Source organism: Streptomyces sp. NPDC001663 (genome assembly GCF_042893105.1).
Taxonomy (GTDB): Bacteria; Actinomycetota; Actinomycetes; order Streptomycetales; family Streptomycetaceae; genus Streptomyces.
Genome location: NZ_JBIAUR010000017.1, coordinates 1 through 111,601, shown reverse-complemented (window position 1 = coordinate 111,601; position 111,601 = coordinate 1). Strand labels below are relative to the sequence as shown.

At 70.6% G+C, this 111,601-nt stretch carries 108 protein-coding genes and 3 pseudogenes (1 of these 111 cut by a window edge); 66 read left to right on the top strand and 45 right to left on the bottom strand.

The genetic code is table 11. From position 1 onward, the window contains the following. Positions 1-176, top strand: the end of a protein-coding gene (locus ACFY1L_RS42230; protein WP_388837371.1) for a SpoIIE family protein phosphatase. It extends 2,296 nt beyond the left edge of the window; the window shows 176 of its 2,472 coding nt (coding positions 2,297-2,472); its start codon lies beyond the left edge, outside the window; it ends in the stop codon at positions 174-176. A 217-nt stretch (positions 177-393) separates the two neighbouring features. Here ACFY1L_RS42230 and ACFY1L_RS42225 read toward each other — a convergent pair whose 3' ends face one another. After that, positions 394-840, bottom strand: a complete 447-nt coding sequence (locus ACFY1L_RS42225; RefSeq protein WP_388837368.1) for a TIGR03668 family PPOX class F420-dependent oxidoreductase — start codon at positions 838-840, stop codon at positions 394-396. Between the two features lie 483 nt (positions 841-1,323). Here ACFY1L_RS42225 and ACFY1L_RS42220 point away from each other — a divergent pair, with 483 nt between their 5' ends. After that, the gene (locus ACFY1L_RS42220) at positions 1,324-1,638 is read left to right on the top strand and encodes a hypothetical protein (protein ID WP_388837365.1); all 315 of its coding nucleotides are present in this window, start codon (positions 1,324-1,326) and stop codon (positions 1,636-1,638) included. 49 nt (positions 1,639-1,687) lie between these two features. Here the strand turns inward: ACFY1L_RS42220 and ACFY1L_RS42215 are convergent, their stop codons facing one another. Together ACFY1L_RS42215 and ACFY1L_RS42210 are read right to left on the bottom strand one after the other, a co-directional pair. After that, positions 1,688-1,933, bottom strand: coding sequence for a hypothetical protein (locus ACFY1L_RS42215; protein ID WP_388837362.1), 246 nt, complete (start codon positions 1,931-1,933; stop codon positions 1,688-1,690). Between the two features lie 117 nt (positions 1,934-2,050). Beyond that, the gene (locus tag ACFY1L_RS42210; RefSeq protein WP_388837359.1) at positions 2,051-2,335 is read right to left on the bottom strand and encodes a hypothetical protein; all 285 of its coding nucleotides are present in this window, start codon (positions 2,333-2,335) and stop codon (positions 2,051-2,053) included. 286 nt (positions 2,336-2,621) lie between these two features. Here ACFY1L_RS42210 and ACFY1L_RS42205 point away from each other — a divergent pair, with 286 nt between their 5' ends. Further along, positions 2,622-2,834: a transposase gene (locus tag ACFY1L_RS42205; protein WP_388837357.1), complete on the top strand. Its 213-nt coding sequence runs from the start codon at positions 2,622-2,624 to the stop codon at positions 2,832-2,834. Here the strand turns inward: ACFY1L_RS42205 and ACFY1L_RS42200 are convergent. Then, a complete protein-coding gene (locus tag ACFY1L_RS42200) occupies positions 2,812-4,206 on the bottom strand; it encodes an MFS transporter (protein WP_388837354.1) in 1,395 nt (464 codons plus the stop codon). The two genes, ACFY1L_RS42205 and ACFY1L_RS42200, sit on opposite strands and share 23 nt — an antisense overlap. Positions 4,207-4,311: 105 nt before the next feature. Here ACFY1L_RS42200 and ACFY1L_RS42195 point away from each other — a divergent pair, with 105 nt between their 5' ends. Further along, entirely contained in the window at positions 4,312-4,881 is a 570-nt protein-coding gene (locus ACFY1L_RS42195) for a TetR/AcrR family transcriptional regulator (protein ID WP_388837351.1), read from the top strand. A 350-nt stretch (positions 4,882-5,231) separates the two neighbouring features. Here the strand turns inward: ACFY1L_RS42195 and ACFY1L_RS42190 are convergent, their stop codons facing one another. Next, entirely contained in the window at positions 5,232-6,029 is a 798-nt protein-coding gene (locus ACFY1L_RS42190) for a hypothetical protein (protein ID WP_388837348.1), read from the bottom strand. Between the two features lie 638 nt (positions 6,030-6,667). On the opposite strand from ACFY1L_RS42190, the gene ACFY1L_RS42185 reads away from it, so the two are divergent. From ACFY1L_RS42185 to ACFY1L_RS42175, 3 genes are all read left to right on the top strand, one after another. Next, the gene (locus ACFY1L_RS42185) at positions 6,668-8,314 is read left to right on the top strand and encodes a rhamnogalacturonan lyase B N-terminal domain-containing protein (RefSeq protein WP_388837345.1); all 1,647 of its coding nucleotides are present in this window, start codon (positions 6,668-6,670) and stop codon (positions 8,312-8,314) included. 163 nt (positions 8,315-8,477) lie between these two features. Next, complete coding sequence (locus ACFY1L_RS42180) at positions 8,478-9,950, top strand: FAD-binding protein (RefSeq protein WP_388837342.1); 1,473 nt, start codon at positions 8,478-8,480, stop codon at positions 9,948-9,950. Positions 9,951-10,112: 162 nt separating this feature from the next. Beyond that, a complete protein-coding gene (locus tag ACFY1L_RS42175; RefSeq protein ID WP_388837339.1) occupies positions 10,113-10,373 on the top strand; it encodes a hypothetical protein in 261 nt (86 codons plus the stop codon). Between the two features lie 108 nt (positions 10,374-10,481). On the opposite strand, the gene ACFY1L_RS42170 is transcribed toward ACFY1L_RS42175, so the two are convergent. Beyond that, positions 10,482-12,404, bottom strand: coding sequence for a glycoside hydrolase family 5 protein (locus ACFY1L_RS42170; RefSeq protein ID WP_388837336.1), 1,923 nt, complete (start codon positions 12,402-12,404; stop codon positions 10,482-10,484). A 322-nt stretch (positions 12,405-12,726) separates the two neighbouring features. Here ACFY1L_RS42170 and ACFY1L_RS42165 point away from each other — a divergent pair, with 322 nt between their 5' ends. The 5 genes from ACFY1L_RS42165 to ACFY1L_RS42145 all read left to right on the top strand — a co-directional run bounded on the left by ACFY1L_RS42165 (position 12,727) and on the right by ACFY1L_RS42145 (position 19,089). Then, the gene (locus tag ACFY1L_RS42165) at positions 12,727-14,292 is read left to right on the top strand and encodes a hypothetical protein (protein WP_388837333.1); all 1,566 of its coding nucleotides are present in this window, start codon (positions 12,727-12,729) and stop codon (positions 14,290-14,292) included. A 708-nt stretch (positions 14,293-15,000) separates the two neighbouring features. After that, positions 15,001-16,092, top strand: coding sequence for a sugar ABC transporter substrate-binding protein (locus ACFY1L_RS42160; RefSeq protein ID WP_388837330.1), 1,092 nt, complete (start codon positions 15,001-15,003; stop codon positions 16,090-16,092). 139 nt (positions 16,093-16,231) lie between these two features. After that, positions 16,232-17,299, top strand: a complete 1,068-nt coding sequence (locus ACFY1L_RS42155; RefSeq protein WP_388837327.1) for an ABC transporter permease — start codon at positions 16,232-16,234, stop codon at positions 17,297-17,299. 2 nt (positions 17,300-17,301) lie between these two features. Next, a complete protein-coding gene (locus ACFY1L_RS42150; protein WP_388837324.1) occupies positions 17,302-18,141 on the top strand; it encodes an ATP-binding cassette domain-containing protein in 840 nt (279 codons plus the stop codon). A gap of 111 nt (positions 18,142-18,252) precedes the next feature. After that, on the top strand, positions 18,253-19,089 hold the full coding sequence (locus ACFY1L_RS42145) for a GntR family transcriptional regulator (protein ID WP_388837321.1): 837 nt from the start codon (positions 18,253-18,255) through the stop codon (positions 19,087-19,089). A gap of 115 nt (positions 19,090-19,204) precedes the next feature. On the opposite strand, the gene ACFY1L_RS42140 is transcribed toward ACFY1L_RS42145, so the two are convergent. Further along, the gene (locus ACFY1L_RS42140) at positions 19,205-19,612 is read right to left on the bottom strand and encodes a VOC family protein (protein ID WP_388837318.1); all 408 of its coding nucleotides are present in this window, start codon (positions 19,610-19,612) and stop codon (positions 19,205-19,207) included. A gap of 219 nt (positions 19,613-19,831) precedes the next feature. Here ACFY1L_RS42140 and ACFY1L_RS42135 point away from each other — a divergent pair, with 219 nt between their 5' ends. From ACFY1L_RS42135 to ACFY1L_RS42125, 3 genes are all read left to right on the top strand, one after another. Beyond that, positions 19,832-20,938, top strand: coding sequence for an NAD(P)/FAD-dependent oxidoreductase (locus tag ACFY1L_RS42135; RefSeq protein ID WP_388837315.1), 1,107 nt, complete (start codon positions 19,832-19,834; stop codon positions 20,936-20,938). 38 nt (positions 20,939-20,976) lie between these two features. After that, positions 20,977-21,756: an SDR family NAD(P)-dependent oxidoreductase gene (locus tag ACFY1L_RS42130; RefSeq protein ID WP_388837312.1), complete on the top strand. Its 780-nt coding sequence runs from the start codon at positions 20,977-20,979 to the stop codon at positions 21,754-21,756. Between the two features lie 92 nt (positions 21,757-21,848). Beyond that, entirely contained in the window at positions 21,849-22,424 is a 576-nt protein-coding gene (locus ACFY1L_RS42125; RefSeq protein ID WP_388837309.1) for a dihydrofolate reductase family protein, read from the top strand. Positions 22,425-22,429: 5 nt separating this feature from the next. Here ACFY1L_RS42125 and ACFY1L_RS42120 read toward each other — a convergent pair whose 3' ends face one another. The 4 genes from ACFY1L_RS42120 to ACFY1L_RS42105 form a co-directional block, all read right to left on the bottom strand. After that, a complete protein-coding gene (locus tag ACFY1L_RS42120; RefSeq protein WP_388837306.1) occupies positions 22,430-23,395 on the bottom strand; it encodes an alpha/beta fold hydrolase in 966 nt (321 codons plus the stop codon). Between the two features lie 48 nt (positions 23,396-23,443). Then, positions 23,444-26,362 carry a SpoIIE family protein phosphatase gene (locus ACFY1L_RS42115; RefSeq protein WP_388837303.1) on the bottom strand — a complete coding sequence of 973 codons (2,919 nt, stop codon included), beginning with the start codon at positions 26,360-26,362 and terminating at the stop codon, positions 23,444-23,446. A 110-nt stretch (positions 26,363-26,472) separates the two neighbouring features. Beyond that, positions 26,473-26,691 carry a tautomerase family protein gene (locus ACFY1L_RS42110; RefSeq protein ID WP_388837300.1) on the bottom strand — a complete coding sequence of 73 codons (219 nt, stop codon included), beginning with the start codon at positions 26,689-26,691 and terminating at the stop codon, positions 26,473-26,475. Positions 26,692-26,735: 44 nt separating this feature from the next. Beyond that, a complete protein-coding gene (locus tag ACFY1L_RS42105; RefSeq protein ID WP_388837297.1) occupies positions 26,736-27,518 on the bottom strand; it encodes an SDR family oxidoreductase in 783 nt (260 codons plus the stop codon). 166 nt (positions 27,519-27,684) lie between these two features. Between ACFY1L_RS42105 and ACFY1L_RS42100 the strand changes: the two genes are divergently transcribed. Then, positions 27,685-28,581, top strand: coding sequence for a helix-turn-helix transcriptional regulator (locus ACFY1L_RS42100; protein ID WP_388837294.1), 897 nt, complete (start codon positions 27,685-27,687; stop codon positions 28,579-28,581). A 4-nt stretch (positions 28,582-28,585) separates the two neighbouring features. Here ACFY1L_RS42100 and ACFY1L_RS42095 read toward each other — a convergent pair whose 3' ends face one another. The 3 genes from ACFY1L_RS42095 to ACFY1L_RS42085 are packed head-to-tail and all read right to left on the bottom strand — an operon-like array spanning position 28,586 to position 33,265. Then, positions 28,586-30,103 carry an AMP-binding protein gene (locus ACFY1L_RS42095; RefSeq protein ID WP_388837292.1) on the bottom strand — a complete coding sequence of 506 codons (1,518 nt, stop codon included), beginning with the start codon at positions 30,101-30,103 and terminating at the stop codon, positions 28,586-28,588. Beyond that, on the bottom strand, positions 30,100-32,388 hold the full coding sequence (locus ACFY1L_RS42090; RefSeq protein WP_388837289.1) for a CoA transferase: 2,289 nt from the start codon (positions 32,386-32,388) through the stop codon (positions 30,100-30,102). The genes ACFY1L_RS42095 and ACFY1L_RS42090 overlap by 4 nt, the downstream gene beginning before the upstream one ends. Positions 32,389-32,398: 10 nt before the next feature. After that, positions 32,399-33,265, bottom strand: coding sequence for an alpha/beta fold hydrolase (locus ACFY1L_RS42085; RefSeq protein WP_388837286.1), 867 nt, complete (start codon positions 33,263-33,265; stop codon positions 32,399-32,401). A 102-nt stretch (positions 33,266-33,367) separates the two neighbouring features. Here ACFY1L_RS42085 and ACFY1L_RS42080 point away from each other — a divergent pair, with 102 nt between their 5' ends. Both ACFY1L_RS42080 and ACFY1L_RS42075 read left to right on the top strand, forming a co-directional pair. Continuing rightward, positions 33,368-33,832: a MaoC family dehydratase N-terminal domain-containing protein gene (locus tag ACFY1L_RS42080; protein WP_388837283.1), complete on the top strand. Its 465-nt coding sequence runs from the start codon at positions 33,368-33,370 to the stop codon at positions 33,830-33,832. Beyond that, complete coding sequence (locus tag ACFY1L_RS42075) at positions 33,829-34,248, top strand: acyl dehydratase (RefSeq protein ID WP_388837281.1); 420 nt, start codon at positions 33,829-33,831, stop codon at positions 34,246-34,248. Before ACFY1L_RS42080 ends, ACFY1L_RS42075 begins: the two co-directional genes overlap by 4 nt. A gap of 50 nt (positions 34,249-34,298) precedes the next feature. Here the strand turns inward: ACFY1L_RS42075 and ACFY1L_RS42070 are convergent, their stop codons facing one another. From ACFY1L_RS42070 to ACFY1L_RS42055, 4 genes are read right to left on the bottom strand one after another with little or no spacing between them, the layout of a single operon-like run. Continuing rightward, positions 34,299-35,252, bottom strand: coding sequence for a zinc-binding alcohol dehydrogenase family protein (locus ACFY1L_RS42070; RefSeq protein WP_388837278.1), 954 nt, complete (start codon positions 35,250-35,252; stop codon positions 34,299-34,301). Beyond that, a complete protein-coding gene (locus ACFY1L_RS42065; RefSeq protein ID WP_388837276.1) occupies positions 35,249-36,070 on the bottom strand; it encodes an ABC transporter permease in 822 nt (273 codons plus the stop codon). The genes ACFY1L_RS42070 and ACFY1L_RS42065 overlap by 4 nt, the downstream gene beginning before the upstream one ends. Then, on the bottom strand, positions 36,067-36,912 hold the full coding sequence (locus ACFY1L_RS42060; RefSeq protein WP_388837273.1) for an ABC transporter ATP-binding protein: 846 nt from the start codon (positions 36,910-36,912) through the stop codon (positions 36,067-36,069). Before ACFY1L_RS42060 ends, ACFY1L_RS42065 begins: the two co-directional genes overlap by 4 nt. Further along, positions 36,912-37,913 (bottom strand): ABC transporter substrate-binding protein, encoded by a 1,002-nt coding sequence (locus ACFY1L_RS42055; RefSeq protein WP_388837270.1) that lies wholly within the window; start codon positions 37,911-37,913, stop codon positions 36,912-36,914. The genes ACFY1L_RS42060 and ACFY1L_RS42055 overlap by 1 nt, the downstream gene beginning before the upstream one ends. A gap of 287 nt (positions 37,914-38,200) precedes the next feature. Between ACFY1L_RS42055 and ACFY1L_RS42050 the strand changes: the two genes are divergently transcribed. The 7 genes from ACFY1L_RS42050 (at position 38,201) to ACFY1L_RS42020 (ending at position 44,547) form a co-directional block, all read left to right on the top strand. Beyond that, a complete protein-coding gene (locus ACFY1L_RS42050) occupies positions 38,201-39,403 on the top strand; it encodes a Rieske 2Fe-2S domain-containing protein (RefSeq protein ID WP_388837267.1) in 1,203 nt (400 codons plus the stop codon). A 115-nt stretch (positions 39,404-39,518) separates the two neighbouring features. Further along, positions 39,519-40,844, top strand: coding sequence for a M20 family metallopeptidase (locus ACFY1L_RS42045; protein WP_388837264.1), 1,326 nt, complete (start codon positions 39,519-39,521; stop codon positions 40,842-40,844). After that, complete coding sequence (locus ACFY1L_RS42040; protein ID WP_388837261.1) at positions 40,841-41,800, top strand: catechol 1,2-dioxygenase; 960 nt, start codon at positions 40,841-40,843, stop codon at positions 41,798-41,800. Before ACFY1L_RS42045 ends, ACFY1L_RS42040 begins: the two co-directional genes overlap by 4 nt. Continuing rightward, entirely contained in the window at positions 41,797-42,657 is an 861-nt protein-coding gene (locus ACFY1L_RS42035; protein ID WP_388837258.1) for an alpha/beta fold hydrolase, read from the top strand. Before ACFY1L_RS42040 ends, ACFY1L_RS42035 begins: the two co-directional genes overlap by 4 nt. A 104-nt stretch (positions 42,658-42,761) precedes the next feature. Continuing rightward, the gene (locus ACFY1L_RS42030) at positions 42,762-43,598 is read left to right on the top strand and encodes an IclR family transcriptional regulator (RefSeq protein ID WP_388837255.1); all 837 of its coding nucleotides are present in this window, start codon (positions 42,762-42,764) and stop codon (positions 43,596-43,598) included. Further along, entirely contained in the window at positions 43,595-44,128 is a 534-nt protein-coding gene (locus ACFY1L_RS42025; RefSeq protein WP_388837252.1) for a MaoC family dehydratase N-terminal domain-containing protein, read from the top strand. The genes ACFY1L_RS42030 and ACFY1L_RS42025 overlap by 4 nt, the downstream gene beginning before the upstream one ends. Continuing rightward, complete coding sequence (locus ACFY1L_RS42020) at positions 44,125-44,547, top strand: acyl dehydratase (protein WP_388837249.1); 423 nt, start codon at positions 44,125-44,127, stop codon at positions 44,545-44,547. Before ACFY1L_RS42025 ends, ACFY1L_RS42020 begins: the two co-directional genes overlap by 4 nt. Here ACFY1L_RS42020 and ACFY1L_RS42015 read toward each other — a convergent pair. Continuing rightward, a complete protein-coding gene (locus ACFY1L_RS42015; protein ID WP_388837246.1) occupies positions 44,516-45,499 on the bottom strand; it encodes an ABC transporter substrate-binding protein in 984 nt (327 codons plus the stop codon). The genes ACFY1L_RS42020 and ACFY1L_RS42015 overlap by 32 nt on opposite strands. Before the next feature lie 170 nt (positions 45,500-45,669). On the opposite strand from ACFY1L_RS42015, the gene ACFY1L_RS42010 reads away from it, so the two are divergent. The 4 genes from ACFY1L_RS42010 to ACFY1L_RS41995 are packed head-to-tail and all read left to right on the top strand — an operon-like array spanning position 45,670 to position 48,837. Next, entirely contained in the window at positions 45,670-46,695 is a 1,026-nt protein-coding gene (locus ACFY1L_RS42010; RefSeq protein WP_388837243.1) for an NAD(P)/FAD-dependent oxidoreductase, read from the top strand. An 8-nt stretch (positions 46,696-46,703) separates the two neighbouring features. Further along, the gene (gene fdxA / locus ACFY1L_RS42005; RefSeq protein ID WP_388837240.1) at positions 46,704-47,024 is read left to right on the top strand and encodes a ferredoxin; all 321 of its coding nucleotides are present in this window, start codon (positions 46,704-46,706) and stop codon (positions 47,022-47,024) included. Continuing rightward, entirely contained in the window at positions 47,021-48,052 is a 1,032-nt protein-coding gene (locus ACFY1L_RS42000; protein WP_388837237.1) for an LLM class flavin-dependent oxidoreductase, read from the top strand. Before fdxA ends, ACFY1L_RS42000 begins: the two co-directional genes overlap by 4 nt. After that, positions 48,049-48,837, top strand: a complete 789-nt coding sequence (locus ACFY1L_RS41995; protein ID WP_388837234.1) for an alpha/beta fold hydrolase — start codon at positions 48,049-48,051, stop codon at positions 48,835-48,837. Before ACFY1L_RS42000 ends, ACFY1L_RS41995 begins: the two co-directional genes overlap by 4 nt. 14 nt (positions 48,838-48,851) lie before the next feature. Here ACFY1L_RS41995 and ACFY1L_RS41990 read toward each other — a convergent pair whose 3' ends face one another. Further along, a complete protein-coding gene (locus tag ACFY1L_RS41990) occupies positions 48,852-50,423 on the bottom strand; it encodes an AbgT family transporter (RefSeq protein ID WP_388837231.1) in 1,572 nt (523 codons plus the stop codon). Beyond that, the gene (locus tag ACFY1L_RS41985) at positions 50,423-51,679 is read right to left on the bottom strand and encodes an amidohydrolase family protein (protein WP_388837228.1); all 1,257 of its coding nucleotides are present in this window, start codon (positions 51,677-51,679) and stop codon (positions 50,423-50,425) included. Before ACFY1L_RS41985 ends, ACFY1L_RS41990 begins: the two co-directional genes overlap by 1 nt. Positions 51,680-51,803: 124 nt before the next feature. Here ACFY1L_RS41985 and ACFY1L_RS41980 point away from each other — a divergent pair, with 124 nt between their 5' ends. The 3 genes from ACFY1L_RS41980 (at position 51,804) to ACFY1L_RS41970 (ending at position 54,337) form a co-directional block, all read left to right on the top strand. Then, entirely contained in the window at positions 51,804-52,862 is a 1,059-nt protein-coding gene (locus ACFY1L_RS41980) for an Lrp/AsnC family transcriptional regulator (protein WP_388837225.1), read from the top strand. 67 nt (positions 52,863-52,929) lie between these two features. Then, entirely contained in the window at positions 52,930-53,706 is a 777-nt protein-coding gene (locus ACFY1L_RS41975; protein WP_388837222.1) for an SGNH/GDSL hydrolase family protein, read from the top strand. Between the two features lie 40 nt (positions 53,707-53,746). Beyond that, the gene (locus tag ACFY1L_RS41970) at positions 53,747-54,337 is read left to right on the top strand and encodes a PadR family transcriptional regulator (RefSeq protein ID WP_388837219.1); all 591 of its coding nucleotides are present in this window, start codon (positions 53,747-53,749) and stop codon (positions 54,335-54,337) included. 10 nt (positions 54,338-54,347) lie between these two features. Here the strand turns inward: ACFY1L_RS41970 and ACFY1L_RS41965 are convergent, their stop codons facing one another. From ACFY1L_RS41965 to ACFY1L_RS41955, 3 genes are all read right to left on the bottom strand, one after another. Further along, entirely contained in the window at positions 54,348-55,139 is a 792-nt protein-coding gene (locus ACFY1L_RS41965) for an SAM-dependent methyltransferase (protein WP_388837216.1), read from the bottom strand. 95 nt (positions 55,140-55,234) lie between these two features. Then, positions 55,235-55,732 carry a hypothetical protein gene (locus ACFY1L_RS41960; RefSeq protein ID WP_388837213.1) on the bottom strand — a complete coding sequence of 166 codons (498 nt, stop codon included), beginning with the start codon at positions 55,730-55,732 and terminating at the stop codon, positions 55,235-55,237. Next, a complete protein-coding gene (locus ACFY1L_RS41955; protein ID WP_388837210.1) occupies positions 55,648-56,259 on the bottom strand; it encodes a serine/threonine-protein kinase in 612 nt (203 codons plus the stop codon). The genes ACFY1L_RS41960 and ACFY1L_RS41955 overlap by 85 nt, the downstream gene beginning before the upstream one ends. Before the next feature lie 259 nt (positions 56,260-56,518). Here ACFY1L_RS41955 and ACFY1L_RS41950 point away from each other — a divergent pair, with 259 nt between their 5' ends. The 4 genes from ACFY1L_RS41950 to ACFY1L_RS41935 all read left to right on the top strand — a co-directional run bounded on the left by ACFY1L_RS41950 (position 56,519) and on the right by ACFY1L_RS41935 (position 61,437). After that, positions 56,519-57,352: an MIP/aquaporin family protein gene (locus ACFY1L_RS41950; protein ID WP_388837207.1), complete on the top strand. Its 834-nt coding sequence runs from the start codon at positions 56,519-56,521 to the stop codon at positions 57,350-57,352. Positions 57,353-57,518: 166 nt separating this feature from the next. Next, positions 57,519-58,169, top strand: a complete 651-nt coding sequence (locus tag ACFY1L_RS41945; RefSeq protein ID WP_388837204.1) for a TetR/AcrR family transcriptional regulator — start codon at positions 57,519-57,521, stop codon at positions 58,167-58,169. A gap of 95 nt (positions 58,170-58,264) precedes the next feature. Continuing rightward, complete coding sequence (locus ACFY1L_RS41940) at positions 58,265-59,602, top strand: acyltransferase (protein WP_388837201.1); 1,338 nt, start codon at positions 58,265-58,267, stop codon at positions 59,600-59,602. A 224-nt stretch (positions 59,603-59,826) separates the two neighbouring features. After that, positions 59,827-61,437, top strand: coding sequence for an MFS transporter (locus ACFY1L_RS41935; RefSeq protein ID WP_388837198.1), 1,611 nt, complete (start codon positions 59,827-59,829; stop codon positions 61,435-61,437). 185 nt (positions 61,438-61,622) lie between these two features. Here the strand turns inward: ACFY1L_RS41935 and ACFY1L_RS41930 are convergent, their stop codons facing one another. Further along, on the bottom strand, positions 61,623-62,759 hold the full coding sequence (locus tag ACFY1L_RS41930; protein WP_388837195.1) for an ABC transporter substrate-binding protein: 1,137 nt from the start codon (positions 62,757-62,759) through the stop codon (positions 61,623-61,625). Between the two features lie 118 nt (positions 62,760-62,877). Here ACFY1L_RS41930 and ACFY1L_RS41925 point away from each other — a divergent pair, with 118 nt between their 5' ends. Further along, the gene (locus ACFY1L_RS41925; RefSeq protein WP_388837192.1) at positions 62,878-63,384 is read left to right on the top strand and encodes a MarR family winged helix-turn-helix transcriptional regulator; all 507 of its coding nucleotides are present in this window, start codon (positions 62,878-62,880) and stop codon (positions 63,382-63,384) included. 3 nt (positions 63,385-63,387) lie between these two features. Here the strand turns inward: ACFY1L_RS41925 and ACFY1L_RS41920 are convergent, their stop codons facing one another. Continuing rightward, the gene (locus tag ACFY1L_RS41920) at positions 63,388-63,882 is read right to left on the bottom strand and encodes a MarR family winged helix-turn-helix transcriptional regulator (protein WP_388837189.1); all 495 of its coding nucleotides are present in this window, start codon (positions 63,880-63,882) and stop codon (positions 63,388-63,390) included. A 102-nt stretch (positions 63,883-63,984) separates the two neighbouring features. Here ACFY1L_RS41920 and ACFY1L_RS41915 point away from each other — a divergent pair, with 102 nt between their 5' ends. The 4 genes from ACFY1L_RS41915 to ACFY1L_RS41900 all read left to right on the top strand — a co-directional run bounded on the left by ACFY1L_RS41915 (position 63,985) and on the right by ACFY1L_RS41900 (position 68,080). Continuing rightward, positions 63,985-65,268 carry a multidrug effflux MFS transporter gene (locus ACFY1L_RS41915; RefSeq protein ID WP_388837186.1) on the top strand — a complete coding sequence of 428 codons (1,284 nt, stop codon included), beginning with the start codon at positions 63,985-63,987 and terminating at the stop codon, positions 65,266-65,268. 70 nt (positions 65,269-65,338) lie between these two features. Then, a complete protein-coding gene (locus ACFY1L_RS41910; protein WP_388837183.1) occupies positions 65,339-65,851 on the top strand; it encodes an NUDIX domain-containing protein in 513 nt (170 codons plus the stop codon). 10 nt (positions 65,852-65,861) lie between these two features. Beyond that, the gene (gene murJ / locus ACFY1L_RS41905; RefSeq protein ID WP_388837181.1) at positions 65,862-67,550 is read left to right on the top strand and encodes a murein biosynthesis integral membrane protein MurJ; all 1,689 of its coding nucleotides are present in this window, start codon (positions 65,862-65,864) and stop codon (positions 67,548-67,550) included. A 104-nt stretch (positions 67,551-67,654) separates the two neighbouring features. After that, a complete protein-coding gene (locus tag ACFY1L_RS41900) occupies positions 67,655-68,080 on the top strand; it encodes a CBS domain-containing protein (protein WP_388837178.1) in 426 nt (141 codons plus the stop codon). Here ACFY1L_RS41900 and ACFY1L_RS41895 read toward each other — a convergent pair. The 3 genes from ACFY1L_RS41895 to ACFY1L_RS41885 are packed head-to-tail and all read right to left on the bottom strand — an operon-like array spanning position 68,055 to position 69,958. Beyond that, on the bottom strand, positions 68,055-69,167 hold the full coding sequence (locus ACFY1L_RS41895; RefSeq protein WP_388837175.1) for a CapA family protein: 1,113 nt from the start codon (positions 69,165-69,167) through the stop codon (positions 68,055-68,057). The two genes, ACFY1L_RS41900 and ACFY1L_RS41895, sit on opposite strands and share 26 nt — an antisense overlap. A gap of 7 nt (positions 69,168-69,174) precedes the next feature. Then, entirely contained in the window at positions 69,175-69,630 is a 456-nt protein-coding gene (locus ACFY1L_RS41890; protein WP_388837172.1) for an archease, read from the bottom strand. 34 nt (positions 69,631-69,664) lie between these two features. Continuing rightward, on the bottom strand, positions 69,665-69,958 hold the full coding sequence (locus ACFY1L_RS41885) for a hypothetical protein (RefSeq protein WP_388837169.1): 294 nt from the start codon (positions 69,956-69,958) through the stop codon (positions 69,665-69,667). Between the two features lie 105 nt (positions 69,959-70,063). On the opposite strand from ACFY1L_RS41885, the gene ACFY1L_RS41880 reads away from it, so the two are divergent. Both ACFY1L_RS41880 and ACFY1L_RS41875 read left to right on the top strand, forming a co-directional pair. Next, positions 70,064-70,735: a dienelactone hydrolase family protein gene (locus ACFY1L_RS41880; protein WP_388837777.1), complete on the top strand. Its 672-nt coding sequence runs from the start codon at positions 70,064-70,066 to the stop codon at positions 70,733-70,735. A 119-nt stretch (positions 70,736-70,854) separates the two neighbouring features. After that, complete coding sequence (locus ACFY1L_RS41875) at positions 70,855-71,505, top strand: phosphoribosyltransferase (protein WP_388837166.1); 651 nt, start codon at positions 70,855-70,857, stop codon at positions 71,503-71,505. Positions 71,506-71,591: 86 nt separating this feature from the next. Here the strand turns inward: ACFY1L_RS41875 and ACFY1L_RS41870 are convergent, their stop codons facing one another. From ACFY1L_RS41870 to ACFY1L_RS41855, 4 genes are read right to left on the bottom strand one after another with little or no spacing between them, the layout of a single operon-like run. Continuing rightward, positions 71,592-72,398: an SAM-dependent methyltransferase gene (locus ACFY1L_RS41870; RefSeq protein ID WP_388837163.1), complete on the bottom strand. Its 807-nt coding sequence runs from the start codon at positions 72,396-72,398 to the stop codon at positions 71,592-71,594. Between the two features lie 13 nt (positions 72,399-72,411). Beyond that, positions 72,412-73,254, bottom strand: coding sequence for an oxidoreductase (locus ACFY1L_RS41865; RefSeq protein ID WP_388837161.1), 843 nt, complete (start codon positions 73,252-73,254; stop codon positions 72,412-72,414). Positions 73,255-73,277: 23 nt separating this feature from the next. Next, positions 73,278-74,153, bottom strand: coding sequence for an NAD(P)H-binding protein (locus tag ACFY1L_RS41860; protein WP_388837158.1), 876 nt, complete (start codon positions 74,151-74,153; stop codon positions 73,278-73,280). 50 nt (positions 74,154-74,203) lie between these two features. Further along, positions 74,204-75,625, bottom strand: coding sequence for an MFS transporter (locus tag ACFY1L_RS41855; protein ID WP_388837155.1), 1,422 nt, complete (start codon positions 75,623-75,625; stop codon positions 74,204-74,206). A 108-nt stretch (positions 75,626-75,733) separates the two neighbouring features. Here ACFY1L_RS41855 and ACFY1L_RS41850 point away from each other — a divergent pair, with 108 nt between their 5' ends. Continuing rightward, positions 75,734-76,360, top strand: coding sequence for a TetR/AcrR family transcriptional regulator (locus tag ACFY1L_RS41850; RefSeq protein ID WP_388837153.1), 627 nt, complete (start codon positions 75,734-75,736; stop codon positions 76,358-76,360). Positions 76,361-76,390: 30 nt separating this feature from the next. On the opposite strand, the gene ACFY1L_RS41845 is transcribed toward ACFY1L_RS41850, so the two are convergent. Together ACFY1L_RS41845 and ACFY1L_RS41840 are read right to left on the bottom strand one after the other, a co-directional pair. Next, positions 76,391-76,906 carry a TetR family transcriptional regulator C-terminal domain-containing protein gene (locus ACFY1L_RS41845; RefSeq protein ID WP_388837151.1) on the bottom strand — a complete coding sequence of 172 codons (516 nt, stop codon included), beginning with the start codon at positions 76,904-76,906 and terminating at the stop codon, positions 76,391-76,393. A 22-nt stretch (positions 76,907-76,928) separates the two neighbouring features. After that, positions 76,929-77,021: pseudogene (locus ACFY1L_RS41840) on the bottom strand (TetR/AcrR family transcriptional regulator); the annotation flags it as partial. A gap of 77 nt (positions 77,022-77,098) precedes the next feature. On the opposite strand from ACFY1L_RS41840, the gene ACFY1L_RS41835 reads away from it, so the two are divergent. Beyond that, positions 77,099-77,845 (top strand): phosphotransferase family protein, encoded by a 747-nt coding sequence (locus tag ACFY1L_RS41835; protein WP_388837148.1) that lies wholly within the window; start codon positions 77,099-77,101, stop codon positions 77,843-77,845. A gap of 160 nt (positions 77,846-78,005) precedes the next feature. On the opposite strand, the pseudogene ACFY1L_RS41830 reads toward ACFY1L_RS41835, so the two are convergent. Then, positions 78,006-78,404, bottom strand: a pseudogene (locus ACFY1L_RS41830) (transposase); the annotation flags it as partial. Between the two features lie 320 nt (positions 78,405-78,724). On the opposite strand from ACFY1L_RS41830, the gene ACFY1L_RS41825 reads away from it, so the two are divergent. Further along, the gene (locus ACFY1L_RS41825) at positions 78,725-78,949 is read left to right on the top strand and encodes a hypothetical protein (protein WP_388837145.1); all 225 of its coding nucleotides are present in this window, start codon (positions 78,725-78,727) and stop codon (positions 78,947-78,949) included. A gap of 93 nt (positions 78,950-79,042) precedes the next feature. Here the strand turns inward: ACFY1L_RS41825 and argG are convergent, their stop codons facing one another. After that, positions 79,043-80,497: an argininosuccinate synthase gene (gene argG, locus ACFY1L_RS41820; protein WP_388837142.1), complete on the bottom strand. Its 1,455-nt coding sequence runs from the start codon at positions 80,495-80,497 to the stop codon at positions 79,043-79,045. A 126-nt stretch (positions 80,498-80,623) separates the two neighbouring features. Here argG and ACFY1L_RS41815 point away from each other — a divergent pair, with 126 nt between their 5' ends. After that, on the top strand, positions 80,624-81,502 hold the full coding sequence (locus ACFY1L_RS41815; RefSeq protein WP_388837139.1) for a fructosamine kinase family protein: 879 nt from the start codon (positions 80,624-80,626) through the stop codon (positions 81,500-81,502). 133 nt (positions 81,503-81,635) lie between these two features. Here the strand turns inward: ACFY1L_RS41815 and ACFY1L_RS41810 are convergent, their stop codons facing one another. Beyond that, entirely contained in the window at positions 81,636-83,807 is a 2,172-nt protein-coding gene (locus ACFY1L_RS41810; RefSeq protein ID WP_388837137.1) for a hypothetical protein, read from the bottom strand. Between the two features lie 195 nt (positions 83,808-84,002). On the opposite strand from ACFY1L_RS41810, the gene ACFY1L_RS41805 reads away from it, so the two are divergent. After that, positions 84,003-86,339 (top strand): molybdopterin cofactor-binding domain-containing protein, encoded by a 2,337-nt coding sequence (locus ACFY1L_RS41805; RefSeq protein ID WP_388837134.1) that lies wholly within the window; start codon positions 84,003-84,005, stop codon positions 86,337-86,339. Positions 86,340-86,348: 9 nt separating this feature from the next. Further along, complete coding sequence (locus tag ACFY1L_RS41800) at positions 86,349-86,825, top strand: (2Fe-2S)-binding protein (protein WP_388837131.1); 477 nt, start codon at positions 86,349-86,351, stop codon at positions 86,823-86,825. Between the two features lie 6 nt (positions 86,826-86,831). Here the strand turns inward: ACFY1L_RS41800 and ACFY1L_RS41795 are convergent, their stop codons facing one another. Next, the gene (locus ACFY1L_RS41795; RefSeq protein WP_388837128.1) at positions 86,832-87,791 is read right to left on the bottom strand and encodes a LysR family transcriptional regulator; all 960 of its coding nucleotides are present in this window, start codon (positions 87,789-87,791) and stop codon (positions 86,832-86,834) included. Positions 87,792-87,912: 121 nt separating this feature from the next. Here ACFY1L_RS41795 and ACFY1L_RS41790 point away from each other — a divergent pair, with 121 nt between their 5' ends. The 10 genes from ACFY1L_RS41790 to ACFY1L_RS41745 all read left to right on the top strand — a co-directional run bounded on the left by ACFY1L_RS41790 (position 87,913) and on the right by ACFY1L_RS41745 (position 99,600). After that, the gene (locus ACFY1L_RS41790) at positions 87,913-88,608 is read left to right on the top strand and encodes a type 1 glutamine amidotransferase domain-containing protein (protein ID WP_388837125.1); all 696 of its coding nucleotides are present in this window, start codon (positions 87,913-87,915) and stop codon (positions 88,606-88,608) included. A gap of 3 nt (positions 88,609-88,611) precedes the next feature. Further along, positions 88,612-89,175 carry a TetR/AcrR family transcriptional regulator gene (locus ACFY1L_RS41785; protein ID WP_388837122.1) on the top strand — a complete coding sequence of 188 codons (564 nt, stop codon included), beginning with the start codon at positions 88,612-88,614 and terminating at the stop codon, positions 89,173-89,175. A 301-nt stretch (positions 89,176-89,476) separates the two neighbouring features. Next, the gene (locus ACFY1L_RS41780; protein WP_388837119.1) at positions 89,477-90,505 is read left to right on the top strand and encodes a LacI family DNA-binding transcriptional regulator; all 1,029 of its coding nucleotides are present in this window, start codon (positions 89,477-89,479) and stop codon (positions 90,503-90,505) included. A 204-nt stretch (positions 90,506-90,709) separates the two neighbouring features. Continuing rightward, positions 90,710-92,032 (top strand): ABC transporter substrate-binding protein, encoded by a 1,323-nt coding sequence (locus tag ACFY1L_RS41775; RefSeq protein ID WP_388837116.1) that lies wholly within the window; start codon positions 90,710-90,712, stop codon positions 92,030-92,032. A gap of 11 nt (positions 92,033-92,043) precedes the next feature. Then, positions 92,044-92,982 carry a carbohydrate ABC transporter permease gene (locus ACFY1L_RS41770; RefSeq protein WP_388837113.1) on the top strand — a complete coding sequence of 313 codons (939 nt, stop codon included), beginning with the start codon at positions 92,044-92,046 and terminating at the stop codon, positions 92,980-92,982. Continuing rightward, on the top strand, positions 92,982-93,800 hold the full coding sequence (locus ACFY1L_RS41765) for a carbohydrate ABC transporter permease (protein ID WP_388837110.1): 819 nt from the start codon (positions 92,982-92,984) through the stop codon (positions 93,798-93,800). The genes ACFY1L_RS41770 and ACFY1L_RS41765 overlap by 1 nt, the downstream gene beginning before the upstream one ends. Before the next feature lie 62 nt (positions 93,801-93,862). Further along, positions 93,863-95,923 carry a beta-galactosidase gene (locus tag ACFY1L_RS41760; RefSeq protein ID WP_388837107.1) on the top strand — a complete coding sequence of 687 codons (2,061 nt, stop codon included), beginning with the start codon at positions 93,863-93,865 and terminating at the stop codon, positions 95,921-95,923. Positions 95,924-95,956: 33 nt separating this feature from the next. Beyond that, positions 95,957-97,978: an alpha/beta fold hydrolase gene (locus tag ACFY1L_RS41755; protein WP_388837104.1), complete on the top strand. Its 2,022-nt coding sequence runs from the start codon at positions 95,957-95,959 to the stop codon at positions 97,976-97,978. Between the two features lie 56 nt (positions 97,979-98,034). After that, positions 98,035-99,090, top strand: coding sequence for a protein kinase family protein (locus tag ACFY1L_RS41750; RefSeq protein ID WP_388837102.1), 1,056 nt, complete (start codon positions 98,035-98,037; stop codon positions 99,088-99,090). Positions 99,091-99,117: 27 nt separating this feature from the next. Further along, positions 99,118-99,600 (top strand): enoyl-CoA hydratase/isomerase family protein, encoded by a 483-nt coding sequence (locus ACFY1L_RS41745; protein WP_388837099.1) that lies wholly within the window; start codon positions 99,118-99,120, stop codon positions 99,598-99,600. 16 nt (positions 99,601-99,616) lie between these two features. Here the strand turns inward: ACFY1L_RS41745 and ACFY1L_RS41740 are convergent, their stop codons facing one another. Genes ACFY1L_RS41740 through ACFY1L_RS41720 form a run of 5 tightly spaced genes read right to left on the bottom strand, consistent with a single transcriptional unit; the run spans position 99,617 to position 106,427 of the window. Beyond that, positions 99,617-101,368, bottom strand: coding sequence for an RICIN domain-containing protein (locus ACFY1L_RS41740; RefSeq protein WP_388837096.1), 1,752 nt, complete (start codon positions 101,366-101,368; stop codon positions 99,617-99,619). A 55-nt stretch (positions 101,369-101,423) separates the two neighbouring features. Continuing rightward, a complete protein-coding gene (locus tag ACFY1L_RS41735; protein WP_388837093.1) occupies positions 101,424-102,245 on the bottom strand; it encodes a carbohydrate ABC transporter permease in 822 nt (273 codons plus the stop codon). Next, a complete protein-coding gene (locus ACFY1L_RS41730) occupies positions 102,242-103,213 on the bottom strand; it encodes a carbohydrate ABC transporter permease (RefSeq protein ID WP_388837090.1) in 972 nt (323 codons plus the stop codon). Before ACFY1L_RS41730 ends, ACFY1L_RS41735 begins: the two co-directional genes overlap by 4 nt. A gap of 7 nt (positions 103,214-103,220) precedes the next feature. Then, positions 103,221-104,468 (bottom strand): extracellular solute-binding protein, encoded by a 1,248-nt coding sequence (locus ACFY1L_RS41725; RefSeq protein ID WP_388837087.1) that lies wholly within the window; start codon positions 104,466-104,468, stop codon positions 103,221-103,223. A 39-nt stretch (positions 104,469-104,507) separates the two neighbouring features. Continuing rightward, entirely contained in the window at positions 104,508-106,427 is a 1,920-nt protein-coding gene (locus ACFY1L_RS41720) for a glycoside hydrolase family 127 protein (RefSeq protein WP_388837085.1), read from the bottom strand. Between the two features lie 231 nt (positions 106,428-106,658). Here ACFY1L_RS41720 and ACFY1L_RS41715 point away from each other — a divergent pair, with 231 nt between their 5' ends. After that, positions 106,659-107,681 carry a LacI family DNA-binding transcriptional regulator gene (locus tag ACFY1L_RS41715; protein ID WP_388837082.1) on the top strand — a complete coding sequence of 341 codons (1,023 nt, stop codon included), beginning with the start codon at positions 106,659-106,661 and terminating at the stop codon, positions 107,679-107,681. A 338-nt stretch (positions 107,682-108,019) separates the two neighbouring features. Here the strand turns inward: ACFY1L_RS41715 and ACFY1L_RS41710 are convergent, their stop codons facing one another. Continuing rightward, positions 108,020-108,355: a hypothetical protein gene (locus ACFY1L_RS41710; protein WP_388837079.1), complete on the bottom strand. Its 336-nt coding sequence runs from the start codon at positions 108,353-108,355 to the stop codon at positions 108,020-108,022. 71 nt (positions 108,356-108,426) lie between these two features. Here ACFY1L_RS41710 and ACFY1L_RS41705 point away from each other — a divergent pair. The 6 genes and pseudogenes from ACFY1L_RS41705 to ACFY1L_RS41680 all read left to right on the top strand — a co-directional run. Then, positions 108,427-108,777: pseudogene (locus ACFY1L_RS41705) on the top strand (transposase); the annotation flags it as partial. 54 nt (positions 108,778-108,831) lie between these two features. Beyond that, on the top strand, positions 108,832-108,987 hold the full coding sequence (locus ACFY1L_RS41700) for a hypothetical protein (RefSeq protein ID WP_388837076.1): 156 nt from the start codon (positions 108,832-108,834) through the stop codon (positions 108,985-108,987). A 176-nt stretch (positions 108,988-109,163) separates the two neighbouring features. Beyond that, a complete protein-coding gene (locus tag ACFY1L_RS41695; protein ID WP_388837074.1) occupies positions 109,164-109,748 on the top strand; it encodes a dihydrofolate reductase family protein in 585 nt (194 codons plus the stop codon). Beyond that, positions 109,745-110,158, top strand: a complete 414-nt coding sequence (locus ACFY1L_RS41690) for a VOC family protein (RefSeq protein ID WP_388837071.1) — start codon at positions 109,745-109,747, stop codon at positions 110,156-110,158. Before ACFY1L_RS41695 ends, ACFY1L_RS41690 begins: the two co-directional genes overlap by 4 nt. A gap of 99 nt (positions 110,159-110,257) precedes the next feature. Continuing rightward, entirely contained in the window at positions 110,258-111,106 is an 849-nt protein-coding gene (locus tag ACFY1L_RS41685) for an alpha/beta hydrolase (RefSeq protein WP_388837068.1), read from the top strand. Positions 111,107-111,234: 128 nt separating this feature from the next. Then, positions 111,235-111,453: a hypothetical protein gene (locus ACFY1L_RS41680; RefSeq protein ID WP_388837065.1), complete on the top strand. Its 219-nt coding sequence runs from the start codon at positions 111,235-111,237 to the stop codon at positions 111,451-111,453. Positions 111,454-111,601 lie beyond the last annotated feature (148 nt).

The window sequence follows — 111,601 nt, the reverse complement described above, 5'->3', positions numbered from 1 at the left end:
CCCGCCTGACCTGCGAGGTCGCCGACGCGAGCAGCACGGCCCCGCGCCTGAGGCACGCCCGCAGCACCGACGAAGGCGGCCGCGGCCTGTTCCTGGTGGCCCAGCTGACCGACCGCTGGGGCGCCCGCTACACGGCCGAGGGAAAGATCATCTGGGCGGAGCAGGAGATCCCGTAAGGCCGATGGCGTGACTGAGCACCTCAGCGCACGCACGAAGCCCGTACACGCGGGCTACGGCGCGGGCGGTGCGCAGGTGCCGGCCGCCGGGGCCCGCAGGAGTGGCTTGCGTACAGAAGGATGGACTCGACGCCGGGGCGCGGCCTCTTCGTCAGACGCCCGCGCAAGACCCTCCCGAGTTCCCGCTCGATGGGCCGCGCGCCTGCGGGTTCCCTGGCTAATGCTTTGACCGTGTAGGTTCGCCGCGCCGGCTCTGTGCCGCCCAGCCTGACCAGCGCTTTACGTGAATCTCGATGACCGGCCCGGCGGGACGCTGCTCCTGGTACTGCTCGTACTTGTCCACCAGTGCGTCTACAAGTTGGCCCGCGAGCGCGTTCTCGATCACGCGAGCGTCGCCGTCGGCTCGTACCCACCAGAGCTCATCCCAGTTGTCGTCGAAGTGATCGACAAGAAGTGCGACCGAGGAGTTCTGTTCGATGTTGCGAAGCCGCTTCAGGTTCGTATCGCGCTTCGGCTTATGGTCTACCGCGATCACAACAGTGTCCTCATGCACAGCGAAGGTGGCCGGGACCAAGTGTGGCCGACCCGATGCGTCGGCAGTGCCAAGACGCAGTACCCGGGCCTGGGCGAAGCGATCACGCAGTTCATGGTCCGACAGCTCCATGGAGGCACGGTACCCAGGCCGTCTCGTATTGCATCAGCCCCCAGCACGATCGACCAAAGCCGCGGGGCAGGGCGCCACGCCGCCGGCATCAAACCCATCGCCGCCGGAGACGCGCCGCGGTCTACACGAAGCCCTGGGCCGATCCGACGGTCTTGGGACCGTCCCCGCGGGTGCGGGGAGCACAAGGCGCAGTGGTGTCGGCCGCCGCGATTCGGTCCGAGCTGCCGCTGCACAATCGCTGCCATCACCCGTCCTACGACAAGGCTCCGTGGTGCGGCTACAGGCCGACTGACAACACGCCTCCACGGCGCCCGCCTCACTTGGGGTGGGCGCCGTTCTCTTGTCTCATCGTTCCTGGTGGGACGCTTGTTGTCCGCCTGCGGTGCCCCCGCTCACACCCGCCAATCTGCGTATTGCTGGAACCTCTACGTCCGCCGATGATCCAGCGGTCAACTACCGCACGGCTTCGGGGGGTTGGGGCGAATGCAGTGTCCAAAGTGCCAGTCGACGAACATCAAGCGGTTAAGGGGTTACTGGGAAGACCTCCCGGCGGAATCCCCGAACCGTGGCCGCTACGCCCCGCCGAATGAGCCGACGGGCCAGCCGCTGCTGGCTCTGCTGGCAGTGGCGGCGGGCCTCTTCGTCGCAGTGACGAGCGGCGTCCTGATCGGTCTGGGGATCGCGGTGGCCGGTCTGCTGTGGGGTGCGTTCATGGTGAAACAGCAGCGGGAGTACGAGGCTGAGTTGGCGGAGTATGACGGCTCGACGATCTGCTTGGCGAAGTACCACGTGTTCTGACCGAGCAGCGGAAGGCCCTGGGCCGGTCGGCGGCCCGGGGCCTTCATGTTCAGCCGAGGTAGGTCACCTGCAACACAGTGATGGTCCTGGTCTGCTGCCCGACGAGCAGTAGGGCGAATGCTTGCTCGGTGATGAGCATCCGCACGACCCCGTCGTCCTCCCCGTAGGGCTGCGTCGCTGTGATCGGGTCGTGGCAGGCGTCGGCGAGTGCGAGGGTGAGGGTTTCGCTGGCGGCGGCCGGCATGGCGTCGTGGACAGCTTCTGCTGCGGGGTCGTACTTCAGGCGGTATGGCACCGACTGACCTCCCAATCGCTGCATGCGGACGCACGTGTGGCGGGCTATATGGAGCGGGGGGAGATCATGGAGGGAGCGTAGCGGATCGGATGCGTCGAGTTACAACTTCGCCGCTGTTCAGGCTGCGCCGTGTGCGCGGATGCGGGCGGCGTCGGTGAGGATGCGATCCGTCGCGTCGGGCCACGCGGCGCTGGGGTCCTCGCCACGCTCTTCGGCGCCGATGATGTCCCGGCCCCGCTGAACTGCGTCGACGGTGTCCTTGGCGATGCGCTCCCACTTTGCGAAGACGGTGAGGAGCTGGTGGGCCGGCGCCCGGTTGATCTCCGACAGGAAACGCTGGGCGAGGGCAGGGTTGCCGAGCGCGTCTCGAATGCGCTCGATGGTCCACGGGTGATCACTCATGGCTGCCCTCCGGCAAGCTTCCTTGTCAGTTCCACCGTAGCGTGAAAGTGGTGTCACTTTGAGGGTCCCGGCCGTGACGGCTGACCCCGCTGGCGGCGTGGCGAGCCCGGTTGCCGTAGCCGTGCATGACGAGAGCCCCGGCGTCTCCCGGCCGGGGCTCTGCTGTCCGCCGTTACAGGGGGGCGGCTTGCCGTTCGTCCAGGGGGACCATCCCCGCGGGCGCGGGGAGGGGCCGCCTGCCTGCAGGTCTAGGGCGATTCCTTCGGATCATTGGTCTGATGTGTCGTTGACTGATGCGCAGCGGGCGCGGATTGAGCCGTTGCTGCCAGACCGGACGCCGAAGCGTGGCGGCCAGTGGCGGGATCATCGCCAGGTGATCGACGCGATTGCCGGGAAGTTCCGCACCGGCTCGCCACGCGACTCGAAGCGCCTGGCGAGCGCGCAGTTGGTGCTGTTGGCGGACGCCTGGAGGCAGTTCAGGGAGTTCGCCGCGCGCTGAGGTCGGGGCGCTGTTGCGGCACGGGCGTGGGTGTCGGCCGGGACCTCGCCAGCCACAGGCCGGTGCACACCGCGGTGGCCAGGGTGACGGCTCCGGCCACGGCGAAGGCGCTGTTGAGACCGGCCTCGAAGGAGGCGCCGCCGGACTGCCGGGCGCGGACCACGGCCCCGAGCACCGCCACACCGAGCACCGCGCCGATCTGCCGCGTGGTGCTGCTGATGCCCGAAGCGAGGCCGCCCTCCTGCGGGTCGACCGCCTGGATGGCGGCGCCGGTCAGCGGGGACATAGTGAGGGCGAAGCCGACGCCGACCGTGGCGAGCCGCCACCACACGTTGGCGTAACCGGTGTCGGCATGCACCCCGCCCAGCGCGAGGAGTCCGAGCCCGGCCAGTGCCAGGCCGCTGGTGACGACGGACCGGTAGCCGTACCTGGCGGCGAGGCGGCCCGCGAAGGGGCTGACGACGACCATGGCGAGGGTCGCGGGCAGGGTCTGCAGTCCGGCCCGCAGGATCGAGCTGCCCTGGACGTACACGAAGAACTGCGAGAAGAAGAACGACGAGCCCATGAGCGCGAACCCCACCACGATCATGGCGGAGTTGGAGACGGTGAACAGCCGCAGGCGGAACAGGCCCGGCGGCAGCATCGGTGCGGGGTGACGCCGCTCGACGGCGACGAACGCGGCGAGGAGGACGGCCGCCGCGGCGAAGCCACCGAGGATCACCGGTGAGGTCCAGCCGCGCGAGCCGCCTTCGATCAGGGCGTAGGCCAGGGTGCCGACCCCGAGGACGGAAAGGATCGTGCCCGGGAAGTCGAGGGCGCGGGCGTCCGGGTTGCGGGACTCCTCCAGGACGCGTCGGCCGGCCACCAGCAGGACCACGCCAATGGGCACGTTGACCAGGAAGATCGCGGGCCAGCCGAACGCCTGCGCCAGGACGCCTCCGGCCACGGGTCCGGCGGCCAGGCCGATGCCGCTGAGTCCTGCCCACAGCCCGATCGCCCTGACCCGTTCCTGCGGGGCGGGACGCGCGGCCACCAGGAGTGCGAGCGAGGCGGGGCTCAGGGCCGCGGCCCCGACCCCCTGCAGCACCCGCCCGGCCACCAGCCAGCCGACCGAGGGGGCGAGGCTGCACAGCACGGACGCCGCGGTGAACACCGCGACACCGCTCAGGTACACGCGCTTGCGGCCGAAGCGGTCGGCGAAGACTCCGCCGGACAGCAGCAGCATGGCGACCAGCAGGACGTAGGCGTCGACGATCCATTGCAGGCCGGTCAGTCCCGCGTCCAGGCGGTGCTGCATGTCGGGCAGTGCCGCGCCGACGATCGTGTTGTCGAGCAGCACCATGAACTGCCCCAGGCAGGTCACCACGAGCATGACGTCCCCTCCCTTTCGCCTAATGCAGCCATTAGCTGCATTAGGCGAGACCGTAGAGCCGTTGGGTACGCAAACGCAAGTACGGGCTGCTTTAAGGTGAGAAGCATGGACGAGCAACAGCGCACCCGGCGGCCCGGCGGACGCAGCGCCCGGGTCGGCGCGGCGGTGCATCAGGCTGTCACCGACCTGGTGGGCGAACGCGGGTACGGCGGATTCACCGTCAGCGAGGTCGCGGCCCGCGCGGGCGTCGCCGATACCACCGTCTACCGGCGCTGGGGCAGCCTCGAAGCGCTGCTCACCGACGTGACGCTGACCCGCCTCAACGCGCGGTCACCGATGCCCGACACCGGGGACCTGGTCGGCGACCTGCGCACCTACGCGGCCGCCGTGGCCCGCGAGATCACCGGACCCGACGGTCTGGCCGTGCTCCGCCTGGCCGTCGTCCTGTCCGGCTCCGGACCCGAGGGCCTGCGCCTGCGCGACGGCTTCCTCGCCGAACGCGCCCGGCAGTTGCAGTCCATGCTCGACCGGGCGCGCGAGCGCGGGGAGCGGCCCCCCGACGCGCTGGCCGTCGTCGACCACGTCATGGCCCCGATGTACATCCGCGTCCTGTTCGGCGCGGGCCCGCTCACCACGGAGTACGTGGACGGCCTGGTCGACCGGCTGCTGCGCTGACCGTGAGGCGGCCAAGTAGTCGATGTTGTCGGCCCGTTGGTCGACGGCACCGGTCAGTGGGCGGTCGCGCAGCGCCGGGTCCGTGAGCGTACGGGCCAGGGCCTGTGCGGCCGGGTCCACGTGGGCGGCCGGACCGCTGTCGTTCTGCAGCCGCGCCACCGTCTCGTACGCGACGCAAAGATGGCGCTCCCGGTCGGCGTACTCGCCGCGGCGAGCGCGCCGCGCAGGGACGGGGTGAGCCGCGCGGCCACCGGCAGGCGCGCGAAGACGCTGCCGAGCCACTTGCTGTACGGAGCGTACGTGCGGCCGAGCAGGTCGAGGTCCATCGCCGCGGGCTCAGGGACCACGGGTCAGGCGGTTGGATCCCAAACGCCCTTGAAGAGAGCCAGTTCCAGCAGATCAGGGCTCGCCTCAGGCCATCCGATCCTTGATGAGGCGAGCTGTTTGTCTGCGGCAGTCATCCATTGCAAGTACACGTCATAGCGATGGGGCGTCCAGCCGCTGTCCGACCAGGTCCAAGCCGCTATGGCTCTTGCAGACGTCAGCCTGATTTCGAGTCCGACCCGTGTGGCGTAGGCGCGTATGACGCGTGCAACCCGTTGGTCCAAGATCAGCGCACAAGGGTTGGTCGGAGGGGCCGGTGCCAGGCTGAGGAAGTAGAGGAACTTGGTGAAGAATGCCGGGCCCAGTCCCTTCACTGCTCCCATCAGACCGCTATACGCAGCAATCGCGCCCTTCTCCGGTAGCGCGGCGGCAGCTTGGGCAAGTGCTGGGACCGCCGATGGCTGGGCCAGGATGTGCTTGAGGCGATAGGGGCCGTAGGACGTTTTGCCCTGCCCCCATACGTAGGAGGCGACGAGAGCCTCGGCCCACGCTTCGCGCTCCGTTGCTGCACGCACGGCCGCAGCCACCTGCGCACGGCTGACCTTCATGACCTGTGTCTGCGACCGTTGAGAAAGGCGGTCGGGCCACGGTTCGATCCCTGACCAGCGTGCAGGAACGTACTCCACCGCATGGCTGCCGACGCCGGGCAGGTACTGAGCACCGGAGCTGGAAAGCCACTCGCCTGCAGCTCGCACCGCAGCGTCCGGCAATGGACGCTCCATCAGTTCAGCGTCCAGCGCATCGACGAGATCCTGTCGCTTCACTGGCCCCTCCCCGGCACAAAACTGACGGCCATCATCTTTGCCGAGAGCACTGACAGACCGAGCCCCTCCCGTCGCTGCGGGCGCGGGGAGCACTCTTCGAGGACGGCGTTCCACTGTTGGCGGCCGGGACCATCCCCGCAGGTGCGGGGAGCGCCGGTCCTCCGGCTGCCGGACCAGGCACGCCGGGACCATCCCCGCGAGTGTCGGGAGCACCGTTCCTTGGGCACGGACCCGGCCGGCACCGGTTGGCGCAGGAGACGGCGGTGCCCAGGTGGACGCGGGCGCCGGCCGGATCGTCGAGGTGGAAGGCCAGGTTGCCCAGCAGTCGGGAGAGGCGGCCGAGCTGACGGTGCAGTTCAGTGCAGACCAGGGGGCTGCCCTCGGGTTCCGACAGGAGCGCGAGTTGGAGGGACTCTCTGACCGAGGGGGCCCCGCATCGGTCTCATCGGATCCGTCCCGCGTTCACGACCCTCCGGTTCAGCTGTCGAACTCGCCGTCGAATCCCGGATGTTGAGACCCAATGTGACCTGCCATTACAGCTCCGTGGCCATCTGCTGTCGATCTTCGTGGGGAGCCGTCGGGACGGGCAGTCTTGTGCCGCTTTCCCAAACCCCCCTCATGTCACAGGAGTTGTCCGCATGTCGTACGACAGCCCGCTCTCCCGCCGTACCGTCCTCGCCTCGGCGGCCGGACTCGCCCTGGCCCTCGCCACCCCCGTCACGGCCTCGGCCGCGGGCTTCGGCTACACCGACGACGGCACCAACTACGTCGTCGACACGGGAGCCGGCCTGGTCTTCAAGGTCAACCACAGCAACGGTGACCTCTCGTCCTTCGTCTACAAGGGCGCCGAGTACCAGGGCTACGACGGAAAGAACTCCCACATCGAGAGCGGCCTCGGCACCTCGACGGTGACGATCTCCACGCCCGCCACCGGCGTCGTCCTCATCAAGGTTGTCCACGGCACCCTGATCCACTACTACGCGGCGCGCAGCGGCGAGAACAACATCTACCTGTTCACCTACAAGGCCGACACCTCCGTCACCGCCAGCCGCTACATCGCCCGCCTCAAGCCCGGTGTTTTCCCGACCACTTACCCCGACACGTGGTCCAACTCCGACACCGTCATCGAGTCCGCCGACGTCTTCGCCAAGGCCGACGGCACCACCAGGTCCAAGCACTTCTCCAACCTGCGGACCATCGACTACGACTACTTCGGCTTCAGCTCCTCCGCCGCCTCGATCTGGGTGGTGCGCTCCAACAAGGAGAAGGACTCCGGCGGCCCCTTCATCCGCCAACTCCTGCGCCACGGCAACGAGTCGGGTGCGGGGCTGTACGAGCATCTGTACTACGCCGAGGGGCAGACGGAGGCCGAGCGCTTCGGGCTGCACGGCCCCTACGTCCTCGCCTTCACCGACGGGTCCGCGCCGACCGCCGCCGTGTCCGGCCGTGACAACACCGCCTGGGTGGACGGGCTCGGCATCGCCGGCTGGACCGGCGCGAGCGGCCGCGGCCGGATCGTCGGCAACGGCCTTGCGGGGCGGGACACTTCGTACCCCTACGTCGTGGGCGTGGCCAACTCCCAGGCCCAGTACTGGGCCAAGGCCGACGCGAGCACCGGCAAGTACGCCGTCCCCGGCATCCTGCCCGGCACCTATACCCTCACCGTCTACAAGGGCGAACTCGCCGTGCACACCCAGGACGTGACGATCACCGCGGGCGCCGTCACCACGCTGCACACGATCACCGTCACCGGCGACCCCTCCACCGCCACCGCCATCTGGCGCATAGGTGACTGGAACGGCACCCCGGCCGGTTTCAAGAACGCCTCCCTCGTCACCTACGCCCACCCCTCCGACTCCCGCGCGGCCGCCTGGAGCGCCGACACCTATGTCATCGGCAGCTCGGCCCAATCGGCCTGGCCCGCCTACCAGTTCAAGGAGATCAACCAGGGCCTGCCGATCTCGTTCACCCTCACCGCCGCCCAGGCCGCAGCCGACCGCACCCTCCGCATCGGCATCACCACCGCGAAGGCGGGCGGCCGCCCCCAGATCACCGTCAACGACACGTGGACCTCCGCCCTCCCGGCCGCCGCGACGGAGCCCTCCACCCGCACCCTGACCGTCGGCAGCTACCGCGGCAACAACCACACCTACGAATACGTCATCCCCGCCGCCCAACTCCGCACCGGCACCAACACTCTGCGCATCGACGCCGCCAGCGGCTCGGCGGGCGGCGGGGGATACCTCAGCCCCAGTTACGGGTTCGACGCGCTCGATCTGCTCTGACGACATGGCCGATCGGCCGCTGGGTTTCTGGAACCCGGCGGCCGATGATCGGGTGTACCGGCGAAAATCGACCAACTCCCCTAAACTCAAGTGGAATTGTTCATTCCGGATTACTTTCGACCGGATTGCTTCCGGCCGGATTACTCCCGAGGTGGTAGCGCGCATGTCTCACACACCGTCACGACGCACCGTCCTGCGCGGTCTCACGGTCACGGGGGCGGCGGTGGTCGGCTTCGATCCGGCCACCCGGAGCTGGGCCGTGACCGGAAGCGGGTCCGGCCGGGGCCTGACCGGCATCCCCCGGCTGGACGGGACGCTCGTCACGGACGAGTCGTCACTCGCGGAGGCTTCCGACGACTTCGGCCACATCGTGCACCGCCGTCCCCTCGCCGTCCTGCGCCCCGGGTCGGTCCGCGACGTCGTCGCCATGGTCCGGTTCTGCAACGAGCACCGCCTGCAGGTCGCACCGCGCGGCCAGGGCCACGCCACCTTCGGGCAGGCGCAGGTGAAGGACGGTCTGGTCATCGAGACGGCGACCCTCGCGGACATCGGCCCCCTGGGACCGGACCGCACCACCGTCACCGTCGGCGCCGGCGTCAGATGGAGCGAGGTGGCCAAGGCCGCGATCGCCCACGGGCTCACCCCGCCCGTCTTCACCGACTACCTCGAACTCTCCGTCGGCGGCACTCTGTCCGTGGGCGGCCTCGGCGGCCAGACCCACCGGTACGGCGCCCAGGTCGACAACGTCACCGAACTCCAGGTCGTCACCGGAGCCGGCGAACTCGTGCGCTGCTCCCCGTCCCGCCGCCCCGACCTCTTCCACGCGGTCCTGGCCGGTCTCGGCCAGTGCGCCGTCATCGTCGGCGCCACCCTCCGCCTGGTGCCCGCGCCCGAGACCGTACGCCACTACCTCCTGCCCTACGGCGACCTGGAGACCTTTCTCGAGGACCAGCGCACCCTCGTCCAGGAGGGCCGCTTCGACTACGTCGAGGGCCAGGTCTCGGCCGACTCCGCCGGGGCGTTCCGCGTCTATACCCTGGAGGCGGTGGCCTACGGCCCGCCGGTCGGCCCCACCCCCGACGACACGGTCCTGCTGCGCGGCCTGCGCCACGACCCGTCCGGCGTCCAGGCCTCCGACCTCGCGTACTACGACTTCCTCGACCGGCTGGCCCCCGCCGTGGCCGCCCTGAAGGAGGCGGGCCTGTGGACGTACGCGCATCCCTGGCTCAACCTCCTGCTTCCCGGACCGTCCACTCCGGCCCTCACCGCAGAGGTACTGGACGCCCTCACCCCCACCGACTTGGGCCCCGGTGTCGTCCTCGTCTACCCGATCCGCCGCGACCGCCTCACCACACCCCTGCTGCGCACCCCTGACGACGCCGTGCCGTACCTCTTCGCCGTCCTGCGCGCCACCCCGCCCGACGACACGGCCACCGTCGACCGCCTCCTGTCCGTCAACCGCTCCGCCTACGAGGCCACCGCAGCGGCAGGCGGTACCCAGTACCCGGTCGGCAGCATCCCCTTCACCCACACCGACTGGCGAACCCACTTCGGCTCGGCCTGGCCACGGCTCGCAGCGGCGAAGCGCACGTACGACCCACGCGGGATTCTGGTCCCCGGCCAAGGCATCTTCTGAACCTGCGCCTCGTCGCCACCGATGCTCGGGCGTCGGTGGCGACGGCGACGCGGGCGGCTCCGCCGCGACGGGGATGCTCGGCGGGTTGTTCAGTGCGGCCGTCGTTCGGGGTGTACGTCAATCCGGTTCGGAGTCAGCACGGAAGGCCTGCGCGATCAGACGGTGAGCGGCCACAGCTCCAGCAGCACCTATCTCCTGGCCGGCTGGGCCAAGGCGGCCACCGCCGGTGAGGAGGTGGCGGTCGGCGTGAAGAGCTTCGGCGGTACGGAGACGTATCTGCGGACCTCGACGACGTCCTACGCCCAGCAGCCCATCTTCTTCACCACGGGCGCGTCCACCACCTCGGCCGCCGCCTACTGCTACAAGAACTCGGGCTCCGCGGCCGGGTATTGCGACGACTACACGCTGGTCAAGCTTCCCTGACCACGACCGCTCCCGAGGAGGATTCGGCAACGGTGGGCGGGTCGGCACGTCCGACCCGCCCACGAGCCTGTCATCCCTGCGCCATCCCTTTGCGTACCAGGGGGATTGTCAGGGCTGCAACGGGCTGCACAACAGCGCCGCCGGACCCTGCGCGCTGCCCACGCGGGTGGTGAAGGCGATCCCGGCGGCGTACTCGTCGGCAGCGCACTGACCCTTGTAGTTGCCGTATGCGAAGTCGCCGCCGGCGCCGTCGGAGGGCCGGTTGTCGGAACGGTCGAACCAGACCGTACGTCCGGTACGGCTCAGCGAGGTGCGGGCGGGAGCGCACAGGGCCGCCGACACACGCTCACCTCGGCGGCTGTAGCCGAGGAGGAACTGCCCTGCGGGGCACTGGAGTTTGGTGTAGCCGCTTGCCCAGTCGCCGCCCGCGGGGACATGGCGCTCGTCGGTGACGACCGTCTGTGCGTCGCCCGCGGCACGCAGGTCGCCGCCGGTCGTGTCGGTGCACAGGCCGCGGCCGCCGCTGTGGCTGAGGCCGATCAGCCGGAGACCGTCGGGGCAGGCCGCCTTGTAGGCGCCCGGGTCCCAGTCGCCGCCGGCCCGCACCCGCAGGGACTGCACCGCGTCGCCGTGGTCGGTGGCGAGCATGCGCCAGACGGGCACCGGCGCGACGTACCCGGTGCGACTCGGGGACGTCATGAGGTGATTCCAGGCGGCGCCGCGCCAGTCACCTTGGTCGAGGATGCCGTACCGTCGCCCCGCGCTGTCGTAGCGCAGCAGGGCCCAGTCGTCGTGGCCCTCCCAGCCGACCAGGGGCCAGTAGGCGAAGTCGGCGTCGTGGTCGGCGAAGTAGTCGGTGATGTTGCCGAACCAGGTGCGGGCGGCGGTGCCCGTCTCACCGGCGCCGATGCCGAACTCGCTGATCCACACGGGCGCGGTGTAGTGCTGCCCCTCCGTGGTGACGAAGAAGGCCTGATCGGCGAGGACTTGGTACAGCTGCTCGCGGGTCAGGTCCTGGTAGCGGGGGTCGTGGGTCTCGCCGACTCCGGTGGCGCCGCTGTGCCGGGGACCGGTGTAGCCGTAGAAGTGGGCGGAGTACACGAGCTTGTGGGCGGCCACGAGGGTGTGCGACAGCGTGCGCGCGGGTGCGAGCGTGGGCCGGTCGTGCGGCAGCCCGTCGACCGGCAGGCCGGTCCAGTTGATGCCCTCGACGACGACGAGGAGATCCGGGTTCGCCTCGGTGAGGATGCGGTCGGCGGCGAGTTGTGCGGTGGCGTACCAGTCGTGGGCGTCGCCCAGGCCCCAGTTGGGGTCGTCCAGGACGTCACGGCGTACCTCGTTGTAGAGGTCCGCGCCCACGACACGGGAGTTGGCGGCGTACCGGCGGGCCATGAAGACCCAGTCGTCGGCCCACTGCGAGGTGGACTGACTGCTGTTCCAGCGTTCGTTGCCGTCGATGCCGCAGCACCAACGGGACGTGTTGGTGTGGTTGTTGAGGATGACCGCGAACCCGGCGTCGGTGAGGGCGGCCACGACGGCGTCGTAGACCTGCAGGGGCGTCTTCCCGCGCAGCTGCGGGTTGGCGACGACGGCGGCGTCCGGCACCGGTGCCGTTGCGTGGATCATCTCGTTGGAGAACGGCAACCGCACGCTGTTGATGCCGAGTTCGTGAAAGTCGGCGAGCAGTTGGGCCAGCGAGGCGCGGTCCAGGCCGAGAGGGATGCCGTAGGAGTTCTGGCCGGCGTGGTGGTTGGCGGGATCGGCGGTGCTGCCGCTTCCCGTCCACGAGCCCTGCGCGCCGTCCCAGTTGGCCGACCTCAGGCGGAAGCGCCGGCCCTGGGCATCGACGATGTACCGGCCGCGGGTGGACAGCGGCGGCTGCCAGGTGTCGGCCGCCGGGGGAGCGGCCTGGGCGGTGGCCTCGATGGCGGGAGGAACGGGGGTGGCGGCGACTGCGGTCGGCGCCGTGGTCAGCAGCGCGAGAAGAGCGGCCATTGATGTCAGGTACTTGACAAATCTGGAGGTCTGCATCTGGTCCTCGGCGAGTGCGCGGTGGGGAAGCGGACGAGCAGCGGGCGCCACTCTACGAAGCAGTAGGGGCCAGGTCCATACCAGTCGCCTAGGTGGGCAGTGGAGCATCCACCTCCACCGGACAGCCGGTTCTCGCCACGCCCCGAGCCCGGTGTCTCGGCCGAACGGCCGATGCCCGTGACGACGACTGCGACGAAGAATTCAGAAGTCCCCCGGTGAGGCCCTGACCAGCACGAATACGCGCTTCGGCCCGCCGTGCACCGAGGCAGGCAGGCCTGGAGTCCGTTCAGGCTGTCCCACCCTGAACGGAGTCGTCGCCCCCATGACCGCTGCTCTCGAACTGGTCGCCGCCCCCGCGGACGACGTCCCGCTGTCACCGAGCGGACCGCGCCGCCGGGCCCCCTCCCGTTTCCGAAGCCACCGGGTGCCGCTCGCCACGCTGACCATGCTTCCGCTGTATCTCGTGTGGGCGATCTTCCGCGCCAACGGCGGCGGGGACCTCGCGCCCCAGGAGACCTGGGCACGCTTCGCCGCGCAGCACGGCGACTCGGCGTACGGGCTCTTCTGGTACGGCGGGGTCCACACCATGAACTACAGCGTGATCTCGCCCTATCTGATGGGCGCCCTCGGCGTCCGCACGGTCGCCGTGGCCTCCGGACTGGCCGCCGGCTGGCTGGCCGCGGTGCTGCTGGTGCGAACCGCGATCCGGCGCCCGCTGTGGCCCGCGCTGCTGGCCGCGTTCGGCCTGTGGGTCAACGTCGCCGCGGGCCGGGTGACCTTCGCGCTGGGTGTCGCCTTCGCCGGGCTGTTCCTGGTGGTGGCGGGCGCGGCCTACTGGCTGGTCCGCGACTGGGCGAGGGGCGCAGCACTGATGCTGCAGCCGTTCGCGGTGGTGGCGACGACCACCCTTCTCTTCCCGTTCCACGGCCAGGAACCGATGGCGGCCGGCCGGATCCTCTGGCCCGGACTGCTCGGGCTGGCGGTGGCGGCCCTCACGCCGCGCGACTGGCGGGTGGTGCGCTGGGCCGGTGCCGTGTACGCGGCGGGTGTCCTGCTGTCGTACGTGATCGCCTCGCCGATCGGCGCCAACGTGGAGCGGCTGGCGCTGCTGTTCGCACCGGCCGTGCTCCTGGCCGCACTGCTGGAGACGCCGGGGTGCTTGCGGCGGCTGCGTGGTGCGCTCGCCGTGGCGCTCGCGGCGTCCCTGGTCTGGCTGGGTTCGGGCACGCCCACATCCTTCCTCCGCGGCTCGGGGCAGGTCCCGGCGTGGGCCGCCGACACCCACGGTGTCGTACGAGCCCTGGACCGGCTCGGCGCGAACGACGCGCGCGTGGAGGCCGTCCCCACGCAGGACCATCGCGAGGCTGCCGTGCTGGCCCCGCACGTCAATCTGGCGCGCGGCTGGAACACGCAGTTGGACATGGAGCGCGGCCGCCTCTTCTGCGACGGGACGTTCTCGCCGACGAAGTACCGGGCCTGGCTGGACCGTTGGGCCGTGGGCTTCGTGGTGCTGCCCGACGCCGAGCCCGACCGGTACGGCGAGGCCGAGGCCCGCCTGGTGCGCAGCCGACCGGCGTGGCTGGAGCCGGTGTGGAGCGACGCCCACTGGAAGGTCTACCGGGTGCGCAACGCGGTCCCGCTGGTGTCGGCCCCCGCCACCGTCGTCCACACCTCGGACGACGCGCTCGAGATACGGATGCCGAGGCGCGGCTCGGTGAGCGTTCGGGTGGCCTACTCACCGTGGCTGCACGCGGAGGGCGGCTGCCTGTCCAGGCAGGGGCAGTTCACGCGCCTGACCGTCAACGGGCCGGACGTGTACCGGATTTCCTCCGAGTACCTCCCCGGATATGGTGCTTCACCGGCATCGTCGGCTCGGCTTGGATGCTGACGTCCGACCCTGGGGCGAGCCGCTATTGAACGAGACCGACCTGCCGTCCGCGGGTGCCGAAGCGACGATCATGTCTTCGTCGTGGATTCGGTCGGCCTGCCCTGTGCGCTGCTGACGGTTGGCGGTGTGTATCCGCTCGCCACGCTGTGCCCGGTGATCTTCCCGTGAATGGCCGATCGACCGTTCGACGTTCCAGCGGCAGCCATGCCGGATCCGGTGACGGCCACCCCGATGGGTCTGGTGCTCATGGGGTTCCTCTCCGGCATCGATCGTGCTTAAAGCGCTTTAGATGGCCGTACTGTGCGGCTCATCCCAGGGGCGTGTCAAGGGTGTCGCACGCGCTCGCAGGGATGCCTGGGCGGACCGTGAGTCCGTAAACCGGATGCCACGTCCGCATGTCATCACAAAGTCTTGACACGCCCCCGAAACACAAGCATGCTCTGCGCACCGCACCGTCTAAAGCGCTTTAAAAGATCGCCGACCTCCGGGCACGGTGATCGCCAACCCCTCGCACTCCGCCACTGGCGGACTCCGCCCTCCTCGCCGTCACGCGACCCCATCCGGGTCGGCGGCAGTCCCGGCCCCCGCCGTCCCGCGCACACCGGCACGCCCTTGGTGTGCGCGGGACAAATCCCCAGATGTAACTCGATGTCCTCCAGGCCACGCCCCACGCTCGCGCCCGGTTTCACACGAAGGAGTACCCCGCACATGGAACGCACGCAGACCCGGCGCCGACTGCCCGGCCGACTTCCCCGACGAGTCCTCACCGCGGTGGGCCTGCTCGCCGCGACGGCGACCACGCTGGCCGGGTGCAGCAGTGGCGCCGCGAAGAGCGGTTCCTCCGATGGCACGGCGGCGAGCGGCGGTTCGGCGACGGCCGCGGCCAACGGCGGTGGTGGCAAGAACTCCATCTACGTCATCGGCGGCAAGGCCGACGACCCGTTCTGGTCCGCGATCAAGCGCGGTGGCGAGGACGCCGCGAAGCTGGTGAAGGCGTCCGGCGGCAAGGTGACCTTCCTGGGCCCGCAGAACTACGACAACCTCGGCCCTGACGCCGCCAAGCTGACGCTCACCGCGCTGTCGCAGAACCCCTCCGCCATCCTCGTGCCGGACTGGGTGCCGGAGAACCAGGACGCCGCGATCAAGCAGGCCATCGCCAAGGGCGTCAAGGTCTTCGTCTACAACTCGGGCGGTGTCGCCGCGGCCAAGCGGACCGGTGCCGTCAAGTACATAGGCTCGGACGACTACGAGGCGGGCAAGGCCGGCGGCGCCAAGTTCGCCGAAGAGGGCGCCAAGAACATCCTCTGCGTCAACACCGTGCCCGGCTCTGCCAACCAGGAGGCCCGCTGCAAGGGCATCAAGGACGGCGCCAAGAGCGAGGGCTCCTCGTCCAAGCAACTCCCGCTGCCCTCCTCGAACTTCGGCAACCCCTCCGCCGTCACCCAGGCCATCAAGGGCGCACTGCTGAAGGACAGCAGCATCGACGCCGTGGTCACGATCGGCGTCCAGGACGCCGACAGCGCCGCCGCCGCGATCGACCAGGCCAACGCCGCCGGCAAGGTCAAGCTCGGCACCTTCGACCTCTCGCAGAGCCAGCTCGACCGCATCAAGGCGGGCAAGCAGCTCTTCGCCATCGACCAACAGCCGTATCTGCAGGGCTTCTACGCCGTCTCGATCGCCAACCAGTACCTGTCCTACGGCGTCCTCCCGCCGCAGAACCCGCTGCTGACCGGCCCGCTGCTGGTCGTCAAGGACAACGTCGACGCGGCGATCGCGGGCACCAAGGCCGGCGTCCGCTGATCCTCCCAGGGCCCGCGACGCCGGGCTGATCCGAAAGACACGCCCTCCAGGTGCCGGGCCCCGCCGGGCCCGGCACCGCACCCGCGCACACTCCCCACTGCGCACCCCGACCGAGATCCACGAAGGTGACACCAGACCGATGACAACCTCACTTCCCGACACGACGGCCGAGAACGAGAAAGAGCCCGCCGTCGCCACCCCGAAGCAGTCCGAGAGCCCGCTGGGGCAACTGCGGCACCGTCCCGAGGTCGGCGCGCTCATCGGAACGATCAGCGTCTTCGTCTTCTTCGCGATCTTCGGCGGGGAGAAGTTCCTCGCCCCCGCGGGCGCGGCGAGCTGGCTGAACATCGCCGCGGAGCTCGGCATCATCGCCATCCCCGTCGGCCTGCTGATGATCGCCGGCGAACTCGACGTGTCCGTCGGCTCGGTGCTCGCCGGCAGCTCGATGACGCTGGCGATCGTGTCCGGCTACTGGGGCGCCCCGATGATCGTCGGCATCCTGTGCGCGCTCGGCCTCGGCCTCTTGACCGGCCTGCTCAACGGCATCATCGTCACCCGGACCAACGTCCCGTCCCTGGTGGTCACCCTCGCCACCCTCTCCGGCCTCGCGGGCCTCACGCTCGGCCTCTCCCGCGTCACCACCGGCACCACCAGCGTCGCCATCAAGCCCGACCCGCTGTCGAAGTCGCTGTTCGGCCAGCTGATCGGCGGCCAGTTCGAGGTCGCGATCTTCTGGTGGCTCGGCCTCGCCGCCGTCGTCACGGTGGTCCTGCAAATGATGAAGTACGGCAACTGGATCTTTGCCATCGGTGGCGACAAGGAGAGCGCCCGCGCCACCGGCATCCCGGTCGTCAAGGTGAAGATCGCCCTCTACATGGCCAGCGGCTTCGGCGCCGCCCTGGTCGGCGTCATCCAGACCATCCTCTACAACGGCGCGCAGGTCGCCAACGGCCAGTCCTTCGTCTTCAACTCCATCATCGCCGTCGTTGTCGGAGGCGTTCTGCTGACCGGCGGGTACGGCTCCGTCGTCGGCGTCGTACTCGGCACGCTGACCTTCGCCATCGTCAACCAGGGCATCTACTACACCGGTTGGAACTCCGACTGGGCCAGCCTGATCCTCGGCGTCCTCATCCTCACGGCCGTGCTCATGAACAACACCTTCCGCCGGCTCGCCCTTTCCGCCTCCCGACCCGCGAAGAAGGCCTGACCATGACCGCACCCCTTCTCCGTCTGACCGGCATCAGCAAGTCGTTCCTCGGCACCAACGCGCTGCAGGACATCTCCCTGGAGGTGGACGCCGGCAAGGTGCTGTGCCTCCTCGGCGACAACGGCGCCGGCAAGTCCACCCTCATCAAGATCCTCTCCGGGTTCCACAAGCCGACCACCGGCACCATCGAAGTCAACGGGACGCCGGTCACCTTCGACAGTCCGCGCGACGCATCGGATCAAGGCATCGCCACGGTGCACCAGTTCGGCGGTACGTTCCCGCTGATGGGCGTCGGCCGTTGTTTCTTCGTCGGCGCCGAACCCACCAAGGGCTTCGGCCCGTTCAAGCTGTTCGACAAGAAGCTGGCCGGTGAGATCGCCGTACGCGAGATGCAGTCCCTGGGCATCACCCGCGTCACCGACGGCGGCCGCCTGGTGGGCAGCCTGTCCGGCGGCGAACGCCAGGCCCTGGCCATCGCGCGCGCCGTCTACTTCGGCGCCAACGTCCTCATCCTCGACGAGCCCACCGCCGCCCTCGGCGTCAAGGAGGCCGCGCATGTCCTGCGGATCATCATGCAGGCCCGCGCCAAGGGCGTCGCGGTCATCCTCGTCACGCACAACGTCCGCCACGCCATGATGGTCGGCGACCACTTCGCCGTACTGATCCGCGGCCAGAAGGCCGACGACTTCCGCAAGGGCGAGCGCACCCGGGAACAGATCACCGACCTCATGGCCGGCGGCGAGGCCATGGCCGACCTCGAGGCCGAACTGGCGCAGATGCAGCGGGAGTTGGAGAGCGAAATGGAGCGGGAACTGGCCTTGGAGACAGACTCCGAGAGCTGATCGCGCACAGCGCGACGGAGACCGTGCGGGGGCGTCAGCGGGTGACACCCCCGCGCGTCGAACGTACGGCACCCAACACGTCACTCACGGCACCCAGGTCAGGACGACGCCATGCGGGATGCACCACCGGATGTCCTCGCGCGCGGCTCCACCCTCCCCGGCCTCGTCCTGGACCGCACGAGCCGGACACCACTGCACCGACAACTCGCCGAGCAACTCAAACGAGCCATCGAATGCGGCCAGTTGGCGCCCGGCACCGTGCTCAGCAGCGAGCCCAGGATGGCCCAGGAGACGGGACTGTCGCGCATCACGGTCCGCCACGCGATCCGTTCGCTGACGGACCAGGGTCTCCTGGTACGCCGCCGGGGCATCGGCACCCATGTGGCATACGACCGGACCCCACACGCCCTCGACCTCGCCGCCGTACACGAGGACCTGCGCGAGGCCGGGCGCGCCCCCGCGACCGAGGTCGTGTTCTGCGGAACCCAACCCGCCTCGCCACAGGTGGCGGCCGCCCTCGCCCTCGCGGAGGGCAGCGAGGTCACGGTCCTGGAACGGCTGCAGTACGCCGACGGCCAGTGCATCGGCCACCTGCGCAACCATCTGCCCTACGACCTGCTGCGCCCGCAACTGCTCAGCGCGCACGACGGACGCCTGGGATCCATCGGCCTGTACGGCCTGATGCGCGCAGTCGGCGTCTTCGCCTGCACCGCCCAACACGCGATCGGCGCACGCGCCGCCACCACCGAGGAGTGCGAACGGCTCGACGTACCCGAAGGCAGCGCACTGCTGACTTTGACCCGCACGACGTTCGACCAGAGCGGCCGCCCTGTGGAGTACGGCAACCACTCCTATCCGCCCGGACGGCGCGGCTTCGAGTTCCGGCTGACGGCCGGGGGCGCGACCTGTCGTACACCTAGGCTCCGGTGGAGGTGGGCGAGCTGCTGACCGGTGCAGTGGCGGCGAGTCCGGGCATGGCGACGGGGGCGACGACCCGCCAGGGCCGTGAAAACGGGCGTGGCCGGCACCGTCGGGTGTCGGCCACGCGGGATCTACGGGGCTGTCAGTCTTCGCCGCGGCGTGCTTTGGCGCGCTGGCGGAGCGAGATCCGGTTGCCGTCCGGATCGATCGCCTCGATGCGGATCCCGAACGGGTAGTCCTCCGGTTCGGGCTGGTCGAAGGTCACGCCCCGTTCGCGAAACAGCTCGACGTCCTTCCTCAGGTCGTCCGACTCGAGGAAGACCGGCCCGGGTGCGGTGCCCGCCCGCGGCTCGGCCGGCTGCCCCGCGGACGGAGCGTGCGGCCACAGGATGATCTCGAGGGGGCCGCCCGGGGTGCCCACGGTGAGAAAACGTCCATCGGGGCCGGGGTAGTCGATGATCTTCTGCAGACCCAGTTGTTCCGTGTAGAACCTCAACGCGCGGTCCTGGTCGGTGACATAGAGCGTCACGTACATGACGTTGGTCAGCATCGTGGTGTCCTTCCGTCGCTCGGAGCCGAGTGGTCACCTCCTTGACGGGCTTCGACGCGGGTTTGTGACGGAGGGGGCGGAAGCCGTTGCCCCCGCGGTGCGGACGGCGGGTTGGGTGGGGTTTCACGGAACGCGCACAAAGCTTCATGTGAACTTTAAGTTTCAAGGGCTAGGCTCGTCGCACCCCCAAATCCCCCCACAAACAGCAGGAGACTCGTTGTGCGCGACGGCGACGTAGTGGTGATCGGCGGCGGTTACGCGGGTGTCCGGCTGGCGAAGCGGCTGGACTCGGTGGCGCGGGTGACGCTGGTGGACCGCAAGGAGGTCTTCTTCCATCGCATCGCCTCCCTGCGCGCCGGGGTGCGCCCGGACTGGTCGGTGACGCCGTTCATTCCCTACGACCGACTGCTGAGCAACGGCCGGGTCGTCACTGGCAAGGCGCTCCGCGTGGACACCGCCGAGCGGCAGGTCGTGCTGGCGACGGGGGAGCGGCTGCCGTACGACGTGGTGGTGATCGCGACCGGTGCCGACTATCCCGAGCCGGCCCGCTTCACCGGCACGACCACCGAAGAGGCGATGAAATCCTTCGCCGGTCACCAGCAGCAGATCGCCGCCGCCGAGCACGTCCTCGTCGTCGGCGGCGGGCCCTCCGGCGTCGAGCTCAGCGCCGAGGTGCGCCTGGCCCGGCCGGACGCCCGGGTCACGCTCGCCCACTCCGGGCCGGCGCTGCTGCACTCCACCGGCAGCGAGCGGGCCGGGCGCAAGGCGCGGGCCTGGCTGGAGGCCCACGACGTCGAGGTGCGGCTCGACTCGTTCATGTCGCCCGGCTTCGAGTTCGGCACCTATCGGGATGCGCGCGGCAGTGTCATCGCCGCGGATCTGTCCTTCTGGGCGACGGGCACCACGCCCAACACCCTCTGGCTGCGGCTGGGCGGGCACGGCGACTGGCTCAATGCCGGCGGGCACATCAAGGTCGACCGGACACTGCGGGTCGAGGGGCATCTGGACGTGTTCGCGGTCGGCGACGTCAACGACGCCACCGAGCTCAAGATCACCCCGGCCGCGCTCGCCCAGGCCGACCTCGCCGCCTGGAACATCCGCACTTACCTGAACAGTTCCGGCAAGCACCGCAAGGAGCCCCGCTTCTACCGGCCGATGCACCGCACCCCGCTCATCGTGCCCTTCGGCCCGGCCGACGGACTGACCATGCTGCCCGTGCTGGGCGGCGAGAGCGCGGTCCTCGGCAGCCGTACGTCCGTGCTGGCCAAGGCGAAGACCCTGATGACGCCGTACATGAGGCGCCAGCTCGGGTACACCGCAGGCTGACACGTAAGCCCGGTCGGCGCTGCGTCTAGGGTGCGGGCATGACCTCGCAGACGTATCTCTCCGAACTGTTCTCGCTGGACGGCCGGGTCGCCGTGGTGACCGGCGGGAGTTCCGGCATCGGGCGCGCCGTCGCCGGGGCCCTCGCGCGGGCCGGGGCGAGTGTCGTGGTCGTCGCGCGCAAGGAGGCGGAGCTCGCCGCCACCGTCGACGAGCTCGTGGCCGACGGGTGCCGGGCGGCCTGGGTGAGCGCCGATCTGGGGACCCGCGACGGTGTGCGCGCGGCCGCAGAGGAGGCGGTCGAGGCGTTCGGGGAGCCCGACATCCTCGTCAACAGCGCCGGGGTCAACCTGCGGCCGCCTATGGGGGAGTTGGGCGAGGAGGTGTGGGACACCACCATGGCGGTGAACCTGGAGGCGCCCTTCCTGCTGGGCCAGCGGTTCGGTCCCGGCATGGCCGAACGGGGCTTCGGGCGGATCATCCACATCACCTCCCAGCAGGCCCACCGGGCGTTCGTGCAGAGCGGGGCCTACGGGGTGTCCAAGGGGGCGCTGGAGTCCCTGGCCCGTTCGCAGGCGGAGGCGTGGTCGCCGTACGGCGTCACCTGCAACACGCTCGTGCCGGGTTTCGTGATGACACCGCTCAACGCGCGGCTGTCCTCCGACCCCGAGAAGGTGGCGGAGCTGGCCGCCCGGACCATGGTCGGACGCAACGGTCTCGCCGAGGACTTCGCGGGTGCCGCGGTGTTCCTGGCGAGCGGTGCTTCCGCCTACGTCACGGGGCAGGCCGTCTTCGTCGACGGCGGGCTGTCCGTGCACTGAGCCGGCCGCACCGCGATGAGTTACGGCGGTGTTCCCGGTCTGTCCCTGCGAAGGGGCCGCCTGGAGCCCCCGCGACAGCTGGGAGATGCCGGATGAGCACCGTGGTGATGCACAACGTCGTTTCCGTGGACGGCTTCATCGCCGACGCGGACGATCAGGTCGGCCCCCTGTTCGACTGGTACACCAACGGCGACGTCGAGCTCGGCACAGGCGGCAAGATCTCGCAGGTCTCGGCCGCATACGTCAAGCCGATGTGGGCCGGTATCGGCGCGATGGTGATCGGGCGTCACCTGTTCGACATCACCAACGGCTGGGAAGCGTCTCCGCCCGCGGGTGAGCATGTGGTCGTGGTCTCGCACCGGCCCCGACCCGACCGGTGGCACCCCGAGGCCTCGTACCACTTCGTCGACGACGTGGCACAGGCGATCGCCAAGGCCAAACAACTCGCGGGCGAGCGCACCGTCGCCGTGGCGGCGGGCGACGTCGGCGGGCAGGCGTTCGCCCTCGGCCTCGTGGACGAGGTGGCGATGGACGTCGTTCCGGTGGTCTTCGGCTCGGGCAAGCGGTATTTCGGGTCGGTCGACGGCCGGCATCTGCTCGAGGATCCGCACACGGTGATCCAGGGCGACAGGGTGCTGCATCTGCTCTATCGCGTCAGCCGCAAGTGACGTGCTCAGCCCCGGAGTTCGGTGAGGAAGTCGATGAGCGCCTCGTTCACCTCGGCGGGGCGTTCCTGCTGTGTCCAGTGGCCGCAGCCCGCCAGCTCGACGGGCTTGCGGCGCAGGTTCGGCATCAAGTCCGGGAGGGCGGCGATGAGTTCGGGCGTGCCGGGGAACGCGGGCACCGGGTCGCGGTCGCCGTAGACGTACAGGGCGGGCGGGCTGACGACGGCGTCGTGCCAGGGGGCGGTCAGTTCCCAGTTGCGATCGATGTTGCGATACCAGTTGAGGGCGCCGGTGAAGCCGCCGGAGAAGCTCTCGGTGAGGGCGTCGAGGTCCTCCTCGGTGAACCACTCCGGCAGGGTCTCCGGGTCCGTCATGGTCGCGAGCCACTCGCGCTCGGGGTCGACCAGCGGCTGCCTGTCCTCGACGGCGCCGGGGGCTTCACCGGAAGCCGCGTAGAAGAACTTGCGCAGGGTGGTGCGGGTGTTCCGCGCGAACTCGGCGTCAGCGACGCCCGGTTGATTGAAGTAGTTCCAGTAGAAGCGGCCGCCGAACCTCTCGTCCATGACGGCCAGCGGCGCCTCCGTGCCCCGGAACGGCGGCGGCACGCTCAGCCCGGCCACACCGAGCACGACGTCCGGCCGCAGCAGCGCGGTGTGCCAGGCCACCGGGGCGCCCCAGTCGTGCCCGACGACGTACGCCTTCTCCTCGCCCAGCGCGTGGATCAGGCCGACGACATCGCCGACCAGGTGCAGGATGCTGTACGCGTCCACGTCGGCGGGGTGGTCGCTGCGCCCGTATCCGCGCTGGTCGGGGGCGACCACGCGGAAGCCCGCGGCGGCCAGCGGGCCGAGCTGGTGGTGCCATGAGTGCCATGACTCGGGGAAGCCGTGCAGGAGCACGACCAGGGGGCCCTCGCCCTGCTCCGCGATGTGCAGCCGGATCCCGTTCACGTCAATCATTCGATGCTCAACCATGTGCATGAGCATACGTGTCATGATCGTCGGCCCCGGTCCGGAGTGCCTTTACAGGAGCGCCTCCCAGTCGCCCTCGACGTCACCCCCGAAGCCGGCCGCGTGCAGGAACATCAGGTCCGCCGCGTCCGCCGGCTGTTCGTCCTGGCCGTCGGGCAGCGGCAGTTCGGCCCAGATGCACTTGCCCGTCGGCGTGTAGCGCGCGCCCCAGCGTCCGGCCAGGGCCGCGATCAGCTGCAGGCCACGGCCACCCTCATCGGTCTCGGTGGCGCGGCGGATGCGGGGCATGGTCTGGCTGCCGTCGAAGACCTCGCAGATCAACTCGGCGTCGTACAGCAGACGCAGCCGGACCGGGCCCTTGGCGTGGCGGACGACGTTGCCCACGAGCTCGCTGGCCAGGAGTTCGGTGGTGGCGGAGAGGCCGTCCAGGCCCCAGGCGGCGAGTTGCTCGCGCACATGACGGCGGGCCTGGCCGGCCGCTTTGGGGTCCTCGGGCAGCGGCCAGGAGGCGATCCGGTCCGCGGGCAGGGCGTGCAGGCGGGCGACCAGGAACGCCGCGTCGTCGGATGCCCGGTGCTCGGTGGGCAGCAGACCGGCCGTGAGCGTGTCGCACAGGCGCTCGAGGTCCACCGCCGTGCCGTTCTCGTGTGCCGCGCTCAGCAGTCGGGCCAGCTCCGCCATGCCCTCGTCGATCTCGCGCTTCGCCGACTCGACCAGACCGTCGGTGTAGAGCACCAGCAGACTGCCCTCGGGAACCTCCAACTCGATTGTCTCGAAGGGTGGTTGGGCCGCTCCGAGCGGCGGGTCGGCGTCCGGCTTCGGGAAGTGCACGGTGCCGTCGGGGTGGACCAGCGCCGGCGGCGGATGCCCCGCGCGGGCGAGGGAACAGACCCGGGTGGTGGAGTCGTAGAGCGCGTAGAGACAGGTGACGTACGACGCCTCGCCCATGCCCGTGACCAGGTCGTTGAGGTGGCCCATGATCTCGTCGGGCGGCAGCTCGAGATCGGCCAGCGTGTGCACGGCGGTGCGCAGCCGGCCCATGGTGGCCGCCTCAGGTAGGCCGTGGCCCATGACGTCGCCGACGACGAGCGCGACCCGTCCGCCGGACAGCGGGATGATGTCGTACCAGTCACCGCCCACGTCCGCGCCCTGCGCGCCCGGGAGATAGCGGGCGGCCGCGGTGCACGCGGGGAGTTCCGGCAGGCGCTGCGGGAGGAGGCTGCGCTGGAGTTCGCGGGAGCGGGTGTGCTCGGCGTCGTAGAGCCGGGCCCGTTCCAGGGACTGGGCGACCAGCGCGCTGATGGTGGTCAGCAGGGCGCGTTCCTCGTCGGTGAGCAGCCGCGGGCGGTCGAAGGCCACGACGCACAGTCCGAAGGTGTGGTCGGAGGCGGTCAACGGCAGGAAGGCCCATGCCTGTTTGCCGGCGCGGGACGGCAGGTCGGCGATCTCGGGGTAGCGCGAGGTGAATTCCTGCGCGGTGGACAGGAACAGCGGGACGCCGGACGCGATCGGGTCCCAGGCCGGGTCGCCCACCACCCGGGCGCGGTTGTCGATGCCGGCGAGGAAGTCGTCCGGGTAGCCGACGGCCCCGACGTTGTGGAGCCGGTCGCCCTCGATGACCTGGACCAGGACGCCCGTGGCGGCGAACGGCGGCAGGACGCGTCGGGCGACCACGTCCACCACGTCCTGCGAGGTGGTCGCCTTGGCGAGCTCCGCGGTCAGTTCGGCGATCCGGGCCGCCCGCTCGGCCGCGGCGCGCCGGGCCGCCTCCCGCTCCTCGGCCAGGCGCCGCTTCTCGGTGACGTCCTGGAAGTAGAGCGTGCGCCCGTCGGGCCCGGGGACCAGCCGCAGATGGAAGCGCTGCCCGGAGTCCGGCATCTGCACGTCGAAGCCGGCCGGCTTCTCCTCGGCCGCGGCCCGGCGGCAGCGGCTCTCCAGGCCGGGGACCTGCCGGGCGGAGGGCAGGTCCCACAACAGGCGCCCGAACAGCTCCTCCTCCGAGAAGCCCAGGAAACGTTCCGCTTCCAGGTTGGCGAAGGTGATCTGCCACTCGTCGTCCACCGCGAGGAAGCCGTCGCTCATGTGCCTCAGCGCCCGGCCGAGCGCGTCCCGGGCGCTGCGCGACTCGTTGGTCTCCCAGGCCACGCCCACCATGCGCAGCGGTTCGCCCTGTTCGTCGTACGTGGTCCGGCCGCGGGCCAGCGTCCAGCCGTACGTGCCGTCCGGGCGCCGTACCCGGTAGTCGGCCTCGTACACGGTGTGGTCGAGTATCGCCCGCTCGGTCGCCGCCAGCGCGGGTGCCAGGTCGTCGGGGTGGACGATCCTCATCCAGCTCTCGATCCGGCCGGTGAAGTCGGCCGGCCGGACGCCGTACACCTCGAAGGCCGCCTCGTCCCAGACGAGTTCGCCGGAGCGGATGTCCCAGTCCCACGAGCCGACGCTGACCTCCTTCAGCGCCTGCCGCAGACGCTCCCCGCTCAGCTCCGTCCGTGCGGGCGAGGACGGTCGCGGTGCCTGGCCCATGCGGTCCTCGGTCCAGGCGACGACGGCGCGGAGGAACTCCCAGTGTTCCGGGGCGGGTTCACCGCGCTCGCCGGTCAGGACCGTCAGCGCGCCGATGCTGCGGTTGCCGCTGAACAGGGGCACGGCGGCCAGGCCGGTGCCGGGCCAGGCGACGCCTGCCGCGTTCGGTTCCGCGGAGGGCAGCGGCACCCACACGCCGCTGCCCCGGTGCAGGGCTCGGGCCGGGGCCAACGGGCCCTCCTGGTCGACGATCTCCCAGGAGCGGGTGAGGGCGGGCGGCAGACCGACGGCCGAGACCAGACGCAGCGCGGACATGTGGCCGCGCAGGTGCATGGTGCCGCCGAGCGCGCCCAACTCGCCCACCGCGTGCTGGAGTGCGAGCCGGAAGACCTCGCTCTCCGTCAGGCCGGGGGCCACCGTTTCGAGGAGAGCGAGGCGCGCGTTCATGACGGGAATTTATCGTTCCCGTTTTCGTCCGAAACCTCTTTCACAGATTCTGACGTGCGGTTTCGCCGAGAGCGGGCGCCGGCATGCAGGGCGTGAGCGCGGGGTAACTGTCAGTCCTCCGCAAGCGGCTCCTGGAGCTTGGCGAGGGTCAGGACGTCGCCGCCAATGCCCCAGCCGCCGTCGGCGACCTCCTCGACCAGAACCATGGTGTTGGCGCGGGCGCGCTCGCCGTAGATCTCGACGTACAGCTCGGTGGTGCGGGTGACGATCTGCTCCTTCTGCTTCTCGGTGAGGGTGCCGGCGGGGACCTTGAAGTTCGCGAAAGGCATGGGCTGTTCTCTCTCTGAGGGGGTCAACAGGGGTGTGGGGGCGGTCAGATGATGCCGCCGTTGGCGCGGATGACCTGGCCGTTGAGCCAGTGGCCGGCCGGTGAGGCGAGGAAGGCGACTACCTCGGCGATGTCGGCGGGGGTGCCGAGCCGCTCCAGCGGGGGCATGGCCGCAAGGCGCGCCACCGTCTCCTCGTCCTTGCCGTCCAGGAACATGTCGGTGGCCGTCGGACCGGGCGCGACGGCGTTCACCGTGACGTCCCGGCCGCGCAGCTCACGGGCGAGCACCAGGGTGAGCGCCTCCACCGCGCCCTTGCTCGCGATGTAGGCGCCGTACGCCGGGAAAGCCATCCCCACCTGCGACGTGGAGAACGTGACGACCGCCCCGCCGGGTCGCACCGTGCGGGCGGCCTGCCGGGCGACGACGAAGGTCCCGCGGATGTTGGTGCGGTGCAGTGCGTCCAGCTCGTCCAGGTCCAGGTCGGCGATGGGGCCCAGGAGCATCCGTCCGGCGGTGTGGACCACGACGTCGACGCCGCCGAACTCCGACTCGGCCCTGTCGAACAGTGCGGCCACCGCCTGCTCGTCGGCGACATCGGCCTGGACGGCGACGGCCCGGCCGCCGGCCGCGGTGATCTCCTTGGCGGCGGCTTCGGCCGGCTCGGCGCCGCCGGCGTATCCGACGACCACGGCGAAACCGTCCGCGGCCAGGCGGCTCACGGTCTGCCGGCCGATGCCGCGGGAGCCGCCGGTGACGATGGCGACGCGGGGGCGGCTCGGGTCGTGGTCGGGTGTGGTCCGGCTGTCCGCCGGGGTGGGGGAGGGCATGCGGGCTCCTGTGAGAGTGCGTGGAGAGAGGGGGCGGCCCTGGCGTTGGCGCCGGGCTCGCCGTGTCCTCCACGATCGGCCCGCCCGCCGGCCGCAGCCAGGGCTGCGCTTACCCGGGGGTTGTCATCCCCTGGCTCCGCATCGCCGTCCGGGTGAGGATGGACGGGTGAACCTTCCCGCACTCGCCGCGTTCCTGAAGTCCCGGCGCGACCGGGTCCGCCCGGCCGACGTCGGCCTGCCCGTCGGCCCGCGCCGCCGCGTGCCCGGCCTGCGGCGCGAGGAGGTGGCACAGCTCGCCGGACTGTCCGCGGACTACTACACCGAACTGGAACGCGGCCGCGGCGCCCAGCCCTCGGCCCAGGCCCTGGCCGCCCTCGCCCGGGCGCTGCGCCTGACCGGCGACGAACGCGATCACCTCTTCCGCCTCGCCGACCGGCCCCTCCCGCCCACCGCGCAGGGCCCGACGGCACACGTCCAGCCCGCCCTGCTCGGCCTGCTGGACCGGCTCGGCGCCACCCCCGCCCGCGTCATCACGGATCTGCACGAGGCTCTCGTCCAGAACCAGGCGGCCACCGCACTCCTCGGCCCCCTGCCGACGGGACGCGGCCCGGCCGCGAGCTTCGTCTACCGCTGGTTCACCGACCCCGACGCCCGCGCGATCTACCCCGCCGACGACCATCCGCGCCACTCCCGGTCCTTCGTCGCCGACCTCCAGGCCACCGCCGCCCGACGCGGCAACGACACCGAGGTGCCCCGCATGGTGGCGACGCTGCGGCGGCGCAGCGAGGAGTTCGCCGCCCTGTGGGACACCCACGACGTCGCCGTGCGCAGGGTCGAGCGCAAACGCATCGTCCATCCCGCGCTGGGCGTCATCGAGCTGGACTGCCACAACCTGTTCAGCGAGGACGGACGCCAGCGGCTGCTGTGGTTCAGCGCCCCGCCCGGCACGAAGGGCGCCGCCCAGCTGGAACTGCTGTCCGTGATCGGTACGCAGGACATGAGCGGTGGTCACGACATGGTGGGTGGCGAGAACGAGCTCTCCGAGGACAGCTCCCTGCGCTGATCAGTCACCCCACCTGCGGCAAAGCCTTCCCTACGGCTCGGTCCCAGGTGCCCCCGGTGACGCCCCGCTCCCGCAGCACCGCCTTGCGCACCTTGCCCGTCTCGGTGAGCGGCAGCGCCGGGACCGTCTCGACGTACCGGGGCACGGCGAACGCGGGGAGTTCGTGTGCGCAGTGCCGGGCGAGGTCCGCGGGATCCAGCACCATTCCCGGCCGTACGACCACGGCGACCATGACCTCGTCCTCGGCCAGCTCCGAGGCCACCGGGAAGGCGGCCGCCTCGGCCACCGCCGGATGCGAGCGGACGGCCGCCTCCACCTCGTAGGAGGAGATGTTCTCGCCACGCCGCCGGATCACGTCCTTGATCCGGTCCACGAAACGGAACCGGCCGTCGGGATCACGGATCACACGGTCGCCGGTACGGCGCCAGGAGTCGGGCGCCGGCTCGGGCTCTCCCAGGTAGCCGGTGCAGAAGGCGTACGGCTGACGGGTGCGCACGAGGAGCTCGCCGGGCGTGCCGTCGGGGACCGGGGCGAGCGCCGCGTCGACCACGCGCGCGGAGAAGCCCGGGCGCACGCTGCCCATGGTGCCGGGGCGGCCCTCCTCGGCGGTGGCGCCGATGACCAGGTTCGTCTCCGTGGAGCCGAACCCGTCGACGACGGTGACGCCGAACCGCTCGCAGAAGGGTTCCCACAGGGGGCCGGGGGTGGCGGGGGCGAGAGCGCGCGTGGCCCGGTGTGCTCGGTCCTGCGGGCCCGGGGGCTGGGCGAGCAGCATGGGCACCATCGCGCCGAGCAGGTAGGTGGTCGTGGCGCGTGCGTCGGCCGCCTGCGACCAGTAGCGCGAGGCCGAGAAGCGGCCGCCGACGACGCAGCTCGCGCCCACCGTCATCGCCTGCGCCAGGGTGTTGAGTGCGTTGGTGTGGAACAGCGGGAGGCAGGTGAACAGCACGTCGTCGGCGGAGAGGTGCAGGGCGGAAGAGACGTTGCGGCCCCACCAGACGAACTGCGCGTGCGGGCAACGGACTCCACGTGAGCGTCCCGTCGTGCCCGAGGTGAACAGGACGGCGGCGGTGTCCTGCGGACGGACGGGGGCGGGCGGCAGGGCCTCGGCGGCTCCGGGGCGCGGGACGTCCTCGTCGCCGGCCACCCACACGGCCCCGCGATGTCCGGACGCCACCGCCTCTTGGGCCAACTCTGCCTCGACGTACAGGAATTGGGGCTGCGCAGTGTCCAGCACCTGCCGCAGTGAGCCCCCGCGCAGAGCCGTGTTCAACGGCACCACGACCGCGCCCAGCCACGCGCAGCCGAGGACCAGATCGACGAGTTCGATCCGGTTGGACAGCAGCGCCGCGACCCGGTCGCCCGGGCGGCAGCCGTGCGCCGCGAGGGAGCCGGCCATGGTGGCCGCCGCATCCCGGGTCTGAGCGTACGTGCGTGTCGTGTCGCCCATACGCAGGAAGACCCGGTCGCCGAACCGCTCGGCCGCCGCCTCGACCAGCCCAGGCACGGTCAGGCCGTTCATCGCAGGACGCCCGCCTCGTGCAGGTCCCGGACCCGCTCCGGGGACAGGCCGGCCACCTCGCGCAGCACCTCCTCGGTGTCGGCGCCGAGCAGGGGCGCCGGCCGACGGATCGAGCCCGGCGTGCGGGTGAGGCGGATGGGCAGGCCCTCGTGCAGGAATGCGCCCGCGGCCGGGTGCTCCATGCGGACGTAGAAGCCGCGTGCCCTCAACTGCGGGTCGTGCTCGACCAGTTCACGACCGTCCTGCACCGCCCCGGCCGGAACCCCGGCCTCCTGGAGGAGTTCCGCGGCGACATCGGCGGGCATGGTGCGCGCCCAGTCGCCGAGCGCCTCGTCGACCACCGCGCTCTCCTGCCTGCGGTCGCCGGACCTGGGCAGCCGCTCGGCCAGATCCGGACGCCCGATCACTCCGCACAGGGCCGTCCACTCCTCGTCCGAACGGACGCTGACGGCCAGCCAGCGGTCAGCGCCGAGGCACCGGTACACCCCCTGCGGGCTCCAGCGCGGGTGCGTGTTGCCGACCGGTGTGCGGGCCGTCGTGAGCAGGCTGGTGCCCATGTGGGCGGCGATCGCCTCGAGTTGGGACAGATCGATGTGCTGGCCGCGGCCGGTCTCCTCGCGGTGTTCGAGTGCGGCGACCGTCGCCAGCGCGGCCTGCAGCCCGGCCACGATGTCACCGTGGCCGTAGATCACGCCGACCACGTCGTCCGGCCCCCAGCCCGTCAGGCCGGTGAGGCCGGAACTCGCCGAGACCGTGTCCGCGTACGACACCCAGCCGGCGCGCGGTCCCGTGTGGCCCATGCCCGACATGCTGACGTAGACGAGACGCGGGTTGATCTCGCGCAGGGTGTCGTAGCCGAGGCCGAGGCGGGTCATGACCGTGGCGCTGAAGTTCTCCACCAGGACGTCGCAGTTGGCGATGAGCTCGCGGAGTACGGCGATGCCCTCGTCGGTGCGGGTGTCCAGGGCGATGCTGCGCTTGTTGCGGTTGACCTCGTTGAAGTAGCCGTTGGTGTCGGGGTTGTTGTGCGGGCCTCGGGACAGGTGCATGAAGGGCGCGAAGCGGGTGGGGTCGGGGCGGGACACGGACTCGACCTTGATGACGTCCGCGCCGTGGTCGGCCAGGACCTTCGTGCAGTACGGGCCCGCCAGCACCCAGGTGAGGTCGAGGACGCGGATGCCCTCCAGGGCGGGTACGGCGGTGGAGGCGGTCGCGGCCGTTCGCAGGGGCGGCTCCTCGTGCAACACGGCCTGGTCGGCGCCGAGTTCGGGCACCGACAGCTCGGTGACCCGGTGGCCCTCCGGGAACGCGAACGGGAAGCCGAGGTCGGTGCGGTCCCCGACCCGGGTGAAGAAGTCACGCGCGGCGAGCTGCGGGTTGTCCGGCAGCTCGCACGGCAGGTCCACGGCAGCCCAGGGCAGCTTCCTGGCCTGCGCCCGCTCCGCGAACTCGGCCTTCGGCCACCGGCCCACGAAGTCCTGGACGACCTTGAAGACATGCTCCTGATGCCGCTTGCGCTCGACCGGGTCCTGCCACCGGGGCTCTCCGAGATCGGCCTGCGCCCCCTCCTCGGACAGCCAGTCCAGCAGCGCGTCCCACATACGGGGACTGCCGCCGAGCCCGCCCCCGAGGTGGCCGTCGGCCGCCCTGAACAGCCCGTGCGGGACCAGCGGATGCACGCGCCCCGGCCGCGGTGGCACCCGGTCCTCGTGCAGGTAGGCGAGGGTGCCCGCCTCCAGCGCGGCCGCCACGCACGCCTGCGCGGAGATGTCGATCAGCTGACCCCGCGCGTGCCTTCCCGCTCTCAGACCCAGCAGGGCAGCGATCGCCGCGTTGACGCCCGCGAGGTGCTCAGCCTGGTTCTCCGGCAGATGCAGCGGCGGGCCGTCGGGGTCGCCGACCTGCGCGAGCATCCCGCCGAGCGCGGCCACGACCAGGTCGGTGCCCTGCCAGCCGCTGCGCGGGCCGACCAGGCCGAAGGGGGTGGCGCGCACATGGACGAGATGGTCGAGGCCGACCGTGTCGGCTCCGTCAGGCGTCCCGTCGAGCAGGACGTCGGCGGTCGACAGGAGGCGGCGCAGCGCGTCGGAGTCGGCGGGGTCCAGGGTCACCGAGCGCTTGCCGGCGTGCCAGTGCGCGAAGGCGTCGGCGTCCTCGTGGCGGTCCGGGTCGCCGCCCGGGGGCTCCACCAGCACCACGTCGTGGCCGAGCCCGACCAGCAGGCGGCCCGCGAACCGGGCGAAGGGGCCGGTCAGTTCGACGATGCGCGGGGTCGATGCGCTCACTTGTCCTCCGTCAGCCGTGCCGCTGGTTCAGGAAGCCGCTGACCACGCTGTAGTAGTCGTATGGCCGTTCCTCCTGGGGGTGGTGGGAGGCGCGGTCCATCACGTGCAGACTGCCCCGGGGGATCATGCGGGCCAGCATCAGCGGATAGTCCGGGGTGAGGAAGGCGTCGTACATCCCCCACAGGAACAGTGTGGGCGCCTGGATGCGGCCGAGCTCGGCGGTGAGGTCCTGCCAGTCGCCGCGCGGGTTGTCCGAGGCGCCGGCCAGCGCGGTCTCCTCGGGGTCGAGGCTCTGCTCGTAGCGCAGGGACACGGTGCCGTCGGGGATGGCGTCCGGGTCGTACCACTCCAGCCGCGCGATCAGTTCCCGCATCTTCTGGCGGGAGGGGCCGTCGCCGCCGTAGTACACGTCGCGGGCGTTGCGTCCGCGGCGGCCGCCCTCCGGGAGCGGGGCGAGCGGGCCGTGGAAGACGGGCATGCTGCCGGTGATGACCGAGGACCGCACGCGCTCGGGGTACTTGGCCGCCAGGTTGAGCGCGATGGTTCCGCCCCATGAGTTGCACACGAAGTCGGCCCGGTCGATGCCCAGTTCGTCCATCAGGGCCACCGTCTTGGCGGCGTGGTAGTCCCACATCGGGCCTTCGACCACGGGCTTCGCCGACTTGCCGTACTGCAGGATGTCGACCAGGAAGCAGCGGCGGTCCGCGGCGAACAGCGGGGCCACCTGCCCGAAGTCCGACCAGCCGGTGCAGCCCGGGCCGCCACCGTGCAGGAAGATCGTGGGCGAGCCCTCGCCCAGCTCGACGTAGTGGTACTTGACGCCGTCCGCCTCCGCGTAGGCGCCCTGCGGGGGCGCCTGAATGTCCATGAGATCCATGAGCGGATGGTGTCCGGTGCCGGGTGCCGGTCCAAGCGGGGCGGTCCGCTCAGTGGGCCGGGTCCATGGTTGTCCGGTGCGGTCGGGTCTAGCGTCGAAGGCATGCTGGATCTTGCGGAGAAACGGGCACGGGCGCTGCTCGGCCGGTGGCAGACGCGCCCGCTGGGCGTCGTACGGGCCGCGGCCGCCGCGGAGTTCGCGCGGGCCGCGGGGGAGTCCGCGCCGCGCCTGGTGGATCCGGCGCATCCCGCGTTCGTGGTCCACCCGATGTACGTCGTCAGCGTGCTGCGACCCGAACCGGGCGCGGACGCCGGGGAGTTGAGGCCCGACGGCATGTACCGCGACGAGGTTCCCGGGACCGACGGACTCGATGTCCGCCTGATGGCCGGCGGCCAGGAGGTGCGCTGGGCGGACGACGTGCGGGTCGGCGACCGTGTCGAAGTGCAGCGCGCGCTCACGGCAGTCGAGCGGAAGCGGGCCGACTTGCTGTTGCTCACCGTCGACAAGAAGTACTTCGCCGAGCGGGGGCTTCTCGCCGAGGTCACGGAGAGGTTCATCGTCCGATGACGGAACACGCTGACGTACGACCGGTGGAGCTCGTGCCCGACGAGGTCATGCTGCTGCGCTTCGGTGCGGTCACCCGCAACACGCATCGGATCCACTACGACACCGCGTTCGCGCAGTCGGAGGGGCTGGACGGGCCGGTGGTCATGGCGCAGCTGCACGGCTGCCTCTTCCATCGGGCCGCCGCCCAATTCGCGGGGGAGACGGGACGGGTACTGCGGGTCGCGTGGCAGAACCGTGCGCCCGCGCATCCCGGCGACCGGCTGCGGGTGACCGGCAGCGTGCGTGAAGTCGATCCTGGCACCGGCGAGATCACCCTCGATCTGGTCGAACACCGGGTGGGCACCAGCGTTGAACGTCGGGAAGACCCCGGCAACATCGTCTGTTGCCGGGGCCAAGCAGTGGTCGTCCTGGGCTAGGGGCCCGTTCCGGCGGATCGCGCCGGAGATGCGGGCAGGCCCCCCGCGCGTCACGCCAGGTCGAGCACCGCCCTCCCGACTGCGGTCCCTTTCCGCAGTCGCTCCACCGCCTCCGGCAGCCGTTCGGGGCCGTACCGCTCGATCGGCAGGCTCAGTTCGCCCGCCGTCAGCTCGGTCAGCAACCGTTCGGCGTCCGCGGCGACTTCCTTGCCCCGCGTCATCAGGTTCACGGGCAGCAGGGACACGTCGGCCAGCAGGAAGTCCGCGAGGTCCACTGTGAACTCGCGGCCCGCGGTGTAGCCGACCAGGGCGACTCGTCCACGCGGGCGCACCAGCGGCAGGGCATCCCGCAGGACCAGCCCGCCCACGGTGTCGATGACCGCATCAACTTGCCCGCCCACGGCCTCCGTTGACATCTCTGCCGCCAGAACCGCCTTGGCAGGCGCGGGCACATGGTCCCGTTTCTCCGCGCGGCCGACCACGCCGATCACCTCGGCCCCCGCCCGCGCCGCGACCTGCACGGTCAGCGAACCGACCGCGCCCGCCGCGCCGGTGACCAGAACCCGCTCGCCCGGCTGGACGGCCGCCACCGAGTGCACCGCCGCCCAGGCCGTCCCGGCCGGCGAGAAGAAGCTGCACGCCAGGGCAGGGTCCGTACCCTCCGGCACCGCGATCACCGCCGCGTCGGGCACCAGCGCATGGTCGGCCCAGCAGCCGTCCCGGCGCAGGCCCAGCCCCTTGCCGTTGACCCGTACCAAGGACCCCTCGGGATGGGTGTCCGAGGCGAGGACGATCCCGGCCCCGTTGGTGCCGGGTACTGCCGGAAGCTCCGGCAGGATCCCGAACTTGCCGTCCACGACGTTGAGATCGAGGTGGGCCACCTGCGAGGCCAGCATCCGGACGAGAGTGTGGCCGGGCTGCGGCTGAGGCACGGGCCGCTCCACCAGCCGGGGCAGTGCACCGAATTCCTCCAGCACCAACGCCCGCGACGTCTCACCGCTCACAGCTTCACTCCGTATCGACGCAGCACCCGGGAGGCCACGATCCGCAGCACCCGGTCGAACACGAACCCCAGGATCCCCAGCGTGATGATCCCGACGAACACCCAGTCGATACGGCCGTAGTTGCGCGACGTCCAGATCAGCGAGCCCAGCCCGACCTGCGCGGCGACGATCTCCGCCGAGACGATGGTCAGGAAGCTGTTGCCCATCGCCAGACGCGCCCCGGTGATGATGTACGGCACCGTCGAGGGCAGCACCACCCCGCGCAGGATCTGCCGCCGGCTCGCGCCGAGGCTCGCCGCCGCGCGCAGCTTCGACTCGCTGACCGCCATCACACCCGCACTGGTGTTGAGGATGACGATGAAGACCGCCGTGTAGAAGATCAGCACGACCTTCGACGACTCCCCGATGCCCAGCCACACCACGGCCAGGGTCACGAAGGCGATCGGCGGGATGAACCGGAAGAACTCGATGTAGGGCTCGAGGAGTTGGCGGACGATCCGGATCTGTCCGACCAGCAGGCCGGCCGGGACGCCCACCAGGAGACCGAGGCCCCAGCCGATCAGGATGCGGCGGCTGGAGGCGATGATCGAGTTGGTGAGCGTGCCGTCGCGGGCGAGGTCGCCGGCCGCGGTGAGGGTCGCGTGCGGGGAGGCGACCAGCGAGGGGCCGTAGTGCGTGGCGAGCAGCTGCCAGATGCCGATGCCGACGAGGACGGAGACGGCGTACAGGGCGAGGGTGCGCAGCCTGAGACCGGCGGCCTGCAGGGCGCGGCGGTCGGTGCGCGGTTTCGCGGTGGCGTCGACGGTCACGGTCGTCATCGTTCGTCCTCCGGGTCGAGTCCCTGGTCGCGCAGGGCCTTGCGGACCTCTTCGCCGATGTCCTGGCGCAGCTTGTGGCGCAGTTCGAGGGCCGCGGGGTCGGACTCGTCGCGCGGCCGGGGCAGGTCCACCTCGTAGATCGACTTGATCGAGGCCGCGGGGCCCGCCGTCATCACGGCGACGCGGTCCGCCAGCAGGATCGCCTCGTCGATGTCGTGCGTGACGAACACGACCGTGCAGCCCGAGGCCTGCCAGATACGGCCCATCTCCTCCTGCATGACCTGGCGGGTCTGTGCGTCCAGCGCGCCGAACGGCTCGTCCATCAGCACCACTTGGGGCTGGTTGGCCAGCACCCGCGCGATCTGCACGCGCTGGCGCATACCGCCGGACAGCTGCCCGGGGAAGCGGTCGGCACAGTGCCGCAGCCCGACCAGGCTGAGGTACTCGTCGGCGAGCGCGGTCTGTTCGGCCCGGGACTTGCCGCGCATCCGCGGGCCGAAGGCGACGTTCTGCCGGACGGTCAGCCAGTCGAAGAGGGCCTCGCTGCTCTGGAAGACCATGCCGAGCTCGGGGTCGGGTCCGGTGATCGGCGTGCCGTCGACCGTGAGGGCGCCCTGGTGCGGTCGTACGAACCCGGCCAGCGCCGACAGGAGGGTGGACTTGCCGCAGCCGCTCGGGCCGAGGAGACAGAGGAACTCGCCTGCGGCGATGTCCAGTGATATGTCACATACCGCGTGGAAGGAGCCGAACTTGATGTCGACGCCGTCGACGCGCACGGCCGCACCACGCCCCCCGCCATCCTGCTTCGCAGGCGGCAGATCGGCCTCGATGGCCTTCGTCATCACGATCCCTTCGTCTGCTGGGTGAACCAACCGCGCAGCGCCGTCTTCGCCACGTCCGCCTGGGACTTGGCAGTGCCGGTGTCGACGTAGAACTTGGCAGTGGCGGTGTACGTCTTGAGGTCGGCCGAGGTGATGTCACGCACCCCGAAGTCGATGTCCTTGATCGCTTTGAGGGTCTGGGCGGTCGGAATCTTCGCGGCCTTCTGGGTGGCCGCCGCGGCGGCGTCCGGGTCCGACTCGGTGCGCCGCGCCGCGTCCTGCAGCGCCTCCGCGACCTTCACGGCGATGCTCTTGTGGCCGCTCAGCCACTTGTCGTCGGCGATCAGCCATTGCGCGTACGACACCCCGTAGTCGCCGGTCGTCGAAACGATCCGCCCGCCGAGCTCGACGCCCTTGGCCGGCCAGGGCTCCCACAGGACGTAGGCGTCCACGTCGCCCTTCTGCAGCAGCGCCGGGATCTCGGGCGGATCCGCGGTGATGCACTTGACCGACTTGGTGTCGATGCCCTTCGACTCCAGATAGCGGGTGGCCGCGAGCTGGGACAGACCCGGTACGACGGCCATCTTCCGGATCTTGGCAGGTGAGGTGACCTTCGGGCCGAGGACGACCTTGAGGTAGCGGCCGGACTGCTCGTAGACCAGCAGCGAGCGCAGGCCGGGGTTCTGCTGGAGCTGGCCGATGGTGGTGGTGTCCGAGTTGCCGGCCAGCTGGACCTGGTTGCCGGCGAGCGCGTCGACGCCCTCGCCGCCGCGCCCGAACTGGACCAGCTGGACGTTGACACCGTGCTTGGCCCACAGCCCCTGGGCGTCGGCGAGGAAGAAGGGCGCGAAGGAGGGGTCGATGCCGACGGCGACGCGGACCGTCGGTCCGGAGGCTCCCTTCGCGGCCCCGGCGGTCGAGTCGGTGGTGGCCGCGCTGCAAGCGCTGAGCGAGACCAATGCGGCGGTGACGAGGGCGACGACGCCCGTCGTGGGGCGTCCTCTGCTGGCCTGTGGCTCCATGAGCACCTCGGGTGGGTTGGCGGGAGACCGCCGATTCCGGCTGGTACGTCGGCAGGGTGCGGGCCCTTGGACTGATCCCTTGAACTGGCCTGAATTGGCGCGATTCGGCGCACCGTAGAACGCCGCCGGGCGACCGCGCATGAAGGACGGTCCGCTCAGCGGGACGTACAGGCCGAAGAACCGCAGCCGCGCCGGCGGTCTGCTCACCGGAACGGTTCCGTAGGCGGCCGCGTCCCGCCCGCCGATGCTCGAGGCCATGCATCGACGCCGGCAGGAGGTCACGCACCATGACGACGGGTGAAGGCTCGCTCGCCCCCAAGAAAAGAAGCCGATCGGCGCCCGGTCGGCAGGACTGGGCGTCGTGGCCCCACTACGACGGGGCCGCCGAGGGATTCCGCGGCTACTGGTACCCGGTCACCTGGGCCGGCCACGTCACGAACAAGCCACAGCCGTACACAATCTGCGGCGAGAAGATCACGCTGATCCGTGACGGCGGCACGGCCTACGCCCTGCACAACCGCTGCCCGCACCGCGGAGTGCCGCTCTCCGAGGGCAACCAGCAGTTCCCGGGCACCGTCAGCTGCCCGTACCACGGCTGGACGTTCGACCTGCCCACCGGCAAGCTCGCCGCGGTCATCACCGACGGCCCCGAGTGCCGGCTGACCGGCAAGCTCGGCGTGCAGACGTACGCGGTCCAGGAACGCCTCGGCATGGTCTGGGTCTACATCCCGATCGCCGACGAGGAACCGCACGACATCGACTCCCAGCTCCCCGAGGAACTCGTCGACAACGCCTTCGTGATGGGCGGCCGCATCGAGCCCCGCGGCGGCAACTGGCGCTTCGCCTGCGAGAACGGCTTCGACGAGGGCCACGCCAAGTACCTGCACCGCACGGCCCTTTGGCGCCTGTTCAAGCCCATGCCGACCTGGAACATCACCCGGATCGTGCCCAAGGGCCGCTGGATCTTCCGCGTGCAGGACGAGGTCCACTGGGAGGCCGACTTCCCCGGCGTCGGCCGCTGGACCAACAAGCGCTGGTGGAAGATGCAGCCGCCGAAGGAGACCTTCAACATCGGCAACACCGGCGCGGCGGACAGCGTCAACCCGACGATCGAGGCCCAGGACTTCCCCGGCTTCGCGTCCCTGTCCATGCCGGGCGTGCTGCGCATCGTCTACCCCAAGTTCATCCATTACGAGTTCTACGTCCCCGTCGACGCCGACCACCACAACTACGTCGGCGTGATGGTCAACTTCACCGAGGGCTGGAAGACGCTCGGCTTCTACGCCAAGTACCTCGGCGCCATCCGCTGGCTGTTCCACGGCCAGTTCTCCGGACAGGACGCCTGGATGGTCGACGTCACCGACGCACCCCCGGAGAAGCTCTACCGCCCCGACGTCTCGCTGACCGCCTGGCGGAACCTCAGCGAGGAGGAGTACGGCAAGAAGCTGGCCTCGGCGGGTGTCAACTCCCCTGCACGGAAGGAGGCGTGAGCATGCGCCGCACCCTGCTCACCCTGCTGGCCGGAGTCGCCCTCGCGATCGGGCTGCCCCGGGCCAGGAAGCTCTTCGAGCGCACCACCATGACCCAGGTCCACAGGATCAACCAGTGAGCGGCGACGGCCTCGCCGGACTGGACACACAGCGCGCCACCTGGACCCAGGAGGCCTGGCGGCATGTCACCGGCGACCGGCTGCGCGAGCTGATCATCGGGCTCGTCGACATCCCGAGCCCGACCGGCGACGAGGGCCCCCTCGCCGCGCACATCGCGGAGTCACTGAAGGCCGCCGGGTGCCGCTCCGCCATCCAGCCCCTGGACGACCGCCAGGCCAACGCCTGGGCCCGCCTCGACGGCGACGGCACCGGACCCGACCTCATGCTCTACGCCCCGATCGACACCCTGACCGTGGGCGAGGAGAGCGAGGATCTCCCGTGGATCGGCCCGGAGTTGAGGGACGACATGCGCCCGCAGGCCACCGTCTACGACGACCTGGTCACCGGCCTCGGCGCCTCCAATCCCAAGGGCCACGCCGCGTGCGTGATGATGGCCGCCGAGGCGATCGCCCTCGCCGGCATCCCGCTCACCGGCGACCTGGTCGCCGCGTTCGGCGCGGGCGGCATGCCCACCAACGCCCGTCCGGGCAGTCCGCGGCTCAACACCGGCCAGGGCGCGGGCTGTTCGTTCCTGCTGGAGCAGGGCGTGTGGACCGACTACGCGGTCATCGCCAAGCCCGGCTGGACCGTCTCCTGGGACGAGGTCGGCCTGGTCTGGTTCGAGGTCACCGTCCCCGGCACCCACACCTACGTCGGCTCCCGCCACCGGCTGCCGTACGACAACGCCATCGCCCGCGCCGGCGAGGTCGCCCGGCACCTGGAGGAGTGGTTCGTCGAGTACGCCGAGCGCCACACCGACGGCACGGTCGCCCCGCAGGGCATCGTCTCCTCCGTGCAGGGTGGCTGGCCGCGCATGGCGGCGGTCACCCCGGCCGCCTGCACGCTGCGGGTGGACCTGCGCATCGGCCCGGACACGACGCCGATGCAGGCCAAGCGGGAGTTCCTCGCCGCCCTCGACAAGCTGCCGTTCGACGACATCAGCGCCGAGATGATCCTCGCGATCCCCGGCACGCGAACCGACCCCGGCAACTGGATCTTCCGCAGCGCGTCCGCCGCCTGGGAGGCCTTCGAGGGGCGTCCGCACGAGGTGATCCGCGGCAACAGCGGCGCCACCGACGCCAACATCCTGCGCGGGCGCGGCATCCCCAGCGTGCGGGTCGGCATGCCGAAGGTGACCGAGGCGCCCTTCGACATCGACTTCGCACGCGGCATGAACACCGTGTCCGTACGGGCCATGCAGAAGCTCACCCGCCACCTGATCCGCACGGCCGTCGACACCGTCACCCGCTCCCGCACGGAGCCGGAAGGAGCCCCGGCATGACCGAGATCGTCCTCGGGGTCGGCGCCTCGCACAGCACGCTGATGAACACCCACTGGGAGCAGACCCTCCACAAGGACCGCGCCGAACGCTTCCGCGAAGCCCTGCGCGCGGCCCGCGACGAACTCGCCGCGGCCCGCCCCGACACGGTGATCCTCGTCGGCTCCAACCACTTCCGCGGCTTCTGGCTGGATCTGATCCCCAGCTTCACGATCGGCGTCGGGGAGTGCATCGCCAGCGGCGAGTCCGGCACACCGAAGGGCCCGCAGCCGGTCGATGTCCCGCTGGCCCAGTACATCGCCAACTCCCTTGTGGAAGGCGGCCGTTTCGACATCGCCTTCTCCGCCAGGCTGCAGATCGACCACGGCCAGTCGCACGCGATCCAGTACCTCCTGGACGGCCTCGACGTGGAGATCGTGCCGCTCGTCGTGAACGTCTTCGCACCCCCGCTGCCGACACTGGAGCGCTGCGAGCAACTCGGCCGCGCCATCAGGGAAGCCGTGCTGGCCTTCCCCGAGGACCGTCGCGTCGCCGTCATCGGCTCCGGCGGCCTCTCGCACCGCCTGCCCTGGCCCGACTGGCGCGAACCGCACGGCGACGACGAGGAGTTCATGGTCGGCGCCTGGCTCAACGGCCGCGAGAACTGGCAGGACTACGACGCCCGCCGCCGCGAGATCATCCGCGCCGCCGAGGCCGCGATCAACCCGGAGTTCGACGAGGCGTTCCTGTCCCTGCTGGAACGCGGACACGCCCACCTCGTCACCCAGTACAGCACCGACGAGCTCGAGAAGACGGCCGGCAACGGCGCGCAGGAGATCCGCACCTGGCTGCTCGCGGCCGCCCTGCTCGACCACGCCCCCGCACGACGACTGGTGTACGAGCCCCTGCCCGAGTGGCTGACCGGCATGGCCGTAGCCGTCCTCGACCCCGCACACCACAACAGCGAGAGGCACGCATGAGCATCTGGACCGAACTGTCCGGCATCGACTTCCGCCACGCCTACGTCGACGCCGGCGGCATCCGGACCCGCGCCCTCCAGGCGGGCCCCGAGGACGGCGAGCACGTCGTGTTCCTGCACGGCACCACCGGCCACCTGGAGGCCTTCGTCAAGAACATCCCGGCACACGCCTCGGCGGGCTACCGCGTCCACGCCGTCGACATGCTCGGCCACGGCTACACCGGCAAGCCCGACCGCCCCGGCGAGATCCCGGCATACGTCGAGCACCTGATCGCCTACCTCGACGCGGTCGGCGCCGAACGCGCGCACCTGGTCGGCGAGTCGCTGGGCGGCTGGGTGTCGTCCTGGGCGGCGAGCGAGTACCCGGACCGGGTCGCCTCGCTCCAACTGCTCTGCATGGGCGGCACGAAGGTCAACCCGGCGGTGATGGAGCGCCTGAAGACCTTGACGCGGGCCGCCGCACTGCAGGACGACATCTCCCTCACCCGGGACCGGCTGCGGCTGCTGTGGGCCGAGTGGGACGAGGACCTCGGCGACGAGCTGACCCAGGTCCGCTACGAGATCTACCACCGGCCCGAGTTCCAGCGGAACCTGCACAACCTGCTGGCCTTGCAGGAGGTCGACACCCGGGAGCGCAACCTGCTCCGCCCGGACCGCATGGCCAGGATCAAGGCGCCCACGCTCGTGGTGTGGGCCAACAAGAACCCCTTCGGCGACGTCCCGGAGGCCGAGGCCATCGCCGCTGCGATCCCCGGCGCCCGGCTGGAGATCTTCAACGAGTGCGGGCACTGGCCGCAGCACGAGAAGGCGGACCTGTACAACCCGCTCAGCCTGGCGTTTCTTGCCGGGGTCTCGTGAGACGGGGTTTCCCGAATCGCCTGCCCATGGTTCCGTGTAGGGGCCAGATCCAGCCAACCGCCGAGTTGTGAGGCAGACAACGGACTGACCGGGAGGTTCTTCCTATGACCGTCACCGAGGTCGGCCGTGCCGACACAGCACCTGCCGTACCGCGCGGATCCGCGATTCCGCGCGGATCCGCGGTCCCCCGGGAGGAACCCCCCGGCCCCGACTCGATGAACTCGGTCCTGGGCAAGGTCAGACCGATCCTGGAGGCCTTCACCGCCGAGGACGCCAGCCTCTCCCTCGCCGAGCTGGTGCGCCGCACCGGCGTGGCCAAGGCCACCGTGCACCGGCTGGCGCAGGAACTGGTCGTCTGGGGGCTCTTGGAGCGGGACGGCTGCGACTACCGGCTGGGGCTGCGCCTGTTCGAGATCGGCCAGCGCGTGCACCGGCAGCGCATCCTGCGCGAGGTGGCCCAGCCGTACATGGAAGACCTGCTCCTTGCGACCCAGGAGACGATCCACTTCGCCATCCACGACAGCCTGGACGTCGTCTACCTGGAGAAGATCTTCCCGCACCGCGGCCTGAACGAGGAGTCGCGGGTGGCGGGCCGGCTGCCGCTGTACTGCACGGCCACCGGCAAGGCCATCCTCGCCTTCTCCCCGCCCTCCCTCTTCGCCGATGTCGTCCGCAACGGGCTGAAACCCTTCACCCGCCACACCGTCACCTCCCCGGGCCGCCTGCGCGCCCAGCTGGAGAAGATCCGCGCGGAGGGCATCGCCGTGGAGGCCGAGGAGATCCGCCTCGGCTACAGCAGCATGGCCGTACCGGTGCGCGGCAGCCAGGGCGGCCTCGTGGGCGCGCTGTCCATCACCGCGCCGACCTACCGCATGGACCCCTCCGGTCACGCCGTCGCCCTGCGCACCGCGGCCCTGGGCATCAGCCGGTCCCTGCGGTGAGCGCGGCCCTCGACGAGGTGCTCGCCAGGGCCCGCAAGCTGATCGGGGAGTGGGAGAGCGAGGACTGCGGGGTGCTGTCCGTCAAGGACTTCTGCCGGTACGCGGCCGCCCTCAACGACGTCGACTACATCCGCCGGGCCCGCGCGCAGGAGGCGGCCGGGGAGCCCGTCGTCGCACCCGCGCTCTTCCTCGCCGGAACGATGAGCTGGCAGGACGGCCCGGCCGAGGACGAACTGCGCCCCGACGGACTGGCGGCCCGCGAATCACCCTGCACCCAGGGTCTGCCGGTGCGGCAGGTGCACGGCGGCCAGTCGGTACGACTGCTGCGGGCGGCCGTCGCCGGAACCCGCGTGACGGCCCAGCGGGCGGTGACGTCGGTGGACCAACGGCGGGGCAGATCAGGGGAGTTCGTCCTGCTGGGCGTCTCCACCCGCTTCACGACGCCGGACGGTGACGAACTGATGGTCATGGACGAGACGATCGTCGTGCTAGACGCCGTCCCCGAAGAAGAAGGTGGGGCCGCCGCATGACTGCGCCCGCAGCCGGACAGGTCTGTCCGCCCCGCCGCTACACCCACACCCACGTCCAGCTCTTCCGCTTCAGCGCCGTCTCCTGGAACGCCCATCGCATCCACTACGACGCCGAGTTCGCCGCCTCCGAGGGCCACTCCGGTGTCGTAGTGCAGTCGACGCTGCACGGCGAGATGCTCGGCCGGTACGCCCTGGAGTGGGCCGGGCCAGGCGCGAGTCTGGAGTCGGTGAGCTGGCGCAACAAAGCCACCGCCGTGGCCGGCGAGCAGCTCACCTGGACCGCGACGGTCGGTGCCGCCGAGCCCTGTGACGGGGGAGTGCGGGTCACGCTCGACGTCTCCGTACTCAAGGACGACGGCGCTCCCTGCGTCACAGGGCACGTCGAGCTCACCCGGCGTGCTGCTCGTACCAGCCCTTGAGCAGAACGGTGTTGAGGTCCGGCGACTTCTTGATGAGCTTCTGGGCGAGCAGGAAGTCGACGATCTTCTTCGATTCGGTGAAGTCGCTGTCATTGATGCCGCGGGACGCGAAGGTGATCTCCGGGAGCACCTTCTCGGTCTGGGCGACGGGCAGTTCGGCCTGCTGATTCGACGCCTCCGCCGCGGCTGCGGGATCGTCGGTGACGAGCTTGTCCGCCTCGGCCACGGCCTTGAAGACCTTCCCGGCGGTGTCCTCGTTGTCCTTGAGCCACTTCTGGTCGGTCAGCAGCCACTGCGCATAGCGCACCCCGAAGTCACCGATCTTGCCCGCGAGATGGCCGCCCCCGGCGACACCGTTGGCGGCCCACGGGTCGAACAGGATGTATCCGTCGATCGAGCCCCGCTCCAGCATGCCGGGCATCTCCGGGGCCGAACTCTGCAGGATCTTCACGGACTTCGGGTCGATGCCGTTGTGCTTGAGGTACTCGTGCGTCGCGTACAGGCCGAGCCCGCCGATCGACGCCATGGTCCTGATCTTCTTCGGCGAGGTGACGCCCTTGCGCAGGACCACCTTGAGATAGCGGTCGGAGGACTGGAAGACGCCGAGCGCCCGCAGCCGCGGGTTGGTCACCATCAGCGGCAGCGCGGTCGAGTCGGCGTTGGCCGAGATCTGCGCGGTGCCCGCGCTCACGGCCTCGGCGGCCGCGGGGCCGCCCTCCGTCTTGACCAACTCGACGTTCACGCCCGCCTTTTCGAACAGCCCGCGCTCCTCGGCGAGATAGAACGGGGCGTACGAGGCGTCGACCCCGAGGGCGACGCGCACGGTCGGCTTCCCGGCCGCCGCCACGCCCGCCGAGTCCGTGGTCCCCGCCGTACAGGCCGCGGTGAGGGCGAGCGTGGTCGCACAGGCGGCGGTCACGGCGGCCCGCTTGCCGTTTCTGTTCATGCGCATGGGTGGTGTCCTTCCGAGCGGCGGAAAACCTGCGATGCGAAATAGCTGGGGTGCCGACGTTCCCAGCGCACGCCCGGCCGCTTAAGCGAAGCGTCCCGCCCACCGAACCGTCCCGCCCACCGGACCGAAACCATTTGTCGGGACCCGGCCCGTTCCTACGCTCCCGGGTCATGAGTGTTCTCACCGACGTGCCGACGAGCACGGACGACCCCTCGCGCACGATCGAGACGGACATCCTGATCATCGGCGCCGGCCCCGCGGGCCTCTACGGCGCCTACTACGCCGGCTTCCGCGGGCTGCGCGTCGCGGTCATGGACGTCCTGCCCCAGCGCGGCGGCCAGATCAGCGCCATGTACCCCGAGAAGCCGATCTTCGACATCGCCGGGTTCCCGGCCGTGCGCGGCCGCGACCTGGTCGCGAACCTGGTCGCGCAGGCGGAGCCGTACGGCCCCCGCTACCTGCTCGGCCACCGGGCCGCCGAACTCTCCCACGACCCCGACGGTAGCCCGGTCGTCCGCAGCGACCAGGGCGCCGTGGTCCGCGCCGGAGCGGTCGTGATCACCGGCGGCGTGGGCACCTTCACCCCCAGGCCGCTGCCCGCGGGCGAGGACTACCTGGGCCGCGGCCAGGTCTACTTCGTACCGGAACCCGCCGACCACACCGACCACGACGTGGTGGTCGTCGGCGGCGGCGACAGCGCCTTCGACTGGGCGGCCACCCTCGCCCCCGTCGCCCGCTCGGTTCGCCTCGTGCACCGCACCGACCGCTTCCGCGCCCACCGTGCGAGCGTCGAGAAGGTCCGCAGTCTCGGCATCGAGATCATCACCGACACCGAGGTCAGCGCCCTGCACGGCACCGCCAACGTCGAACAGGTCGAGCTGCGCCACCGCACCACCAGGGCCACCCGCCTGCTCCCGGCACACACCGTCGTCGCCGCCCTCGGCTTCATCGCCGACCTCGGCCCCCTCCAGCACTGGGGCCTGACCCTCAACGCCCGGAAGATCGCCGTGGACACCCACATGGCGACCAACCTGCCCCGCGTCTTCGCCGCCGGCGACATCACCGACTACCCGGGCAAGGTCCGCCTGATCTCCGTGGGCTTCGGCGAGGTCGCCACCGCGGTGAACAACGCGGCCACCGTCATCGACCCGGAGGCGGCCCTCTTCCCTGGCCACTCCACCGAGAAGGAGCACTGAGCAACACCATGGCCTACGTCATCGGTTCGTCCTGCGTCGACATCATGGACCGTTCCTGCGTCGAGGAATGCCCGGTCGACTGCATCTACGAGGGCGAGCGCAAGCTCTACATCAACCCGACCGAGTGCATCGACTGCGGCGCCTGCGAGACCGCCTGCCCCGAACAGGCCATCACCGTCGACCGCCTCGCCGAACCCGAGCACCGCACCGACAACCGCCGCTTCTTCGAAGAGACCCTGCCGGGTCGTACGACGCCGCTGGGCACCCCGGGCGGAGCGAGCGGCCTCGGACCGGTGGGCGTCGACACCCCGCTGCTGGGCGCCCGATGAGCGCACTGCGCGTCGGCATCCGCGTCCCGCCCTGCGACCGCGCGTACCGCATCGTCGAAACCGTGCGTCGGGCGGAGCAACTCGGCTTCGACGACGTCTGGTTCCCCGACTCCCAGCTGCTGTGGCGGGACGTGTTCACCACCCTCACGGCCGCCGCCCTCGGCACCGAACGGATCGGCCTCGGCACCGCCGTCACCAACCTCGCGACCCGCCACCCGGCCGTCGTCGCCTCGGCCGCGCGCAGCGTCGCCGAACTCGCCCCCGGCCGGTTCACCCTGGGCCTCGGCGTGGGCAACAGCTCCGTCGGCCCCATCGGACTGCGCCAGACCACCTCGGCGGCGATGCGCGAGGGCATCGGCATGCTGCGGGCCCTACTGCACGGCGAGGAATGGGACTTCGAGGGCAAGGTCCGTTCACGGCTCCGCGACCCGCGACCCGAGGTGCCGCTGCACCTCGCCGCGAGCGGCCCGAAGAACCTGCGCCTCGCCGGAGAGATCGCCGACGGGGTGATCCTGCTCAGCGGGGTCTCACCGAAGACCCTCGCGCAGGCGATCGCGCGGGTACGCGAAGGCGCCGAGGGATCCGGACGCACGGCCCAACCGCCGCTCACCGTCTCGGCGTTCTGCGCGGTGACCGACGACATCGCGGCCGAGGCCCGCCAGATCAAACCCATCTGCGCCTCCATCGCCCAGAACGGCGGCGCACCCTTCCTCGCCCTCGCGGGAATCGACGTCCAGGTGCCGGCGACGGTCCCCGGCGTCTACCCCGACCTCGTCCACGCCGAGGACTGGAAGGCCGCCGTGGACATCTGCTCGGCCTGGATCAGCGACGAGGCCGCCCTGCGATTCGCCCAGGAGTTCTGCCTGTTCGGCACCGCCGACCAGATCACCGACCGGCTCCGCGCTCTGGAGACGAGCGGCGTCACCGGCGTCTTCCTCCAGCACGTCGGCTCCTACGACCCGCCCGCCGACCTGATCGAGGCCGTCGGCACCTCCGTACTGACCCACCTGAAGGGGAACGACCGATGACCTTGCACAAAGGCTATGTCCCCAGCGACTTCGGCCAGTTGCACTATGTCGAGTGCGGCACCGGCGAACCCGTCCTGATGCTCCATCAGACCCCGCGTTCCTGGACCGAGTACCTCGACGTGCTGCCCCTGGTCGGGGCCGAGTGCCGGGCGATCGCCATGGACACCCTCGGCTTCGGCGCCTCCGCCAAGCCGGAAGGACCGCACTCCATCGAGCGGTTCGCCGACGCGGCCGTGGCACTGGTCGACGAACTCGGCCTGGAACGCTTCCACTTGGTCGGCCACCACACGGGCGGAGTCATCGCGGTGGAACTCGCCGCCCGCCTCCAGAACCGCGTGGCAAGCCTCCTCCTCTCCGCCACCCCCTTCATCGACGACGAGAAGCGCCGAACTGCAGCCGAGCGCAAGCCCGTCGACCACGTCGACCCCAGGCCGGACGGCTCGCACCTCGTCGAGCTGTGGAACCGTCGGCGGGGCTTCTACGAGGAGGGGCAGGAGGCCGCCCTCAACCGGTTCATGGTCGACGCGCTGACCGTCCTGGACCGCGTCGAGGAGGGTCATGTGGCGGTGCGGGGCTACGAGATGGACCGCCGCCTGCCGGACATCACCGCCCGCACCCTCGCCGTCTGCGCCCCCGGCGACCACTACTCGCTGCCCGGGCTGGAGAGGTTCGCCGCCGCCCTCGGCTGTGAGACCCGCGTGCTGTCCGGCGGCCACGTGCCACTCCCCGAGCAGTTGCCCGGGGAGTTCGCCAAGGTCGTACTGGAATGGGCGGCAGCCGCGTAACGCGGCGTCCGCGCTCACGGGAGGCCGATGTGCGCCCCGGGCCCGAGCGGCAGGTCGAAGCCGTAGAAGATGCCCAGGATCGCCAGCCACACCACCAGGAACGGCACCGTGAAGATCGACAGCCGGGCGATGAGCGTGCCCAGCCGGGCCTCCGGTTCGTAGCGGCGCAGCAGGGCCAGCAGCAGGAAGACGTACGGGTTCATCGGCGTGATGATCCCGGTGGCCGAGTCGCCGATGCGGAACGCGGCCTGGCTGAGCGCCGGGCTCATGCCCAGCAGCATGAACGCCGGCACGAACACCGGCCCGACCAGCGACCACAGCGCGGAGCCCGAGACGATGAACAGGTTGAGACAGGAGGCCAGCAGGACGAAGGCGACCAGCGCCCAGAAGCCCGTCAGTCCGATCGCGTCGAGCCCGGCCGCGGCCTTCACCGCCAACAGGACGCCCACGTTGGACCAGTTGAACAGGGCGATGACCTGCGCGGCGACGAACATCAGGACGATGTAGCCCGCCATGTTCCTCACGGAGTCGGTCATCGCCGTGACCACGCCCTCCGAGCCCGACAGCGCCTTCACCGTGAACCCGTAGGTGAGCCCGGCCAGCAGGAACGCGCCGAACAGCACCGGGACGATCCCGGTCAGCAGGGGAGAGGGCACGAGCGCCCCGCCTTCGCCCCGCAGCGGCGCCCCCTCGGGCAGCCACAGCGACAGCACGCCGCCGACGTAGAGGACGACGACGAGACCGGTGAGCAGCAGGCCCCGGCGCTGGACCGGAGTGAGCGTGAGGTCCTGCTCCTCGGGCTCGTCGTCGGAGGCCTCGTAGGTGCCCAGGCGCGGTTCGAGGACGCGGCTGATGAGGAAGCCGCCCAGCAGGCCGAGGACCAGGCTGCTGGAGGCCGTGAAGAAGTAGTTGATGAGCAGGTTCAGATCAAGGCCCTTGGCGGCCGGCAGCACCGAGGCCGCCTGCTGCGTGATGCCTATGTACAGGGCGTCCAGCGAGCCGATGGTGAACCCGGCCGCATAGCCCGCGCCCACGCACGCGAACCCGCCGATCAGGCCGGCCACGGGATGGCGCCCGGCGCTCTTGAAGACCACGGCCGCCAGCGGCGGCAGCACGATCGCGGCCACGTCGCTGATCATGTGCGCCTGGCAGGCGACCAGCGCCACCAGGTACGGCAGCAGCGCCCGCGGTGCCCGGGCCAGCGTGGCCCGCATGACGGTCTCGAGCAGCCCCGCCTTCTCCGCGACCCCCACCGCCATGATCATGAGCAGGACGGCGGCGATGGGCGGGAACGTGGCGAAGTTGGTGACGAGGTTCTCCGTCAGCCAGCGCACGCCCTCGCCGGTGAACAGCCCGGTGATCGGCTTGGTGTCGGTGGTGCCGGGAACGGTGACGTGCACGTCGGCCAGCGCGAGCGCCGTGGAGATGACGGCCAGGATGACGAACAGGGCGGTGAACAGGACGATCGGGTTGGGCAGTGCGTTGCCCGCGCGCTCGATGAGCGCGAGCACACGGTCGATTCCGGTGGGCCGCTGCTTGTCCGGGGACTTGCCGGCCGGGGCGGGGAGGTCGGTCAGTGAGGACATCAGATCCGCCCTTCGGTCGCTGGCAGGAGGTCCTTGCGTACGGCGCCGTCCTGGACGACGCAGACGATGTTCGCGGGGTCGCCGAGCACGCCGATGTCGGCGAGCGGGTCGCCGTCGCAGACGATCAGGTCGGCGGTGCGGCCGGCGGTGAGGGTGCCCAGCCGGTCGGCGACGCCGAGGAGTTCGGCGGAGGTGCGGGTGCCGGCCACGATGGCGGCCATGGGTTCCATACCGAGGTCCACCAGATAACTGAGTTCCATGAGGTTCACGCCGTGCGGGCCGACGGCGGCGTCGGTGCCCAGCGCGATCCGGGCACCGTACTCGATGGCCCGCGCGATGTTCTCCTTGGTGGCCCCGGACCAGCGGACCTTCTTCTGGTAGTGGTAGTCCGGCATCGTGTCCTTGTTGATGCCCGCGTAGACGGTGGACAGCGTCGGCACGACGAACACGCCCCGCTCGCCCGCCATGTCCAGCGCCCGCTCGTCCAGGCCGTAGCCGTGCTCGATGCTGGTCACCCCGCCGCGGATGGCGTTGAGGATGCCGGCGTTGCCCTGCGCGTGCGCGGCCACCGGCTTCTCCCCGTGCCGGCGGGCCTCGTCGACGACGGCCCGGATCTCCTCCTCCAGCAGTCCTTCGTCGTCGGGGTCGTCGTACGGGCTGCCCATGCCGCCCGTGGCGCAGACCTTCACCAGGTCGGCGCCGTCGCGCAGCACCCGCCGCACGGCCAGCCGGGCCGCGGTGGTGTCGTCGGCGATCTCCGACATCCCGGCGCTGAGATCGGTGCCGTCGGGCAGGCGTACGTCGGCGTGGCCGCCGGTGTGGCTGATGATCCGCACAGCGGTGTGCAGCCGCGGGCCGACGATCCGCCCGGACTCGACGGCCGTACGGAATCCCGCCGACAGTCCGCCCAGGTCGCGGGCGGTGGTGATGCCGGCGTCGAGGGTCTGGCGCAGCCGCGTCACCGTGTCCAGAGTGACCAGGACCGGGTCCAGTTCGGCGCGGCGGCCGGGCGGCGAGCCCTGTGCGTAGGCGAGGTGGACGTGGCAGTCGAAGAAGCCGGGCAGTACGGTGCGGCCACCGGCGTCGACCGCACGTTCCTCGTCGGCCGGGGGTGCGGTCGCGGCGGGGCCGGCGTAAGTGATGGTGCCCTGGGCATCGATGGTGACCACGGCGTCGTCCACGGGCGCCGAGCCCGTGCCGTCGATCAGCCGGGCATGGTGGACCCTGAGGGCGGTCCGGGTGGTGGTATCCGTCATGGGGTGCGGTCACTCCTCCGTCGTCGGCAGCAGGCGAAGGGAGTGTGGAATGCGGAAGAAAACCTGGTGTGACGATGCAGGTTTCCCGCCGGATTCGCCGGGCGCGTGCAGAGAAGCGCCGCCCATGGGCGTGCAGGATTGTGCCGCCGCGGAACTCGACGAGCTGGACAGGGGCATCGTGCACGCCCTGCAGATCTATCCCCGGGCGCCATGGACCCTCGTGGGCGAGGTGCTGGGCGTGAACCCGGTGACCGCGGCCCGGCGTTGGCACCGGTTGGAGGAGACGGGCCTCGCCTGGGTGACGGCCTACCCGCGGGTGTCCGACACCCGGGTCGTGGTCACGGGCACGGTCGAGGTCGACACCGAGCCGGGGGTCGTCGAGGAGGTGGCGCAGTCGCTCGCCGCGGACCCCGCCGTGGCCAACCTCAAGCTGACGGCCGGCGGGCGCGACCTGGTGGCGACCGTGCAGGCCCGCAGCCTCGACGGGCTGGCCCGGCTGACCACGTCCATGTTCCAGCGGACGCCAGGCGTACGGGCCACCCGCACCCATGTGTCGACCGGCGTCCCCACCGAGGGCAGCCGCTGGCGACTGCGCAGCCTGGACGAGGCCCAGAGCACCCGCATCGAGGCGGCGCTGGCCGCGACCCGCATCCCCGCGCGCCCCGCCGACATCCAGTGGGACGAGATCGACGCCCGCCTCCTGGAACTGCTGAGCACCGACGGGCGCATGTCCCTGCGCGACCTGTCCGCGGCGACCGACACCAGCCTCACCACCGTGCGCCGCAGACTGCAGTCCCTGCTCGCCTCGCGGCTGAGCCTGCGCTGCGACCTGGCGCGGCCCCTGTCCGGCTGGCCGCTGTCCGCCGTCTACTTCGCCTCGGTGCCCGGCCAGTACGTCGAGGAGACCAGCCGGGTGCTGGCCGGCGTGCGGGAGGTCCGCTCCTGCTCCATCACCGCCGGACCGCACAACCTCGTGATCGACGTCTGGCTGCGCGACCTGCACGACGTCCACGCCTTCGAGGCCCACCTCGCCCGCAAGCTCCCGCGCCTCACGGTCGCCGACCGTTCGGTGGTGCTGCGCACGGTCAAGCACATGGGGCGGCTGCTGGACCATGACGGCCGCTGCATCGGAGTCGTACCGCTGCGGCATCCCCATGGCATCGGGCGGCCCGCCCCCGTATAGTCAACAATGCGAATAAGTAATTAGTAGGCTGACCCGGTGCGCGGTGCGGGCGGAAGGCGGTCGACCCGTGGCAGACAGTGGATACCTGCGATACGTCGCCCTGGGCGACAGCCAGACCGAGGGACTCGGCGACGGCGACGAGGTGCGGGGCCTGCGCGGCTGGGCGGACCGCCTCGCCGAGCAGGTCGCCCGCAGCAGCCCGGACCTGCTGTACGCCAACCTCGCCGTGCGCGGGCGGCTCGCCGGGCAGGTGCACGCCGAGCAGCTGGCGCCCGCCCTCGCGCTGAAGCCCGACCTCGCCACGGTGGTCGCCGGGCTCAACGACGTGATGCGGCCCCGGTTCGACGCGGACGAGGTGGCCGGTCATCTGGAGGCCATGTTCGCCGCGCTCACCGCACAGGGGGCCCGCGTAGCAACGCTCACCTTCCCCGACATCGGCCAAATCGCCCCACTGGCCCGGCCGCTCGCTCCGAGGGTCGTCGCCGTCAACTCCCGCATCCAGGAGGCCGCCCGGCGGCACGGCGTCGTGGTGGTCGACTCCTCGCCGTATCCGGTGGTCACCGATCCCCGGATCTGGAGCGCGGACCGCCTGCACGCCAGCCCGCGCGGCCACGCCCTCATCGCCGCCGCGGTCGCCCACGCCCTCGACCTGCCGGGCAGCGACGACAGCTGGACCCGGCCGCTGCCGCCCGAGGCCGCTCGCTCGCGCCTGCGCGCCGTCGGCACCGAACTGCGCTGGGCCGGCACCTTCCTGGGCCCCTGGCTCGTCCGCCGTCTGCGCGGCCGCTCGTCCGGCGACGGGCGGCAGGCCAAGCGGCCCACCCTGCTCCCGGTGACGCCGTAGTCACCCCATTGACTAATCAACAAGCTGATAAATTGGGCCAATGGCTCTGCGCAACGCGGTGATGGCCGCGCTTCTGGAGGGTGAGGCGTCCGGATACGACCTCGCGAAGGGCTTCGAGGCCTCCGTCGCCAACTTCTGGATGGCGACCCCCCAGCAGCTCTACCGCGAGCTGGAGCGGATGGAGAGCGAAGGGCTCGTCTCCGCCCGTGTCGTCCAGCAGGAGCGCCGGCCCAACAAGCGGCTCTTCTCACTCACCGAGGCCGGCCTCCAGGTCCTGCGCGAGTACGTCGGCGAGGCTCCGGCCAAGCCGCTGGCCCTGCGGGACGAGCTGATGGTCAAGGTGCAGTGCGTCGACATCGGGGACACCGCGGACTTCGATGCCGTACGGGCCGCGGTCGCCGAGCGCCACGAGCGGTCCACCGCCAAGCTGGCCCGCTACCAGCGCATGCAGGAGCGCATGCTCGCCGGGCGCAGCGAGGAGGAGTACCTCGCCACCGCCGAGCGCATCGGCCCCTACCTCACCCTGCTCGGCGGAATGGCCCTCGAGCGGGCCAACCTCCAGTGGGGCGAGACGGTGCTGAAGAGGCTCGAACAGCGCGTGGCCGTACTCGGCGGATCAGCGGGCGACTGACCCTCCGCGGTCACGGCTTGCGGCCCACACCCCCGAAGTCGTCGACCTCCCGAGGCTCCGTGCCCGCGGACAGCGGCCGCCAGCGGGACACCGACACCAGACCCGGGTCGAGCAGCTCCAGGCCGTCGAAGAACCGGGCGAGCTGCTCGGGGCTGCGGTTGATGCGGGGGTTGTCGCCCGCCTCGTTCCACTGCTCGATCATCGTGCGCATCGCCTCCGGGTCGAGCACCTCGGTGTCGTCGCACAGCACCAGGTAGCTCCCCGAAGGCAGCGCCTCGACCAGCCGCCCGACGATGTCGTACGCGGTGTCGTCGACGATGTGGGCCGTGATCCCCAGCAGCACGAGGGCGATGGGCCGGGTGAAGTCCAGTGTCTTGGCGGCCGCCTGCAGGATGCCCTCGGGATCACGGAGGTCGGCGTCGATGTAGTCCGTGCTGCCCTCGGGCGTGCTGGTGAGGAGCGCCTCGGCGTGGGCCAGCACGACGGGGTCGTGGTCGACGTAGACGATCCGCGTCTCGGGCGCGATCCGCTGCGCCACCTCGTGGGTGTTGTCCGCGGTGGGCAGGCCCGTGCCGACGTCCAGGAACTGGCGGATGCCCACCTCACGGACCAAGTGCTCCACCGTCCTTACGAGGAACGCGCGTTGGGCCCGGGCGATGTCGAGGATCTGCGGATTCGCCGCGACGATCTGATCACCGACCAGACGGTCGATCTCGTAGCAGTCCTTGCCGCCCAGCCAGTAGTTCCAGATCCGGGCGGAGTGCGGAACACCGCTGTTGATCGACGAGGCATCAAGTGGCATGAGAACTCCCGCAGTTGGAGCCGCAGTCGGCCTGTGGCCCCAGCTCACCGTCTGCCGCATGATCCGTCAAGTGCGGTGGCCGGACGGCTCCTTGGTCACCTGCCCGACGGCGTCGTGGCGGCCGGCGAGGACGGTGGGCGGGAGGTGCCCGCGACGGTGGGCGGCGCGGTGGTGTCCGGCAGCCTGGTCCCGCCGCCCGGCGGAATCGCCGTGATCACCATGATGGCGGCCACGGCGGCCGCGGCGAGCAGCAGCAGGACGGTGAGCAGCCGGGACAGGCGGTCGCGGGGCGGCTGCTCCTCGGGCTGCAAGGGCTCGGGCGCCGTGACGAGGGAGGTCAGCTCCGCCACCACCTCGTCCGCGCCCGGCCGCTGCTCCGGGTCCTTGGCCAGGAGCCGGCCCAGCAGCGGCGTCAGCGGACAGTCCGCGTCCGGCAGCTCGGGCTCCTCGTAGACCACCGCGAGCAGCGTCGCCGGTGTCGACGAGCGGGCGAAGGGGGAGTGGCCGGTCAGCGCCGCGCAGAGGGTGGCGCCGAGGGCCCACCAGTCGGACGCGGGACCCGGGCTGGCGCCGGTGGCGCGCTCCGGTGGCATGTACTCCGGGGAGCCGAGGAGCAGACCGTCCCGGTGAGGCTCTGGGCATCCTGTACGGCGGCGATCCCGAAGTCGGTGAGCACGACCCGGCCACCCGCGCCGAGCAGCACATTGCCCGGCTTGACGTCGCGATGCAGCACCCCGGCGGCATGCACCCGGCGCAGCGCCTGGGCGAGCGCCAGGCCGACCCGTGCCGTCTCGCGCACACCCAGCGGCCCGTCCTCGGCGACGGTCCGCTCCAGCGAGGGCGCCTCCACCAGCTCCATGACGATCCACAGCCGGTCGTCCTCCTCGGCCACGTCGTAGACGCGGACGACGCCCGGGTGGTCGACGCGGGCACTGGCCCGCGCCTCGCGCAGCGCACGCTCGCGACGGGTGCGCGGGTCCTCGTGGCCGTCCAGGTCGTCGAGGCGCAGTTCCTTCACGGCGACCGGGCGCTGGAGCACCTCGTCGCGCGCCCGCCACACCCGTCCCATGCCGCCCTGCCCGACGCTCTCCGTAAGGTGGTAGCGACCCCCGATTCGCATGGGTGTTCACCCCCCCCCGGGACTTCCATGACAGCACAGCCGTCCGGTGTGCGGCAGGGCGCCTGGGGTGCGGGTGCCACCGCGGCTGACGGGACCGGCTCCACCCGTTCCGCGATTCCCTCTTTCGGCAGGTGTCGTACCTTCGTCGTACCTCGGAAGAGGTGGCGGTTACTCCAGTTGATGCTGCGCCCCTGGACGCGGCGCGTCAGCGAAGTACGCTCGCGAGCACCCATCCATTTCTGCCGGAAGGCGGTGCTCCATGGCTGAGCGGACGTCCAGGACGGGGCTGATCGGCGAGCTCTCGTCCGAATTCCTGGGCACCATGATCCTCATCCTCTTCGGCTGCGGCGTGGTCGCGCAGGTGGTGGCAGGCGGGATCGGTGACCACGACAGCATCGCGTGGGCCTGGGGCCTCGGTGTCACCCTCGGTGTGTACGTTGCGGCGCGGGTCAGCGGTGCGCACCTCAACCCTGCGGTGACGCTGTCCCTGGCCTGTTTCAAGGGCTTCTCCTGGAAAAAGGTTCTGCCCTATGCCCTGGCGCAGACTGCTGGCGCGTTCGTCGCCGCCCTGCTGGTGCGCTGGAACTACACGGAGGTACTGGCCAAGTTCGATCCCGGTAACACCATCAAGAGCCAGGGTGTCTTCTCGACCCTGCCCGGCAACGGCGCCCTGCCCGTCAGCGAGTGGGGTGCCCTGCGCGACCAGGTGATCGGCACCGCGATCCTGGTGCTGCTCATCTTCGCCATCACCGACCTTCTCAACACCCCGCCCGGCGCCAACCTGGCCCCGTTCATCATCGGCCTCGTGGTCGTGGCGATCGGCATGGCGTGGGGCACCGACGCCGGATACGCCATCAACCCGGCCCGCGACCTCGGCCCCCGCCTCGCCAGCTTCATCACCGGCTACGGGACCGCATGGCGTGATCAGTACGGCAACATCTACTTCTGGGTGCCCATCGTCGGCCCGCTGATCGGCGGACCCGTCGGGGCCCTGGTGTACAAGCTGTTCATCACACCGTTCCTGCCCGCTGCCGGGGCGGAAGCGCAGGAGCCGGGCCGGGTCCCGACACCGGAGGGAGAGGGCTCCGGCTGACACACGGGGAAGACCCGTGGAGCGGAGCGGGCGTCGGTGCGGGACGAACCCGACGCCCGCCTCGACCGCGGGAGTCCACCCGTCGAGGGCGGGCCGGTGGGCCGTGCCAAAATGGACGTGCCGTTCCACCCGCCCGTCCTGCCCACCGATCCGCCGAGGTTGACCCGTGACCAAGCCCGCCGCCCGCGAGCCGCTGCGCCGCAACTCGCGGTCCAACCGGGCACGCATCCTGGCCACGGCCCGCCGGGAGCTCGGTCGCAACCCCGACATCACCCTCGAGGAACTCGCCCGCGCCTCCGGCGTCGTACGACGCACCCTCTTCGGCCACTTCCCCGGCCGTGCGGCCCTGCTGGAAGCGCTCACCGAAGAGGCCTCCGAGGCGCTGCGCGAGGCGATCGTGCGCGGAGCCCGGCCCGAGGAGCCGGCCGAGCGGGCGCTCGCGTACTTCGTGTTCTCCATCTGGCCGGTGGGCGACCGCTACCGGATGCTCCTCGGACTGGCCCGACGCGACCTGGGCGCGGAGCGCGTCACCGAGATCCTCGCCCCGGCCCGCGACATGGTCACCGCCCTCCTGCGGCGCGGCCAGCAGGACGGCGTGTTCCACACCCACCTGCCCGCCGCCGTGCTGAGCGCCGGACTCGAGGCGATGACCGTCGCCCTGCTGGAGGACGTGAACACCGGCGCGCTCGAGGACGACGGCACCAAGACCGCTGTCGCCACCCTCATCGCGGCCGGTGTGCCCGAGAAGCAGGCGAGCACCGTCGTCGAGGAAGTCGCCGCGACCCTGCCGCCCCCGGAGCCCACCGCGGACGCCTGAGGTCCGCCCGCGGATGATCTCGTACCGGGCACGGATCGGTTGCGGCCCGGGCGTCCCGCCACCGCGGCAGCTCAGCTGCGGCAGCATGACCAGGCATGAGCAGAGACCGCTACGTCGACTTCCTGCGCGCGTGGGCGATCGTCCTGGTGGTGCTCGGCCACTGGCTGATCACGGCCCTGCTCCACGGCCCCGACGGTGAACTCACCGCCCCGGAGTTGCTGGCGACCGTGCCCTGGACCCAGTGGCTGACCCTGCTGTTCCAGATCATGCCGCTGTTCTTCCTGGCCGGAGGCCACGCCGCGGGCGGCTCCTGGGCGCGCACGCGGGCGGCGGGCGGCACGGCCACCGGCTGGGTGGGACGACGTGCGGTACGGCTGCTCCTGCCGACGGCCCTCTACGGCGGCCCGGTCCTGCTCGCCGTCGCGATCTGCTCGACGGTCGGCGTGGACCCCGGCACCCTCGCGCTGGTCGGATGGGCCATGGCGATGCAGTTCTGGTTCCTGCCGGTGTACCTGCTGCTCAGCGCGCTGACACCGGTGCTGCACACGGCCCACCGGCGCTGGGGGCTCGCGGTCCCCGCGGCCATGGGCGTGGTCGCTCTGGCCGCCGACACGCTGGTGCTCACCGTCCACGCCCCCTACGTCGGCCTGCTCAACTACGTGCTCGTCTGGGGCGTCGCCTACCAACTCGGTTTCTGCTGGCGCGACGGCCTGCTCACCGAGCGCCGCCCGCTGCTACCGGCCGCCATGGCCGCCGGCGGCGCACTGGCCTTCGCGGCGCTGGTCGCCCTCGGCCCCTTCCCGGTCAGCCTGATCCTGGTGACCGGTCAGACCCCCAGCAACACCAACCCGCCCTCGGCGGCGATGCTCTCCTGGGCCGTGGCCCAGGCCGGCGCCTGTCTCCTCGCCGCGCCCGCGATACGGCGCCTGCTGAACCGCGAACGGGTGTGGCGGACGGTGCGCCCCGTCGGCGGCGTCAGCATGACGCTCTACCTGTGGCACATGCTGCCGGTGCTGATCGTCGCCGCAGCGTTCTACCTGACCGCCCTCGCCCCCGAACCCGCCCTCGACTCCGCCGCCTGGTGGGCACTGCGCGCGCCCTGGCTGCTGGTGCTGGCCGCCGTCCTGACCGGCGTCGTGACGGCCCTGCGCCCGCTGGAGGCCACCCTGATCAGGCGGTACGAGGGCATCCGCCCGGACGCCGCCCCGTACCGCCCTTGGTTCCTCTGGCCGGGTCTCGCCGCCTGCGTCATGGCCCTGACCCGCTTCGCCACCCAGGGCTTCGCGCCCGACGGCCGCTTTCCCGTACTGCCCGCGCTGGGCCTGGCCACGGGCACCACGCTGGTGCTGCTCCACCGACGGCCGGCGGACGGCCGTGGCGAACGCGCGGAGAAGACCGACGGTCCGAAGGGCGCCTTGGAGGAGGCGGCCTGACGGCCGTCAGCAGCCTCTCATCGGGCCGTCTCCCGCCACAGGCGTAATTGCTCACCGATGCGCATTTGTCTTGTCGTGCTCCTGGCCTGGTGAGGTGGCGCGTTGTCCACCCCTGCCTCCGGATCGGCCTTCGCGGGGGAGTGAGCCCCACTATTTGCACGGCGGCGAGCAATAAACTAGTCTGCACATCGATGGGCAATTAACTCGTCCCGCTAGGAGCCCCCATGCCCTTCCCTGTGAACACACCCGTCGAGAAGATGACCGGGCCGTACGCACGGCGCTGGTGGGCCCTGATCGTCCTCTGCCTCAGCCTGCTGATCGTGGTCATGGCGAACACTTCGCTGATCGTGGCCGCCCCGGACATGACCAAGGACCTGGGCCTGAGCAGCAGTGACCTGCAGTGGGTCATCGACGGCTACACCGTCCCGTACGCCGCGCTGATGCTGGTGCTGGGCTCGATCGGCGACAAGTACAGCCGCCGCGGCGCCCTCGTCACGGGTCTGCTGATCTTCGCCGGCGGCTCGGTCATGGGCAGCCTGGTCGACCAGACCGGCTTGGTGATCACGGCTCGGGCGATCATGGGCGTGGGTGCCGCGGTGGTCATGCCGGCCACGCTGTCGCTCCTGGTCGCGATCTTCCCGAGGGCCGAGCGCGCAGCGGCCATCACGGCCTGGACCGCCACCTCCGGCCTCGCCATCGCCGTCGGCCCCCTGGTCGCCGGCTGGCTCCTGGAGGACCACGCCTGGGGCTCGACCTTCCTGATCAACGTGCCCATCGCGGTCGCCGCCGTCGTCGGCGCCCTGGCGCTGGTCCCGCCCTCCAAGGCGGAGAAGATGGGCCGCATCGACTACGTGGGCGGCCTGCTCTCGATCGTCTCCGTCGGCAGCCTGGTCTACGCGACCATCGAGGGCCCGCACTTCGGCTGGGGCGTCGGCCCGATCACCGCGGCCGTGGTGGCCGGCGTGGGTCTCCTGGCCTTCGTCGCCTGGGAGTTGCGCCACCCGCAGCCGATGCTGGACGTCCGCAAGTTCCGCCTGCGCCCGTTCAGCGGCTCGATGCTCGCGGTGCTGTTCTTCTTCTTCGGGACCTTCGGCGCGATCTATTACGCCACGCAGTTCCTGCAGTTCGTCCTCGGCTACGACGCGCTGGAGACCGGCATGCGACTGCTGCCGCTGGCCGGAGCCGTCTTCGTCGGCGCCGCGATCACCGGCCGGCTGACCCCGAAGCTGGGCATGAAGCCGATGGTGACGGCCGGCATGGTGATCGGCACGGCGGGCGTCTTCCTGCTCACGCGGATCGAGTCGGGCTCGACGTACACCGACTTCCTGCCGACGATGCTGATGCTGGGCTTCGCCATCGGACTGAGCGTCTCCCCGGCCACCGACACGATCATGGGTTCGTTCCCGGAGAGCGAGCTGGGTGTCGGCGGCGGTGCCAACGACACCGCGCTGGAGCTGGGCGGCTCGCTGGGCATCGCGATCCTCGGCTCACTGCTGGGTACCGCCTACCGCGACAAGCTGACCGACCTGGTCGGCGGCCACCTCCCGGCCGCCGCGCTGGACACCGCCAAGGACTCGGTCGGCGGCGGCCTCGCGGTCGCCGAACAGGTCGCGAAGAACCCCACCGGCGGGGCGCAGCAGGCCCAGGCCCTGGTCGACGCCGTACACGAGTCCTTCGCCCACGGTGTGGCGCAGACCAGCCTGGTGGGCGGAATCATCATGGCCGCCGGGGCGCTGATCGTCCTCGCGGTGCTGCCCGGCCGCAAGGCCGCCGCGAAGCACCCGACGGAGGAGCCGGCGGCGGAATCCGAGCGGGAGCTCGCCGACTCCCTGTAGGGAGAACCTCCATGACACCCTCGCCCGGGGAAACCCCGGGCGAGGGTGTCGGTTCACGTCATCGGCCGGGTAGCCCGTGTCCAGGCGGTTGATCTCGCCGAGCAACTCGGCCCCGGCCACCGTCAGTTCGGCGGACATGGCATCGATGTCATCGACGCGGAAGCCGAACTGTCCTTCGCTGGACTTCAGAAGCCGCCGGGGGTGCGGCCGAGGGTGTCTGTGGGGTCGCCGGGGTCGGCGCCCTTGACCTGGCCGAAGTAGAGCTCGACCTGGGAGCGGAAGCGTTCGACGGCGGCGCGGTTGGACATGAACTTCGCAAAGGCCTTGGGGTCGGTGTTCTTGTACGAGGCCAGGGGCTTGAGGCCGGTCGGTGGGGCGACGTCCTTGCGCACGGACCAGGTCCAGGTGGCGATGGCGTTCTTCTGGGTGGTCTGTGAGGTGAGCCAGCTCAGGAAGAGCTTGGCGCCGGCCTTGTGCGGGGCCTGCTTGAAGATGGCGCCGCGCTGGGCCCAGGAGTTGAAGCGTTCGGTGGTGGAGAAGACCTGGGTGCCGTGGGGGCGGGCGTCGCCGCCGACGGCGATGGAGGCGAGGTAGTCGCCGCTGGCCACACCGGCCGCGGAGCCTGGGACGCCGCGGATCAGCTTCGGGTTCTGCTTGACGAGCTTGGCCAGGTAGGTCCAGCCGTACTGGTCGACGATCTGCTGGAAGCCGAACAGTACGGCGTCGTCGTCGTTGGGGTACGTCAGGATCAACTTGTTCTTGTAGGCGGGCTTGAGCAGGTCCGTGGCCTTGAAGTCGCCCTGCTTCGCGGGGAGTTGTGTGGTGTTGACGAGGTAGGAGAAGGCGCCGTAGAAGACGCCGGTGTAGTAGCCGTCGGTGTCCTTGGCGTTGGTGAACACCTTGTCCCAGCCGACCGGCTTGTACTTGAGCAGGTCGCCGTGCTTCTTCCAGCGGTCGAAGTCCTGGGAGGTCTGCAGGATCGCGGCGTCGGCGGTGAGCCTGCCGGTGGCGAGCTGGTTGTCGATGCGGGCGTCGTGGTACTTGCTCAGGTCGGTGACCAGGTGCAGCTTCATGTCCGGGAACTGCTTTGTGAAGGCGCTCGCCAGTGAGTCCCACTGGCCGGGTGCGTCGCCGCCGATGTAGACGGTGACCTTGCCGCCCTCGGCCCTGGCGGTCTTGTAGAGCGCCTGCAACTGGTCCTGCTCGGAGGCGGCGGCCGGCCTGGAGGTGGTGGTCTGGGCGATCGCGGTCGTGCCTACCGCGGACAGGGTGAGGGCGGTGGCGGCGGCGATCCCGAGCCGCTTGTTCCTGCTGAGGTTCATTGCGCTGTGGTGCCTTTCGTTACGTCGACCCAGTGCTTGATGTTTCAAACACATCGACGAAAACGGATGCTACATCATGTGATTGAAAGTTCAAACGAAAGCCCGGTAAGGTGTGCACATGCCCACAACGCCACGCTGGCTCAATGCCGAGGAACGACGCGCCTGGTTGGCCTACGTCGACTTCTCCACGCTGCTCGCCGACCATCTCAACCGCCAGCTGCGGCGCGACGCCGGCATGACGCACGCCGACTACAGCCTGCTCGCCCACCTCTCCTCCACGCCCGACGGTGCCCTCGGCATGTCCGAACTGGCCCAGCGGCTCAAGATCACCCGCAGTCGGCTCACCCATGCGGTGAACCGGCTGCGGGAGGTCGGCCTGGTGGACCGGCGCGAGGACCCCGCCGACGGCCGCGGCCAGCTCGCCGTCCTCACCGACGAGGGACACGCCCTGCTGGAGCGGGCCGCTCCCGGTCATGTGGAAGCCGTGCGCCGGGTGGTGTTCGACGCCCTCACCCCGGAACAGGTACGGCAGTTCGCGGAGATCGGCGAAGCCATCAGTGACGCCCTGCATCGGGCCGAGAGCACGGAGACCGATCCGACGGTGCTGCCGTGGCGGCGGCGGTAGCGGCTAGGCCCGGCTCTCCATCGCCTCCACCAGCCGCGCCAACGCCTTGAGCACCCACTCCCGGTCATCGCCGAGGCCCGCCAACAGCTCCACCTCGGCGGCCAGTTGACGGGGGAAGAGCTGGTCGACGGCCTCGGCCCCGGTCTCGGTGATGGTGACCAGCGCGGCGCGGCGGTCGGCGGGGTTGGGGACGCGGGTGATGAAGCCGCGCTTCTCCAGCTTGGCCAGCGTCTTGCTGACGCCCGCGCGGGACAGGCCCAGCCGTTCGGCCAGGCGGCGGGCGATGACCGGGTCGGTGGCGTGACGCAGAGGGATGAGCATGTCGACCTCGGGCGCGGTGAGCGGGGCGCCCGCGTAAAGGGGTTCCACGGCCTGGTTCAGGAGTGCCGAGGCGTGCTTGAGCAGTCCCACCAGCTCCATGGGTGAGGTGTCGAGACCGGGATTGTGCTCGGCCCACTGCGCGCGGACCTCGAAGGGGGAGGCGGGGGAGGAGGGCATGCGGCTCGCCTTCTCGCTGTGCGGACGCTCTCACTGTACGGGCGTTCTCGCTGTGTGGAACGCCCTTTGTTAACCAGTGAACCATCGGTTACCGTTTCGCTCATGGTATCCCCGTCGCCGTCCTCCTCCCCGTCCACCGCCGCACGTGCCACCGAGGTGGTCGATGCTCCGCCGAGCTCCGGGCGCTCCACCGCGGTTCTGGTCGCGGTCCTGGGCTCGCTGACCGCAGTCGCGCCGCTGGCCACCGACATGTACGTGCCCGGCTTCCCCGCCCTGGGGGACGCGCTCGGCGCGAGCAGCTCGGCCGTGCAGCTGACCATGACCGCGTTCCTGGCCGGGTTCGTCGTCGGACAACTGCTGATCGGGCCGCTCAGCGACGGGATCGGACGGCGCCGGCTGCTGATGTCGGGACTGGCCGGATTCATCGTGCTCTCCGTCGTCTGTGCGGCCGCCCCGAATGTCGGCGTGCTGACCGGTGCCCGCTTCCTGCAGGGCGTGACCGGCGCGGCGGGCACGGTGCTGGCCCGGGCGGTGCTGACCGACCGCTTCCATGGCCCTCAACTGCCCCGCTACTTCGCCGTGTTGTCGCAGATCATGGGCGTGGCGCCGATCGCCGCGCCGGTGCTCGGCGGGGCCATCCTCACCGTGTCCGGCTGGCGCGCGGTGTTCGCCGTGCTGGCTGTGCTGGGCGTCCTGCTTCTGCTCGGCGTGGTGTGGCGCGTGCCGGAGTCGCTGCCGCCGGAGCGGCGGCATGGCGGAGGGCTCGGCGGCACCTTCCGTGCCATGGGCGGGCTGGTCGCCCGCCGCACGTTCATGGGGTACGTCCTCGTCCTCGCCTTCGTCTCCGCGGCGCTGTTCACCTACATCAGCGGCTCCAGCTTCGTCTTCGAGAACCTGCACGGGGTGTCGTCGACGACGTACTCCCTCATCTTCGCGAGCAACGCCGCCGGCATGCTGATCGCCGGTGCGGTCTTCTCCCGGCTGGTGGGTCGGGGCGTACGGCTCAACTCGCTGCTGACGGCGGGGGTTTGCGTCGCCGCGCTCGGCGCCCTGACCCAGGTGCTGCTGGTGCTCACGGTCGGCGAGACCCTCGCCGGCACCTGGGTCACCCTGTTCGTGACCGTCGGCGGCATCGGCATGATCTTCCCGGCGTCGATGAGCATCGGCCAGGCCCTCGGCCGGCGCACCCCCGGCGCCGCCTCCGCACTCCTGGGCGGCCTCCAGTTCCTCCTCGGTGCCCTCGCCTCGCCCCTGGTCGGCCTGTTCGGGGAGGACAGCTCCCTGCCGATGGCGCTCATCATGCTGACTGCCGTGGCAGCGGCGGGAGTTGCGCTGGTTGCTCTCGCACGGCCGTGGCGGGGAGAGGGTGAACCGGGCGCCGCGTGACGGCTGCGGGGCGGCAGGCCAAGGGTCTGTGCGTGCCCGTGTGTCAGTGGCCCGTCGTACCCTCCGCCGGGTGACAGCCCACCGCATAGAGCCACGCACCCTCGAGGCCGCGATCCGCGATGCGCGGCAGGCCCTGACCGCCTACGACGGCGCCCTGGAGGGGCTGCTGCGCCCGGACGCCGCGCAGGACGGCCCGCTGGCGACGGACGTATGGGTCTTCGACCGCGGCCTGACGCATGTCCTGCTGGTGCGGCACCGCTGGCGGGGCTGGGTGCCGCCCGGCGGCAAGGTGGAGCCAGGGGAGACGCCGCGGGAGGCGGCCCGGCGGGAGTTGTTCGAGGAGACCGGGGTCCGGGCGGAGCTCCATCCGGTGCCGGCGGCCGTCACGTTGCGCTCCTATCACCCCGACTGGTCGGCCACCGTCAGCGTGACCTTCCTTCAAGTACTCGACAGGCGGGCGCAGTTGACCCCCGAGGAGGGCCAACCCGCGGCGTGGCTGCCGCTGGACGAGCCGTGGCAGGGATGGTTCGCGGAAGACCGGCTCCGGATGCGGCAGTACGTGGACCGGATCTTGAAGGCATAGGTTGGCCCGCATGACGCAGGGGGAGAACACCGCGGCGCAGACCACGCCGGCGGGCGAACGAGCAGGCGGGCGGCACACCGCCCGGCGTACCGAAACCGGGCAACAAGGCGCGGCCCGGTCGTCGCTTCTCATGGCCGTGGCGACCGTCGTGTCGCGCGCCACCGGGCTGATACGGCAGGTCCTCCAGGCCGCGGCGCTGGGCACCGGCCTGCTGGCCACCACGTACAACACCGCCAACACCGTGCCGACCAGCCTCTACACGCTGCTCATCGGCGGCGCGCTCAACGCCGTGCTCGTGCCCCAGCTCGTCCGGGCACGCGCCACGGACGCCGACGGCGGACGGGCCTACGAGCAGCGCCTGGTGACCCTGGTGGTGTGCGTCCTTGCCGCGGGCACCGCACTGGCGGTCTGGGCCGCGCCACAGATCGTCGGTCTCTACATCCCCGACAGCCCGGACAGACATGAGGCCTTCCAACTCACCGTGGTGTTCGCCAGGTTCCTGCTGCCGCAGATCTTCTTCTACGGCCTGTTCGGCATCTACGGCCAAGTCCTCAACGCCCGCGAGAAGTTCGGCGCGATGATGTGGACCCCGGTCCTCAACAACGTCGTGCTGGTGGCCATGTTCGGCACCTATCTGGGTCTGATGACCGTCCCGCACCGGGTCGAGGACATCACCGCCGTCCAGGTGCGTCTCCTGGGCATCGGGACCACCGCCGGCATCGCCGTCCAGGCCCTTGCGCTGATCCCGTTCGCCAGGGCCGCGGGTTTCCGCTTCCGCCCGCGGTTCGACTGGCGTGGCACCGGTCTGGGCGCCGGCATCCACGCGGCGAAGTGGACTCTGCTGTTCGTGCTGGCCAACCAGGTCGCCCTGACAGTGATCACCAACTATGCCAACGCCGCCGACCAGCAGCTGCCGAAGGCCGGCGTGGGCTACTCCGCGTACACCTATGCGCAGACCATCTGGATGCTGCCCCAGTCGATCGTCACCGTGTCCCTGGTGACGGCGCTGCTGCCGCGCATGAGCAGGGCCGCTTCCGAGGGCCGGATCGCAGAGCTGCGCGCCGACCTCTCGCGGGCCCTGCGCGTGAGCGGCGTGGTCATCGTGCCCGCGGCCTTCCTCTTCCTCGCGCTGGGTCCGCAGATCGCCACGTTGCTGTTCGCCCACGGTGCGGCCGACGCCGCCTCCGCGCAGCCGCTCGGGCACATGCTGCAGGCGTTCGGGCTCGGGCTGATCCCGTTCTCCGCGCAGTACCTGCTGCTGCGCGGCTTCTACGCCTTCCAGGACACCCGCACCCCGTTCTTCATGGCCGTCTGGATCGGCGCGGTGAACATCGCCCTGGCCACCGCCTGCCATGTGCTGCTGCCCGCCCGCTGGTCCGTGACCGGCATGGCAGCCGCCTACACCTTCTCCTATGCCGCCGGCCTCGCGCTCACGGCACGGCTGCTGCGCCGCAGGGTGGGCGGCCGCCTGGACGACGGGGCCCTGCGCCGCAACTACCTCAAGCTGCTGTCCGCCGCCGCCCTCGCCGCGACGCTCGGCTGGACCGCCGCCCACGCCTGCGCCGCCTTCCTGGGCGACGGCACCGCGGCCACCGCGGCCGCACTCGCCGCGGGAACGCTCGCCCTCGCACTGGTCTTCCTCGTGACGGCCCGGCTGCTGAAGATCGGCGAGCTGCGGCACACCCCCGGACTGCGGTGAGACCTCGGCGCTTGGTTTACCGGCACCGGAGCTGGCTACGCGGCCGACATGCACTACCTCGTCGTACAACAAGTCGTACGAGAACCCGCATCCGGGAGGTGCCCATGACCCGGAAGATACGTGACGTCATGTCGCCCGGAGCGGCCTCCGTGGAACCCATGACCACGGTGGCGCGCGCGGCCCGGGTGATGCGCGAGCAGGACATCGGTGACGTCCTGGTGGCCTACGACTGCGACCTGTTCGGTGTGCTCACCGACCGGGACATCGTGGTCCGGGCCCTTGCCGAGGGCCGCGATCCCGAGAGCACGACCGTCGGTTCCGTCTGCACGCCGCCGCCCGTGGCGACCCTGTCGCCGGACGACACGACCGACCTGGCCGTCGAGCTGATGCGGCGGCATGCGGTGCGCCGTCTGCCGGTCGTCGAGCGCGGCGGCTGCCCGGTCGGCATGGTCAGCCTCGGCGACCTCGCGACCACCGAGGATCCGCACTCCGCGCTGGAGGACATCAGCAAGGCGGTACCGAACCGTTGAGGGTGCCGTCGCGCCCGAGAGAGACGTGGAGGCCGTGACTGATCCGGTTCAGGGTGGTGCGCAGCCAGCTGCGGTCCGCGTCCGGCGCGGGCTCCAGCCGCATGCGGCGGGCCCGCAGCGGCAGCATGCGCAGGCCGGTCAGCCGCCCGGTGTCCGCCGCGAGCGTGACGAGGTAGGCGATCCGCAGGTCGTCGCGGTACTCCTCGTAGCCACCGATGCCTTCGTAGTCGTCGATGAAGTCGCCGCAGCCGTACAGGATCAGCCGGTCGCGGTACACCTCGACGGGGCGCGGGTGGTGCGAGGAGTGGCCGTGGACCAGGTCGACGCCGCCGTCCACCAGGGCGCGGGCGAAGCGGACGTGTGCCTGGGGGACGCGGTAGCCCCAGTTCGAGCCCCAGTGCACCGACACCACCGCGAGATCGCCTTCATGGTTCTCCCGCCGCACTTGCTCGACCGTCTTCGCTGCGGCGGTCGCCGACACGTCGGGCACATAGGCGATCCCGGACCGGCCGGAGGTGGCCGCCCAGTCCGGCGGGATGCCGCTGGAGCGTGCCCCGAGGGCGAACACCAGCACCCGGCCGCCGGTGCGCAGGGGCACCGCCGCGGGCGCGTAAGCCTCCTCGGCGCCGCGTCCCGCTCCCGCCGTTCGCAGGCCCGCGCGGGCGAGCGAGCCGAGCGTCTCCGTCAGGCCTGCGCGGCCGAAATCCAGTACGTGATTGTTGGCCAGCACGCAGACGTCCGGGTCGGCCACGGTGAGGGCGGGCAGGTTGGCCGGATGCATGCGGTAGTGGATGAACTTGTCGGGCGCGAAAGCGGAACTGCTCGTCACCGACGTCTCCAGGTTCACGATCCGCACGTCCGGGGCGGCCTCCGCCAGCAACGGGAGCGCCGCGCCCCACGGCCACGACGGGGAGACGGGCGCGGGGATCGGACCGTTCGCCGCCTGCGCCAAGCGGACGTAGGAGCGGGCGTCCTGGACGTATCCCTCCCGCAGTTTCGGATCGCCGGGATGCGCGAGGATCTGGTCGACGCCGCGGCCGAGCATCACATCGCCGCACAGGAACAGCGTCACCGTGCCGGCGCCCATGGCCTGCTCACACGTCGACAGTGACCCCGCACGACCAGCCGTACGGGTCCGGCCCGAACCTGAGGCCGTGCCACGCGACGATCTTCGGGGCGGGGCCGACGACCTCCACGTCCGCGAGCGCGGCGACCGCCAGGCGCACGTCCAGGCCCTCGTCGTCGGTGTCCGCCTCCACGTCGACGGGCACCTGGCCGTGCACCTCCATGCGGTGGACGACCTCGTCCAGCAGCGCGATCAGCAGATCGTCGTCGTCGGTCTCCGGCAGCCGCAGATGCATCACCGCGCTGGCCCGCACCGCCGTGACGTCGACGAAGCACTCCACCAGTCCGAGCACCGCCTCCGCCATGCAGCGCTCGCGACTGGTGCCCCAGGCGTCGATCCGGATGTCCGCGGCGTGCGGCACCGAGCGGTGACCGCTCAAGCCCTGCCGCCGTGCCTGCCTGTCGTCGTCCGTGTCGCCGACCATGGTCCGTCCCCCAGGTCTTTCGGGGCCCGTCTGCTCAGGCCCGTGCGTCCGGTCCCATCATCTCGTCGAGATGCGTGGTCTCGCCCGTGTCGTACGCCCGCGGCCGGCGATGGCGGCGATGCGCCGCGCCGTTCACCATCAGCAGGGCCAGGCAGAAGATCAGCGCCAGGGCGAGGCCGGAGCTGAAGACGGCCAGCGTGTTCATGGTGGCGATCTCGTGATTCAGCACCGTCACGGTGTACTCGGGGCCCCCGGACAGGTTGTCGGCGATCGCCAGGGCGGTGAACGCGCCCGTCGCCCCGAGGAGGAGCAGTCCGATGAACAGCATCCGAGTCATCTCCTCGAAAGAGGTTTTTCACCGGTACGGGTACCCGTGACCCAGCAGGTCATACGGCCCGTCGGACCGCCTGCCACGAGGAAGAGGATGATGGCGATGATCACCCAGTTGATCACGGTGCCGGCCGCCGGCGTGGAGCTGCCGGGCGATCTGTCCCTGCCGGACTCGGCCCGCGCGATCGTGGTGTTCGCCCACGGCAGCGGCAGCTCCCGGCACAGCCCCCGCAACCGCGCGGTCGCCGCCGAACTGCGCACCGGCGCACTGGGCACCGTACTGATGGATCTGCTCACCGAGGACGAGGACCGCGAGGACGCGGTGACCGGGCAGCACCGCTTCGACATACCGCTGCTCGGCCGCCGCGTGGTCGCCGTCGTCGACTGGCTGGCGGCACAGCCCGACACCGGTGACCTGCCGGTCGTCCTGTTCGGCGCCAGCACCGGGGCGGCCGCGGCCCTGGTCGCCGCCGCCGAACGGCCGCGGCGCACCCTGACCGTCGTGTCGCGCGGCGGGCGCCCCGACCTGGCCGCCGACGCGCTGCGCGACGTACGCGCTCCGGTGCTGCTGATCGTCGGCGGCCGGGACCCGGACGTGCTGCGGCTGAACCAGGCTGCGGCCCGGGAGCTGAGCGGACCGCACTCCCTGCGCGTGGTGCCGGGTGCCACGCACCTGTTCGAGGAGCCCGGAGCGCTGGAACAGGTCGCGGACATGGTGAAACGCTGGTGCGAGGACCGCCTCGAAGCCGCGCACCAGGCCGCACGGGAGCGGTGACGGGAGCCAACCGCGCACGATGCCGGTGGGAAGGGCGCGCCGCGTGCATCGACCGGCGCGCAATGGGTACGCGCCGGACCGAGGGGGCCGTCTCCGTGCGGGAAGGAGTGGCGACCACGATGCAGTTCCATGACCGCAGACAGGCCGGGCGGGAACTGGCCGGACGGCTGCGGATCCAGCAGGAGAAGGGCGCCCTGCCGGACCCCGTCGTCCTCGCCCTGCCGCGCGGCGGCGTCACCGTCGCCCAAGAAGTGGCCCGCGCGCTCAACGCCCCGCTCGACGTGCTCGTCGTACGCAAGATCGGCGCCCCGTTCCAGCGGGAGCTCGGCGTCGGCGCGATCGTCGGCGACGACGAACCGCTCTACGACGAACGCGCCCTGCAGCAACTGGGCCTCACCGAGAAGACGCTCGCCCCCGTGGTCGAACGCGAACGCAAGGAGCTCCACCGCCGCGAACGGCTCTACCGGCAGGGCCGCCCCGCCCCCGACCTGACCGGCCGCACCGCGATCGTCGTCGACGACGGCCTCGCGACCGGGTCCACGGCCCGCGCCGCCCTGCGGTACGTACGGCGTCTGGAACCCGGGCGGCTCGTGCTGGCCGTGCCCGTCGCCTCACCGGAGGCGGCGGACCTGATGCGCGCCGAGGCCGACGAGGTGGTGTGTCTGCAACGGCCGGTGACCTTCATGGCCGTGGGCCTTTGCTACGAACGGTTCGAGCAACTGACGGACGAGGACGTGCTGAAGGCGCTGCACATGACCGCCGACCATTGAGGCCGCGATCTTGAGGCGCCTTGGCCTTCGGCAACCGGTTCTATCTGTGGGCGGTCGAGCAGGACCTCGGGGCATCGAGCGTGAGATCAGCGGAGACGGCAGATCATCTCGGTCGGAGCAAGGAGACCTTCCTCGATGTTCTGAAGCGCCTTCGCGAGCTTGGTCGATGCGTCGGTGCCCATGGCCACGCTGATCGGGGCGTCCGCTTCACGAAGCGACCGGGCGGCTTGCGAGCGGTGATCGTGCTCGGCGACGATGTCGAACCCGGCCTTGCGCAGCAGCGACCGGTAGTCCTCCGGGCGGGCCAGGAAGCTGTGTTCGGGCTCCGAGGCCCACGGCAGTGGGTAGCTGACGAGGGCGGGATCACCGAGCAGCATGACGTCGTACACGATGAAGAGGCCGTTGTCGGTCAGAACGCGGCTGACCTCGGCGAACAGACGGGCCTTGTCCTCGATGTTCATGCCCACGTGCAGCATCCAGGCCCGGTCGAAACTCGCCCGGGGAAAGGGCAGCGCACTCACGTCCCCCTGCTGGAAGCGGGCCCGGTCGGCGAGGCCCACGCGATCGGTGAGCCGGCGCGCGACGTCGACGTACTCCTCGGTCAGGTCCACGCCGGTGACATCGGCGCCCTCGTGCTGGGCCAGATGGCGGGCCGGACCGCCCAGGCCGCTTCCCACGTCAAGGACACGCAGGCCCGCTCCCAGTTCCAGGTGCTCGGCCAGCTCCCGCGTCGCCGCGTGGCCGCCGGTGTGGAACTCGTCCACGACATGGAGGTCGTCGGTGGTGAGCGTCGTACGCCCCGGGTAGAGGCGGTCGAGCGCTTCGTCGATCTTCCGGCGCAGGTCGTCCTGCCGGTAATGGCGGGCTATGGCGGACGGTTGTCGCGTGGTCACCGGAACGTCCTTCCTAGTCGTGATCGGTGTCGTGATCGGTGGAGAGGGCGACGTGCCGCCAGGCGTCCATCTCCTTGCGGAAGGTGTCCAGCTTGGCCTCGAAGGCTTGCAGCGTTTCGGCTCCGAGCGGGAGGCGCAGGGGCGGCTCGGGGGCGGCGGCCAGCTCGACAATGGCGCGCGCGGCCTTGACCGGGTCGCCGGGCTGCGTGTGGTTGAGGCTCACGGCGGCTGCACGCATCGCGCCGGCAGTGGCCGCGTAGTCGTCGATGGTGTCGGGGCCGGTGTGCAGGCTGGTGGGGTCGAGGAAGTCGGTGCGGAAGAAGCCCGGTTCCACGAGCGTGACGTGGATGCCGAGGGGCGCCAGTTCGGTGTGGAGGGTCTCGGTGAAGCCCTCGACGGCGAACTTCGTGGAGGCGTAGATGCCCCAGCCTGGCGCGGTGGCGAAGCCCACGATGGAACTGATGTTGATCACGTGACCGGAACGCTGACGCCGCAGTACCGGCAGCACGGCGCGCTGGACGGCGAGCGGGCCGAACACGTTGGTCTCGTACACCGCGCGGACCGCGGCGTCGTCGGACTCTTCGACGGCGGCGAGCAGGCCGGTGCCGGCGTTGTTGACCAGGACGTCGATCCGGCCGAACCGTTCGACCGCCGCGTCGACGGCCGCTTCGATGCTCTGGTGGTCGGTCACATCCAGCGGCACGGTGAGCAGCGTGTCGTCGGCGTCGGGAAACTGCTCGCGGACGGTTTCGGTCTTCCGCGCGGTCGCGACCACCTGGTGGCCGGCGGCGAGGGCGGCACGGGTGATTTCCAGGCCGAAGCCCCGGGACGATCCGGTGATGAACCAAACGCTCATTGTTTTCTCCAGTGTTGAGGTGTTCAGACGGTGGGCAGGTCGAAGGCCGCGCGGTTTTGGGCGATGAAGCCCTCGACGTCGAGGGGATCGCTGCCGCCGATCGTCTTCACGAGGTTGTTGGTGCCGGCGAAGACGCCGTTGCGGTAGTCGACGGCCACGGCGAGCAGGTGCTGGATCAGGTGGTCCGGCGCGCCGCGCCCGCGCAGGATGGCGGCGAATTCGTCGAGTTCGATGGGCACGTACGTGACTTCGCGGTCCAGCGCCCGCGACATCTTCTCGGCGATCTCGTAGTGGTCGAGCTCCTCGGCTCCGTACAGCGGGTAGATCTGGCCGGCGTGCGGGGCGGGGTCCTCCAGGACGGCAGCGATCACCTTCGCCTGGTCGCTTTCCGCGATGGGGGCGTGGCGTCCGTCGGCGAACGGCAGGCGCAGTTCGCCGGTTCCGTCGGCCCAGGTGTCGATCAGCCACTGGGCGAAGAAGGTCGGGCGGATGTGGGTGACGGGGACGGGGGAGTGGTCCAGGACGCGTTCGGCGACCCAGTGCTGGCGTGCCGCGTTGCTGGCGGTGTTGCGGCGGGCGGACACCTGCGACATGTTCACGATCGCCCGGACCCCGTTCTCCTCCGCCGCCTGGGCCACGTTCGCGGTGGCGTCCATCAGACCGGGCCGGATCGGATAGGTGAAGTACAGGGCATCGATCCCCTTGGTCGCCCGGGCCAGGGAGTCCAGGTCGAGGACGTCGCCTTCCACGACGTCGGCTCCGAGGGCGGCGAGCCGCTCGGCACGCCCGTCGAGGCCGCGGACGAGCGCGCGGACGCGGTGCCCGCGCTGGAGCAGTAGTTCGGTGGTGTGGCGGCCGGTCTTGCCGGTGGCGCCGATCACGAGGAGGTTGCGTTCCATGAGGGTGCTCTCCGTTTCTTGACGTTTCTTGAGAGGGAGCTGCCTTCTGCTCAGGGCGTGTGGCGGGGCCGGAGAGCGAGCAGCGCGGCGGCCGCGGCGATTCCGGCGCCGGCCTGGACGAACCAGGCATGGTCGAACCCGGTGGTCGACGCCTGGGGAGTCAGCGCCACGAGCAGGGCCACGCCCACGGCGCTGCCGATCTGCCGGCTCATGTTGAGTACGGCGCTGCCGGTGGTGGCGCGTTCGGGTGCGAGGGTGCCGGCGGCTGCGAACAGCGGCGCCTGGGCCAGACCGCCGGCCAGGCCGACCAGGATCAGACCCGGGAACATGCCGCCCCAGTAGTCGGGGGTGGTGTGCACGGCCATGAGCCAGTAGCCGGCGGCGAGCGCCATGGCCAGCGTCCCTGTCACGGCAGGGGCGGTCCGTCCGAAGCGGCTCTGGATGGGGCCGGCGCTCATCGCGAAGGCGATCGAGGCCAGGGGGGCCGGGGCGATGGAGACACCTGCACGCAGCGGGCTGAAGTGCCAGACCTCCTGCATGAACAGGGCGGTGCTGAGCAGGACGATGGCGAAGCCGGCGGAGAACAGGAACAGGGCCACGGTGGCGGCGGTGAACTGCCTGCCGGCGAACAACTGCTTCTCGATCACCGGCGCCTTGGCGCGCAGGGTCCGCTCGACCGTCGCGGCAGCGGCCAGGGCGGCTGCCGCGAACAGGGCCACGGTGCGGATGTCCGTCCAGCCCCACCCCGGCCCCTGGACGGTGGCGAGCACCAGCAGGCTCACGGCCAGCAACAGGGCGAGGGCGGAAGCCGCGTCCGGCACAGCGGCACCTTTGGGCTGACGCACCTCGGGCAGGAGCACCACGCCGGCGACGAGGGTGGCGATGCCGACGGGAACGTTGATCAGGAAGATCCACCGCCAGTCGAGGGTGACGAGCAGACCGCCGACGGGCGGGCCCGCCGAGGCCGCGATCGCGCCCACGCCCGCCCACAGGCCGACCACCAGCGTGTGCCGGCGCTTGGGGAAGCTCGGGTAGAGCAGGCCGAGCGAGGTCGGCACGATCATCGCCGCGCCGACGGCCTGGAGAGCCCGGGCGCCGACCAGCACGCCGAGACTCGGCGCGGCGGCCGCGACGGCGGAGGTGAGGGTGAAGAGCGCCACTCCGGACAGCAGCATCTTCTTGCGCCCCCACTGGTCCGCGATACGGCCCGCGGGCACGAGCACGGCGGCGAAGACGATCGCGTACGCCGACAGAACCCACGACACGCTCGCAACGCCCGTGCCCGGGAACGACTGCCCGATCCCGGCGAGGGCGACATTGACGACGAAGAAGTCGAGCTGCGCCATGAAGGCGACGGCACCCAGCACCGCCATGATGCTCCAGCGGCGCGGGTGACCCGCCTCGGTGACGGCCGGAGCCGGGCCGGTGTGCGGGGTTGTCGCGACCGCCTGCGGTGCAGCCTGTGTGGACACTCCGTCCACCTCCCCAGAAGAATGGGCTTGGCAGCCCTTTTTGCTTGCCTCCAGGAGACACCTCGCAGAATGGGTTGTCAAGCCCTTTTTTGCGGTACGATGGTCGCCATGACCTCCACCAGGGAAGCGCCGGCTCAGAAGCTGACCGCCAAGGGCCTGGCCACACGCGAACGCATCGTCCGGGCGGCCGCCGAGCTGATCTACGAACACGGCGCGCAGAACACCAACAACGAGCAGATCCGCGAGGCGGCCGGAGTCAGCGGCTCACAGCTGACGCGCCACTTCCCTACCAAGGAGTCGCTGGTACGCGCGGTGCTCGCCTGGCAGGCCGACACCATCGTCGCCCGTCACCAGACACCCGAACTGGGCGAGCTGGACAGCTTCGCCGCCCTGCGCCGGTGGGCCGACTCCTACATCGCCTCGCAGGACATGCTGCGCGGCGGCTGCATGTTCGGCTCCCTGGCCGCCGAGGTCGTCAAGGCCGAGCCGTCCCACCGGGACGCGGTGGCCGACGGCTTCGAGCGGTGGCAGGAGCTGTTCAAGCGCGGCCTGAGCAAGATGCGCGAGCGCGGCGAACTGCGCCCGGAGGCCGACCCGGCCGCGCTCGCCCACCTGCTCGCCGCCGCGTTCCAGGGCGGAGCACTGCTGGACCAGGCGGCCGGCGAGTCGACGCCCCTGCGGGACGCGCTGTACGGGGCCCTGGCGTACGTCGAGTCATTCGCTGCGGAGCGCTGACCGGAGTACGGGCTCTCGATCAAGCAGAGCTCAGCAGGCTTCCGCGTTGGCCGGCTGGGACCCCTGCCGGGACCTGGCCCGTCCCGTCCGCGGGAGTCCCTCGAAGGTCTGATTGGCGACCCGCTCCAGCGCAGCCACGTCGAATCCGGCCCTGGCCAGTACTTCCATGCCCCGGTTGGCGGCCATGAGCAGGTGGCTGATGTCCCGGGCGTCCGCCTCGGGATCGAGGTCGCCATGGCGCTGCGCGGCCCGGACGCATTCGGTCAGCGAAGCCTCGATCCTGCCGAGGGCCTGCTTGACGCGTGCAGTGGCCTGCGGATCGTGGTCGACTCCCTCGACGACGAAGCCGGTCACCATACAGCCGAGCTGGTCGGGGTCGTCGTGCACGGTTCGCGCCGACTGCACGAGATACGTGTGCAGCCGTTCCAGCGCGGTGTCCTCGGGGCCGTCGAGTACGGCCGTCCACGCGGTCTCCAGGCGGTCGCAGTACGCCTCCAGTGTCCGCAGGCACAGCTTGCTGCGCTGCGTAGAGGCTGCCGCGGCCAAGGCCGCCGGCCTTGGCGATGTCGTCGACGCTGGTACCGGCGTATCCGGTACGGCGGAACTGTCGCTCGACGGCCTGTACGACCTGGTCCTTGTCGAATCCTGGTGGGCGCCCCAACGTCAACGAGGGCTACACATCCGCCCATGCGACAAACCTGGCGACGTCGGCGATCATCCCCGGGATACTGGTCGCCCATGGATGAGGTCAAAGTCGTCGTCGCCCATTCCGAGCGCGCGACTCTGCGTGTCGGTGACGTGTTCTTGAAGGTGGACGCCGATCAGGCGCGCATCGACGTCGAGGTCGAGGCGATGGCCCTCGCGCCGGTCCCGACCCCGGAGGTCCTGTGGCGCAAGCCGTCCGTGCTTGCGACCGCCGCGCTCCCGGGGACGACGCTTGGGCGCCTCGGCGGGCCGTCGACCGGGTCGCCGGCGGCGTGGGCCGCGGCGGGCGCCGCCATCCGGAAGCTGCACGACGCACCGCTGCCGTCCCGGCCGGGCCAGGCCGGCCGGAGCATCGTCGCGCTGGCGGCGGAACTCGACGACGAGTGCGAGTTGCTCGTGACGAACGGCGTCCTGCCCGCCGACCTGGTCACCCGCAATCGCCAGGTCGCCCAGGCCGCGCTCCGGCCGTGGACTCCGGCGTTCACGCACGGCGACCTGCAGATCGATCACGTCTTCGTCGACGGCGACGAGGTCACGGGCATCATCGACTGGTCCGAGGCGGGCCAGGGTGATGCCCTGTACGACCTCGCCACCTTCACGCTCGGACACGAGGAGCACCTCGACGACGTCATCGCCGGTTATGGCACCGACATCGACCTCGACGTGATCCACGCGTGGTGGTCGTTGCGAAGCCTGCTGATTGTTCGCTGGCTGGTCGAGCACGGCTTCGACCCCTTCGCGCCGGGCTGTGAGGTCGACGTGCTGAGATCCCGGATGTGAGGCTGCGCGGGCCGACTGCTACGAATGCGTTCTGACGTATCGAGCGGGCCATCCCCTGGGGCGATCGCCCGCCCTTGCTCTCAACAAAGTGCGGTGCGAAGTCGTCGCCGGCAGATGACGGCGCAGTCAACGCTCCTTCCACGACCCAGCGGTACACGCCGGCGCACAAGTGCTCGGGGCGGCGCAGTGGCTGACCGCAGCTACCGCGGATCGGCCGGACGGCCTGGTTCAGTGGGATCAGTGGGGTGACGTCGTTGCGGTTGCCGCCGGTGGTGATTGCCGCGAGCGGGATGTCGTGCGCTTCGACGATCAGGTGGTGCTTGCTGCCTGCCTTGCTCCGGTCCACCGGGGGCGGGCCGGTGGCCGACCTGCCCTTCATCGCGCGGATGCGGCTGGAGTCGACCGCTGCGCGGGAGAAGTCCAGCAGGTTTGCGGCCCGCAGCTCGGAGAGCAGCAGCTCGTGCAGGTGCTGCCAGATCCCGGCCTAGTTCCAGACCCGCAGCCGTCGCCGGCAGGTCATCCTCGAGCCGAAGCCCAGCTCCTGGGGCAGAAACTCCCAGCAGCGGCTCGATGCGCGCCCACAACTCGTCGTCGATCTACCACGGTCTGGCAGCGGTCTAAGGTCGGCCGCCTCACCGGCATCGGCGCTCCCGCGTCCCTGCGAGCCGTCTTACACCGGCATCTCGGCACCTCGCCCCAGGAGTACCGCGCTCTGTTCCGCCACAAGGCGGAGTCGACGCGGATCTGACCGCGCAACCGCCGGCACCTTCCCTGCGCCCCTGTCAGCGACCCCGTGCGGCAGAGCTCCACTTCCCGGCCTTCGGTATCGGCACCGCCCAGGCGACTGGCGTGATGGGCAGCGCCTGGCTCATCGCCTCCATGGCTCTGACAGCGGTGGCCGCCGTCCTGCTGGGCATCGCGGTGCTCGGCACCCAGGACGACGTGGTCACCCAGCTCGACAAGCCCGACCGGACCTCGACCGCCGCGGACTCCCTGATCGCCCGGCTGCCCCGCCTGTCGATGATCACCGGTCTGTTCGCCCTCGCCTGGCTGATCGTGGTGGTACTGATGATCGTCCGCCCCGGCTCGACGACGGGCGCATGACGGCCTGAGGCCTCGAAGGTCCGACGGAACAGGCCGGCCCGGCGCCACATGGCGCCGGGCCGGCCTATTCGCGTGGTGCGTCCGCCCCGCCGGTCAGTCCGTGCCGGACTCCATCGCGGCGCGGTCCAGCAGCTGGTCCTCCTCGGAGACCTCGCCGCGGGAGGCGATGGCCTCGGCGCCGCCCTCCGGCAGTTCCGGCATGGTGCCGATCAGGCCGGTCGCGGCCGCCTGGGAGGCGCCGATGGTGGGGCTGCCGGTGCCGATCAGGCCGAGGCCCACGTACTGCTCCAGCTTGGCGCGGGAGTCGGCGATGTCGAGGTTGCGCATGGTGAGCTGGCCGATGCGGTCCACCGGGCCGAACGCGGAGTCCTCGGTGCGCTCCATGGACAGCTTGTCCGGGTGGTAGCTGAACGCCGGGCCCGTGGTGTCCAGGAGCGAGTAGTCCTCGCCGCGCCGCAGCCGCAGCGTGACCTCGCCGGTGACCGCCGAGCCGACCCAGCGCTGCAGCGACTCGCGGATCATCAGCGCCTGCGGGTCCAGCCAGCGGCCCTCGTACATGAGGCGGCCGAGGCGGCGGCCCTCGTTGTGGTACTGGGCGAGGGTGTCCTCGTTGTGGATCGCGTTGACCAGGCGCTCGTACGCGGCGTGCAGCAGGGCCATGCCGGGCGCCTCGTAGATGCCACGGCTCTTGGCCTCGATGATGCGGTTCTCGATCTGGTCGGACATGCCCAGGCCGTGCCGGCCGCCGATGGCGTTGGCCTCCAGCACCAGGTCGACGGCGGAGGCGAACTCCTTGCCGTTGATCGTCACCGGGCGGCCCTGGTCGAAGCCGATCGTCACGTCCTCGGTGGCGATCTCGACCGACGGGTCCCAGAACTTGACGCCCATGATCGGCTCGACGGTCTCGATGCCGGTGTCCAGGTGCTCGAGGGTCTTGGCCTCGTGGGTGGCCCCCCAGATGTTGGCGTCGGTGGAGTACGCCTTCTCCGTCGAGTCCCGGTAGGGCAGGTTATGGGCGACCAGCCACTCGGACATCTCCTTGCGGCCGCCGAGCTCGGTCACGAACGCCGCGTCCAGCCAGGGCTTGTAGATGCGCAGGTGGGGGTTGGCGAGCAGGCCGTAGCGGTAGAACCGCTCGATGTCGTTGCCCTTGTACGTCGAGCCGTCGCCCCAGATCTGGACGTTGTCCTCGAGCATCGCCCGCACCAGCAGCGTGCCGGTGACCGCGCGGCCGAGCGGCGTGGTGTTGAAGTAGGCGCGCCCGCCGGAGCGAATGTGGAACGCACCGCAGGTCAGCGCGGCCAGGCCCTCCTCGACCAGCGCCGCGCGGCAGTCGACCAGGCGCGCGATCTCGGCACCGTAGGTCTTCGCGCGGCCGGGCACCGAGGCGATGTCGGGCTCGTCGTACTGGCCGATGTCGGCGGTGTAGGTGCAGGGGACGGCACCCTTGTCGCGCATCCACGCGACCGCGACGGAGGTGTCGAGGCCACCGGAGAAGGCAATGCCGATGCGCTCGCCGGCGGGGAGGGAGGTGAGGACCTTGGACATAGGAAGAGTATGCATCATCTCGCATGGTCATGCAAAGGGCGGGGGTGCGGCCCTTACTCTGGTGCCCGTGCGGATCTGTGAGTGGTACGTGCGGTGGGGTGGGCTGTGCGCCCAGTGGTATGTCACATGACACATCCACTGGTGGCCGAAGACGGCGAGGACCCGGGCGCCGCAGCCGCCCGCATCACCGGCCATGCGGTGCGCGGCGAGCGCCGACTGTCCGGATCGCTCGCCGAAGTCGGCCTGGACGGCGGGCAGTTGGTGATGGTCAAGCGCGCGGACGAGCCCGGCGCGATGCACGCAGAGGCGGCGGGGCTGTGCTGGCTGGCCGACGCCGGTACGGTCCGCGTCCCCCATGTGTACGGCTACGACCGGCGCTGGTTGGTGACCGACCTCGTACCGCAGGGGCGGCCGACGGCGCACGCGGCCGTGCGGTTCGGCCGGGGCCTGGCCGCCCTGCACGCCGCCGGCGCGCCCGCGTTCGGCGCGCCGCCGCCCGGCGGTCTCGTGAACGCCTACATCGGGCTCGCCCCGATGCGCAATGTCACCGGCGCCGACTGGTCCCGCTGGTACGCAGAGCACCGTGTGCTGCCGTATCTGCGCGCGGCAGTCGACCGCGGCACCATCCGCCCGGCCGAGACGGCCGTCGTCGAGCGGGTCTGCGAGCGGCTGCCCGACCTGGCGGGGCCCGCCGAGCCGCCCGCCCGGCTGCACGGCGACCTGTGGAACGGCAACGTCCTGTGGGGCGCCGACGGACACGCCTGGCTGATCGACCCGGCCGCGCACGGCGGACACCGGGAGACCGACCTGGCGATGCTGCAGCTCTTCGGCTGCCCGCACCTGGAGCACGTACTCGACGGCTACCAGCAGGCGGCACCGCTCGCCGACGGCTGGGCCGACCGCGTCGGGCTGCACCAGCTCTTCCCGCTGCTGGTGCACGCCGTGCTGTTCGGGCGCGGCTACGCCGAGCAGGCCCTCGCGGCGGCGCGCGGGGCCCTCGCGTGACATGCGCAAGGCCCCCTGCGCAATGAGCAGGGGGCCCGACATCAAGCCAGCGGCGAGGAAAGCGAGCGGACTAGTTTCAGGAGTTGGTGAGAAGGAAGTCCGTTCATGGCCTCGCCTGCGGCAACCCTAACAGTCACTCCGGGATCAAGTCGCGCAGATTTTCGGGGGTGATGACCCGGGAGTCCGGGTGCAGTCCCTCGGGCCGTTCCAGGCCGATGTAGGTGACGGGACCCTCCGGGACCGCCTCGCCGTCCCACAGCGTGACCGTCGTCGCGCCGTCGCCCATCAGGTCGGTGACGTAGCGGACGGTCAGCTGCTCGCGCTCCACGATGCCGCGCAGCAGTGTTGCAACCGTCACGCGGTTGCCCTCGACCCGGTTGGCCGACGGCGTGCCCCTGAGGTACAGATGCAGCCACTTGGCGGTCCAGCTCCCGTCCCGCCCGCGCCGGAACGCCAGCGGCAGAGCGACCCGGCCCGGCCCGCGCAGTTCCGACTTCATGCGCACCGTGGCCGGTTCGAACGGACGCCCCTTCTGCTCGGCGTCGCGCAGCATGAAGCCGAAGAAGGACTCCTCGACCTCCTCGAAGCCCTCGCCCGCGAAGATGTTGACCTGCGGCACGACGAACGTGCCGCGCACCGCGCCCAACCGCAGGTTGATGAACTCCGAGGCGCCGTCGGGCGCATCGGTGATGTCACCGGAGTGCTCGCCCTCGAGCTCGGTGAGGTTGGTGTACGACAGCCAAGTGCGGGTCGAGTAGTCGGCGTTCAGCATCAGGGCCGACAGGTCGAAGTCCGTACGCTGCTCGGTCTGCTTCCAGTACACGAAGAACCGCAGCAGCTCGCCGTCGACCGGCGAGACGGAGCCGCGGGGCAGCACACCGAGTCCAGCCGAGGTCGCCCTGCCGCTGAGCGGAAGCGCCACGTCGAGGACGTCGGGGTCGACCAGCAGCCGCTCCGGGGACGGGAGTCGGCGGCGGATCTCCGCGTCGAGGGCGGTGATCAGGCGCTTGCGTTCCGGCGGCAGCACGGGCGGCCGTACGTCGTCGGCGACCCAGGCGCGGCCGAGCCGGTTGACGAACACCCGGCGCTCGCCGGTGTCCTCGGCACGGTTGTGGAAGTGCTCTCGCACCGCCAGCACGACCCGGCCGGCCACCTCGGGCGCGACCTGCTCGGCGGCGGCCACCACGACGTCGCGCTCCTCCTGGGTGAGCGCCATGCGCAGCAGCCGGTCCAGGGAGCGGAACAGCTTTCCCGGCGCGGACTTCAGCAGCTCCGTCGCTCCGGTGACGTCGTGCATGCCGAGCAGCTCCTCGACACGGCTGTCGAAGGAGCGGGCCTTCTTCTCGCCGCGGGCGACGGCGAACACCTCGGCGGCGTAGGGCCACTGGGGGTACTCGTGCGGGTGCAGGCGCTCGCCGAGTCGCTTCCAGTCCTCGCGCCACGCGTTCACGTCGGCGAGCTTGGCGGGGGACGCCGCGACTACGGAGTCCAGGCCCGCGAGCAGCGCACGGCGCACGGGACGGGACAGCCCCTTGAACCGGGTGGGCTCCTGGAGTGTCACGTCGCCGTCCGACAGCGCGCAGGCCAGGCGGAGCACGTCGGTGACGGTGTCCAGAAGCAGGCCCGAACCGGCCTTCAGGCGGGCCTCGTTGACCACGGCACGGTTCTCCCGGACCGGGATCGCCTCGGGCTGCGGGCCGTCCGCACAGTGCCCGGCGAGGGCCTTGAGGTCGCCCAGGTGCTCCTCGCCCAGCGGTGTGCTGCTGCCGGCCAGTGCCAGATACAGGGCGGTGACCTCGTCGTCCGCCGTCCCGCCCAGGTGCAGGACGGTCAGCCGGTCGCCCGCCGCGGCGATCAACTCGTCGTGGGCGGCGAGCATTTCGGCGTACGTGTGCCGGTAGTTGCCGTAAGACGGGAGCGTGAGCAGGTTCAGCACACCGCTCTCGAGCTGGGCGATCGTCGATGCGCGCGCGGAGTCGTCGGCGAGGGCCTCGACGATGCACTGCGTCCAGAAGTCGAACGTGTCGGGCACGTTGGCCGGGAAGTCGATGAAGTAGACGTTGTGCCGGACGTGGTCTCCGGCCATTTCACGGACCGTGCACAGTGTGCGGACGGCGGTGTCGACGACCGTCCCCTCGGACAGTCCCGACAGCTGCTCCAGCAGGTCCGCCGAGAGCTTGAAGCCCACGGACATCAGCACGGCGTCGAACTGCCGTGCCGCAACGTCCCCTTGACCGGCCGGACCGGTCGGCAGGGGAAGACGATGGGTGTGCCGGATGACCAGCGGTTCCAGAGGGTGGGACATTCCGGAATGATCGCAGGGCGGTGCACGCCGACGCATTCGGATTTTCGGCGGTCGGCGGCCCGGCGTGCTTCACATCCGGAGCGAGTTATGGCGTTTCCGTGTGGAAGCGGCACGGGGATCTTCCGCGGCACGCGCCTGACGTGCACAGTCGGGGTCCGCCATCAAGGCGGGAGCCGCGCCCTGGGAGGACAGCCGATGGGAGCCCACGAACACCCGCAGCCGCCGGGAGCCGCCCCCGCCGCGGACGGCATCGGCCGCCGCCGCTTCCTGGGATACGTCCTGGCCGCCTCGACACTGACCGTCGCCGCCGAACTCGGTGAAGCCGTCCTCGCGCCCACCAGCGCGGCCGCGGCGGTCCCCTCCGTGCCGGGCCCGGCCGAGATCTACGACCTCAACGACATGCTCACCCACGCCACCCTGCCCACGGCCAACCTGATCACCATCCGCGTCGACACCGACGGCACCGCCTCCTTCGCTCTGCCCCGCGCCGAGGTCGGGCAGGGCATCACCACCTCCAGCGCCATGATCGTCGCCGAGGAACTCGACCTCCCACTGGACAAGGTCCACGTCACGCTCGCCGAGGCACGCCCCGAGCTGCTGTTCAACCAGCTCACCGGCGGTTCCAACACCACCATCTCCACCTTCACCCCGATCCGGGTGGCGGCCGCCGTCGCCCGCGGCCGACTCCTCCAGGCTGCCGCGCTTGAACTGGGCGAGGCCGTCGACACCCTGACCGCGAAGGCCGGGATCATCACCTCCACCGTCACCGGCAAGAGCATCGACTACGGCGAACTGGCCGAGAAGGCAGCCGGAGTGACGACCAGTCAGGTGTCGGTCACGCTCAAGGAGGCGTCCGAGTTCAAGGTCATCGGGACCGCGCAGCGCCGCGTCGACGCGCTGGCGGCGGTGACCGGCCGCAAGACGTTCGCGATGGACCTGCATGTGCCGGGCGCGCTGCCGGCCATGGTGTGCCGGCCGCCGACGATCAACGGCACGGTCCGCTCCGTCGACAACCTCGCCGAGGTGCGGGCCATGCCCGGCATCACCGACGTCGCGCGGATCTCGACCGGCGTCGCCGTCCGCGGCCGTACCTTCGGCCAGTGCATCGACGCGGTGCGTGCCCTGAAGGTGACCTGGGGGCCGGGCACCGCGGAGGACGCCTCCGACGACACCGTCCAGGCCGAACTCCGCAAGGCCGAACTCCCGCTGCCCGCCCTGGACTTGCTGACCAAGTCGGTCGACGCCCGCTTCACCTTCCACTTCGCGAGCAACAGCGCCTTGGAGACCAACTGCGCCGTCGCCGACGTGCGACAGGACTCGGCGGAGATCTGGGCGAGCCTGAAGTCCCCGATCACCGCCCAGGAGCAGATCGCGCTCACGCTCGGACTGCCCACGGCCGCGGTCAAGGTCCATGTCACCGAGGGCGGCGGCTCGTTCGGACGCAAGCTCTTCCACGACGGAGCCGCCGAGGCCGCCGAGATCTCGAAGGTCATGGGCAAGCCGGTCAGGCTGATGTGGCACCGCACCGACGACTTCCGCCAGGGCCGCACCCACCCGATGTCCATCTCGCGGGTGCGCGCCACGTACGCACTCGGCCAGGTCCTCACCTACGACCAGCGTCACACCTCCGTGGCCACCGACTTCGGCCACGGCGTCGGCGAAATCATCACCGCCGAGGCGGCCCGACTGCCGGTCGGCGACCTCACCTTCTCCGAGACGATCTTCGCGCTCACGCAGCAGACGCCGTACAACTTCGGTGTCGTCACTCAGCTGTTGAGCGAGGTGGACAAGGGCTTCAACACGGGCTCCATGCGCAACATCTACTCGCCCAACGTGCGCTGTGCGCAGGAGCTGGTGGTGGACGAGCTGGCCAAGCGCATGGGCAAGGACCCCTACAAGTTCCGCCGGACGTTCCTGAAGGACGAGCGGGCCCGGGCCGTCCTGGACAAGGTCGCCGAGGTGGGGGAGTGGGGGCGGAGCATGCCTGCCGGTACGGCCCAGGGCATCGCGCTGCACCCCGAGTACCACTCGTGCGTCGCCGTGCTCGCCGAGATCGACTGCCGCCCCGGGACCACCGGCCGCAAGGTCCCCGACGCCTACACGGGCCCGCGGGTCACCAAGGTCGTGTGCGCCGTGGACGCCGGGCTGGCCGTCAACCCGCGCGGCCTCGAGGCGCAGATGATGGGCGGCATCATGGACGGCATCGCGATCACCCTCAGCTCCGGGCTGCACCTGGACAACGGGCACTTCCTGGAAGGCAGTTGGGACAACTACTTCTACACCCGGCAGTGGAACACCCCGCCCGAGCTGGAGATCGTCGTGATGCCGCCGACCACCAGCAAACCCGGCGGCGCCGGCGAGCTGGCCGTCGCGGGCGCGATGGCGGCCGTGGCCTGCGCGTACGCCCGCGCGACCGGCGCCATGCCGACGACCTTCCCGATCAACCACGGCGAACCGCTCGGCTTCGAGCCGCTGCCCACCACCCCGCCGATCCCCGCCTCGCCCACCGACGGCCTCGACCGCGCCTTCTAGGAGCCGACCGTGCCCGAACACACCTTCATCCTCAACGGCACGTCCGTGACCGTGGACATCGAGGACGACGTACGGCTGCTGTGGGTGCTGCGGGACGTCCTGGGCGTCACCGGGCCGAAGTACGGCTGCGGGCTCGGCGTGTGCCAGGCCTGTACGAGCCACATCAACGGCAAGGCGTTCAACCCCTGCAGCGTCCCCGTGAAGGACCTCGGCCCCACCGACGAGGTGACGACCATCGAGGGCCTGCCCGCCACCGTCGGCAAGGACCTGCACCCCATGCAGGAGGCCTGGCTGGAGCACGATGTCGCCCAGTGCGGCTACTGCCAGCCCGGGCAGATCATGACCGCCGTCGCCAAGGTCCGCCAGGCCCGCGAGGAGGGCCGCGAGATCAGCGAGGCCGACCTCGACGAGATCCGCAACGTGTGCCGCTGCGGCACGTACCACCGCATCCGGGAGGCCATCGTGGCGGGCGCGAAGAAGTACTGAGCTCGCCTACCACTTCCGTGCCTCCTCCAGCAGATGGTCGCGTACGAGGGCCACGTGCGGGTTGGCCGAGGCGCCGGGCCGCTGGACGAGGAAGCCAGGGTTGATCGGCGGGTCGTCCGGGTCGTGCAGCAGGGCCAGGGTGCCCGCGGCGAGGTCGGCGGCGCACAGGTAGCGGGGGAGGACCGTGAAGCCCGTGCCGCCCACGACCGCGGCCTTGACCGCGTGCAGGTCGGGCATCGTCACCGCGGCCTGCCGGACCAGACGTCTGCCGAAGACATGGCGCCAGTAGCGGCGCACGATCGGCAGGTCCTCGGCGTAGGCGACCAGCGGGACGCCGTGCAGGGCGGCGGGCCCGTCGGCGGCGACGCGCGCCGTGCCGCCGATGCGCTCCGCCCAGGCGGGGGAGGCGACCAGCACGAACTCCTCGTCGGTGAGGGGCGTGGCGGCCAGGGCGCGGCCGCGCGGCCGGAACGTCGCGATCACCAGGTCGTAGCGGCCCGCGCGCAGTTCGTCGAGGAGCGGTTCGGTCATGCCGGGGGTGATGCGCAGCCGTACGCCCTTGTCGACCAGCGACGCGAGACCCGGAAGGACGCAACGGGTCAGCAGCTCGTTCGGGCCGGCCAGGTGCACCGGCTCCGGCGGACGGTCCTGGCCCGCACCGCCCGGGCCGGTGATCGTGGCGAGGGAGTCCAGGGGCTCGACGATCCGGGAAGCGAGCTGGTCCGCGTAGGGAGCGGGGGAGACTCCGCGGGCCTGGCGCTCGAACAGCTCCCGGCCCAGCTGCCGCTCCAGCGCCCGCACCTGGGTGGTGACCGTGGGCTGCGACAGCCCGAGCAGGCGCGCCGCGGCCGTGAAGGAACCGGTGCGGTACACCGCCAGGAACGTGCGCAGCAGGTTCAGGTCCAGCGCCGCGGCGCCGCCGACCTGAGTTCCTCCCCCGAGGTCATTGGTTTCCCTATTCCTCATATGGATGAGCCTATTGGATTCCAATGAGTGTGCGGGGCTACGGTCGGGGACATGGCCGTACTGACGATCTGTGTACGCAGTGTCAGAACGCCCACCACCCGCCACCTCAGAAAGAGACACCATGTCGAAGATCCTTTTCGTGATGACCGGCGCCGACCACTGGACGCTGGCCGACGGCACCCAGCACCCCACGGGCTTCTGGGCGGAGGAGGCCGCCGCGCCGTACGAGGCCTTCAAGGCCGCCGGCCACGAGATCGTCGTCGCCGCGCCGGGCGGCGTCGTACCGACCGTCGACAAGGGCAGCCTCGCGGCCGAGGTCAACGGCGGGCAGGAGAACGCCGACCGGATCGCCGAACTCCTCGCATCCGCCCCCGAGTTGCAGAACCCGATCCGCGTCGAGGACGTGAACCTCGACGACTACGCCGCGGTGTTCTACCCCGGCGGCCACGGCCCGATGGAGGACCTGGCGGTCAACGCCGACTCCGGCAGGCTCCTCACCCTCGCCCTGGAGTCCGGCAGGCCGCTGGGCGTCGTCTGCCACGCCCCGGCCGCGCTGCTCGCCGCCACCAAGGCCGACGGCACCAACTCCTTCGCCGGGTACGAGGTGGCCGCGTTCACCAACGCCGAGGAGACCCAGGCCGGTTTCGCCGACAAGGCCAAGTGGCTGCTGCAGGACCGGCTGACCGAGGCCGGCGTGCGGGTCCAGGTCGGCGAGCCGTGGGTGCCGAACGTCGTCGTCGACCGCAACCTCGTCACCGGCCAGAACCCGGCCTCCTCCGCCCCGCTCGCCGCCGAACTGCTGAAGAAGCTGGGCTGAACCATGCCCGCCGACCGGCTCGACGAGGTCCTCGACTCCGCCTACGACTGCCTGACCCGGTACGGCGTGCGGCGCACCACGATGGACGACATCGCCACCGGCATGGGCGTGTCCCGGTCGACGCTCTACCTGTACGTGAGCAACAAGGACGACGCCTTCCGGCAGCTCGCCGCCCGCCTGCACGGTCAGGCGCTCGCGCGGGCGCGGAAGGCGGCCACGGCCCCGGACGCCCCCTGCGCCGACCGCATCCGGGGCGTCCTGGCCGCCAAGCTCGACCTGGTCCTCCAACTCTCCGGCGACTCCCCGCACACCGCCGAACTCCTCGACCACAAGGCCCGGTTGTTCGCCGACACCTGCCACACCTTCACGGCCGATCTACGGCACCTGCTCATCGCCCTGTTCACCGAGGCCGGCACTCCGGCCGTGATCGAGCCCGCCGATGCGGCGGACATCTGCCTCGCGCTCGTCGCCGGCCTGGAATCCGCGCCCGACGCCGGACGACTGCTGGGGCCCGCGACCGACGCCCTGCTGGCCGGGCTGCTGGCTGCGCCGACGCCGATACGCTGACGCCCGATGGAGCGAAGAGGTGTTGCAGGACGGGGCCCACCGCCGGGTCGTACCGATCGGGAACGCCGTCCGACGGCCCGCCCAGCCCTGGACCCCCACCCCGCACGCGCTCCTTGCAGCGGGACACGGCAGCCGTCGTACGGCAGCCCGCTGCCGTACGCATAGTCGCACGAACCCTTGACACGCCCTTCCGGGAATCCCGACACTGACATGAGTTGACTACGTAGTCATCCGCGGGCGCTTCTCGGCAGTCCTGCAGCCTTGACTACGTAGTCCAAGTCCGACGACACCTGGAGGGCACGTGGCCACGACGATGACCGAGGTCGCGCGCACCGCCGGTGTCTCGCAGAAGACCGTGTCGCGGGTCGTCAACGGCGAGCCGCACGTCAGCCCCGAGGTGCGCGACCGCGTGCTGAGGGTCATCCAGGAGCTGGACTACCGCCCGAACAACGCGGCGCGCGCCCTGCTCCTGGGCCGGTACCGGCGCATCGGCGTCGTCTCGCTCGGTACCGCCCTGTACGGCCCGTCCACCCTGCTCATCGCCCTGGAACGGGCGATGCAGAAGGCGGGCTACTCGTTCGCCCTGGCCAGCACTCTGGAAGGGCATCGGGTCTCGGTGGCCGTGGAAGCACTGCTGGAGCAGGGCGTCGACGGCATCGTCCTGTCCGAGCCGATCGACGACGGCACCCCACTCAGGCTCAGCGCGGACGTGCCCGTCGTCAGCCTCGGTGAGGGGCTCGAGCTCACCGACGGGACGAGCGCCGTGGTCGGCGCCGACGGCGTGGCCGCCGCCCGGCTTGCGACCGAGCACCTGCTCTCCCTGGGCCACCGCACCGTCTGGCACATCCCCGGCCCGCAGAACTGGTGGGCCGCTCGTGACCGCATACGGGGCTGGCGCGAGGCCCTCGCAGCCGCCGGTGCCCCCGAGCCACCCTTGCCGCTGGAGGGCGACTGGAGCCCGTCCTCCGGGTACGCCGCCGGACGACAGCTTGCCCAACTCTCCGACGTCACCGCCGTGTTCGCCGCCAACGACGACATGGCGATCGGCGTGCTGCGCGCGTTCGCCGAGGCGGGACTGTCCGTCCCGGGCGACGTGAGCGTCGTCGGCTACGACGACATCCCCGCCGCCGCCTACCTCTCACCGCCCCTGACCACCGTCCGCCAGAACTTCACCACCGTCGCCGAGCGCGCCGTGGACAAGCTGATCGCCATGATCGAGGGCAGACCCGGCGGGGCCGAACACACCGATGTCGCCACCGAGTTGACCGTACGGGGCTCGACCGCACCGCCTCGGGAGGCCGCACCGCCCGTCCGGCGGACCGACCGCTGAACGATTCGCTCGACCAGGCGTTCAACCAACCGTTCAACCACCGCTCAACCGTCGGCGCGACGGCCCGCGGCACACCGCCGCAGGCCCGGTCCGCCCTGCCCGCGTGCGCCGCCCGGGACGGCCGCCGCACGCACTTCCGTAGCCGCACCACGTGAGGAGTCACGTGTGTTTGTCCCAGGACACCCGCCCCCGCCCGGGCGCGCGATGCCCCGCCGCACCCTGCTGCGCAGTGCCCTCGGTCTCGGCGCCGCCGCGGCCCTGACCGCCTGTGGAAGCGAGAGCACCACCGCCCGCACCACCGGCGACGTCACCCTCTCCCTGTGGACCCACGACCCCGGATACGAGGCCTTCTTCCGCAAGGGCATCCCCGAGGCCGACCGGCTCACCGACTTCCGCTATCACCTGGACGTCACCCGCGCCGGTCCTGCCGACCTCGTCACCAAGCTGCTCGCCCAGGCCGTCGCCGGCCGCGGCACACCAGACATGGTCGGCTTCGAGATCGGCAGCTTCCCGCGCATGCTGCGCGGCGACATCGCCCCGCGCCTGCTGCACGACCTCACCCCCGACATCGCCGCCGTACCCGGCCTGAAGGACGACCTGCTGCCCGCCCGCACCGCCCCCTACAGCAAGGACGGCAAGGTCTACGCCCTCGATTCGGACACCCCGATGGTCGTCTACTACTACCGCGACGACCTGTTCACGAAGTGGAACCTCCCTACAGATACGTCGACTTGGGAGGAGTTCGCCGAAGTCGGCGCCCGCGTGCACAAGGACCACGGCGCCTCGCTGTGTGTCGTCTCCACCGTGGGCAGCGACACCGGCCAGGTCGTGCAGTCCTTCCAGATGCTGCTCTACCAGCGCGGCGGCGCCTTCTTCGACACCGACGGGAAGCTGGTGCTCGACTCGCCGGAGGCCGAGGAGGCGCTCCGTTTCCTGTGCCAGGGGCTGCGCACCGGCTTCGTCATCGACATCTCCGACTACTACGGCGCGGCGATGCAGACCGCCCTGAAGACCAACAGGGTCGTCGGCCTGCCCATGGCCATCTGGTACAAGAACTACGGCCTGGTCGCCAACGTGCCCGAGCAGAAGGGGAGATGGCGGGTGCGGGCACTGCCCAGGTTCACGAAGGGCGGCGGCGTGACCGCCGCGCTGGGCGGTACCGGCTTCGGCGTCGTCAAGGACAAGGCCAACACCCGGGCGGCCACCGACTTCCTCCTCAACACGTGGCTCACCCACGAAGGCCAGGTACGCCGCTTCACCGAGACCGGCTACCTGCCCACCCGCCGCTCGGTGTACAAGGACCCCCGCCTCAACGCCACGAAGGACGAATTCTGCGGTGGACAGCGGCTGTTCACCCTCTACCGCTCACTCCTGCCGGACGTCCCGGCCTTCTACCAGAGCCCCGACCAGTCGATCCTCTTCGACGTCCTCGCCGGCAACCTCCTGCGCGCATACCGCGGCGACGTCAGCCCGCGCCAGGCCCTGAAGCAGACCGCCGCCGACTACCGCGACCAGGCCGGACGCTAGGAGGACCTGCCGTGACCACCGCCATCGCGGGCCGGGCCCGCGCCGCCGACGAGCACACGCGCGAGACCGGCACCGCTCACCGCCCCCGCAAGCCCTGGGCGCCGTACCTCTTCGTCTCGCCCTTCTATCTCCTCTACGTCCTGTTCATGCTGCTCCCGGTCGCGGTCTCGCTGTGGCTCAGCCTGACCGAATGGGTCGGCCTGGGCACCCCGCGCTGGGTCGGACTGCGCAACTACCGGCTCCTGGCTACCGACATCAGCTTCCACCGCGCCCTCGGCAACACGGCCGTCTTCGTCCTCGTCGCCGTCTGCGTCGTCGTCCCGCTCGCCCTGCTCATCGCCCAGGCCCTCAACACCCGCGGACTGCGCGCCCGCGACCTGTGGCGCACCGCCTACTTCGTACCGATCGTCGTCTCCCCGATCCTCGTCGCGCTCATCTTCGGCCTGCTCTTCGACCGGCAGTTCGGCCTGATCAACTCGGTGCTGCGCGCCCTGTTCGGCACCGGCGGCGTCGACTGGCTCGGCGACCCCGGCCTGGCCAAGGTGAGCATCGGCCTGGTCATGCTGTGGCGCTGGACCGGCTACCTCACCGTCTTCTTCCTCGCCGGACTCCAGAACGTGCCAAGGGAGTTGTACGAGGCCGCAGCCCTCGACGGCGCAGGACGCATCCGCACCTTCACCACCGTCACCCTCCCGGCGCTGAAGCCGGTGACCGCCTTCGTCGTCGTCACCTCCTTCATCGGCGCGGCCCAGATCTTCGAGGAGCCGTACCTGCTGACCGGCGGCGGCCCGGCCGAATCGACCCTCTCCGTGACGATGTTCATCTACCGCGCCGCCTTCCAGCGCCAGCAGTTCGGCTACGCCGCCGCGGCGGCCGTCGTGCTGTTCGTCCTCGTCTTCGGACTCAGCCAGCTCTTCAACCGTCTCCTCGGCATCGGGAGGGCCACCTGATGATGCGTACCCGCGTGCCTCTCTACGGCGCACTGGTCCTGCTGCTCCTGGCCTTCCTCGCCCCGCTGCTGTGGGCGCTGAGCGGCTCCTTCAAGCCGCGCGGCGACATCTTCGGCTATCCGCCCCGGTTGATCCCCGACCCGTTCACCCTCGACAACTACCAACGCCTGTTTTCCGGGCAGCCGTTCTGGCGCTGGTTCCTGATCAGCACCGTGGTCGCCCTCGTCGCCACCACCGTGTCCGTCTTCGTCTGCGCACTGGCCGGCTACGGCTTCGCCAAGTTCCGCTTCGCGGGCAAGAAGTTGCTGTTCAACGTGATGTTCAGCTCGCTGTCGATCCCGTTCGCGGTGATCCTCGTGCCGCTGTTCGTGATCCTCGTCAAGTCCGGCCTCGGCAGCCCGTGGTTCGCTCTGATCGTGCCGTGGGTGGCGCCCGCGTTCGGGATCTTCATGATGCAGCAGTACATAGTGCAGTCCATCCCGGACTCCGTGCTGGAGGCCGCCAGGATCGACGGGGCGAGCGAGTTCGGGATCTTCCGCACCATCGTGCTGCCCCTGCTGCGGCCCGCCCTCGGCGCGCTCGCCGTGTGGCAGTTCCTGCAGAGCTACAACAGCTTCCTGTGGCCGCTGGTGCTGGTCTCCGACAGCTCCCAGTACACCCTGCCGCTCGGTCTGCAGACCCTGTTCGTGTCGGAACAACGCCAGTACGACCTCGTGCTCGCCGGAGCCGTCATCGCCGTCGTACCCGCCGTCGCCCTCTTCGTCGTCCTGCGCAAACAGCTCCTCGAGGGCCTGTCCACGGGCGCCGTCAAAGGCTGACGGGCCGAGGGCCGCTGACCACTCAACCACCGTCAACCACGTAACCACCGTATTGGAGAAGGATGTTCGAGCTTCCCCGCCGGGTCCTGTTCGGCGCCGCCTACTACCACGAGTACCAGCCCCACGAGCGCCTCAAGGACGACCTCGACCTGATGGCCGAGGCCCGCTTCACCGTGATCAGGGTCGGCGAGTCGGTGTGGTCGACCTGGGAGCCTACGAGCGGTCGCTTCGACCTCGACTGGCTCCAGCCCGTCCTGGACGGCGCCCACGAGCGCGGCATCTCGGTCATCCTCGGGACGCCGACGTACGCCGTACCGCCGTGGCTGGCCCGGCAGTACCCGGAGATCGCGGGGGAGTCGCGCACGGGCGAGCGCATCGGCTGGGGCGCCCGGCAGGAGGTCGACTTCACCCACCCCGCGTTCCGCTTCCACGCCGAGCGGATCATCCGGAAGATCACCGCCCGGTACGCCGACCATCCGGCCGTGATCGGCTTCCAGGTCGACAACGAACCCGGCCTCCATCTCCTGCACAACCACGGCGTGTTCCAGCGCTTCACCGACGAACTGCGCGCACAGTACGGCGACGTCGAAACCCTCAACCGCGCCTGGGGACTGGTGTATTGGTCGCACCGCCTGTCCACCTGGGCCGACCTGTGGACCCCGGACGGCAACGCCCAGCCCCAGTACGACCTGGCCTGGCGCCGCTTCCAGGCACGCCTCGTCACGGAGTTCATCGCCTGGCAGGCCGACATCGTCCGCGAGTACGCCCGCCCCGGCCAGTTCGTCACCACCTGCATCTCCTACGACCGCCCGGCCGTCGAGGACGACAAGCTCACCGGGCACCTCGACGTGACGGCGGGCAACCCCTACTACACGATGCAGGACGCCCTCGCCCTGCCCGACCAGGGCGGCAGCGGCCAGGACTGGACGACCAACGGCACCTGGGCGCTGTACCGCAGCGCCGACCGCATGTACTCCTCCCGCCAGGAGCCCTTCCTGGTGACCGAGACCAACGCCCAGGCCATCAGCTACCCCTGGAACAACCGCCCGGCCTACGACGGCCAGTGGCGCCAGGCCGCCTGGGCGCTGATCTCCCGCGGCGCCTCGATGATCGAGTACTGGCATTGGCACACCCTGCACTACGGCGCCGAGACCTACTGGGGCGGCATCCTCCCGCACAACGGCCGCCCCGGCCGCGTCTACCGTGAACTCGCGGCCTTGGGAGCCGAGTTGGAGCAGGCTGGCGACCTGGTCTCGGCCCTGACCCCGGACGCGGACGTCGCGTTCCTCTACGACGGGCCCAGCAAGTGGGCCCTGCAGGGCCAGCCGCCGCTCGTCGGCCCCGACGGGGGCCCGGACCCGCGCTCGTACGAGAGGATCTTCGACGCCTTCTACCGGGGTGCCTTCGACGCGGGCCTGCAAGCCCGCATCCTTCACCCCGGCCAACTCGCGGACGTCGACCTGCCGCCCGTCCTGGTCGTCCCCGCGTACTACGCCGCCGACAACGAGATTCTCGAGCGCCTCAAGTCCTACGCCGAGCAGGGCGGCCACCTCGTCCTCGGCCCCCGCACCGCCTACGCCGACGAGGAGGCCCGCGCCCGCACCGACGCCCAGCCCGCACGTCTGGCCGTCGCGGCCGCGGTGACGTACGACGAGTTCAGCAATCTCGACGCACCGCTTTCCGTCACCGGTACCGCCGCTCTCGCACTCCCGCCCGAGGCCCGTGCCCTGCACTGGGCGGACGGTCTGCGGCCGCAGGGGGCCGAGGAGTTGGCGGTGTACGAACACCCGCACTTCGGCCGCTGGCCGGCCGTCACCACCCACCCGCACGGCGACGGCCGTATCACCTACGTCGGCACCGTCCCCGACCCCGCCTTCGCCAGGGTCCTGCTCAACTGGGCTGCCCCGACCGGCACTTGGCGCCCCGACGCGCCGAGCGTCACCTCGTCCACGGCCGCCGCGCCGGACGGCCGCCGCGTGCGCTTCCTCCACAACTGGTCCTGGGACGCGGTGTCCGTCCCCGTGCCTGCACCCGTCCGGGACGTACTGTCGGACGCCGTCTACGACGACACCGTCCCCCTGGGTGCCTGGGACGTGAAGGTGCTGGAGGAGGAACGGCCGTAGCCGCCTGGGCCGTTGGTGTGCAGGATGATCGTCATGGACTACGCCCCGAGTGATGTCCCCGCGTTCCATGACCGGCTCATCGCGGAGCCGCGTCCCACGGACCTGGTCCTCGGGCCCGACGGGACCCGGTTGATCCTTTCCGTGGAGACGATCGACGACGAGGGGACGAGGTATGTCCCGACGTTGTGGGAGGTGGACCCGTCCGGCGAGCGAGAGCCCCGCCTCGTGGACGGGTCCGGCCAGGGCGAGTTCGCTCCCGCGTTCGCCGCCGACGGCACGCTGCTGTTCCTCTCCGGCCGCGAGAACGGCACATCCGCAGACGGTAAAGGCGACTCCCGGAGTGTGGCGCTGTGGGCGCTCACCAAGCACGGCAAGGCCGAGCAGATCGCCCAACACCCGGGCGGGATCAGGTCCTTCACCGTCGCCAGGGGCTCGGGCACCGTCGCCTACACCGCCGGTCTGCTGCCCGGCGCCGCCGACGTCGAGACGCACGCCCGGCTTCGCCAAGACCGCGAGAACGCCAAGGTCAACGCGGTCCTGTACGAGGCGAGCCCCGTCCGTGGCGGGGGCGTCGACCTCGGCCCCGACGAACCACACACCTTCGTCCTGCACACCGACGGAGACGTGATCGACGCCGGAAGCCAGGGTCTCGCCGGCAGCGGGGACATGGCCCTCTCGCCGGACGGAACGCTGGTTGTCCACACGCGTGCCGCCACCAGCCGTACCCCGGACACGAACACCGTGGTCATCGCCGACGCCGCCACCGGCGCCGAGCTGCGCACCCTCTCGCGCCCCGGCCACCAGTACTACTGCCCGGTGTTCACCGCCGACGGCTCGCAGCTGATCTGCCAGCGGCAGCGGGAGGAGACGTACGACACGGAGTGGAGCGTCACGTTCGTCGCGTTCGACCTGGCCTCCGGCGAAGAGACCGATCTGCTGCCGGAGTTCGACAACTGGCCGTGGCCTGGGCGCCCGGTCCCCTCGCCGATCCCCGGGGGCGCCACCGTCTTCTTCACCGGGGACGAACAGGGCCACCGCCCCATCTTCCGCCGCGCCGCGGACGGCACGGTCACCCGCCTGACCGCCTACGGCGCCCACTCCGCGCTGTGCGTCTCGCCCGACGGAACCACCCTCTACGCACTGCACTGCACGGTCGACGGCCCGCCCCGAGTGGTCCGGCTGGACACCGCCACGGCCGATCAACACCCCACGCCCCTCAAGACCCCCGGCAACCTCGGCCAACTCCCCGGCACCCTGACCGAGGTGCACACCGAGGCGGACGACGGATTCCCGCTGCGCGCCTGGCTCACCCTGCCCGAGGGCGCCTCGGCCGAGCGCCCCGCGCCGCTGGTCGTCGTCCCGCACGGCGGGCCGCAGGCCTCCTGGAACGCCTGGACCTGGCAGTGGAACCCCTGGGCGTTCGCGGCCCGCGGCTACGCGGTGCTGCTGCCCGACCCGGCCCTGTCCACCGGCTACGGGCAGCGCATGCAGGAACGCGGCCGCGGCCAGTACGCCGGTCAGCCCTACCGTGACGTCCTCGCGCTGACGGACGCGGCACTGGCCCGGGAGGACCTCGACGCCGGCCGGACCGGCCTGGCCGGCTGGTCCTACGGCGGCTATCTGGCCAACCTGACCGCCACCCGCACCGACCGGTTCAAGGCGCTCGTCACGCAGGCCGGCATGTGGAACCTGGAGGCCTTCCACTACGACACGGACATGCACGCCTACTTCCAGAAGATCTTCGGCGACCCGCGGACACGGCGCGAGCGCTACGAGGCCAACTCACCGCACCTCGACGCCGCGAACATGGCGAGGTCGGCAACACCGATGCTGATCGTGCAAGGCGGCAAGGACTACCGGGTCCCGGTGGGCCAGGCCCTGGCGCTCCACAACGACCTGCTGCAACTCGGCGTGCCCGTCAGGTTCCTGTACTTCCCGGACGAGAGCCACGCGATCCAGTCGCCGAACCATTTGCGGATCATGTACGAGACGGTGCTGAACTTCCTCGACCACCATGTCCTCGGACGGGAGTGGAAACGCCCGGCACTGCTCTGAGCCCGCGCCGCTCCGCGCCCCGCACTGCTCCGACCGATCGACCCGGGAGTCCGCCCATGCCCTCGGCAACCGAACCGCCCTGCCCCGCCCGCCTGTCCGCCTACGCCACGGTGAGTTCGGCCCTCGGTCTGCTCAGCGACCGCAGGATCGCCGACGCCGTGGCCGCGGCGCCCGCGCTGGGCTCCGGCATCGGCGGGCGGTCGGCGGAGCTGGAGGTGCAGGGCGTGCGTGTCTTCGTGAAGCGCGTTCCGCTGACGGACCTCGAACTGCGGCCCGAGAATGTGCGGTCGACGGCGAATCTCTTCGACCTGCCGTTGTTCTACCAGTACGGGGTGGGGTCGGCCGGGTTCGGCGCCTGGCGGGAGTTGGCCGCGCACCTCATGGCCAACGGGTGGGTACTGCGGGGCGAGTACGCCGGGTTTCCGTTGCTGTACCACTGGCGGATCCTGCCCGACCGGCCGCCGGCGGGCTTCGTCGACGAACTCGGGGGCGTCGAAGGGGCCGTAGAACACTGGGAGGGATCTGCCGCCGTGCGAGGGCGGTTGGAGGCCATCGGCCGGTCGTCGTCCAGCCTGGTGCTCTTCCTGGAGCACGTGCCGCAGACGCTCGCCGCCTGGCTGGGCGAGAACCGCGACGCGGTCCCGTGGGTCGAGGAGGCCGTGACCCGCGGAGCGGCGTTCATGAGCTCGCGGGGACTGGTCCACTTCGACGCGCACTTCCTCAACCTGCTCACCGACGGCCGCCGGGTGTACTTCGCGGACTTCGGCCTCGCCCTGAGCTCACACTTCGAACTCGCCCCGGAGGAAGCCGACTTCGTCACCGACCACCTCGTCTACGACCGTTCCTACGTCCCGACGCATCTCCTGCGCCACCACCTGGTCAAGCGCACAGCCGAGAACGTCGACCTCCGGACGTTCCTGCGCGACTGGACCGCCGGCCGCCGACCCACCGGCGTACCCCCGCAGACCGCCGAGATCATCGACCGGCACGCCCAAACCGCCCTTGTCTTCGACGACTTCGCCCACCGCCTGCTGACCCACACCAAACGCACACCGTTCCCAGCCGCGGAAGCCCGCGCGGCCCTCAACGGCACGCCTACGCAGCCGAGTTGACCAGATCGCAGCGCCCTGGTCGACGACATGGTCCGCTGCCGCGTCCCCGTCGTCGCCGCCGTCAACGGTTCTGCCGTGGGCCTCGGTTGCAGCCTGGTCGCGCTCAGCGACATCGTCTACATGGCCGAGAACGCCTGTCTCGCCGACCCGCACGTCCAGGTCGGACTGGTCGCGGCCGACGGCGGGCCACTGACCTGGCCCCTGCACACCAGCCTGCTGCTGGCGAAGGAGTACGCCCTGACCGGCGCCCGCATCCCGGCCGAGCAGGCCGTCGCCCCGGGGCTGGCCAACCATGTGGTGGCCGACCCGCTGGCCGAGGCGACGGCCTGCGCGAAACGGATCGCGGGACTGCCGAGACAGGCGGCGGAGAGCACCAAACGCGTTCTGAACATGCACCTGGAACGCGCGGTGCTCGCCACCCTCGACTACGCCACGACCGCCGAGGAACAGTCCTTCCAGACGGACGACTTCCGGGACACCCTCGCCCGGCTCATCGACCGGGAGAAGTGACTCACCGGGAGCTGACTCACCGGGACGTCAGCTTCCACAGGTGGTCCGCCGTGCCGTTGTCGTCCCACTGCAGGACCTGCGCGCCCGACGACGTGCTCATGCCGTCCACGCCGAGGAGCAGACCGCTGTTGTAGTTCGCGATCTTGTAGTAGCCGTCCCGGGCCGGGATGAGCTGCCACAGGTGGTCCGCGGTGCCGTTGTCACCCCAGATCACGGCGGTGCCGCCGTCCGAGGTGCTCATGTTGGTGATGCCGAGCAGCAGTCCGCTCTTCTGGTTGACGATCTTGTAGAGGCCCGAACCGGCGGCCGTCAGGGTCCAGTTCTGGTCGGTGCCCGTGGTGGACGTTGCCTGGACGACCGAAGTGCCCTGTGCGGTGCCCGCGTTCACGGTGTCGAGAGCGAGAGCGCTGTTCTTGTTGGTGATCTGGTAGCGGCCGGCGAGCGAGGTGGAGCTGCCGCTCGGGGTGATCACCAGGTGGTATCCGTCGGAGGCGTTCATCGTCACCGGCACGGTGATGGAGCCGTTGCTGACCGTGTAGTCGGCGTCGGAGATGGTGATCGGGCCGGAAGAGGCCGTGGTGCGGCCGGTGCCCGGGGAGTACTCCAGCTTGACGTGCACCGTGCTGCCGAAGGCCGGCAGGGACGACAGGCCGTTGACGGTGACGGCGCAGGAGCCGGTGCAACCGCCGGCGACGACGCTGATCTGGTTGCCCGCGCTGTTGCGGGACGCGAGGCCGTCGATGCCCGTCTGGGCGGGCGGCGTGGTGACGAGCATGCTGCCGGACATGTCGCCGTACCACTTGTACGTCCAGTACGAGCCGTTGGGTGATCCGCCGGTGTCGACCAGGGTGTCGCCGAGCGTGCCGTAGTGGTTCCAGAAGGCGAGCTCCGCGTCATGGACGCCCGCCCGCTCGAACTTGGCGGCGTAGCCGATGAGGGCCCCCGAGTTGCCCATCTCGTCGGGCGTGCCGTACTCCTCGATGGCGATCGGCCGCGGGCTGATCCCGAGGCTGCTCTCCAGTGCGCGGTAGGCGGAGACGTGCGCGGCGATGTCCTTGCTGCCCTGCAGTTCGTGCCAGGCGATGATGTCCGGCACGGTGCCGCTGGCCTTGGCGTCGGTGAGGAAGGAGCTCATCCAGGACTGGTTCCACGCCGAGTAACTCGGACCCTGGATCGGGGTCGTGGTGTCCTTGGTGCGCACCTCCTTGAAGGTGCGTGCCCAACCCGCGTTGAAGGCACCTGCGTTGGTGGTGTCCCAGGTCCAGTCCGGCTCGTTCCACAGCTCGTACGCGGCGATGTTCGTGGCGCCCGAGGACTGCACGGACGCCACCTGCTTGTCGACCGCCGACAGCCAGTCGCTCCAACTCACCCACTTGTAGGGGAAGTTCGGGTACCAGTCCGGCATGCGTACGACGACCTTGGCGCCGGCCCGTGCCGCCTTCGAGGCCACGACGAGCGCGTCGCCCGCGGGCTTGGGCTCGCCGTTGGGCAGCTGGGAGCCGCCCGGCGCCATCTGCACGAACGTGTTCGGCTTGAGGGCGCCCGTCAGGCTGTCGGACGGGGTGCTCGCGTCGGCGAGGCCGTAGAGGCTGCCGGTCGCGACGTGCGTGACCGGGCGCAGGGTCTGGTTGGCGTTGACGACGAGGGTCGTCGACGAGGTGGGTGCCGCCTGGGCGGGGGCCGCGGTGGCGAGCGCGGCGGCGATGAGGGCGCCCGCGCCGAGGCTCGCGGTGAGGCGGCCGGCTACGGGTGGTCTTGTGCGGCTCATGACAGGGTTCTCCTCACGGAGATAGGGGGTGGGGAGTTGCGTCAATCGAGGGAGGTCAGTCCTTCACGGCGCCCGCGGTCACACCCGCGGCCACGTAGCGCTGTGCGAGGACCAGCAGGACGGCAGCGGGGACGGACGCGACGACGGCGGTGGCCATGATCGCGTTCCACTCCTGGTTGTTGTTGCCGATGTACTTGTAGATGCCGAGGGTGATCGGCCTCAGATCGCCGCCGCCGTCAAGGGTGTTGGCGAAGACGAAGTCGGACCAGGCCCACAGGAAGCTGAACAGCGAGACGGTGACCAGGGCGTTGCGGCTCACCGGCAGCACGACCGACCAGAAGGTGCGGAAGGTGCCCGCCCCGTCGATGCGGGAGGCGGCGATGAGCTCGCCCGGGATGCCCGACATGAACGCCGTGAAGATCATCACGCCGAACGGCACGGCGATCGTGGAGTCCGCGATGATCAGACCCCACCAGGAGTTGAGCAGCCCGAGGTCGAGGAAGATGCCGTAGAAGCCCATGGCCATGACGATCCCGGGGATCATCTGCGCGATCAGCAGGCCGAGGCCCAGCGCGCCGCCGCCGCGCGGGCGGAGTTTCGCCAGCGAGTAGCCGGCCGGGGCGGCGAGGACGAGGGTGAGGGCGACCGTGCCGAGGCCGATCAGCAGGCTCGTGCCGAGATACGGCAACTGGTCGTCCAGGACGGCCCGGTAGCCCTCGAAGGTGGGGTGCAGCGGGAGCAGGTCTGGCGGGTCCTTGCGCATGTCCTGCTGCGGGGTGAGGGACACGTTCAGCATCCAGTACACCGGGAACAGCATCAGCGCGGTCAGGACGAGCCCGACGACCGTGTAACGGCCTTTCGCCGTACGGGACTTCACGCTTCCTGCCTCCTCTGGACGCGGATGTACAGCAGCCCGAAGACGAGCGCGATGAGGATGAGGATGTTGCCGACCGCGGCCCCGGGGCCGAACTTGGGCAGCAGCGTGCCGAAGCCCAGCTGGTACGACCAGGTCGCCAGGGTCGACGAGGCGTCGCCCGGGCCGCCCTTGGTCATGATCCAGATCAGGTCGAACACCTTGAGTGTGTAGACGAGCCCGAGCAGCAGGGTGATTGCGGACACCGGGCGCAGCAGCGGGAAGGTGATCCGGCGGAACTGCTGCCAGGCACTCGCCCCGTCCAGTGAGGCCGCCTCGTACAGCTCGGCCGGGATGTTCTGCAGGCCGCTGTAGAGGATGACCAGGTTGAACGGGATGCCGATCCAGATGTTCGCGACGATCACCGACGTCAGCGCCCAATCCGGCGAGGTGAGCCAGCCGACCGGGTCGACGCCGAAGAAGTGCAGGAAGTAATTCACCACTCCCGACTCGCTGTTGAACATCCACGACCACGTCGACGCCGACACGATCAGCGGCAGCAGCCACGGGATCAGGAACAGTGCGCGCAGGGTGGGCGCGAGCCGGAAGTGCCGGTTGAAGAAGACCGCGAGGGCGAGCCCGATGACGTACTGGAAGGCGATCGACACGAAGGTGAAGACCATCGTGTGCCGCATCGCCGGGCCGAACGTCGGGTCGTCCAGGACGGTACGGAAGTTCTCCCAGCCGGAGAACGGTGCATCCCCCGCCACGAACGACCGGACGGTGTAGTCGCGCAGACTCAGGTCGAGGTTGCGGTAGAGCGGATAGACGTAGAAGGCGGCGAGGTAGGCGAGCAGGGGCGTGACGAAGGCGAGCGCGGTGAGGCGGCTCCTGCGCCGGTGCCGGCGGCGCAGGGACAGAGTGTCGGAGCCGCTCGCCCCCGCCGCGGCGGCCGGTGCGCGCCGCGGACGGTCGACCCGGGCGATGGTCATGCCGGACCTAGCCCTTCTGCGCGCTCGACTGGGCGGTGTCCAGCGCGTCCTGCGGGCTCTTGCTGCCCGACAGCGCGGCCTGGACGGCGGTCCACATCGGCTGGGAGATGGTCGGGTACTTGGTGCCCAGACCGCCGCTGGTACGGCCGCGGGCCGCCGCGACCGCGGACACCCACGGCTTGAGCTTCGGGTTCTGCTTCACCTGCTCGGCCTGCACGGCGGCCGTGGGAGCGACGTACTGCAGGGTCGTGTCGGTGGGCAGCAGATTCGCGTCGCTGGTCAGACACGTGACGATCTTCTTGCTGACGTCATAGCGGCCGGTGTCCTTCTGCACGGGCACGGTCACGAACTCGCCGCCCGTCGGCACCGGCGCCGAACCGCCGCGCTGCCCGGGGACGTTGATGATGCCGTAGTCGAATCCGGCCTTGTCCGCGTTCCCGAGCTGCCAGGTGCCGTTCTCGCCGAACGCGTAGTCGCCGGTGGCGAACTCCTGCCAGCTGGTGGTCTGCGTGTTCTGCAGGACGTCCTTGGGCGCGTAGCCCTCGTCCACCCACTGCTTCCAGAGGGTGAGAGCCGCAACTCCCTTGGCCGAGTTGAGCTTTGTGAGGTCACCGCCCGCACCCCAGAACCAGGGCAGGAACTGGAAGCTGCCCTCCTCCGTGTTGATCGCCGAGAACGTGATTCCCTTCTTCCCGGCCGACTTGACCTTCTTCAGCGCGGCGGTAAGGGAGTTCCAGTCCTTGATGGAGGCCGGGTCGACGCCGGCCGCGGAAAGGACCTTCTTGTTGTAGTAGAGCGCGAGGGTGTTGGCCCCGATCGGCACCCCGTACGCCGCGTCGTCGATGGTGCCCGCGCCGATGATGTTCTTCTGGATCGACTTCGTGTCCAGGCCCAGGTCGCTGGTCTTGTTGAGGATCCCGGCCTCCACCAGTGTGGAGACGACCGGGTTGTCCACCAGCATCACGTCGGGCGCGTTGCCCTGCTGGGCGGCCAGCAGCGCCTTGTTGCCCAGGTCGGTGGTGTCGTACGGGGTGCGCTTGAGCTTCACCCCGGCCTTGGTCCCGCAGCCGGTCACCAGCTTGCCCCACGCCGAGGAGGCGTCGAACTGGGGGTACGGGTCCCAGAAGGTGTACGTCCCCCCGGACCCGCCGGAGGAGGAGTCCGAGGAGCCGGAGCCGCCACCGCAGGCGGTGAGGGAGGCGAGCGTGCCGACCGCGGCGAGTGCGGCGATGAGGGTACGGCGGGTGGGTATCACGGGGTGACCTCGTTGTCGTAGGGCAGTGCTGAGGGTGTGTCAGGAGGTGGGCAGCCAGACGCGCATGGAGCCGTCCTGCCGGTTCGCCCAGGCGTAGTAGGGGATCGCGGTGAGCTCGACGGCCTCGCCGCCGGTGGGGGCTTCGGGGGTGTCGGCGCTCCGGTACGGCCACCAGCCCGTGTCCGGGATGCTGCGGCGCCGTCCGGCCGCGACGACCGTGGTGACCCCGCCTAGCAGGTCGGGGCGGTGCTTCACGGCGAGCGGGCGGGTGGTGTCCAGGACGATGTCGTCGAGACCGCCGCCGGGGTGGTCGACCTGCTCCAGGCAGTACACGAGCGGCCCGCGCTCGATCACCGCACACCCGCGCACGGCGTCCACACGCGGGTCGCCGGCGGTCAGCCGGGGTTCGAGGGCGAGCTCCAGGACGACACGGTCGCCGGGCGCCCAGGTCCGCTCCAGCCGCAGCCAGCCGTCCTCGACGGGGGAGTCGTACGTCTGCTCCCCGCAGCGCACCCGGAACTCGCGGCACCACGCGGGGATGCGCAGGGAGAGAGTCCAGGGCCGGTCGGCCGGGGTCTCCTCGACGGTGAGGGCGATCGAGCCGTGCCAGGGGTAGTCGGTCTCGGCGCGCACGGCGATCGGGCCGGCGGTGTAGCGGCCGGTGACGTACTGGTGGATCTGCAGCCCGCCGTCGTCGCCGGTGGCGAGGTAGTGCTCCAGGCCGGCCAGCAGCCGCATCACGTTCGGCGGGCAGCAGGCGCAGCGGAACCAGCGGGTGCGGCGGGCCGACTGGTCGCCGCCGGGGTCGGTGTGGCCGTCGCGGACCTGGAGCGGGTTGACGTACAGCCAGCGCTCGCCGTCCAGCGACACCCCGGCAAGGAAGCCATTGAAGAGGGTGCGTTCGATCAGGTCGGAGTAGCGGGCCTCGCCGGTGAGCAGGGCCATGCGCCAGCTCCACTGGATCGACGCGATGGCCGCGCAGGTCTCGCAGTAGGCACGTTCGTTGGGCAGTTCGTACGGGTCGCCGAAGTCCTCCCAGTCGTGGTGCGCGCCGAGGCCGCCGGTGACATGGGTCTTGGTGGTGGTCATCGCGCGCCACAACCGCTCGGCGGCGGAGCGCAGTTCGGCCTCCCCGGTCTCGGTGGCGAGGTCCGCTGCGGCGGCCAGCAGATACAACTGCCGTACGGCATGGCCCTCGACGTTGGTCGCCTCGCGCACCGGCACCCGGTCCTGGCAGTAGGCCTCGCCGCCTAGCAGTCCGTGGCCGTGGCGGTCGACGAAGTAGCCGGCCAGGTCGAGATAACGGCGTTCTGCCGTCTCCCGGTACAGCTCGACCAGCGCGGTCTCGACCTCGGGATGCCCGTCGATGCCGTCGATCTCCTTGCCGCTGCCGGGCGGGCCGAAGACCGAGTCGATGTGGTCGGCGAACTTCCGGGCCACATCCAGGAGTTGGGTGCGGCCGGTGGCCCGGTGGTGGGCGACGGCCGCCTGGATCAGATGGCCCGCGCAGTACAGCTCGTGGCCCCAGCGCAGGTCCTGGTAGCGCTCGCCGCCCTTGACCAGCTGGAACCAGGTGTTGAGATAGCCGTCCGGCTGCTGCGCGGCGGCGACCAGGGAAATGATCCTCTCGACCTCGGACTCCAGCTCGCCCGACGGGCCCTGGGCCAGCTGCCAGGCCGCGGCCTCCAGCCACTTGTAGACGTCCGTGTCCACGAACGGGTACGCGCCCTGGAACTCGCCCTCGACGAGCCCCGCCGCCAGTTGCAGATTGTGCAAGTTGCCCGCGGACTCCAGCAGTTGGGGGCCCTGCGGGATGGAGGTGCGCGCATTGACCTCGCGGCGGGTGTGCCAGAAGCCGTCGCCCACCTCGGCGCCGGCGGGGCGCAGGGCGGCGTGCGCGTCGGGGCCGAGACGGACCGGGCCGATGGGGGAGGGCTGGGTGGAGGGGGTGTGCGGCATGGCTCTCCGGGAGGTGGAAGGCGGGGCGTGACGGTGATGCGAAAACGACGAATGAGCAACAAGATGAGCAACCGTTTTCCTCGCCGCAAAGTAGAGGGGAAACGGGGAATCGCGGTCAAGAGTGCTGCGTAAGATTTCTCTAGTTGCTCAAGGGCTGGTGCTCGGCGCAGCCGCCTGCGACCATGGACGGAGCCGACCCGTCGAACGCCACGACTGAGAAAAGGATTGCCCGTGACCGAAGCTGCTCCGCGATCCCCCTCCGCCGGCCGGGCCAAGCTCGCCGATGTCGCCGCACTCGCCGGCGTCAGCGTGGGCACGGCCTCCAAGGCGCTCAGCGGCAGCGGCCGGATGCGCCCGGAGACCCGGCAGCGGGTCCTGGACGCCGTGGAGACGCTCGGCTTCCGGCCCAACCAGCACGCGCAGAGCCTGCACACCGGCCGCAGCTGGACGGTCGGGCTGATGACGACGGACGGCATCGGCCGTTTCAGCACGCCCGTGCTGCTGGGCGCCGAGGACGCGCTCGGCGCCGGGAAGATCTCGGTGCTGCTGTGCGACACCCGCGGCGACACGATCCGAGAGCAGCACCACCTGCGCAACCTCATGGACCGGCGCGTGGACGGCATCATCGTCACCGGCCGCCGCACGGACCCGCGCCCGCCCCTGAAGGGCCTCGACGGGATCCCCGTGGTCTACGCGCTCTCCCCGTCCACCGACCCGTCCGACACCTCGGTGGTCTCCGACGACCGGGGCGGCGCCCACCTCGCCGTCGAACACCTGCTGGCGACTGGCCGCACCCGGGTCGCCCATGTCACCGGCCCCGAACACCACGCGGCCGCCCGCGACCGCGCCCGCCACGCGGTCGACCTGCTGGAGCGCTCCTCGCTCCAACTCGCCACCGGGCGCGTCCACTTCGGGGAGTGGAGCGAGGCCTGGGGACGCCGCGCCGTCGACGCGGTACTGCGCACGGCGCCCGACACGGACGCCTTCTTCTGCGGCAACGACCAGATCGCCCGCGGCGTGGCCGACGCACTGCGCGAACGGGGCCTGGACGTGCCCGGCCGGATCGCCGTCGTCGGCTACGACAACTGGGACACCATGGCCCTGGCCTGCCGCCCGCCCCTGACGACGATCGACATGGACCTCACCGAGATCGGGCGGATCGCTGCGCTGCAGCTGCTGGAGGCGATCGACTCGGGGCCGGTGGCGGGGGTGCACACGGTGCCGTGCCGGCTGGTGGTGCGGGAGTCCACGTGAGGCGGCACTCCATCGAGGCTCGGCGCCCGGTGGAGCTCACTTGGGTGGAAAGCGCAGTGTCCCGTCGAGACGGATGATCTCGCCGTTGAGATGGTCGTTCTCGCAGATGTGCTGGACGAGGGCGGCGTACTCGGGGGACCGGCCCATCCGCCTGGGGTGCGGGACCTGCGGCCCTCAGTACGCGTCGAGTTGGTCACCCGCCTCGCCGTAGGCGGGCGTGAGGAATGTGCCGGGCGCGATGGTGACGGCGCGGATGCCGAGGGGGGGAGAGGTCGCGCGCGGCCACCAGGGTCATGCCACCGATTGCTGGGGCTGCGGTACTTCGCTGCGGTACCGCATCACAGATCCACTCGGTACTCCGTCTGGCGGCTCCCCGGGCGCAGCACGACGTACGCCGGCCTGAACGGCAGTCTGCGAAGGGTCGGCTCCATGACCTTGAAGAGCGCATCGGCGTCCGCCCCGTAGGCGTACAGCACGGCCTTCCCTCCACCGAACTCGTTCCCGTCGACCTCACCGACCCCCGCCGCTTCGACTGCGGCAGTCATGGCCCGCTCGGCGTCGAAGATCACTGCACGTTCGGCAGGCGAGCCGTACTGGTCGTCCCCCAGTCGATAGTGGGCGATGACGGCTTGTTCCGGTGCCTGCGGTTCGGGGAGATCGAAGAGCGTGTCCATGGGCGCACCATCTCACCCGCCTCTGACAACACGATCCGTGGTGAGCCTCCCGACCCACCGACGCTGACGGCACCAAGGAGCTGATCGCCATGAGCGACGGCCACCGCGAATCCGCCGACTCGTGGGCGGATCTCCTGCGTGACTGCGCCCGCCGCGGCATGCGCGCGCTCCCGTCCTTGTGGTCGGTGACGGCGCACTCGGCTTCTGGCAGGCCCCTGGCCGAGGTGTTCCCCGAAACCCGCCATCAAAGGTGCTGGGTTCATAAGATTGGCAATGTTGCGAACGCCCTGCCGAAGTCCGCCCAGCCCGGGGGCGAAGTTCCCCAAGGCCGTCAAGAAGATCACCGACGACGTGGACGAGCTGATGGCCTACGACCTCCCCGCCGGGCACTGGACTCACTTGCGCACCACGAACCCGATTGAGTCGACCTTCGCCACTGTCCGGCTGCGTACCAAGGTCCCCCGGGGCGCCGTCGCGTGGCCGCCGCCCCGGCCATGGGCTTCAGGCTCGTCGAGTCCGCCCAGCAGCGGTGGCGGGCCGTGAACGCACCCCACCTCGTCGCCCTGGTCCGTGCCGGAGCCCGCTTCGAGCGCGGCCACTTCGTCGGACGCTCCGAGAGTCACGCGGCCTGAACGACCGCTTTTGATCCACGGGGCGTGACTCCTGCCTCCTCAGCCCGGCAGCAGGCAGGTCGGCGCGTCGGACCGATGAGTTTGCCGGTTGCCTGAAGTCTTCGTTGTGACAAGCCCGCCCTGTCGGCGGATCAGGAAACGCCGGATCCCGGTGTCACGGAGGAGAGATGGCCAGGATGAACAACCCGATTCGGCTGTACATGTCGATGTCGCTCGATGGCTATATCGCCGGACCGGACGATCGGCCAGGGCAGGAGCTCGGACGTGACGGTGGACGGCTCTTCAACTGGCTCGACGACCGGGAGTCCGACGGTCCGAGTGGCCAGGTCTACCGCGAAGCGCTGGCGACCGGAGCGGTGATCTCCGGCCGTCGGACTTTCGAACTCGCCGGGCGCTGGCAGGGCGATCACCACGACGGCGTGCCGATCTTCGTCCTCACCCACCAGGTGGATGACGGGGACGTGCCACCCGGCCACGCGCGTTTCGTCACCGATGTCGAGGACTGCGCCCGTCAGGCTCGCGCAGCCGCGGGGGACCGGCCGGTCATGGTCCATGGAGCGGGGGCGGCCCAAGCACTTCTCCGAGCCGGACAGGTGGACGAGATGGAGATCCACCTGGTTCCGGTCCTCCTCGGGGACGGTCGACGGCTGTTCGACCACCTGGGTAGCGATCACATCGAACTCGACCTCGTCCGACGGCTCGAGGACCGAGACGTCACGCATCTCCGCTACCGGGTGCATCGACCCGAGGAGGCCGCGTGAAGACGCTCTTCGTCGGCTACCGCGTCACCGACCTGGACCGCTCGCTCGGTTTCTACGCCGCTTTGGGCTACGCCGAACTGGGCAGGGTCGAGGCCGGTGACGGGGCTCGCCTCGTGATCCTCAAGTTCCCCGACGAACCGGCGGCCTCGCTCGAACTGGTCCACCGCCCCGGCGACGGACCGGTGGACGTGGGCAGCGGTTTCGACCACCTCGCGATCCAGGTGGAGAGGCTTGCCACCACCATGGAGACGCTGACCGAAGCCGGCCTGAGGCCCGAACCCCTCCAGTACCCGGGCGGCCCTCACGGCCCGAAGACGTCGTGGCTCACCGACCCGGATGGTTACCGGATCGAGTTGGTGGAGTGGCCGTCCGGACATCCCGACGGCATCACAGCAGCAGACTTCGCCTGAGGCGGCCACGGTCTGCGGAGCGACGAAGCAACAAGCTCGCCGGGCGACGGACCCTAAACCCCTTTGAGGCAGGTCCCGATCCGTCCTAGGTTGGCCCGCGTGACGATCGAGGTGCCCTACCAGCCGCTTCCGATTCACCAGTCGGACGTTCGCTACGCCCACGGCCCCGACTCTGCTGCACAGCCCGGCGTGCCCTCTGGCGAGACGATCGAGTTCGACTGGAACGACAGCGCGATCTACCCCGGCACGTCCCGCAAGTTCTGGGTCCACGTACCGGCGAGTTACAACCCTGCCGAACCAGCGTCGCTCATGGTGTTCCAGGACGGATGGTGGTACCTCGACCCCGCGGGTGAGGTCCGCGGCGCGATCGTCCTGGACAACCTCATGCACCGGGGGGACATCCCGGTCACCATCGGGGTGTTCGTCGACCCCGGCATCTTCCCCGACGCCGAGGATCCGAAGAACCGCAACACCGAGTACGACGCGTTCGACGATCGGTACGCCAGCTTCCTCCTGAACGAGATCATCCCTGAGGTCAGCAGGCACTACTCGATCGCCGAGGACCCCGATCAGTGGGGCATCTGCGGTGGCAGCAGCGGCGGAAACTGCGCCTTCACCGCGGCCTGGCTGCGCCCCGACAAGTTCCGCCGGGTCACCGCGTTCCTGTCCAGCTTCACGCAGATGCCCGGCGGCAACCCCTACCCCGACCTCATTCCCCACACCCCCAGCAAGCCACTGCGCATCTTCCTCCAAGCGGGCCATCGCGACCTGCACTGGAACGAGCCCGAGTGGAACTGGCTCGCCAACAACCTGCGCGTCGCGGCCGCGCTCGCGGAAGCCGGCTACGACTTCCGCCTGGTCCTGGGCGACGGCGGCCACAGCCCCAACCACGGCGGCGTCCTGCTCCCCGATGCCCTCCGCTGGTTGTGGCGATCCGACGAGGGCTGAGCGCCGCCAGGCGTTGATCAACAACCCTGAGCACCAGAGCGTCCAACTGAAGCACTAAGTCACAACACCACAGCCGAGCTCCTCCGCCTCGATGGACTCGTAAATCGAACACGTGCTTGAATTTGAGCATGCGATCGTTTCCCGCCGACCTCGCCCGGGCGCAGCAGGAGTGGAGCGCCACCTACCGGCAGCTTGCGGAGCAGCCCGGCCGTACCGAGCTGCGCCGGCGCTTGTACCGACTGTCGGATCGGCTGTTCTTCCACCCCTACTGGCAGCAACGGCGGCCAAGTGCCGCGGAGTGGTGGGCACTGCGCGAGCTTGGACGGTCTGACCGGGACGTGAGGTGAGTGGCTTCATCAACGGATCTACCTGCGTCTTCAACGCAACGTGCGCTGCCGTCCGATGGTGTCCCTCGTCGTGGTGTACGGGATCAGCGGCTGGGAGTGCGCGGGCGTCTGCCCGGGGCGCACTTCCACGGGTGCGGACCGCTCCCTG

Coding starts and splice junctions, on each gene's coding strand:
- ACFY1L_RS41925 (WP_388837192.1), top strand. CDS start 62,878: ATGCCCACAACGCCACGCTGGCTCAATGCCGAGGAACGACGCGCCTGG.
- ACFY1L_RS41875 (WP_388837166.1), top strand. CDS start 70,855: ATGCAGTTCCATGACCGCAGACAGGCCGGGCGGGAACTGGCCGGACGG.
- ACFY1L_RS41850 (WP_388837153.1), top strand. CDS start 75,734: ATGACCTCCACCAGGGAAGCGCCGGCTCAGAAGCTGACCGCCAAGGGC.
- ACFY1L_RS42225 (WP_388837368.1), bottom strand. CDS start 840: ATGGAGCTGTCGGACCATGAACTGCGTGATCGCTTCGCCCAGGCCCGG.
- ACFY1L_RS42145 (WP_388837321.1), top strand. CDS start 18,253: ATGCGGGATGCACCACCGGATGTCCTCGCGCGCGGCTCCACCCTCCCC.
- ACFY1L_RS41920 (WP_388837189.1), bottom strand. CDS start 63,882: ATGCCCTCCTCCCCCGCCTCCCCCTTCGAGGTCCGCGCGCAGTGGGCC.
- ACFY1L_RS41680 (WP_388837065.1), top strand. CDS start 111,235: ATGCGATCGTTTCCCGCCGACCTCGCCCGGGCGCAGCAGGAGTGGAGC.
- ACFY1L_RS41940 (WP_388837201.1), top strand. CDS start 58,265: ATGAGCAGAGACCGCTACGTCGACTTCCTGCGCGCGTGGGCGATCGTC.
- ACFY1L_RS41985 (WP_388837228.1), bottom strand. CDS start 51,679: ATGACGGATACCACCACCCGGACCGCCCTCAGGGTCCACCATGCCCGG.
- ACFY1L_RS42130 (WP_388837312.1), top strand. CDS start 20,977: ATGACCTCGCAGACGTATCTCTCCGAACTGTTCTCGCTGGACGGCCGG.
- ACFY1L_RS42065 (WP_388837276.1), bottom strand. CDS start 36,070: ATGACGACCGTGACCGTCGACGCCACCGCGAAACCGCGCACCGACCGC.
- ACFY1L_RS41710 (WP_388837079.1), bottom strand. CDS start 108,355: ATGGACACGCTCTTCGATCTCCCCGAACCGCAGGCACCGGAACAAGCC.
- ACFY1L_RS41775 (WP_388837116.1), top strand. CDS start 90,710: ATGCCCCGCCGCACCCTGCTGCGCAGTGCCCTCGGTCTCGGCGCCGCC.
- ACFY1L_RS42220 (WP_388837365.1), top strand. CDS start 1,324: ATGCAGTGTCCAAAGTGCCAGTCGACGAACATCAAGCGGTTAAGGGGT.
- ACFY1L_RS41815 (WP_388837139.1), top strand. CDS start 80,624: ATGACACATCCACTGGTGGCCGAAGACGGCGAGGACCCGGGCGCCGCA.
- ACFY1L_RS41890 (WP_388837172.1), bottom strand. CDS start 69,630: ATGGTCGGCGACACGGACGACGACAGGCAGGCACGGCGGCAGGGCTTG.
- ACFY1L_RS41915 (WP_388837186.1), top strand. CDS start 63,985: ATGGTATCCCCGTCGCCGTCCTCCTCCCCGTCCACCGCCGCACGTGCC.
- ACFY1L_RS42195 (WP_388837351.1), top strand. CDS start 4,312: ATGGACGAGCAACAGCGCACCCGGCGGCCCGGCGGACGCAGCGCCCGG.
- ACFY1L_RS42185 (WP_388837345.1), top strand. CDS start 6,668: ATGTCGTACGACAGCCCGCTCTCCCGCCGTACCGTCCTCGCCTCGGCG.
- ACFY1L_RS41790 (WP_388837125.1), top strand. CDS start 87,913: ATGTCGAAGATCCTTTTCGTGATGACCGGCGCCGACCACTGGACGCTG.
- ACFY1L_RS41795 (WP_388837128.1), bottom strand. CDS start 87,791: ATGAGGAATAGGGAAACCAATGACCTCGGGGGAGGAACTCAGGTCGGC.
- ACFY1L_RS41755 (WP_388837104.1), top strand. CDS start 95,957: ATGGACTACGCCCCGAGTGATGTCCCCGCGTTCCATGACCGGCTCATC.
- ACFY1L_RS42075 (WP_388837281.1), top strand. CDS start 33,829: ATGACGGAACACGCTGACGTACGACCGGTGGAGCTCGTGCCCGACGAG.
- ACFY1L_RS41810 (WP_388837137.1), bottom strand. CDS start 83,807: ATGTCCCACCCTCTGGAACCGCTGGTCATCCGGCACACCCATCGTCTT.
- ACFY1L_RS41860 (WP_388837158.1), bottom strand. CDS start 74,153: ATGGAACGCAACCTCCTCGTGATCGGCGCCACCGGCAAGACCGGCCGC.
- ACFY1L_RS41740 (WP_388837096.1), bottom strand. CDS start 101,368: ATGAGCCGCACAAGACCACCCGTAGCCGGCCGCCTCACCGCGAGCCTC.
- fdxA (WP_388837240.1), top strand. CDS start 46,704: ATGGCCTACGTCATCGGTTCGTCCTGCGTCGACATCATGGACCGTTCC.
- ACFY1L_RS42150 (WP_388837324.1), top strand. CDS start 17,302: ATGACCGCACCCCTTCTCCGTCTGACCGGCATCAGCAAGTCGTTCCTC.
- ACFY1L_RS41980 (WP_388837225.1), top strand. CDS start 51,804: ATGGGCGTGCAGGATTGTGCCGCCGCGGAACTCGACGAGCTGGACAGG.
- ACFY1L_RS41695 (WP_388837074.1), top strand. CDS start 109,164: ATGAACAACCCGATTCGGCTGTACATGTCGATGTCGCTCGATGGCTAT.
- ACFY1L_RS41950 (WP_388837207.1), top strand. CDS start 56,519: ATGGCTGAGCGGACGTCCAGGACGGGGCTGATCGGCGAGCTCTCGTCC.
- ACFY1L_RS42000 (WP_388837237.1), top strand. CDS start 47,021: ATGAGCGCACTGCGCGTCGGCATCCGCGTCCCGCCCTGCGACCGCGCG.
- ACFY1L_RS42030 (WP_388837255.1), top strand. CDS start 42,762: ATGACCGTCACCGAGGTCGGCCGTGCCGACACAGCACCTGCCGTACCG.
- ACFY1L_RS41960 (WP_388837213.1), bottom strand. CDS start 55,732: ATGCCACCGGAGCGCGCCACCGGCGCCAGCCCGGGTCCCGCGTCCGAC.
- ACFY1L_RS41765 (WP_388837110.1), top strand. CDS start 92,982: ATGATGCGTACCCGCGTGCCTCTCTACGGCGCACTGGTCCTGCTGCTC.
- ACFY1L_RS41935 (WP_388837198.1), top strand. CDS start 59,827: ATGCCCTTCCCTGTGAACACACCCGTCGAGAAGATGACCGGGCCGTAC.
- ACFY1L_RS42120 (WP_388837306.1), bottom strand. CDS start 23,395: ATGGTTGAGCATCGAATGATTGACGTGAACGGGATCCGGCTGCACATC.
- ACFY1L_RS41745 (WP_388837099.1), top strand. CDS start 99,118: ATGGTCCGCTGCCGCGTCCCCGTCGTCGCCGCCGTCAACGGTTCTGCC.
- ACFY1L_RS42140 (WP_388837318.1), bottom strand. CDS start 19,612: ATGCTGACCAACGTCATGTACGTGACGCTCTATGTCACCGACCAGGAC.
- ACFY1L_RS41970 (WP_388837219.1), top strand. CDS start 53,747: ATGGCTCTGCGCAACGCGGTGATGGCCGCGCTTCTGGAGGGTGAGGCG.
- ACFY1L_RS41955 (WP_388837210.1), bottom strand. CDS start 56,259: ATGCGAATCGGGGGTCGCTACCACCTTACGGAGAGCGTCGGGCAGGGC.
- ACFY1L_RS41930 (WP_388837195.1), bottom strand. CDS start 62,759: ATGAACCTCAGCAGGAACAAGCGGCTCGGGATCGCCGCCGCCACCGCC.
- ACFY1L_RS42210 (WP_388837359.1), bottom strand. CDS start 2,335: ATGAGTGATCACCCGTGGACCATCGAGCGCATTCGAGACGCGCTCGGC.
- ACFY1L_RS41825 (WP_388837145.1), top strand. CDS start 78,725: ATGGCTCTGACAGCGGTGGCCGCCGTCCTGCTGGGCATCGCGGTGCTC.
- ACFY1L_RS42160 (WP_388837330.1), top strand. CDS start 15,001: ATGGAACGCACGCAGACCCGGCGCCGACTGCCCGGCCGACTTCCCCGA.
- ACFY1L_RS41990 (WP_388837231.1), bottom strand. CDS start 50,423: ATGTCCTCACTGACCGACCTCCCCGCCCCGGCCGGCAAGTCCCCGGAC.
- ACFY1L_RS41750 (WP_388837102.1), top strand. CDS start 98,035: ATGCCCTCGGCAACCGAACCGCCCTGCCCCGCCCGCCTGTCCGCCTAC.
- ACFY1L_RS41995 (WP_388837234.1), top strand. CDS start 48,049: ATGACCTTGCACAAAGGCTATGTCCCCAGCGACTTCGGCCAGTTGCAC.
- ACFY1L_RS41965 (WP_388837216.1), bottom strand. CDS start 55,139: ATGCCACTTGATGCCTCGTCGATCAACAGCGGTGTTCCGCACTCCGCC.
- ACFY1L_RS41785 (WP_388837122.1), top strand. CDS start 88,612: ATGCCCGCCGACCGGCTCGACGAGGTCCTCGACTCCGCCTACGACTGC.
- ACFY1L_RS42010 (WP_388837243.1), top strand. CDS start 45,670: ATGAGTGTTCTCACCGACGTGCCGACGAGCACGGACGACCCCTCGCGC.
- ACFY1L_RS42050 (WP_388837267.1), top strand. CDS start 38,201: ATGACGACGGGTGAAGGCTCGCTCGCCCCCAAGAAAAGAAGCCGATCG.
- ACFY1L_RS42165 (WP_388837333.1), top strand. CDS start 12,727: ATGACCGCTGCTCTCGAACTGGTCGCCGCCCCCGCGGACGACGTCCCG.
- ACFY1L_RS41730 (WP_388837090.1), bottom strand. CDS start 103,213: ATGACCATCGCCCGGGTCGACCGTCCGCGGCGCGCACCGGCCGCCGCG.
- ACFY1L_RS42115 (WP_388837303.1), bottom strand. CDS start 26,362: ATGAACGCGCGCCTCGCTCTCCTCGAAACGGTGGCCCCCGGCCTGACG.
- ACFY1L_RS42170 (WP_388837336.1), bottom strand. CDS start 12,404: ATGCAGACCTCCAGATTTGTCAAGTACCTGACATCAATGGCCGCTCTT.
- ACFY1L_RS42035 (WP_388837258.1), top strand. CDS start 41,797: ATGAGCATCTGGACCGAACTGTCCGGCATCGACTTCCGCCACGCCTAC.
- ACFY1L_RS41880 (WP_388837777.1), top strand. CDS start 70,064: ATGATCACCCAGTTGATCACGGTGCCGGCCGCCGGCGTGGAGCTGCCG.
- ACFY1L_RS42105 (WP_388837297.1), bottom strand. CDS start 27,518: ATGCCCTCCCCCACCCCGGCGGACAGCCGGACCACACCCGACCACGAC.
- ACFY1L_RS42020 (WP_388837249.1), top strand. CDS start 44,125: ATGACTGCGCCCGCAGCCGGACAGGTCTGTCCGCCCCGCCGCTACACC.
- ACFY1L_RS42055 (WP_388837270.1), bottom strand. CDS start 37,913: ATGGAGCCACAGGCCAGCAGAGGACGCCCCACGACGGGCGTCGTCGCC.
- argG (WP_388837142.1), bottom strand. CDS start 80,497: ATGTCCAAGGTCCTCACCTCCCTCCCCGCCGGCGAGCGCATCGGCATT.
- ACFY1L_RS41835 (WP_388837148.1), top strand. CDS start 77,099: ATGGATGAGGTCAAAGTCGTCGTCGCCCATTCCGAGCGCGCGACTCTG.
- ACFY1L_RS41760 (WP_388837107.1), top strand. CDS start 93,863: ATGTTCGAGCTTCCCCGCCGGGTCCTGTTCGGCGCCGCCTACTACCAC.
- ACFY1L_RS42015 (WP_388837246.1), bottom strand. CDS start 45,499: ATGCGCATGAACAGAAACGGCAAGCGGGCCGCCGTGACCGCCGCCTGT.
- ACFY1L_RS42040 (WP_388837261.1), top strand. CDS start 40,841: ATGACCGAGATCGTCCTCGGGGTCGGCGCCTCGCACAGCACGCTGATG.
- ACFY1L_RS42060 (WP_388837273.1), bottom strand. CDS start 36,912: ATGACGAAGGCCATCGAGGCCGATCTGCCGCCTGCGAAGCAGGATGGC.
- ACFY1L_RS42085 (WP_388837286.1), bottom strand. CDS start 33,265: ATGGATCTCATGGACATTCAGGCGCCCCCGCAGGGCGCCTACGCGGAG.
- ACFY1L_RS42180 (WP_388837342.1), top strand. CDS start 8,478: ATGTCTCACACACCGTCACGACGCACCGTCCTGCGCGGTCTCACGGTC.
- ACFY1L_RS42125 (WP_388837309.1), top strand. CDS start 21,849: ATGAGCACCGTGGTGATGCACAACGTCGTTTCCGTGGACGGCTTCATC.
- ACFY1L_RS41885 (WP_388837169.1), bottom strand. CDS start 69,958: ATGCTGTTCATCGGACTGCTCCTCCTCGGGGCGACGGGCGCGTTCACC.
- ACFY1L_RS42080 (WP_388837283.1), top strand. CDS start 33,368: ATGCTGGATCTTGCGGAGAAACGGGCACGGGCGCTGCTCGGCCGGTGG.
- ACFY1L_RS41895 (WP_388837175.1), bottom strand. CDS start 69,167: ATGGGCGCCGGCACGGTGACGCTGTTCCTGTGCGGCGATGTGATGCTC.
- ACFY1L_RS41865 (WP_388837161.1), bottom strand. CDS start 73,254: ATGAGCGTTTGGTTCATCACCGGATCGTCCCGGGGCTTCGGCCTGGAA.
- ACFY1L_RS42110 (WP_388837300.1), bottom strand. CDS start 26,691: ATGCCTTTCGCGAACTTCAAGGTCCCCGCCGGCACCCTCACCGAGAAG.
- ACFY1L_RS42095 (WP_388837292.1), bottom strand. CDS start 30,103: ATGAACGGCCTGACCGTGCCTGGGCTGGTCGAGGCGGCGGCCGAGCGG.
- ACFY1L_RS41900 (WP_388837178.1), top strand. CDS start 67,655: ATGACCCGGAAGATACGTGACGTCATGTCGCCCGGAGCGGCCTCCGTG.
- ACFY1L_RS41805 (WP_388837134.1), top strand. CDS start 84,003: ATGGGAGCCCACGAACACCCGCAGCCGCCGGGAGCCGCCCCCGCCGCG.
- ACFY1L_RS42200 (WP_388837354.1), bottom strand. CDS start 4,206: ATGCTCGTGGTGACCTGCCTGGGGCAGTTCATGGTGCTGCTCGACAAC.
- murJ (WP_388837181.1), top strand. CDS start 65,862: ATGACGCAGGGGGAGAACACCGCGGCGCAGACCACGCCGGCGGGCGAA.
- ACFY1L_RS42155 (WP_388837327.1), top strand. CDS start 16,232: ATGACAACCTCACTTCCCGACACGACGGCCGAGAACGAGAAAGAGCCC.
- ACFY1L_RS41720 (WP_388837085.1), bottom strand. CDS start 106,427: ATGCCGCACACCCCCTCCACCCAGCCCTCCCCCATCGGCCCGGTCCGT.